Genomic DNA, 83,010 nt, shown 5'->3' on the forward strand with positions numbered 1-83,010 from the left:
GGGCGAAATCCTGGAGCTGAAAGACACCATCAACGTGATGGTGGACCAGTTGTCCTCGTTCGCCTCCGAGGTCACGCGCGTGGCGCGCGAGGTGGGTACGGAAGGCAAGCTCGGTGGCCAGGCCAACGTGTCCGGCGTGGCCGGCACCTGGAAGGACCTGACGGAAAACGTCAACCAGCTGGCGGCCAACCTGACCAACCAGGTGCGCGCCATCGCCGAGGTGGCGACGGCCGTCACGCGGGGCGACTTGTCGCGTTCGATCCAGGTGGAGGCGCGCGGCGAGGTGTCCTACCTGAAGGACAACATCAACGAGATGATCCGCAACCTGAAGGACACCACGCTCAAGAACGCCCAGCAGGACTGGCTGAAAACCAACCTGGCCCGCTTCACCCGGCTGCTGCAGGGCCAACGCGACCTGGCGGCCGTGAGCAAGCTGATTTTATCGGAGCTGGCGCCGCTGGTGTCGGCCCACCACGGCGTGTTCTACATGATGGATTCGCTCGACAGCGACGCCCGGCTGCGCATGATCGCCAGCTATGGCTACCGCTCCAGCCGCAAGCTGCCCACCTCCTTCCTGCCCGGCGAAGGGCTGGTGGGCCAGTGCGCGCTGGAGAAGGCGCGCATCTGGCTGACGGACGTGCCGCGCGACTACATCGTCGTCTCGTCCGGCCTGGGCGCGGCGCCGCCCACCAACATCGTGGTGCTGCCGATCCTGTTCGAGCAGCAGGTCAAGGCCGTGATCGAGATCGCCTCGCTGGACCGCTTCACGGAAACCCACCTGTCGTTCCTGGACCAGTTGATGGAATCGATCGGCGTGGTGCTCAACACCATCGAAGCGAACAGCCGCACGGAATCGCTGTTGACGCAATCGCAATCGCTGGCGCAGGAACTGCAACAGACCAACCAGGAACTGGCCGAGAAGGCGCGCTTGCTGTCGGAACAGAACATCGAAGTGGAGCGCAAGAACCGCGAAGTGGAGCAGGCCAAGCTGGCGCTGGAGGAAAAGGCCACCCAGCTGGCGCTGTCGTCCAAGTACAAATCCGAGTTCCTGGCCAATATGTCGCACGAATTGCGCACGCCGCTCAATTCACTGCTGATCCTGGCCCAGCAGCTGGGCGACAACCCGGAAGGTAACCTGTCGGGCAAGCAGGTGGAATTCGCCAAGACCATCCACGGCTCCGGCTCCGACCTGCTCACGCTGATCAACGACATCCTGGACCTGTCCAAGATCGAATCGGGTACGGTCACGCTGGACGTGTCCGAATACCGCTTCCAGAACCTGCGCAACTATGTGGACCGCACGTTCCGCCACATGGCCGAGGCCAAGCACCTGTCGTTCAGCGTGGCGCTACACGATGGCCTGCCCACGGCCATGATGACCGACACCACACGCCTGCAGCAGGTGCTGAAAAACCTGCTGTCGAACGCCTTCAAGTTCACCAACCATGGCCAGGTGTCCCTCACCATCAGCCTGGTGACCAGCGGCTTCACCAGCGACCACCCCAACCTGCTGCACGCGGACGCGGTGCTGGCCTTCGCCGTCAGCGACACGGGCGTGGGCATCGCGGCCGACAAGCTGCAGCTGATTTTCGAAGCGTTCCAGCAGGCCGACGGCTCCACCGCCCGCAAGTACGGCGGCACGGGTCTGGGCCTGTCGATCTCGCGCGAACTGGCACGCCTGCTGGGCGGCGAGATCCGGGTCGAAAGCGTGGTCGGCGCCGGTTCCACTTTCACCTTGTTCCTGCCGTATAACCGGGCCGGTTTCATCAACTACGACATGGGGCGCCAGTCCCAGGTACGGCTGCCGTCGCCGCCGCCGCAAGTCATTTACGCCACCGCGCCACCGATTGGGCATAGCGATCCGGAGCCGGCCAACGGCGGCCAGCGAGGCCACGATGGCCACGATGGCCACGATGGCCACGACGGTCACGAGATGGCCCAGGAACAGGATCACGACCTGACCGACTACAACGCCACCGGCGATGACCGTAGCCTGATCGCGGCCGGCGACCCGTCCGTGCTGATCGTGGAGGACGACGAACGCTTCGCCAAGATCGTGCTCGATTTCGCACGCGAAAAGAACTTCAAGGGCATCGTCACCCACCAGGGCGACTCGGCCCTGAGCCTGGCGCGCGACTACCTGCCCTCGGCCATCCTGCTCGACATCGACCTGCCCGACATCGACGGCTTCACGGTGCTGGACCGGCTCAAGCGCGATCCCAGCACGCGCCACATCCCCGTGCATGTGATGTCCATCCTGCGCGAACGGGAACGGGCGCTGCGCCAGGGCGCCATCTCCTACATGAGCAAACCGGTCGGCAAGGAGGCGCTGCAGGAAGAATTCGGCCGCATCCAGAATTTCCAGTTGGGCGGCAAACGCAGCCTGCTGGTGGTGGACGACGAGCAACATCAACGCGACGCCATCGTGGCCCTGATCGGCGACACCGACCTGCGCATCGTCGCCGTCGACACTGGGCAGGCTGCGCTGAACGCGCTGCACGAATCGCATTTCGACTGCATGGTGCTGGACCTGACGCTGCCCGACATCAGCGGCTTCGACCTGCTCGACCGCATCGGCAAGGACCCCGACCTGCGCCACCTGCCCATCGTGATCAACACCGCCAAGGACCTCAATCGCAAGGAGGTGACCAAGCTCAAACGCTACGCCAAGACCATCGTCGTCAAGGATGCCCGCTCGCCCGAGCGGCTGCTGGACGAGACGGCGCTGTTCCTGCACCGCTCGCAAGCCAGCCTGCCGGAAGCGCAGCGCCGCATGCTGGAGGAAATCCACGCCGCCGAAGGGGGGCTGGCCGGGCGCAAGGTACTGATCGTGGACGACGATTTGCGCAACATCTTCGCCCTGTCCTCGCTGCTGGAGCGCCAGCAAATGCAGGTGTCGTTCGCCGAGAACGGACGCGACGGCATCGAAGTGCTGGAAAAGGATCCCACCATCGAGATCGTCCTGATGGACATCATGATGCCGGAGATGGACGGCTACGACACCATGCGTGCGATCCGGCGCATCCCCAAGTTCAAGTCGCTGCCCATCATCACGCTCACGGCCAAGGCCATGAAGGGTGACCGCGACAAATGCATCGCCGCCGGCGCCTCGGACTACATCACCAAGCCGGTGGACGTGGCGCAGTTGCTGTCGCTGATGCGGGTCTGGCTGCACTGATGGCGGCCGTGATGGAAGCGGCCGAACCTCCCCAGCGCCAGCCCGGCACGCCGGCTGTGGAGGAACTGGAACTGGCGCTGCTGCTCGAAGCGCTGGTGCAATGCTATGGCTACGATTTTCGCGGCCACGAACGGGCCGTATTGCGGCACAAGCTGGCCGCCGTGATGGTGCGGCTCGGGGCGCGCACCCTGTCGTCGCTGCAGGACCTGGTGCTGCACGACCATGGCGCCATGGCGGCCGTGCTGCGGGCGCTGCATGTGCCGCCAGCCGCCCTGTTCGACGACGCGCCGGAAGTGGCGCAACTGCGCGCCGTGCTGGGCGCCTGCCTGCACGGCGCGGCCTTGCCCAAGGTGTGGCTGGCCGACTGCGCCGGCGCCATGCAGGCGTGGACGCTGGCCATCCTGCTGCGCGAACAGCAGCTGGACGGCCGCACGGAGATCTTCGCCACCGTGCCCAGCGACGAGCAGTTGGCCGAGGCGCAGGACGCCAGCGTGGCGCTGGCCGACCTGCCCGCGCTGCAGGAGAACTATGTGCGCTGCGGCGGCCAGGGCGCGCTGCTCGGCCACTTGCTGGTCCAGGGCGAGCGGGCCACGCTGCTGCCGCAACTACGCAGCCGCATCACCTGGGCCCAGTACAACCTGGTGACGGACGCCTCCTGCAACGAGTTCCAGCTCATCGTGTGCCGCCGCGCCCTGCCCGACTTCGGCCCCATGCTGCGGCGGCGCGTGCTGCGCCTGTTCCATGACAGCCTGGCGCCGTTCGGGGCGCTGGGCCTGGACCGTCCGTTCGACGCGGACGACCCGCTGGCCGCCAGTTACCAGCCACTGTTGCCGCAACTGCCGTGGTACCGGCGCACGGCTTGATCAAGCGACCGCCCTAGTTCACGGCCGCGCTGGGACGCTCCGCGATGCGGTCGCGCCAGGCCTGCAAGTGCTCCATGCCTTCCGCGCCGGGGCGGAACCTCATCAGGCCACGCGCGAACTCCAGCGCGCAGAAGGCCGTGATGTCGGCGATGGTGAAACGGGCGCCGGCCACGTAAGGCTGGCCGGCCAATGTCTGGTCCAGCCAGCGCGCCACGTCGCGCACCTTCTCGCCCTGCGAGGCGCCGAATTCGGGGAACTGCGGCTGCTCCAGCTTGGCCAGGCCGGGATGGGTGTGGCGGATGCAGTTGGCGATGGCGGCGAACAAGCGCAGTTCCACGCGGCGGTCAGCCATCTCGATGAAAGCCCGTTCCTCGTAACCCTCGCCCATCAGGTTCGGCTCCGGCGCGTAGCCTTCCAGCCAGGAGCAGATGGCGCGCGTCTCGCACAACATGCGGCCATCGTCCAGTTCCAGCGCCGGCACCTGGGCCAGCGGATTCCTGGCCAGGAAGGCCGCGCTCTTATGCTCGTTGGTGGACAGGTCGATCATCACTTGCTCGATGCCGTCTATGCCCTTCTCGGCGATGAACATGGCGACGCGGCGCGGATTGGGCGCGCGGAATGCGGTGTACAACTTCATCTTTAAACTCCTTGTTCGCGGGATTGTCCGGTTTCCAGCATCTTGCGCGCCTCGGCGGCGAACTGCTGGGCTTTCTCTGCGCTGGCCGTGCGGTCCAGCTGCGACGGCGGCAACTGGATGCCGCGCTTGACGGCCGGCCGTTCGGCCACCGCGGCCAGCCAGCGGGTCAGGTGCGGCAAGTCGTCGGTGGGTACGCCCGACCAGTTGTGGGTACGCACCCAGGCCCAGTTGGCGATATCGGCGATCGAATAGTCGCCGGCCACGTATTCATGCTCCTTCAAGTGGCCATCCAGCACCCGGAACAGGCGCTTGCTCTCGCCCTGGTAACGGTCGATGGCCGGCTGTATCTTTTCAGGGAAGTAGCGGAAGAACACATTGGCCTGGCCCATCATGGGGCCGATGCCGCCCATCTGGAACATCAGCCACTGCATCACCAGCGAGCGGCCCTTGGGATCGGCGGGCATCAGCCGGCCCGTTTTCTCGGCCAGGTAGACCAGGATGGCGCCCGATTCGAACACGGCGAAATTGTCGGCCGCACGGTCCACGATGGCCGGGATGCGGCCATTCGGATTGATCGCCAGGAACCACGGCTGCTTCTGCTCGTTCTGTGACAGTTCCAGCGTATGCAACGTGTAGGGTAATTCCAGTTCTTCCAGCGCGATGGAAATCTTGTGGCCGTTCGGCGTGGCGGCCGTGTACAGGTCGATCATGGCGGCGTGTTCCCTCATGTTTGAGCAGCTTGGAATCATAGCGCCATTTGGCGGCAGGCGCTTGTGGTCGCATTGACAAGCATGCGCTTTCTCCGTAGATTGCCGCTACACTTTCACCGATTTCCCGACTCCACAAGATAAAGGGCACAGCATGCAGCGCAGCTTGATTTCACTGGCGATCCTCACCATGATCGCCACGCACCAGTTTTCCGCCACGGCGGCCGAGGCCAACCAGGCCAATACGGCCAAGGCCGGCGCCAAAGCCAGCGCCACCAGCGCCCAGGTCACCACCCAGCTGCCACGCAATGCCAGCCCCACCCACTACGCCCTGTCCATCGTGCCGGACGCGGAACACAGCACCTTCAGCGCCAGCGTCACCATCGCGCTGGAGATCCGCCAGCCCAGCACCAGCCTGACGCTCAACGCCGCCGACCTGGACTTCGCCAGCGCCGCCATCAGCGCCGGCCCGGGCCTGGCGCCGCTGGCCGCCAGCGCCATCACCACCGACGCCGAACAGCAAACCGTCACACTGAACTTCGCGCGCGAACTGGCGCCCGGCAGCTACCAGCTGCAACTGGCTTACCGCGGCAAGATCGGCGCCCAGCCGGCCGGCCTGTTCCAGCTCGACTACCAGAACGGCGGCGCCAACAAGCGCGCCCTGTACACCCAGTTCGAAAATTCGGACGCACGCCGCGTGCTGCCCTGCTGGGATGAACCGAACTACAAGGCCACCTTCGCGCTGGAGCTGACGGCGCCGGCCGGCCAGAGCGCCATCTCCAACATGCCGCTGGCCTCGTCCAGCGCCCTGCCCGATGGCCGCCAGTTGCTGCGCTTCGCCACCACGCCGCGCATGTCGACCTATCTGCTGTTCTTCAGCCTGGGCGAATTCGACCGCGCCACCACGCGCGCGGGCGCCACGGAACTGGGCGTCGTCACCCAGAAAGGCAAGGTCGAGCAGGCCCGCTTCGCACTCGACGCCAGCGCCGCCGTGCTGCGCGAATATAACGACTACTTCGGCTTGCCCTATCCGCTGCCCAAGCTCGACAACGTCGCCGCCCCGGGCCGCAGCCCGTTCTTCGGCGCCATGGAAAACTGGGGCGCCATCTTCTCGTTCGAGAACGCCATGCTGCTCGACCCGGCCATCTCGACCCAGGCCGACAAGGAGGAAGTGTTCCTGGTGGCGGCGCACGAGATCGCCCACCAATGGTTCGGCGACCTGGTCACCATGCAGTGGTGGGACGACCTGTGGCTCAACGAGGGCTTCGCCAGCTGGATGGAAAGCCGCACGATGGCGCGCCTGCATCCGGAATGGCAGACCAATTTCAGCGCCGTCGAGGCGCGCGAACACGCCATGGCGCAGGACGCGCTGGCCACCACCCACCCGGTCGTGACCCATATCGAAACGGTGGAACAGGCCAACCAGGCTTTCGACGGCATCACCTACCAGAAAGGTGAGTCCGTGATCCGCATGCTGGAGAACTACGTGGGCGAAGACGCCTGGCGCGCCGGCGTGCGCGCCTACATGCGCCGCCACGCGCAAGGCAACACCGTGTCGGACGACCTGTGGCGCGAGATCGAAAGCGCGGCCCACAAGCCGGTGCGCGCCATCGCCCACGACTTCACGCTGCAACCGGGCGTGCCGCTGATCCGGGTGCAGGACGCCGTGTGCCGCAACGGCCGCACCACCCTCACCCTGGCCCAGGGTGAATTCAGCAAGGACCATCCGGACAAGGCGCCGCAAAGCTGGCAAGTGCCCGTCATCGCCCAGACCGTGGGCCACGCCAGCGCCCGCGCCGTCGTCAGCGGCAAGCGCGCCACGATGACCGTGCCCGGTTGCGGCACCGTGCTGGTGAACGCCGGCCAGGCCGGCTACTACCGCACCCTGTATGCGCCCAAGGCCTTCGACGCGCTGGCCGGCCAGTTCGCCAGCCTGGCCCCGATCGACCAACTGGGCCTGCTGGCCGACAGCTGGTCGCTGGGCATGGCCGGCCTGCAGCCCGCTTCCAGCTTCCTCGACCTGGCCAGCCGCGCGCCGCTCGACGCCGCGCCACCCGTGTGGAGCGAGATCGCCGGCGTCTATACCGGCATCGACCAGCAGTACGAAGGCGCGCCGCAGCGCCGCGCCATCTTCGACCAATACGCGCGTGGCCACCTGTCGCCCGTGCTGGCCCGCATTGGCTGGGAAGCAGCGGCCGGCGAAACCACCTCCACGGCCAAGCTGCGCACGGAACTGATCGCCGCCCTGAGCGCGCTGGGCGACGCCGCCACTATCGCCGAGGCGCGCCGCCGCTTCGATGCCGGCACGCCGGAAGCCATGCCGGCCGCCATCAAGCGCACCATCCTGGGCGAGGTGGCGCGCCACGCTGACGCGGCCACCTGGGAGCGGCTGCACCAGATGGCCAAGGCGGAAACCTCGGCCCTGCTGCGTACGGAACTGTATCTGCTGCTGGGCGCCACGGAAGACGCGGCCCTGGGCCAACGGGCGCTGGAGCTGGCCCTGAGCGGCGAGCCGGGTGCCACCGACAGTGCCGCCATGATTTCGCGCGTGGCCGTGCGCCATCCGGAACTGGCGTTCGACTACGCCGCTGCCCACCGCGAACAGGTGGAAGGCAAGATCGACGTCGCCTCGCGCAGCCGCTACTTCCCCCATCTGGCCAGCCAGTCGGCCGACCCGGCCATGATGGACAAGCTGACCGCCTTCGCCAAGGAGCACCTGCCGGCCGGCGCGCAGGGCGACACCACCGCCACCGTGGCCGGCATCGCCTACCGCATCAAGGTGCGCCAGCAACGCCTGCCGCAGATCGACGCGTGGCTGACGCGCAAGGCACCGTAAGAAATCGTTGGAACAGCCGCAGAAAAAAAAGAGGCCGGCGCATCGTAGGATGGGGCCGGCCTGAAACGCTGATTAAAGCGTAGGGATTTTCGGTTCCGGCGGTCTGTGGCCGCCCGGAGAATTCTGTGCCGGAGACGAGAGTCCGGCAACTCTGCGCGTGGCTGATACCGCGCGCTACAGGTGTTACTGTGCCACCAATCGGTGAGCGCAGGCTTAGGACTTGATTAAGGTGGGTGAATAATCGTCCCGCGAAGGGAACGGGAGACAGGCAAGACGAAATATACTTGCCGAGCAGGAATTCTGGTGCCGGTGCTCGAGGCCACCGGCTAACCTGCTGAGTCGTGTTTGGTGAAATCCCGTGCCGGCTTGGACACGGTGACCAGCTCAAGCACGCTGGGACCAGCGGGAGGCATCATAAACGGACTATGTGACGGCGCAATGACGGGCGGATAACCATATCATGACATTCACGACAACGTTACATCGGCTCCACCCCACGCGGCTGGCCGGGACCGTGCCGGCCTGCCTGCTGGCCTGCCTGCTGGCCGCCTGCGCGCCCGCCGGGGTGCAGCAGGAAGCACCAGCACCTGCCGCATCGCCCATCGCCGCCCCGGCCGCCGACTGGCGCGCGCCCTATCTCCAATGGCAAACGGCCGGCCAGTCCGTGCTGCGCATCGACACCCAGCGCTCGCTGATCACGGTGCTGGTACGCCGCGCCGGCCCCCTGGCCCGCTTCGGCCATGACCACGTGGTGGCGATCCGCCAAATGGATGGCTACGTGGCGCCGGCCCACAACCGCGCCGACTTCCAGTTCCGCCTGGACCAGATGACGGTCGATGAGGCTGAGTTGCGCACGGCGGCGGGCCTGGCGCCCCAGCCGACGGCCGACGCCATCGCCGGCACCCGCCACAACATGCTGGCGCGGGTGCTGGACGCCGACCATTTTCCGCTGGTGCAAGTGCATGCCGAACGCAGCGACGGCGACCACTTGCAAGCCAGCGTCACCTTGCACGGCATCACCCGCGTCCTGCCGATGATGGCCCAGCGTGAGACGGACGGCGCCGGCCTGCGCGTGCGCGGCGCCGTCACACTCAAGCAAACGGATTTCGGCCTGGTACCGTTTTCCGTCATGGGCGGCGCCATGGCCGTGCAGGACGAACTGGAACTGCGCTTCGACCTGCGCGCCAATTGACATCAAAAAAAAGCCCGCTTCCCTCTGATGGGAGGGAGCGGGCGAAGATTTTCAAATCGGGAGAGACTTGAAAGAGCAAGGCCATTGTGGCAGCGCGGCATGACGGCTTGATGACATCATGTTGCTTTTTCGATCAGCCCCCCCCGATGCGTTCAGCGCGCCACGATCAGGCGCACGCCCAGGCCGACGAAAATAGTGCCGGCCACCCGGTCCAGCCACAGCCCGGCGCGCGGGCGACGGTTGAGCCAACCACCGACGGTGCCGGAAAAATACCCTAACAGACCGAACAGCAAGCAAGCCTGGGCCGTGAAGATCAATCCCAGTTGCGCCGTCTGCCAGCTCACGGCGCCCCGTTCAGCCACCACGAACTGCGGCAGGAACGACAGGAAGAACAGCACCACCTTGGGATTGATGCTGTTGGCGAACAGTCCCTTGGCGAACAACTTGCGCAGCGATTCATCGGGCAAGGCGCTGCCATCGACCCGGGCGCCGCCCCGGCTGCGCAAGGCGCCGATGCCCAGCCACACCAGGTACAGGCCGCCGGCCAGCTTGAGGCCGCCAAACGCCAGCGGCGACGCCTTGATCAACGCGCTCACGCCCAGCGCGGCCAGCACCGTATGGCTCAGGCAACCGAGCGCGCAACCGAGGCCGAACACCATGCCCTGGCGCCGTCCGCGCGACATGCCCACGCCCAGCACCATCAGGTTGTCCGGTCCTGGCGACGCGGTGATCAGCAGCGCGGCGGCAAGAAAGGCGAAAAATTGTTCTGGAGCGATCAACACGGCAGCGACCTCAGCTAAAAACGAAAAGCGCCATGATACCTTCAGGCCGTCAATCCCTCATAAAAAAGCGGCCACAGCGTCGCGTAATCGCTGTCGAAACGATAATGACTCGTTTAGAATAGGCTGCAGGATGCTTGCCAATCTACAAACGCCCCGCTGCGGCCTCGTGCACGCGCAAGGATAGTCATGAGCGATACGCCCTTCGTCGTCCCCATGCTCAAGCAGCTGGCCAACCCGGATGGGGCCACCACGCTGGCCGGCCTGGCGCCAGCCGACACGCCCGTCCTGCGCCCGTTGGCGGCGGACGTGGTGGTGATGTATGCCATCGACCGTCCCAACCGCCTGGAATACATCACCCATAAGACCTTGGCCATCATGGGCATGGGGCTGGAAGCGCTGCACCAGCTGGCCGTGCGCAACCTGCCCCGCTGCCTGGACCGTATCCAGTTGCACGATTGCGGCGACGGCGTCATCGGCATTTCGGCCGGCGGCACCTTCGAAGCCACCCTGCTGTTGCTGGACGAGCTGTGGCCGCGCCTGGCGCCGCACCTGCCCGGGCAGCCGCTGGCGGCCATCCCCTCGCGCGACCTGATCTTCGTCATCGGTTCCGAGCAGCCGCAAGCGTTCGAACTGATCGCCGCACGCGCCCGCACGGCGCTGGCCGAGCGCCGCCATGCGCTGTCCAATGCCGTCTTCATCCGGCAGGGCAACAGCTGGAGCGCCTATAACAATTGACGTTTCAGGCGCCGCGTACGGCCGCGTCGTTGATCCGCAGCCGGGTACAACCGTCGGCGATGTCGAGCAGCAGGCGGCGCACACCCTCCACCGTCTCGGCCGCCAGCAAGTCGCTGTGGCCGCGCACGATGGCGCCGTAGGGGGCTCCCGCGCCCGGCACGCCCGACGCCGGCACGTAGGGCGCGAAATACGGCCCCAAGCGGACAATGTCCACCCTTACCGGCGCCGGCCCCGCCAGCAACTGGTGAAACTGGTATTCATCCATCATCGGCAGGGTATCGCCAGCCAGTGTGCTCATCATCATGCTCCCGGAAAGTGTGGCTGCAAGCGCGTGGATACGGTGGATTCAGGCGCAGTCCGCGCCGCGCCACAGATGGAAGTGGCCGGCCCATAAATCCGCCTCGAACGCCGCCAACCACAAGCCCTGAGGGTCGAGCCGGTAGCGCCGGCAACCATGCAGGTACAGCACGCGCACCGTGCGCTGCCCACCCTCGCCGCCCGGAAACCCCAGTGGGTCCGCCGTCACCAGAAAGCGCTCCGGCCGCAAACCGTGCCGCCGGCACAGGCTGGCGAAACGCACGCGTTCGCACGGTACCAGCTGCCCATCCTGCAATGTCTCCATGGCCACTCCTGTGGTGTCGATGCCACTTTATTAACAAGGAAAACCGCATTGCCTATTGCCAATCTAGTCCAAGCTGTCTAACCTGTCAAACACGACTTAACTGACGGAGCATCATGGAAAACGAGGGACAAGACGTATTGACCACGGGGGAAGCGGCGCAACTGTGCGGCGTCAATTTCCGCACCGTGTTGCGCTGGATAGACCGTGGACTGTTGCAAGCGTACAAATTGCCAGGCCGCGGCGACCGCCGCATCACGCGCGCCGCCTTGCGCAGTTTCATGGCCGCACATGGCATCCCGGAGCGCGACGCCCCACCGCCGCTGCCGCGCCGCGTGCTGATCGCCGACGACGAGCCGGCCATGGCGCGCGCCATCGAACGGGTGCTGCGCGGCGCCGGGTTCGAGACGGCCATCGCCGCCAACGGTTTCGAGGCCGGCGCACTGCTGCCCACCTTCCAGCCGGGCGTGTTGACGCTAGACTTGCGCATGCCCGGCATGGACGGACTCGACGTATTGCGCTTCCTGCGCCAGGCCACCCTGCCCAAGCCATTCCGCACCCTGGTGATCTCGGCCGACACGGAAGACCGGCTGGCGCAGGCGTTGGCGCTGGGCGCGCATGGCGTCCTGCGCAAACCGTTCGACAACGCCGAGCTGGTGGCGTCCGTCGAGCGGATGTATTTGGCGGAAAGTTAATAAAACAATAAAATTGCAACAACTCCCCCACGAACGCTGACCGCCCCGCCACTACCAAAAAGCGACAGGCCAGCACGCCCGGCGCGGCCCCGGTGTACGATGGTGGCGTGACGCGACGCGGACACGGGAAAGGATGCACAGATGGGCCGCGAAACTCGCGCCTGGGTACGCATGCCATCGGGCAAGCGCCTTGATTTACTCGATCCCACGCCCCTGGACTGGGAGGACACGGACCTGGCGCTGGGCCTGGCCCGCACCTACCGCTGGGGCGGCCATTCGCGCTGGAACCTGCCCTTGTCCGTGGCCCAGCACTCGATCACGGTGATGCTGCTGCGGCGCGCCATGGCGTCCACGCCGCTGGCGCCGGAAGTGGAGCTGCGCGAACTGATCCATGACGGCGACGAAGGCTTGATCGGCTTCGACTGCCTGAGCCCCCTCAAGCCCTTCCTGGGCGAACGCTTCCAGCAACTGAGCCAGCGCCTGCAGGATGCCGTATTCCAGCGCTACGGCCTGCAACGGTGGCCGGCCCAGGAATTCATCCTGCACAAGCGCGCCGACCGGGTGGCCGCCGCCAGCGAGGCCGTGCATGTGGTGGGCTGGTCGGAGGAAGAGGTGCGGCGCACGCTCAAGATCGTCGAACGGCCGCTGGAGCACGACCCGCTGCTGGCCCAGTATGGCGGCACGGCATGGGAACCATGGCCGCCCTTGCTGGCGCAACAGCGTTTCCTGGAGGAACTGCAACGGCTGGTCGCCGCCTGCCGGTGACGGGAATACCACACGGCGCACCTGTTTTCTCAACTTTGGCGGCTAAGCAGGTGTTTACCAAGCGTTTTTCACAGATATCCACATCAACTGTGGATAACGTTGTGGGTAACCGCCACTTGACAGCCCGGCAGGCCAGTATTGGCGCGGGTTTCAACAAAATGCCCATTCCACAGGCAGAAAAAATTATCAATAAAATCAATAGCTTACGCTTTGTCAAATTGGGACGCACGGCAAGTTTTCAAGTTGTCTCAAAATATTTTTAATGCAAGCTGGAAATCTTTCGCCCCGCCGCCGGGAATCCTTTGACAAAACAGCGGGGCAGGAATAGTGTCACTCTAACTGCCGCATTGCACAGGCGTTGCAGTACACTACGCGCCCTTCCTAGACTTGCCGTGAGAAATTGCATGGACGTGAATAACGACGACTCGACAAACTGGATGATCGAGGACGAGGTAGCGCCGCACCAACCAGCCGCCGCCCAGGCGCCTGCGCCATGGCGCGTGCTGATCGTGGACGACGACGTCGATGTGCATGTGGTCACCAAATTCTCTCTCAGCAATGCCTGCTTCATGGGCCGCCGTATCAGCTTCCTGCATGCCTACAGCGGCGAGGAGGCGCTGAGCACCCTGCGCGCCAACCCCGACGTGGCGCTGGTGCTGCTGGACGTGATCATGGAGACGAGCGACGCCGGCCTGCGGGTGGCGCGCCAGATCCGCGACGCGCTGGGCAACCACCTGGTGCGCATCGTGCTGCGCACGGGCCAGCCGGGCCAGGCGCTGGAACACAGCATCATCCTCGATTACGATATCAACGACTTCTGGTGCAAGACCGACCTCACCACGCGCAAATTGTTTACCACGGTGATCTCCTCGCTGCGGGCCTACGCGGGCCTGGAAGCGGCCGAGCAGCGCAACCGCGCGCTGCAATCGGAGCTGAGCCAGGCGCGCCGCCTGCTGGCGGCGGTGGATCAGCATGCGCTGATCATGACCGTCAATGCGGCCGGCAAGATCGCCGACGTCAACGACAAACTGTGCGCCGTATTGCACTTCGCGCCAGAACAGTTGCTGGGCCAGTCGCCCCGCATTTTGCATGCGGCGCCCTTCCCCCAGGACCAGTTGAGCGACGCGCTGCAAGCGCTCAAGGATGGCGAAGCGTGGAGCGATGTGGTGACGGCCTACACCAGCGAAGGCCAGCCCCTGCGCCTGCGCACCACCATCATGCCGGCCCTCGATGCCGGCGGCAAGACGGAGGCCTATGTGGCCGTCGCCAGCCTGATCTGAACCAGCCGCCCGGACCCAACCACTGTTCAGGCATACAGTAGTGAACTGCTTTCATTTTCGCTCAACTTTCCCTGTACTTGCCTGCATCTTGCCGGCATTGTGACAGCGGCCCACGCTAAGTCGCGGATTGTTAAGCACTTTTTCGGATATCCACAATGACTGTGGATATCTTTGTGGACAAGCCCCTCTTGACAGCCCGAAAAGCCTGTAATGGCGGGCCCTTCAACAAACTGCCTATCCAGCAGGCAAAAAATTACATCAATAAAATCAAACACTTAGAAAGTCACCAATTGTCACCATGAAAGTTACCGCAAAATATCTTTCGCGGCCGTTTTGTGTATAACTGGATGATAGCCCCGCTGGCCCGGGACCAGGGACGGATGAAGCAGATCCAGCCCGGTGGAAACTTCACTTACCGGGCAGGAATGCCAGGAGGATAGCGGCTCAATGGCGCGGTTTTCGTCGCTGTTCAGGGTGCAATAATACTCGTTCGATGATGTGCGACTGGACGTTGTTGGACTTCAAGTATTCGATCGCGCACATGGTGTTGAAACTGGCTTGCACCAGGATGCCGCGGTCGACCACATCGCGGCAATGCTCGTCGGTTCTCGCTTGATACAGGTCAGCAGGCACGGGCGGTTCTGTGGGTTGCATGCTTAGCACGTTCATCGCAATCCTCTGTTCGATTGTTGAATGGCGGCCAGCTCCTCATCTGACCGGGCGCCTGGCCGGCTGCCAGAAACGAGTATTGGCCATGGCACGCCAAAGTCAATGTCAGCTTCCCATCGTGAACGAATAAAAAGTTTTTCCGGCACCACGCGCCAGCTTTCGCGTTTTGTGCTAAATCAAAGGTAGTCGCTGCGCCAGCGGCCGGGGTCGTTTGCAACTGTGCCGCACGGCAATTTAGCGGCCATGCCATAATGACGGCATGAGCACCCCACCTGTGCCGGAACGGCCCCGCCCCACATCCCTGACCGATTTGTTTGTGTCGTTTACCGTGCTGGCCCTGCAGGGCTTTGGCGGTGTGCTGGCCGTGGTGCAGCGCGAACTGGTGGAGCGCAAGCGCTGGCTGAGCCAGGAGGAATTCATCGAAGAATGGGCCGTCGCGCAAATCATGCCCGGCCCCAACGTGGTCAACCTGTCCATGATGATAGGCGGGCGCTATTTCGGCTTGCCCGGCGCCATGGCCGCGCTGGCCGGCATGCTGACCGTGCCGCTGCTGCTGGTGCTGCTGCTGGCCCTGCTCCACTCCCATTTCGCCAGCCATCCCGGCGTGGCCGGCGCGTTGCGCGGCATGGCGGCCGTGTCGGCCGGCCTGATCGCCGCCACCGGCCTGAAATTGACGGCGGCCCTGCGGCGCCATCCCTTGCCGCTGACCTGGTCGCTGCTGATCGCCACGCTCGGCGTGGTATGCGTGGTGCTGCTCCACTGGCCCCTGATTTACACGCTGGCCTTGCTGGGCGGCCTAGGCTGCTGGCTCACGTACCGGAACCTGCGGCCATGAACGCGCCCCTGCACCTGACGCTGGACTGGGCCGACTGGCTCAACCTGTTTGGCCACTACCTGATGTTGTCGCTGATGTCGATTGGCGGCGCCATCTCCACCACGGCGGAAATGCACCGTTTCCTGGTGGAAGAACACCACTGGCTGACCCAATCGCAATTCAATGACTCGATCGCCATCGCCCAGGCGGCGCCGGGGCCGAACGTGCTGTTCGTGGCGCTGATGGGCTGGAATGTGGGCCTCAACGCCGGCAGTTATATGGCCGCCCTGGCTGGCGTGGCTATTACAATGACGGGCATCATGGTGCCCAGCACCACCATCACCTACCTGGCGGCGCGCTGGGGCCACCAGAACCGCGAGCTGCTGGGGGTGCGCGCCTTCAAGCAAGGCATGGCGCCCATCGTGGTGGGTTTGATGGTGTCGGTGGGTATTATCCTGGGCAGCGCTCACCGCGATATCGCGCTGGACTGGTCGCTGTGGCTGCTGTCGGTGGTGGCCGGCATCCTGATTTGGCGCACCAAAATACATCTGCTGTGGCTGCTGGCGGCGGGCGCCGTGCTGGGCTGGTTCCAGCTGGTGTGAACGCTCAAACCGCTCAAACAAACAGGGCGCCACCTGGGCGCCCTGTCCTGGCGAACTGGTCCGCTTATTCCTTGATGGCTTCGACGGCGAAGGTCAGGGCCACGTCATCGCCCACGTAAGGGGCGTATTTACCGGCGTTGAACTCGGTACGCTTGATCTTGGCGACGGCGTTGGCGCCACACGCTTCCTTCTTCATCATCGGGTGCGGCATGCACATGAACGACGTCACCGTCAGCGTGACGGGCTTGGTCACGCCTTTGATGGTCAGGTCGCCATCGACGGAGGCGAGCTTGTCGCCGTTAAAGTTGAACTTGGTCGACTTATAAGTGATCACGGGATATTTGGCCGTGTCGAAGAAGTCCTCACCCTGCAGGTGGCCGTTGAAGGTCGGGTAGCCCGTGTCGACCGATTTGGCATCGATCGTCACTTCCACCGAACCCGTCTTGGCCGCGCGGTCCAGCACGATCTTGCCGGTGGTGCTGTTAAAGCGGCTCAACTGCGTCGAAAAGCCGAAGTGGCTGTATTCGAAGCGCGAGAAGGTGTGGGTGCCGTCCATCACGAAGGTTTCCGGGGTGGCCGAGGCGGCCAGGGAGAAACCGGCGGCGAACAACAGGGCGACAAGCTTTTTCATCTGAAACTCCAGGTAGCGGTGGTGAGCGGCCAGGATGGCGCAGCTCATGTGTGACACAGATTATGCGATTATTGGGATTCGATGTAAAACGCAAAATATCCCCCATTATTATCGAAAAAATCGATCGTAGGCAGAAAGCGGCCGTGCGCCTACGGACTCAGCGGAGCTGACGTAAAATACCGCTCCAACGAACAAGAACGACGCCATGCATATCCTGCTCACCTTGCTGCTGGCCGGCCTGACCATGGTCGGGCCATTGGCAATCGACACCTATCTCCCGTCTTTCCCAGCCATTACCCGCGATTTCGACGCCACCCCGCTGGCCATCCAGCAAACGCTGAGCCTGTTCATGTTTTGCTTCGCGGCCATGATGCTGTTCTATGGCACGCTGTCGGACTCGTTCGGCCGCCGCCCCGTGATCCTGGTGTCCTTGCTGCTGTATATCGGCGCCTCCATCGGCGGCGCGCTGGCGCCCACGCTGGGCGTGCTGCTGGTGTGCCGCGCGCTGCAGGGCTTGGCGGCCGGTGCCGGTTCCGTCGTGGGGCGCGCCATCGTGCAAGACCGCTTCGAGGGTGCCGAGGCGCAGAAAATCCTGTCGCACGTGATGATGGTGTTCGGCCTCGCGCCCGCCATCGCGCCCGTGCTGGGCGGCTGGCTGCAGGTCAGCCTGGGCTGGCGCGCCATCTTCTGGTTCCTGGCCGGCTTTGGAGCGCTGATGTTCGTCGCCGTCCAGCGCGCGTTGCCGGAAAGCTTGCCGCGCCAGTCACGCCACCCGTTCCACCTGGGCGCGATCGCCGCCAACTACTGGAAAGTGCTGTGCCACCGCCAGTTCCTGCTGCTGTCCGTGGCCATCGGCCTGAGCTTTGGCGGCTTCGCGCTCTACATCGGCTCGGCCGCCTATTTCGTCATCGACATCCTGCATTTGCCGGAGACAGCCTTCGCCTGGCTGTTCGTGCCGCTCATCAGCGGCATGGTGGTGGGCTCGGCGCTGGCCGCCAGATTCGCTCACCGCTACGCGCCACGCACGCTGATCTGGCTCGGCTACGGACTGATGGCGCTGTCGGCGCTGGCCAACGTAGGCTACAACTATTTCTATCCGGCCGCCGTGCCCTGGGCCGTGCTGCCGATGTTCGTCTATTCATTCGCGCTGGCGCTGGCCATGCCGCCGCTGACCATGATGGCGCTCAACCATTTCCCCGACAACCGGGGTCTGGCCTCGTCCATGCAATCGTTCGTCCAGATGCTGTTGTTCGCGCTGGTGTCGGGGGTGGTGGCGCCGCTGCTGTTCGACAGCGCCTTCAAACTGGCTTGCGGCGTCATGGCCGGACTGGTGGCCAGCCTGGTGGCGTGGATGCTGGGCCGGCCGCCGCGCGCGCCGCACTGACGGGCCGCTCAGGGCCAGGGAGTGGGCGTCACATCCTCGTACTGCGGGCCGCCTTCGGACGGCTCCCGCACATCCCGCCCCGGCACCGGGTGGCGCGCGTCGGCCAGGGCCAGGATTTCCTTGCGCGCCTCCACGAAATCGGCGCTGGAGAGGGGATGCTGTGCGTCGGGCCAGTTTTCGATGGCCCATTGCTGCAACGCCTCGAAGCGGCGCCACAACTCGCCGACAAACTGCCGGCGCTGGTCGCTATTGTCCATCATGCCTCCGCTTGTGATAACGGCTCAGTATGTGGCAAGCTGTCTGCTTACCGGTTTGATTACCGGTCAGCTTGCCTGTCTGTCTGCTGGGCGCGCCACCACGAGGGGCGCGCCACTGCGATCATCATACTGCAATCGCCCCCCGATTTCCCTGGCGGGCCAGCCAGCAAGTAAAATAGCAATCTGCAAGGGGCGCCGCCAACCGCCCCGCCACCACGGAAATGACGATGCGACTGACTTCCTTCACCGATTACACGCTGCGTACGCTGCTCTACCTGAGCGCCCATCGGGATCGCCTGGTCACCATCCAGGACATCGCCGACGTGCATGCGATTTCGAAGAATCACCTGATGAAGGTGGTGTACCAACTGGGCCAGTCCGGCCTGGTGGAGACGGTGCGGGGACGTAACGGCGGCTTGCGTCTGGGGCGCGAACCCAAGGACATCAACATCGGCCAACTGATCCGCGACACGGAAACGGACTTCTACATGGCCGAGTGCTTCGACCGTGACCACAACACTTGCCCGCTGACGGGCGATTGCCGACTCAAGTCCGCGCTGGGCCAGGCCACCCGCGCCTACCTGGACGTGCTCGACCGGCTGACCTTGCAGGACATGCTGCCCGGCGCCGCGCCGTCGGCCGAAGGCGTTCCCGTCATCCTGCAGCGCCGCCCCTGATCTGGCGCGGGCGGCGCCGGCGCCAGCGCCCGTCCCTACCCTTCCCCTGCCGTAGCCTCGACCCCGGCCATACGGGGCGCCGGCGCCTGCCCTTCCAGTACCGCTTTCAGGCGCCGCAGCGCCTCGGCCGATTCGGCCGTCACCTGGCGCCGCACCCGCAACTGGTCAGCCAGCAGGAACAACAGATTGGGCCGCGCGTAATCGAATTCGCGCTCGAACAAAGTGCCGCCCTCCACCGCCGTGAGCCGGTAGCTGACCTTGCCGCTGCCACCATCCTCGATCTTGCCGGCGATGGCCCAGCGCTCCGGCACCTGGCGCTGCACCACCGTCCAGCGCACCCGGCCCTGGTAGCCGGCCACGATGAAATCCTCGTCCACCACTTCGCCCACCCGCAGCGAATGGTCGGTCGCCCCCGCCACCGCCAGCGAGGACGGATGCCAGCGCGGCCAATTGCCCGGCGTGGTCACATAATCGAACACGGCGCCCGGACTGCGGGCGATCACGGCGCTGCTGCGCACCGCGCCCGGCGGCAACGGCAACGGCGCCAGCAGCACGGCGCCCACCACCACCAGCAGGACCACGCCAAACACGGGAACGCGCCTCATCATGCCTCCTCTCCTGTTTACCGGATGGCGCCGGCACGCGCGACCGCCGCCGGCGATGCCGGCCGCGTTGCCTCATTATAGCCACGCCGCGCCCCACTACCGCTGGCCATCCGTTTTCGATTATGCTGAGCGTGGCCCGCCGGCGCGCATGCCCGCTGCGCGCCTCGTCCAGCACCGTCAACCCAACCAGATCCAGCCAGCCATGCACGCACCGCGTATCGATCACCTGCTGCACACTTGCCGCACCGCCCGCCCGCGCATGGCAGCGCGCGCCATACCAGGAACGGCACCAGAAGCGGCATCAGGAGCGGCGCCATGAGCAGCTACCAGGCGGCGAGCGCGCACGAGCGCCTGCACGCCCTGTTCGACGCCGGCAGCTTCCAGGCGTTCGATGCGCCGGAGCAGCACATGGCCAGTCCCCACCTGGCCCAATTCAACATCCCGGCCCAGCCCGACGACGGCGTGGCCGTGGGCCGCGCCAGGCTGAACGGAATGACCGTCTACACGGCCGCGCAAGAGGGACGCTTCATGGGCGGCGCCGTGGGCGAAGTGCATGGCGCCAGATTGACCGGCCTGCTGCGCCGTGCCGCGCGCGACCGGGCGGCGGCCGTGGTGCTGCTGATCGAGTCGGGCGGCGTGCGCCTGCATGAAGCCAACGCGGGATTGATCGCCATTTCCGAAGTGATGCGCGCCCTGCTGGCCGCGCGCGCCGCCGGCGTGCCGGTGGTGGCGCTGGTGGGCGGAGCCAACGGCGCCTTTGGCGGCATGGGCATCGTCGCCAGTTGCGCCAACGTGGTGGTGATGTCGGAACCGGCGCGGCTGGCCATGTCAGGCCCGGAAGTGATCGCCAGCGCCAACGGGACAGCGGAATTCGATCCGCGCGACCGCGCGCTGGTATGGCGCACCACGGGCGGCAAGCACCGCTATCTGCTCGGTGATTGCCAGATGCTGGTGGCCGATGACATGGCGGCCTTCCGCCAGGCGGCCCAGGACGCCATCGCTTCCTGCGCCGGCGCGCCGGTGGAACTGACGCTGGCGGCGCTGGAACAGGAACAGCGCCTGCTGGCCGCGCGCATCGAACGCTTTGACCAACTGCGCGATCCGGTGGACATCTGGCAAGCGCTGGGCATGCCGGACGCGCAACACATCCCCGCACTGGAGACGCAAGCCTTCATCGAGGCCGCAGCGCCGCACCGGCTGGGCGTCGCATGATGGCGTGGACCGCATTGGTGGCGGCCCTGTTCCCGCAAGGGCACGCGATCACGGAGCAAGACGACTTGCTGAGCGGCGTCGCGCAAGTGGATGGCGGGACGGTGGCTGTCATCGGCACCACGCGGCACGCCAGCATCGGTGTGGAGCTGGCGCTGGCGCAAGCCCAGGCCGTACTGCGCACGGTGCGCGAAGCGCCGGGCCGGCCCATCGTGCTGCTGGTCGATACCCAGGGTCAGCGCCTGCGCCACCGCGATGAAATGCTGGGCATCCAGCGCTACATGGCGCACCTGGGCAAATGCCTTGAACTGGCCCGCCAGCGCGGCCATCGCATTGTCGCGCTGGTGTATGACCAGGCGCTGTCGGGCGGCTTCGTCAGCAGCGGCCTGATGGCCGACGCCTGCTACGCCCTGCCCGATGCCACCATCCGCGTCATGGCACTACCGGCCATGGCGCGCATCACCAAGATGCCGGAGGCAGTGCTGGCTGAACTGGCGCATAGCAATCCCGTCTTCGCGCCAGGCCCAGAGAACTACCTGCGCATGGGGGGCCTGGAGGAAATATGGCGCGGCGATCTGGCCACCGCGCTGGCCAAGGCATTGGCCGAAGCGCAGCCAGCCGACCACCGCGCCGCGCTCGGCCAGGCGCGTGGCGGGCGCGCCTGCGCCCAGCCTGTGCTGACGGCCGTGATGGAAGCGGGCCGGGCCGCCCAGAATGAGCGTGCCCGGACCGTCAGGCCGCGCCGATACTAACTGGCGGGTCTGGTCAACGCGCTAATCAGACTCAGGTTTCCTTGCGTGCACCCGGCTTACCGGCGCTGGCTGGTGGCGTGCCCTGGTGCATGCCAGGAGCGGACGAACTACCCTGCTGCATGCCAGCGCCCGCCGTGCCGCCGCCCTGCATGCCCGACGACGACTCACGCCCTTCCATGCCGTCGCCATGGGCGCTCTGCAGCGTGGACGAGCCCCGCATTTCATTGCCGCGCGCCGCCTGGCGCATGCCTTGGTCGGCCAGGCGTTCGAACGGATCGGTGAACTTGCGCATGGCGTCCTGCTGGTTGCGCACGGTCTTTTCCGTCTCTTCGGTCGCCACGCGCGCCACCTCGTCGGCCAGGGCCTTGGCGGTGCGGCTCGTTTCGGCCACATGCTCCTCGGCCACCTTGGCCAGGTCCACGTGGGTGTCGGCGGCGATGCGCGATACATGCTGCTGATAGGCGCGCAGCTTTTCGGCGGCCGGCTGGGCGTGGGCGGCTGCCGCGGCCAGCACTTCGGTCGGACGGTTGGCCGTCAACATCTGCTGGCCTGCCACGCTGCCTTCCTCAAGCATGGTCTGGGCCAGTTGCAGGTTCAGGTCGCTGTACTGCTGCATGGTGCGGAACAGGGATTTGGACATGTCGTTAAAGTACGACAACTGCGCCTCCAGGTGAGTCTTGGCGGCGGGGGTTACGGTTTGCTGGAATGGATACATGAATGCCTCGAATAGTGTAAGTGACGGGAGGTGAAATTGCGGAATACCCGCTTGCTGCGGAGCATTCGGCAGTCGAACGGCCTAGCGATTCGCGGCTGGTGCGCGAAAGACAAGGCTACGTTAGCAGCACCTGCAAGGCATGATCTGGATCAAACGTGTGGGCCTTTCGAAGCGCCACCACGGCGCCTACCGGTCACACGTTTTATAGCGGCAAGGATAATTGCGGCGCCGGTACCGGCTGAGGCTCTGGTGCGGCCCTGGTGGACGCTGGCACCGGCGCCAATGTCGCCGGTTCCCAGGCGAAACAGTCCGGCCCCAGCGCCAGCGCGCGCGCCAGTTCGGCCGCCTGTTCGGGCGACAGGTCCGGGTCCAGCCAGGTGGCCGCGTCGGCCGCCTCCAGCACCAGCGGGCTGCGGTCGTGCACATCCACCATGCCGCCGCGGGAATCGGTGGTCAGCAGCACGAAGCCCGTTTCCGACGGATGGGCGCCGGCCGGCGCGAAGCTGGCCAGCGCCAGCATGAACAGGGGCGCGCGGTCCTTGCGATGGATATGCCAGGCCTGGCGCTGGCCCTTCTCGCCCGTCCATTCATACTTAAGTGCAGCTGATATAGCAACCGATGACCTATTGAGTAGCCATATGCCTGGCCATCTCATGCCGACGATGCCGACTTAATTCATTAAGTCAATAAATATGTCAATATAGCCCGTGAACCCTGCTTCTTATTGACAAATTTTTCCGAGTTACGGATGTCGCCGTTTGAATATTCTCGCCAGCACCGCCACCTATTCTCGTGAAGCGCCGCCACCTATTCTCGTGAGGTGCAGCCACTGATTCTTGAATCGCCACGACTACCGTAGACATTCCTGAGCCATAATTTAGGCAAAGGAGAAATCATGAGTGGGAAGCGTTATATTGAGATGTTTTACAATCCGAAGCGCCGGCACGGATTTAATGACAGGCTTTCGCCAGCAGAGTTTGAGCAAAGGCATTTTGAACGGCACAAGGGTGTCTAGCAGACTCGTGGCGATTCATTTGGTGTCCTCAGCCACGCCTTAGTTCCTGCCGGTAGTATTTGCACTTGCTTCTTGTCTATCGACGGCTGGTAAACGCACCGCAGTTGCGCCATAAAAAGCGCTGCGGCGATTCTCGACGTAACTGCATGGGTCGGCGGGCAGGATCCAGGTTGCTACCATTCGAAATCTTCCTGCTGCGCTCGGTTCTAGATTGACCATGTCTCTGGCTGCCTTTATAGCTTTCAATATCCGCTCATCGGCTTCAGCCGACAGTCGCTGTGCGCCGCCAAGGAGCAGGGCAATGGTCAGTGGCTGGACGTTTAGAATGTTCGCAAGGGCATCTGCAAACGTGAAGTCTTTGCCAATACCAGCACGCGCGGGATCACATCGATCGCGAACAAGTTGCGAGAGGAATGAAAGTCCATCCTCCGCTTGAAGTCTGGCCGCATCAACCACCATCACGCGCATGCCGCCAGCCTCTAACATTGGCGCCAAGTCCCAAAAGAATTGAGCGGACTCATCGGTTGAGGGCAGTTGAACAAACACGCCGGAAGCCATCCCCATATGAAGCGGGCCAGGAAACAGTAATTCATCAGCTATTTGACTTGGGCTTAGCGTAAAGGGGTTTCTCATGAGTCTCTCGAAGAAGCGAAACGATCAGCTTCAAACAGGCGAGCCGCCGCTGTCAGCTCAACAATATGTTGGCGCCCTTTTATATCCAAGGCCACGAGGGGTCGCTTTATTACTTTAGGAATTATCGCATTCATACCCGTGCTGGTGGGGGGGAATCGTCTTGAAAGAGACGAGTATGGCGGCACATTGTGCACCCCGCTATTGAATTGATAGCCGGATCGATTCGTTTTCACAATGATACGATCCACTCAAGCTTCCCTGTAAGCCCTTGCTGCTGCTAGAACTAAACTAGATTCGTCGGCTTCAATTGCTTCAAGGGGTGTTCGGCGGCCTAAGGATAGCCGCACGCCAGTAAAGAATTGCCACTTGCTGGCCCCGGGGAGGTCGCTTAATTCTCTACTCACCGCCTCAAGTAGTTCCCGATTTAGACGCCGTGATGCGTAGAATCGCGGATATAACCTTTTGCCATCGTCAGCATTCAGGGAAAAGATACGGTAGCTTGTTTCCTCATCGACGATAACTTGCGGGGTTACTCCTAACAGCTCTGCTACCCGCCGGGCGTTGGGATATCCCTCGCGACAAAAGCTTTCCGAGTGGGTTGGCGAACGCTATCCAGAAACTAAGAAAGCCGTTGTTGGCAAGGTGAGCAAACCGGCAGCCTCATTGGACTCGAAGCGCGCAGCTGTCTACGAGCTGTGTACGCGCGAGGGAAATGCGCAGGACATAGCCTCAAAGCTGGACGTCGCCCGCGTGACGCTGTACAACTGGAAGAATCAGTTACTTGGCCGAGAGGCCCCGGCATCCATGAAACGAGAAAAGGGCCCGCCATCAGAATCGGACCGGAACGATTTGGAGCAACAGGTCGCGGCGCTCCAAGATGAAATTCGCAATCTGAAGCTGGAACACGACCTTCTTACGAAAGCGAATGAACTCCTAAAAAAAGATCTGGGCGTCGACCCGCGACTCCTGAGCAACAAGGAGAAGACGATGTTAGTTGACGCCCTGAGAGAGGAGTATGCCTTGCGAGAGCTGCTTGATCGGCTCGACTTGCCGCGCAGCTCTTATTTCTACCATCGGTCCCCGTTACGCGTTGCCGATAAATATGCGGAAGTACGTCCGGCGATCACCGAGATCTTCGAGGATGCCCATCGCTCCTACGGCTATCGGCGGATTCAAGCTGCGTTGAACAGGCAGCGCGTGTTTATTTCGGAGAAAGTCGTGCGACGCCTAATGAAGCAAGCGGGCCACATTGCGGCCAGGCCAAAGCGCCGCAGGTATCGTTCTTATGTTGGAGAAATCAGTCCCGCCCCAGAGAACCTCATCAATCGCGATTTTCAAGCGACGGCTCCCAACGAAAAGTGGCTCACGGACATCTCGGAATTCCATATCCCGGCAGGGAAGATTTATCTGTCGCCGATGATCGACTGTTTCGATGGCATGGTCGTTAGTTGGTCGATTGGCACAAGCCCTGATGCAGAGCTAGTGAACACTATGTTGGATGCGGCTATCGAGACCGTGACCGAGAGTGACGAGAAACCGATCGTCCATTCTGATCGTGGTGGTCACTATCGATGGCCGGGCTGGTTAGCTCGGGTTGCTGGTGCGAAGCTGACGCGATCAATGTCGCGCAAGGCGTGCTCGCCCGACAATGCAGCTTGCGAAGGTTTCTTCGGCAGGCTGAAGACGGAGATGTTCTATCCTGGGGACTGGCGGTCGACGACGATCGAACAATTCGTGGATGTGCTCGATAAATACATTCGCTGGTACAACGAAAAGCGCATCAAGAGCTCTCTTGGCTATCTGAGCCCGATCGAGTATCGTGAAAGCTTGGGGTTAACGATGTAAACCAGTCCAAGAAAAGGTCCGCATCCCCTTCGCGCCCTTCACACCTTCGCCCCAGCCTCGGACGACTTGTCCGACGTCCGGCGGGAAGCTGAAGAGTGCGCGTCTGGCGGGAGCATCGGGATGGTGAGCAAAAGCGCAGCCTTCCCTGGGCCGGCCTTCAATTGGCAGGTACTCCGCCCGCATCAGGAATAGAATAGTTATACGCTCGCAATATACGTGCATAGTTGCCATCACGTCTCATCGACTCGAATGCCTGGCGCCAGATCTTCACGCGCTCCGGGTTCATATGCCGCGGGCCTCCGAAATAAATACTGTAGTCCCCGAGCACAGCACCAAACTTCCAGGCCGAATGCTCTTTAAAGTGAGATTGCGCATACAGCATGGTTCCGTAGCCAACAACCCATGCGTCAATGCGCCCTATCGCCAATTTGCGAACATTGCTCTCGACGCTAGCCACGGATTGAATGTTGCTAAATCCCAGACGGTTGGCCGCATATTCCGCAGCCCCGCCAAGAACAACGCCTATACGTAGATTACGGGCTGCCTCAACAGAAGAAATGTCCACCCCGGCGTCCGCGTTGGCTACCAACACAATACGGTCGTCCAGCAATTTGAACAGCCACGTATATTCAGCCTGCCGGCTCTCGGTATAAAGAAGGGTAGTCAGTGTATCGGCATTTCTACGCGCCAGCTCAGCTTGTCTGCGTGTCGGCATGGGATTAACCGTGCCACTATGCCCCACGCGCAGCGCGGCCTCGTGCACTATCTCATACAGGACGCCCTTCGTAACGCCATCTTCAATGCAAATAAAAGGCATCACGTTGGCCACCAGCAGGGTTTCTTCCGAATATGCGCAGGTCGTAAGCAGTGCCAGTGAATAAGCGCAAATGATGTGTAGCATCCTCATCATTTAATTGTAGCCCATGACAGGGATTCGGCCAAGCAAACGGCATTCGGCATCACCAATTCCTTTACATAACGATCGTGATTCTTTAGTATTGCGATAGCCGTTATGTTAAATATCAGAACAGGGCCGTTACCTAGAGAACGGCCTTCGATCAATACGAAGGGGTTCAGTCGTGCCAATTCCCGCCACACCGACCTGCATGCCGGCAGACAGTACAAACAGCAACAAGGTCGGACGGCCCCGCAAGATAGAAGCGCATGCACGCCAGCGGCACTTGCTTGCAGTCGCGACGGAACTATTTACCACTGCCGGCTACCACGCCATCAGCCTGGCCCGCATCGCCAGCGAAGCACGGGTAGCGGTGCGCACCATCTACACGACTTTTGACGGCAAAGCGGGACTGTTCCACGCCATATTGAACGACGGCATGTCGTGCTTCTTGGACGATAATGAGCTACTTGACCCGGCGGCCGGCAACATGACACAAGTACTAACGCGATTTGGCTGGCGTTACCTGTGCTTGATGGCCAATCCAGACATGACACGCATGCGCTACCTGGCCCTGACCGAGGTTGGACAGGGCGACGGAATGAAGGACGCGCGAGGAATGGACCAGGTACATTTGCTGCTGGCGCGGTATTTTAGTGATGAAAAAGTACGCCGGGAGCTGGCGCCGGACGTGCCTGTGGACCATCTGCCTGATTTCTTCCTGGCGTGCATCGCGGGTAGTTACCTGCGCCCGGTCAATACCCCAGTGCCTGTCGAAGAAAACGCGTTGCGAAAGCAACTGCATGCGCGGGTCGCGCTGTTCCTCCGCGCCGTGATGGCAAGAGGCGGCTGGCAAGCCATAACTCCGAGATAAGTCAATCATCCCTGATTTGCCGGTAGGCGCCAGGAGTTGCGCCGGTCCAGGCGCGGAATGCCCGGTGGAATGAGGACACTTCGCCGAAACCCAGCTCCTGCGCAATGTCGAACATTGTCGCGTTCGAGTTGTTCAAGAGCTCGACCGCCAGATCGCGCCGCAAATCATCCCTGACTTTCTTGAAAGACGTCTGTTCGGCTTCCAGCTTGCGGCACAAGGTGCGCGCGGACATATGCAATGCCTCCGCGATCTCGTCGACAGTCATATTGCCGGCCCCCATCTTCATCAACTGTTCCCGCACCTGGTGCGTCACCAGGGAATCTTTGAAGGAGACGAATATCCAGTCCCTGGGCAAACGCGCGATGAAAGGCTTGACGTCGCGGGGAATGCGCTGAATGCGCAAGCTCAGTTGGTCGCTGGCGAGCACAATCTGGCTTGCGGGCTGGTTGAAAAATACCGGCCCGGGGAACAGGTTTTGGAACTCTTGCGCATAAGACGGCCTGTCGAACGCAAAATCAACCCGGAGCAGCCTGACTTCACGCCCCACCAGCCATGACGCCAGCCCATGGATCACCTTGAGCACCATCTCGATCGCCATGGTCTTGCAGCGTCTGCCGCCCGCAGGTTCCTCGATGACTATGCGGCTGATGTCCGGGCTATGGATAAGTTCTATTTGAAAATCATGGACCGCCAACCGCAGGAACCGCGTATACCGGTAGAGGGCGACGCCCATCGTCGGCGCGTTAATGATGCTCAGCACGCCAAACTTCAGCGCACCGCCCCTGACCGGGTGGGACAAGAGTTTGGGCAGTTCGTCATCGTATTTCTCGGCAAGCAGCCGGTACAAAGCAACGAACTGGTCTTCGGTAACGCGGCCGCCCGGTTCCCTTAAAACATCGTCCGCAATGCCAGCCTGCTGGCGCAGGCTCACGGCATCGTCGCCGGCGGCTTCGGCGGCAGCGAGAAATGCATTAACGAATCCTGATGAGAGCGTGAGCGAAAGCTGACCCATGATGTCTTCCTTGGGGCTTCAACCGCTGATCCGTACGAAATCCGCACGGATCAACGGATTGTACGCCTTAGACCGCTTCTACCGGAAGATCCAGCCACAGCCGGTCGCACTGCTCCACAGGACGCAGCCACGCCTCGACCAGCGGCAATTCGTGCAGGACGAAGTACCGGGCCGCCGCCACCTTGCCTTCGACAAAGCCCGATGAACGCCGCCCGCTGCTCTCGGCTTGAACCGCGGCGCGCGCAACGTCGAGCCAGATCCAGCCCATGACCACGTGGCCGAATGCCCGCAGGTAAGCGGTCGCATTGGCCAGCGCTTCCGGCGCGCTGCCGCTTGCCCATGCACGGGCGGTCGCGTGTTCGAGGCGTAGCAAGACGCGGCCCAGTTCATCCGCCAGCGGTTGCATTCGCGCCAGTTCCGACGCGGCCGCAACCGAACCACGCATACGCTGCAATAACAACCGGAACGGCCCGCCATTGTCCATCACCACCTTGCGCCCGAGCAGATCCATCGCCTGAATGCCATGCGTGCCTTCGTGGATCATGTTGAGCCGGTTGTCGCGCCAATGCTGCTCGACCGGGAAATCGCGTGTATAGCCATAGCCGCCCAATACCTGGATCGCCAGGCTGTTAGCCTCGACGCACCACTCGCTTGGCCAGCTTTTTGCAATCGGCGTCAATACTTCCAGCAAGGCTTTCGCCTCCAGTGCGGCGTCGCCCATCCCGGTGCGCTCTTCGTCCACCAGGCGGCTGCACAACAGGCACAGGGCCATGGCGCCTTCGCTATAGGCTCTCTGTGCCACCAGCATGCGCCGCACGTCGGGATGCTGCTCGATCAGCACGGGCTGCTGCGTCGGATTCTTTGCCGCACTGCGTCCGGGCTGGATCGGCCGCCCCTGCGACCGCTGGAAAGCGTATTCCCGCGATTCCAGGTAGCCCGCCATCCCCAGCATCGCCGCGCCGAGGCCGACTTGGATGCGCGCCTCGTTCATCATATGGAACATGTATGTCAAACCCAGGCCCGCATCGCCGATGCGGTACCCCACCGCGCCGCCGCCCTCGCCATAGTTGAGCAAGGTATTGACCGTGCCGCGATACCCGAGCTTGTGGTTGAGTCCTGCCAGCGCGACATCGTTGCGCTCTCCGGTCAGGCGTCCTGCCGCGTCGACCTTGAACTTGGGGACGATAAACAGTGAAATACCTTTGGTCCCCGCCGGCAAGCGTCCTTCTGCATCGGGAATCTTGGCCAGCACCAAGTGGACGATATTTTCGCCCATGGCATGCTCGCCTCCGGAAATCCACATCTTGCGGCCATTGATGCGGTAACGCGGCCCGAGCGGATCGGATTCATAGCCGGCGCCGTCCGGCTCGGCGCGGGTGGCGATGTCCGACAGGCTGGAACCGGCTTGCGGTTCGCTGAGGTTCATCGTGCCATACCACCGCCCCTCGAACTGCGGGTGGGCGAACACGCGGCGCTGCTGCTCCGAACCATGGGCCATCAACAGGTTGGCGTTCGCCACCGTCAGCATCGAATATGCCCGGATGCCGATGCTGGCCGCGCTGAAGAAACTGTTGGCGGCCATTTCGACAGTGCAAGGCAACTGCATGCCGCCGATGTCAGCATCTTGCGCGGCGGCCAGCATGCCGGACTCCGCATACGCCCTGCATGCCTGTTCCGTGGCGGCGGGCAGGCTGACGTGGGCCCCGTCAAAATGCGGTTCCTCGGTATCGGCCAGGCGGTTGAACGGTTCGAAGCGTTCCGCTGCCAGGCGTTCGCACAGATCCAGCACGCCGGCAAACGTCTCGGGACCATGGTCGGCAAAACGCGGGCGTTCGCAAAGACGACCGATTTCCAGCCAGTCATTCAGATAAAAGTCGAGCGTATAGCGGATGACAGCGTAGTCGATTGCCATCACAGCACCTCGAACAGCGCGGCGGCGCCCATACCACCGCCTATGCACATGGAAACAACCGCATACTTCGCCTTGCGGCGCTGTCCTTCCAGCAAGGCGTGCCCGACCAGCCGCGCGCCCGTCATGCCATAGGGATGGCCGATCGAAATGCCGCCGCCGTCGACGTTGAACAACTCCGGATCGATCCCGAGCTTGTCACGGCAATACAGCGCCTGGCAGGCGAAGGCTTCGTTCAACTCCCACAAGCCGATATCGCCGACCGTCAAACCATGCCGCTTCAGTAGCTTGGGAATCGCGTACACCGGTCCGATACCCATTTCTTCGGGCTTGCAGCCGGCCACCGCCATGCCGCGATACAGCCCCAATGGCTGCAGTCCGCGGCGCTCGGCCAGCGCGCGGTCCATGATCACGCATGCCGACGCGCCGTCGGACAACTGGCTGGAATTGCCCGCGGTAATGACGCCGCCGTCGGTGATCGGCTTGAGCGCCTGCAGTCCCGCCAGTGTCGTGTCCGGCCGGTTTCCCTCGTCCCTGGACAGGGTGACGTCCTGATATGAAACGGCACCGGTCAATTTGTCCACCACCGCCATGCTCGTGGCGATCGGTACGATTTCAGCGTCGAAGCGGCCCGCCTGTTGCGCGGCCGCGGTGCGGCGCTGCGATTCGAGCGCATAACTGTCCTGCGCCGCGCGGGTCACCGCATATTTTTGCGATACGAACTCTGCGGTTTGCAGCATGGGCATGTAGGCATGCTGCGCGCGCATCACCACGTTGTCGTCCCGTTCGCGCGCCGCCCACTCGAAGTAAGGCGTCTGTACGGCGGAAATATTCTCCTGCCCGCCGGCGACGACGATCTCCATTCCATCGACCATCACTTGTTTGGCGGCGGTCGCCACCGCCATCAGTCCGGATGCGCACTGGCGGTCCATGGTTTGCCCCGCCACCCCGGCCGGCAGGCCCGCCGCGAGCGCGCCAAGGCGGGCCACGTTCATGCCCGCCGTGCCGGCATTGAGCACCGAGCCGATGACCACATCCTCGATTTCCGCCGGGTCGATCGCGGAGCGTTGAACCGCATGCGATATCGCGTGGCCAAGCAAGGTCGGGGACTTAATATTGTTCAGTGCTCCACGGTATGCACGCCCGATCGGCGTGCGCGCGGTGGAAACGATGACTGCTTCTTTCATGATGTTCTCCAAAAAAGGGGTTGTTTATGCGGTACGCGTCCACTTGCTCAACGGTTCTCCGGTTTCAGCGAGCCGCGTGAGTAGGGATGACGGAGTCCAGTATCCAAAAGCATCGCCGCGCACTCGCGCATAGTGGCGCAGGCGCTGCGCGATCTTCGTCAGGCCGGTCTGCTCCGCCATGAACATCGGCCCGCCGCAGTGGTCGGGGAATCCATAGCCGGCGGTCCAGACCACGTCGATATCGCCGGGACGGTAGGCGATGCCTTCATCCAGGATGCGCAAGCCTTCATTGATCAACGGATAGAACAGCCGCTCGACGATTTCCTCGCCGCTGATGTCCGTACGGCGGGCGACGCCATGCATGTCGCCGAGCGCGCGCGCGAGCGCGGAAAACTCGGGATCGTGGACCGGGGTGCGTCCGTCATAGCGGTAATGGCCGGCGCCGGTCTTCTGCCCATACCGCCCCAGCTCGAACAGCTTGCGGACCACGGCACGGTAGGCCGGATCAGCCGGCAGTTCGCCAGCTTTGCCTCGTTCGATCACCACCTTGGCGCCGACGTCCACGCCCGCCATGTCGATCATCCGGCACGGCCCCATGGCCATGCCGAGCGCTTCGGCGGCGGCGTCGATTTGCTTCGGTTCAGCTCCCTCCATCAGCAGGAATTCCATCTCGCGCAAATAGGGCTCCAGCATACGGTTGCCGATAAAGCCAAAGCACACGCCCGAGACCACCGGAGTCTTGCCGATGGCTTTCGCCAGCTTCATTACGGTAGCCAGGACTTCCGGAGCGGTATCGTCGCCACGCACGACTTCCAGCAGCCGCATCACGTTGGCGGGACTGAAGAAATGCATGCCCAGCACGCGTTCGGGGCGGCCGGCCGCCCGGGCCAGCACATTGACGTCCAGGGTGGACGTGTTGGTGGCGATAATAGCGCCCGACTTGGCGACACCTCCAATCCGGGCGCAGACTTGCTTCTTGAGCTCGAGGTCTTCGAACACGGCTTCGATGATGAGGTCGCAATCGGCGAGCGCGGTGTATTCCAGCGCGCCTGTCAGCAGGCCCATACGCTGCTCGACCTGCTCCGCGGTCAGTTTGCCTTTGGCGGCGCTGGCCATGTAATTCTTACGGATCAAATCCAGCCCGCGCTGCAATGCCGCCTCCGTGGTATCGAGCAGCACCGTCGGGATGTTTGCATTGACGAAGTTCATTGCAATGCCGCCGCCCATGGTGCCGGCGCCCACGATGCCGACCCGGCGCACGGCCTGCGGCGCAGTGCTGTCCGACAGACCAGGAATCCTGGCGGCTTCGCGTTCGGAAAAGAACAAATGCCGTAGGCTCTTCGATGTGGCCGAGCCGAGCAGCGTGGCGAATTCGCGCGCTTCGACCTGCTCTCCGTCCATAAAACTTCGCTCGACGGCCGCTTCCACGCACCGCACGATCGCGACACGGGCCGGATACTGGGGCTTCCTGGCTGCGTCCGTGACGTATTGCGCAAAACCGCCATCGGGCGGGACTGGGGCCGCCAGCGCGCTGGTCCTGCGCAACGCCGCACGGGTTGCCACCAGTCGCTGTGCGCTTGCCTTGCCGGCCGCGCGCGCCTCTCCTTCGCAGACTTCGTCGATCAAGCCATCCTGCAATGCCTGCTGTACCCCAGCCATGGCGCCGCTCAACATCATGCCGAGCGCCGCGCCGGCACCAAGCAGGCGCGGCAAACGTTGCGTTCCCAACGATCCAGGCAATAGTCCGAGTTTGACTTCGGGCAGACCCAGTTTCGTACCTGGTTCCGCGACGCGCCAGTGGCAAGCCAAGGCGAGTTCGAGACCGGCGCCCAGCACCGTCCCATGCAATGCGGCGACCACCGGCCTTTCCGACGCTTCGATCCGCGCCAGCAAGCGGTTGTACGCCTGGGGATTGAAATCACTGCTGTCGAACCAGGCGATATCAGCCCCGGCGACGAAGGTGCGCCCGGCGCAATAGATCACCAGCGCGTCAAGGCTGCCGCGCTCTTCAAACTCGGCAAACGATGCTTCAAGTGCGGCGACCACGCGGGGAGAAACCGCATTCACCGGACGGTTATCGATGCGGATCAGCCCTATGCTGCCTTCCTGCACAAAAGTAACGGGAGAATTCATTTTGTCTTTTCACATTCGAGGTAAGTCACAGCCGGCCACCGGCTTACATCCAGGCTAGCGCCTGGCCGCCATCCACGGGAATCGCCGCTCCCGTCATGTACCGTCCCGCATCCGACGCCAGCAGCAGTGAAACGCCGTCCAGGTCTTCAGCCTTGCCGAAGCGCTTCATCGGCGTTCTCCTGATCAGCGCCTGCTCGAACGCCTTCAGGCTTTCCTGCATATCGGTTTCGATATTGCCCGGGCAAATGGCATTGACCCGGATGCCTTTCGACGCCAGCTCGAGCGCCATTACCCTGGTCAATTGAATCAGCGCCGCCTTGGACGCCCCATAGCTGGACAGCATTCCACCGGCCCGCAGGCCCGCCGTCGATGCGATATTGATGATGGCACCGCTGCCGCGCATGGCCATGCGACGCGCCGCTTCCTGCGCCACCAGCATCGCGCCTTTCAAATTCGTGTCGAACAGGCGTGCGATCTCCGTCTCTTCCTGCTCGAGGAAGGGCTTTTGATAAATCATCCCCGAATTGTTGTACAGGACGTCGATTCCTGCGCCGAAGTGGCTTTCCGCTGCCTGGAAAGCGGAGGCGATGGAAGCGCTGTCCGTCACGTCGAGATACACGCCCACGGCGCTATAGCCATGCTGACCCAGCTCCGCGACGGCCCGCTCTATCCTGTCGCGGCGCCGCGCCGCCAGCGCGACCTTCGCCCCAGCCTGCGCATACACATTCGCGATATGCAAGCCGATGCCGCTGGAAGCACCGGTAACCAATACAACTTTCCCAGATAAGCCAAAGAGGGCTTCGATATCCATAAGATTGATCATTCCCTGAACGAGTGACTGACATCCCGGCGTGAACGCAGCCGGGTTTTCCTTAAGCCATGAGCTTGGATTGACTGTAAAGGAGCGTCCAGAGCATGTCATTGGCAATCAGCGCCGCACCATTGGCAAATTCCGCCACATGGCGCAGGCGCCCGCCATCAGACGCGTTCCAGGCAGAGCGCGATCCCCTGGCCACCGCCGATGCACAGCGAGACCACCGCCTTGCGCGTGCCGGTGCGTTTGAGCGCGTGCGCCACCTTGGTGGTCAGGATGGCGCCGGTGGCACCGATCGGATGGCCGTGTGCAATGGCGCCGCCGTCCACGTTGAACTTCGCCGGGTCGATCTTCAACTCGTCGCGCACCGCGATGGCGATCGCCGCGAACGCCTCATTGACTTCGAAGCGGTCCACCTCATCCACCGTCCACCCGGCGCGGGCCAGGGCCAGGCCGATTGCCGGCAATGGCCCCAGGCCGAAGTATCCCGGCTCGACACCGGCCACGCCGATGCCGCGCACCGCCAGCATCGGTTCCAGGCGGTATTCACGGGCCAGGTCGGCATCGCATATGATCATCGCGGCCGCCCCGGCATTCACGCCGGGTGCGTTGCCGGCAGTGATGGTGCCGTCGGGACGGAACGCGGGCTTGAGCCTGGCCAGCGATTCCACCGTGGTATCCGGCCGAACCGACTCGTCCGCCGCAAACGTAGTGACAGCCCCCCTGGCGCCTTTCAGGGACAATGGCTCGATCTCCGCTTCCAGCCAGCCGGCCGCCTGCGCCGCCGCGAAGCGCTGCTGGCTCTGCGCCGCGAAAGTATCCTGCGCCTCGCGCGAGATGGTAAACTTCTGTACTAGGTCTTCCGTATGCCAGCCCGAGTGCTTGCCCGAGAACGAGTCATTCAAGCCATCCGCCAGGATTGCATCGATCGCCTCGGCATTGCCCATACGGGCGCCGGAGCGCATGGCGGGCAGCAGGTATGGCGCACGTTCCATGTTTTCCATGCCGCCGGCAATCACGATGCGCGACAACCCGCTGGAGACTTCCGCATAAGCGGTGGCGACGGCCTGGGCGCCGGAACCGCACACCCGGTTGATCGTCATGGCCGGCACGCCGACGGGCAGCCCTCCATGGATGGCCGCCTGGCGCGCAATATTCATGCCGTTGCCGGCTTGCACCACATTCCCCATCACCACGCTGTCGACCAGCGTCGGATCCAGCCTTGAGCGGCGCAAAGCTGCGGCAATGGCATGCGCACCAAGCACCGCGGCAGGCGTGCTTTTCAGCGAACCGCCAAAGCTGCCGATGGCGGTACGGACAGGGGAACAGATAACGATTTCTTTGCTCATGTTGATATCTCCTGATTAGTAAACTTAAAAGGGAAGTATTGGCCACGCTTCAAATTATTGCCGCCAGCCGCGCGCCTTGGTTGATCGCCCGCTTCGCGTCGAGTTCCATGGCCTGGTCGGCGCCGCCGATGAGGTGCGACGCCAATCCCAGCTGCTCCAGCTGTTGATGCAGGGTGCGCTGCGGGTCCTGGCCGGCACAGACAATCACGTTATCGACCTCCAGCACACCGGGGCGGCCATCCGACATGATGTGCAAACCGGCGTCATCGATCTTCACATAATCCACACCGGCGATCATTTCGACCTGCTTGTGCTTCAAGACGGTTCGGTGTATCCAGCCGGTGGTCGCGCCCAGTCCGTCCCCGACCTTGCTGGTCTTGCGTTGCAGCAGGTAGATCTTGCGCCGTGGCGCCGTGCGGAGCGGCTTGCGCAGGCCGCCCGGGTTGCCGATAGTACCGTCGATCCCCCATTCATCAAGGAACAGGGGCAAATCCACGCTGGGGCTGGTTCCCTCATGCGTCAGGAATTCCGCTGTGTCAAACCCGATGCCGCCGGCGCCGATAATCGCCACGGTTTTTCCCACCGGCTTCCTGTCGCGCAGGACGTCGAGGTAGCTCAACACCTTGGTATGGGTGATCCCTTCAATGGCAGGCATGCGCGGAACGATCCCGGTGGCCAGCACGATTTCGTCAAACGCTTGCGCCGCCAGCTCTTGCGCGGAAATGCGCCGGTTCAAACGCAATTCAACGCCCGTCAACTGAACCTGCTTGTTGAAGTAGCGTATGGTTTCATGGAATTCCTCTTTCCCGGGAATATGCTTGGCAATGTTGAATTGCCCGCCCACCTCGGCAGACGCGTCGAACAGCGTGACCTGGTGGCCGCGGCCCGCCGCCACAGTTGCAAAGCTCAAGCCTGCCGGCCCCGCGCCAACCACGGCGATTTTCTTTTTGGCGGCGGCCGGCAAATAGTTCAGTTCCGTCTCATGGCAGGCGCGCGGATTCACCAGGCAGGAAGTCACCTTGCCGCTAAAGACATGGTCCAGGCATGCCTGATTGCAGCCGATGCAGGTGTTGATCTCATCGGCGCGCCCGGCGGCGGCTTTGGCGACGAAGAAGGGATCGGCAAGGAAGGGGCGCGCCATGGAAATCATATCGGCGCAGCCGTCCTCCAGGATTTGCTCAGCGACTTCCGGCGTATTGATCCGGTTGGTCGCAACCAGAGGAATTGATACCACGCCCTTCAGTTTTTGCGTGACCCAGGCATAGGCCCCGCGCGGCACCGAGGTGGCGATCGTTGGAATCCGGGCTTCATGCCATCCGATACCGGTATTGATGATCGTGGCCCCGGCCTGTTCGATCTTTCGGGCAAGCAGCGCGACTTCGTCGAAAGTTGATCCGCCATTGACCAGGTCCAGCGCCGAGAGACGGTAAATGATGATGAAATTGGTTCCGGTACGCTCGCGTACGCGCTGCACGATGTCGACCGCAAAGCGGATACGGTTCTCGTAGCTGCCACCCCAGCGGTCGGTCCTCAGGTTGGTACAACTGGCGATGAACTCGTTGATCAGGTATCCTTCAGACCCCATGATCTCCACGCCGTCGTATCCGGCCTGCTGGGCCAGCCACGCGCAATGCGCATAGTCGTCGATGGTCTTCAGTACTTCCTCATCGCTCAGCGCACGCGGCACGTAGGGACAGATCGGCGCCTGCAGCGCGCTCGGCGCTACCAGATGTGGATGTTTCGCATAGCGTCCGAAATGCAGGATCTGCATGGCGATTTTCCCGTTCTCCGCATGGACCGCATCGGTAATGACGCGGTGATGCGAGGCTTCTTCCTCCGTATTGAGTTTTCCGCCGACCATGAACGGAATGCCCTCTTCGTTGGGCGAGATGCCGCCGGTCACAATCAGTCCGACCCCGCCTCTGGCGCGTTCGGCATAAAACGCGGCCATGCGCTCATAGCCGCCTTCCAGTTCTTCCAGTCCGACGTGCATGGAACCCATGAGAACCCTGTTGCGCAGGGTTGTAAAGCCGAGGTCCAGGGGCGTGAGGAGATGAGCGTAATTTGACATATCGGTGTTCTTTCAGTAATAAAACGAACGTTCGTGATTTTATAAATGAATATAGATAACGATCGTTATCTTGTCAAGCTCGTGACTACAGTCCACCGCCTCAGTTGAACGCGGAAAAATCCGGCGCGCGCCGCTCAAAAAATGCGCTGAACGCTTCCTGCGCTTCACGTGACTTCAGCCGTTCGGCAAAGGCCAGGCACTCCAGTTCAATGCGCACATCGACCGCCTGTTCACGGTGTTCCAGCATCAGCGACCGAGTCAGGCGCACGGCGGCCGGTGGCATCGCGGCCAGTTTGGCGGCAGCCGCCAGCGCACGCGGCAGCACCTCGCACGGAGGCAGCACGTCGTTGACCAGGCCCCAGGATTTTGCCTGCTCCGCCAAGCATGGCTCGCCGAGCAGCAGCAATTCCGCGGCGCGCCGGTGGCCGACGCTGGCCGGCAGCAGCAGGCTCGATGCGAATTCGGGGCACAGACCCAGTCTCACGAAGGGGAACTGGATGCTGGCGTTCTGTCCCGCGTAAATCAGGTCGCAATGCAGCAGCACCGTTGCGCCGATGCCGACCGCCGGACCATTGACCGCAGCCACCAGCGGCTTTTCCAAAGCGACAACGGCGTGTATGAACGCTTCAGACGGACGGTCCGGCTGCCTCCCTTGGTCACCGGCAAACTCCGCCAGGTCATTCCCGCTGGTGAAAATCTCTTCGGCGCCATGCAGCAGCAGCGCCCGGATATCGGCGCGAACATTGACTGAGGCCACCAGCCGCGCCAGTTCCAGGTACATGGCGCCGGTAATTGCATTCTTGCGCTCTAGCCGGTTAAAACCGATCCGAAGCACTCCATTTTCCACCACACTGACGATTTCCTCCATGCCATTTCCCCACCGGACTTCCGCCGAATTAAAGAACGAACGTTATCTCAAAAGGCGGAACTTGGTCAAGAATGCGTTGCTGCGCGAATTATTAGCGATTGACACGCCTTAGCCATTGCAGTATCGTGGCTTTAAATAACGATCGTTCTTTCATTAAATCGACAGTGTTCTTTCGAAGCGCCGCGCCCTCCTCCTTATCACTTACCTGCTTGAGAACTAAACCATGAAAACCCGCATCACCGAACTCTTTGGCATTCAGCACCCCATCATCCAGGGCGGCATGCATTACGTCGGCTTTGCCGAACTTACGGCAGCCGTATCGAACGCAGGCGGACTTGGCTTCATCACAGGCCTGACACAAAGAACACCGGAACTGCTAGCAAAGGAAATCGCCCGCTGCCTCGACATGACTGACAAGCCTTTCGGTGTAAATCTCACCTTCCTGCCAACGTTCTCGGCGCCGCCCTACCTGGAATACATCGCAGCGATTAAAGAAAGCGGCGTGCGCATCATCGAGACGGCGGGCCGCAGTCCCGAGGAATACATGCCGGTCATTAAAGCCGCTGGCATCAAGGTGATTCACAAGTGTACTTCGGTGCGCCACGCGCTAAAGGCCGAGAACATCGGATGCGATGCGGTCAGTGTGGACGGCTTCGAATGTGGCGGCCACCCCGGGGAAGACGACATCCCCAATATGATCCTGCTGCCGCGCGCCGCTGAAGAGCTGAAGATCCCGTTCGTGGCTTCCGGCGGCATGGCCGATGGACGCGGCCTGGTGGCAGCGCTGGCCCTGGGTGCGGAAGGTATAAACATGGGAACGCGTTTCGTCGCGACGAAGGAAGCGCCGGTGCATGAAAACGTGAAACGCGCCATCGTCGAAGCAACGGAACTCGATACCCGCCTCGTGATGCGACCGCTGCGCAATACCGAGCGCGTACTCAGGAACGCGGGCGTCGAAAAGCTGATCGAGATCGAACGCGAAAAGGGCGCCACGCTCAAGATCGGGGACATCTATGAACAGGTCGCCGGCGTCTATCCCAAAGTCATGGTCAACGGCGAAATGGATGCGGGCGCCTGGAGCTGTGGCATGGTGGCCGGCCTCATCAGAGACATTCCATCGGCAAGGGAGCTTATCGACCGCATCATGGCCGAGGCGGAAGAACTGATACGCGGCCGTCTCGGCGCCATGACCGACCGCGCCTGAGGGGCCTTGCTTACGCTGAATCCTTATGCAACAGGGCGTTCTCCAGGAACCCCTTGCCGGCATTCAGCACTTCCCTTCTGGTCTTGTCCGACGCCATCGCGCGCGCCAGCACAATGGTGCCGATCATCTGGGCAATCGCTGCCCAAGCGGCTTTGTCGTCGCCCACCTGCTCTGCCCAGACGCCGTGAACGCGCCTGGCGGCGGCTTCAAAGATCTTCCTGGTCGGCTTGTCCGCCCGCGCGATTTCCGCGCCCAGGCTGGAGGCAACGCAGCCGCTCTCCGGATGCTGGACGTGCCCCCAGTTCAGGTAACTCTTGAGTTGCCGCGCTATCCATTCATCTTCGGATTCCCCTTCCACCTTGTCGACAAACATGAAAAATCCGTTCTCGACTTCATGCTTCAGTAGTTCGGAAAACAGTTCATTTTTCGAACTGAAGTGATTGTAGAACGCGCCGCTGGTCAATCCCGCAGCCGCGACCAGGGCATCGACCCCCGTGATCGAAAAGCCCTTCTGCTTGGACAACGAAGCCGCCGTTTGGAGCAGGTGTTTCCGGGTATCCGCTTTGTGCGTTGCAGAATAGCGCATGGTGAACTCCGCCTGAAAAGAAGAATGGATGAAACTCGCCAGCGCAGTATCGCCCGCGCTTGACTTCGGTCCGATTATAGCATAACGATCGCAACTTATTTATGCCGGTGCCGCGCATTCCGCCGTCCACAAAAAAATGCCCGGGAATCACGCAGATGCCCGGGCATAAGCCTAAACCAGTGGTGCCACCAATCTAAGCAGGGAGAAAACTGGCCGGCGGCATCTCATCCGAAGCACGAGGTATCGGACCGGATAGGCTCGCGCTCATCTCCGTAGTCACGCCAGCAATGCTTCGCGGACGAAGTCGAGGCGGTCCTGGCCGAAGTACATCTCGCCGCCAACGAACATGGTGGGTGCGCCGAACAGGCCGCGCCCGACCGCCGCTTCCGTATCGGCGCGCAACTGTTCCTTGACTGCCGGATCCTGAACCAGCGCCAGGAAGTCTCGCGAATCCAACCCTGCCCGCAGCAGCACTTGCGCCAGCACGGCAGGATCACCCAGGTTCGCGCCTTCGGCCCACATCGCGCGGAAGATCGCCGCCACGTACGTATCGAATGATTCAGGCTTGCGCATCCAGTAGCCGACCGCGCCGCGCATCAGTTGCAGGGTATTGACCGGAAAATGCGGATTGTTCACGAACGGCACGCCGTAGCGCGCCGCATAGCGCTCCATGTCCCGCCGCATCCATGCCGCCTTGCGCGGCACTTGGGCCGGCGATTGATTGCCCGTGGCCTGAAACACCCCGCCCAGCAGAACAGGATGCAGGCGCAGCTCCGCGCCCGCCGCGCGTGCTATCCCCGACAACTGGGTCCACGCCAGGTATGACGCGGGACTGCCGAAATCAAAATAGAAATCCGCGTGTCTACTCATGCTCGCTCCTCCATGGCCCACCTACCACTTCTCTATCCATGGACGCAGGTCCAGCTCATGCGTCCAGGCGTCGCGCGGCTGCACATGCAGGTGCCAGTAATTGTCGGCGATGTGGTCCGGGTTTAGGATGCCTTCCTGGGCTTTCAGCGCATAGCGCTCGGGGAAATTGTCGCGGATGAAGGCGGTGTCGATGGCGCCGTCGACCACCACGTGCGCCACGTGGATATTGCGCGGCCCCAGTTCGCGCGCCATACTTTGCACCAGTGCGCGCAGCGCGAACTTGGCCCCGGCGAAGGCGGCGAAATTGGCCGAACCGCGCAGGCCGGCCGTCGCTCCGGTAAACAGGATGGTGCCGCGTCCGCGCGCCACCATGCGCCTGGCGACTTCCCGGCCCGTCAGGAAAGCGCTGAAGCACGCCATTTCCCAAATCTTGAAGTACTTGCGCGCAGTCTCTTCCAGGATGCTGCACGGCACATTGGCGCCAATATTAAACACCATCACCGCGATCGGCGCGATCTCGCGCTCGATTTGATCCACCAGCGCGACTACCTCTTCTTCCTTGCGCGCATCCGCCCCGAAGGCGACCGCCTCTCCGCCGGCAGCCTGGATTTCCTCCACCAGCGGCCGCAGCTTGTCTGCGCTACGGCGCGTCACGCACGCGACCATACCTTCCCGCGCAAAACGCCTGGCGATCGCGCTACCCGTAGCGTCGCCCGCGCCGACTATTAGCGCCGCCCGCTTGCCGGCCTGCCCGTTCTCCATGCCACCTCCTTTACATAACGCTAGTTATGTAAAGGAGTATTGCGTCCGTCATTTAAAAAGTCAAGCGAAATTGGCTGCAAGCACCCGCCGACCAGGGCATGTGGCGCTAAGGCTTGAGCAATGACGAGGTGGCCATCGTGATTCCTGAGTAGGTTGGGGTTGGGGTTGGGGTTGGCAGACCTTAACCACTCGGATGTAGTCACGATGACCACGCCCACCGCCCTGGCTTTGACGGAGCTCGCCGCAAGGGGCGCTGATGCCGATTTCATCAAACAAACGCTTCAATTCGCCTTGCAACGCCTGATGGACATGGACGTCGAGGCCCTGTGCGAAGCGGCCAACGGCGAACGCAGCGAGGAACGCGTCAACAGCCGCAATGGCTAACGCGAAGGCACACTTGAGACGCACGCTGGCACGCTCGGCCTGAAAATCCCCAAGCTGCGTAGCGGCAGTTATTTCCCCGACTCCCTGGAATCACGCCGCACCGCGGAGAAGGCGCTCACGGCCGTGATCCAGGAAGTCTACATTCAAGGCATCTCGACCCGCGCCATCGATGAGCTAGTCCAAAGCCATGGGCATGAGCGGCGTGTCCAAGAGCCAGGTGTTGCGACTGTGCGAGGAGATCGACGAACTCGTTCAGGCATTCCTACAACGTCCTATCGAGGGTGACTGCCCCCCCATGGATCGACGCGACCTACGTCAAAACGCAACAAGCCGGCCGGGTCGTGTCGGTCGCCGTAATAATCGAGGTGGCCATCAACACTGACGGCGTACGTGAAATCCTCGGCATCGCCACTGGCGTCTCCGAAGCCGCCCCGTTCTGGACCGAATTCCTGCGCAGCCTGACCCGGCGCGGCCTGTGCGGTCTCAAATTGCTGATCTCCGATGTCCATGAATGGCTCAAGGCAGGCGTCGTCAAGGTCCTCAAGAGTGCTTGGCAACGTTGTCGCGCGCTCTTGCTGCGCAACGCGCTGGCGTACACCGCCAAAGGACAGCGCCAGGCCGTCATGGCCATGCTCAACACGATCTTCATGCAAGACAACGCGGAGGCGATCAGCGCAGAGTGGCGCGTCGTGTGCGATCAACTGCGTGCGAAATTTCCCAGGCGGGCCGACATTACATTGAACGTGCATAAACGTGCAACGTTTACATTCTCATTCATGCATAGTAGTATCTGTTCATGAACGAAATTCCCATCGCCAGACGCGACGTCATCACCTCTCGACTCGATAAGGGCTTGCCCGTCGTAGCGGCCGAATTAGCAATCGAGTTTGGCGTATCAGAAGACGCCATTCGTCGTGACCTTCGCGCACTTGCTGCTGAAGGCCTCTGTCGTCGCGTATATGGTGGCGCATTGCCTGCCTCCCCCGCGTCCACCCTGATGGCAATCAGGGTGGATGAGGCGCGCGGCAGGAAAGACCCCTTGGCGCTTGTGGGAGCATCCCTGGTCAAACCTGGCCAGCTAATTTTTCTGGATAGCGGCAGCAGCAATCTGGCGGTTGTACAGTTCCTGCCAGCGGACAGTCGTATTACGGTTGCCACCAATTCCATTTCGATCGCATCTGAGGTCATAAAGCGCAAAGATCTTCAGTTGCTGATGATCGGCGGCATTGTGGACCCGCATGTTGGTGGTTGTGTTGACGCTGGCGCGATCACAATGGTTTCGGCGATGAACTTCGACCATTGTTTCATTGGTGCTTGCGCGGTAGCAGCTGCAACCGGCGTATGCGCGTTTAACATGGCCGATTCGCTTTTCAAAAAATCACTGGTGACCTCTGGCCAGCATAACGTGATGCTGGTAACGAGCGAGAAACTTGAAACGCGAGCGCCATATCGCATTAGCGCTATCAACGACATAGACCATTTCATCGTCGAGTTCGATGCACCCGATGATAAGGCACGGCTGTTAGCACAAGCCGATACCACAGTTCTCAGGGCCGCTGCGCCGATCTGACCCCGTCACACCGTCAACCTTAAGGAAAGTATAGTGCGCTCTGCCGATAGTCCCGCAAGCCGTCTTGCGACACGTTTACTATTTTTGGTAGCTGGCTTCGGCTATTCATGCTGGGCACCGCTGGTGCCATTCACTAAAGCAAACCTTGGGCTAGATGAGCATGTGCTAGGCCTTTTGTTCCTCTGCATTGGGATCGGTTCCATCTGTGCAATGCTCCTCACCGGCCCGCTGACGATGCGTTTTGGCAGCAAGCCAATCATCGTCGGCAGTGGATTCGGTTTTGCTGCCTCCTTGGCATTACTGCCCCTGTCCGATACAACGTTCACGCTCGGGCTCAACTTGGCGGCCTTCGGCGCTACGCTGGGTGCGCTAGACGTTGCCATGAATCTACACGCCGTTGAAGTTGAGCGCGCGGCTGACAAGCCGTTGATGTCCGGCTTTCACGCTCTTTTCAGTATCGGCGGTTTCGCCGGCTCGGCCTTCATGACTTTCCTGCTGTCCAAGCATTTCGAAATTCTGAACAGCACGCTGCTGTGCGCAGCACTGATGGCATTGGCGATGTTCATGGCCACGCCTCGACTGCTTAAGGGCAACGAGCGTAAGGAACGGCCAATGTTCGTACTGCCACGCGGCCTCGTGCTGGCAATTGCAGCGCTGGCCTGCATTACTTTCCTGGTGGAAGGGGCGCTGCTGGATTGGAGCGCTCTGCTGATTACTGAAAATGGTTTATTCCCGGTGGCACAAGGTGGCACTGGCTACATCTTCTTCTCGGTCGCCATGACCGTAGGCCGACTAACTGGCGACACTATCTCCAGCCGTATTGGCGATCATAAAACCATGCTCTGGGGCGGCGTCATTGCCCTCTCCGGTTTCGTTATTCTGCTTACTGCCTCAACGGGTGTTATCGCACTGTTGGGCTTCGTATTGATCGGCTTGGGTTGCTCCAACATCGTGCCAGTCCTGTTCAGGCGCGCAGCGACCCAAAAGGCCATGCCGCCAGGACTCGCGGTGGCCGCCATATCCACCACCGCTTACGCGGGAATCCTCGCGGGCCCGGCCAGCATCGGATTCGTCGCAAAGGCCGTCGGCTTACCCATCGCTTTCTGGATGCTGGCTGGCTTGCTTGCTCTTGTACCTTTCTTTGCAAACGTGGTCACGGCCAATCGGCATTAAGTAAGAGCGCCAACTACAGTGAGTTCATCGGTATTTCGCTTGCGCGCGGGCGTATCGCGCGCACTTGGATAAAGCAAATCTATATCCGTCAATGGAGGAGACTCAGTGGCAAGTAGTTCAACGTCAGTCAGTTTCGCGCTCGCGCGGTTCCGGCTCCATGAGTTTCCAGACCCTGGTATGGTTGTATGCCAGCGTGGTGGGCCAGAGATGGTGTATCAAGTGGTAGTTGTGCCACTGCATCAGTAAATTCAGGATTCCCTCGCTGCCCAGGCGCATGATGGTGCCTGCTGTCAGGTTGTCCGTGGTCGGTCCGGCGCTGGTGATATGCGCGACCTTGCCGCTTTCATCTCCATCCAGGTGCGGCAGCCACAGGAATACAACTGCAATCAGCCCGCACACTATGCGTGTTGGTATGAACCACTGCATCAGCACGTGCCAGCCATAGCCGTGGTCGATCAGCCAGCCCGCACCTCCAAGGCTGTGGCGATCATATTGGGCAGTGCTCGTAGCATGACTTTCCTGCTGCGCGGATCATTATTGGTCAGGTTGTACCATGCGTAGCTGAAGTCAAACCTCATCCAGCGCAGTGGCAGCGTCAACCAGCTTCCGTGAATGTAATTGTCGGGGTCTTGAGGATCGTTGGTGAAACGGTGATGCATCATGTGCGAATAGCGGCACAGTTCCAGCGTGGTACCCATGGTCGTCACCATCCGTGCCCCCGACCTGCGTCACGCCAGGATAATCTTCGCCACTTCCTGCGGATTCTCTACCGCCGAAAAATGGCCTGTATTTCGCAGCGTGAACATGCGGACATTTTTCAGCGCGTCTCTGGTGCGATAGCGCTCCGGGACGCGTGACCAGTCCTTCTCGCCATAGATGAGCGTTACCGGCGCTTCCACACCGAAATACCGCTCGCGCGCCGTGCTCCAGGAACGCCATACCGCCAATACCTTGCGCTCAACGTAATGGTAGTGCGGGCGGCTGCCAGCCTTGAAGAACAGAGCCAGCAGGTCAGCCGGCAATTTGCGCGGATCGGCATAGCCGCCCCCCATGACCTTACGTACGATCCAGGGCGTGGCGATCGCCGCAGCGATCGCCCCGAAGACCGGGATTTGCAGGCCGCCGATGATCAGGTTGGCAAACCAGTTGCCGCGGCGCAGACCATCGCCGTATCGCGTCTCGTAGTCGTAGGTATTGAGCGCGTAGACCGCCTTCACGCGGCCGGGAACATCGGAGGCTGTCGTCAGGGAGATCACCGCGCCGATCGATTCGCCAACCATGGTCACCCCGCGCAGATCCATGCTTTGCAGGAAGGCGATAATTTGCTTGCGCATGTACGGCTCGTCATACAGTTCCGAGGTGTCGATGGAAGACAATCCATGGCCGGGCAAATCCACCGCGTACACGGTGAATTTTTTTGCCAGCAGCGGCGCCAGCTCGCGGAAATACTCGATCTGGGTACGGATCGTATGAAGAAGGACGAGCGGCGGACCCTCGCCGGATTTTTCATAGCGCAGGGTGACGGTGGGGGCGACCTTCACGAACGACTGTTCGGTGGCGTGAGTACCGCTGTGTTGTTTTGCATTGAGCATGATAGGTTCCTGTGATAATTCGAGGCATCCAGGGGAAACAGACTCAACCGCCATGCCCCTTGCGCAAATGCGCCTCGATGGCGGCAAGTTGCCCAGCGCTGCCAATCAGGCGCTCTTGTTCCAGGGATTCGGCTTGCAGGATGGCGGCCGGATCGGCAGTCAACGCCAGGTTCAGCAGGCGCTTGCACGCCCTGAGCGCATCGACGCTTTTTTCCGCCAGGCCGCAGGCATAGTCCAACGCCGCCGCGCGCGGGTCGGCGTGCAGCTGGGTGGCGAAGCCCAACCGCAACGCCTCTTCACCTGAAAACTCGCGGCCGCTGTACGTCAAGTCGCGCACCACGTCCGGGCGCGCCAGCTCGGACATGAAAAGCATGCCCGCCATGTCGGGAACGATGCCCCACTGGACTTCCCGCACCGCCATGCGTGTGTCGGGGGCCACGAAACGCATGTCGGCGCCGAGCGCAATCTGGAATCCGCCGCCGAATGCGACGCCATGAACCGCCGCGATCACGGGCGCCGGTATGTCGCGCCATACCGTCGCCACGCGCTGATAGGCGTTGGCGGCGCCAAAGGTGCGCTCGATCAACCCGGAACCGAATGGACCGCCGGCCGCGTCATCGATGGAACCACTGGCCAATATGCGTTCGAAAGACTGCATGTCCAGGCCCGCGCAAAAGGCTTTGCCATTGCCGGACAACACCACCACCCGCAGCGAGGTATCCCGCCTCAGGCGTTCGCCCACTTCCAGCAGCTCAGCAAACATGCCCGTGTTCAGGGCGTTCATTTTTTCCGGTCGGTTGAGTCTGACGTCGGCTATGCCGTTGTCCATGGTGACCGTTACGTATTGGCTCATTTTCTCTCCTCTTCTCGACATCCGATCAAATCATGCGGTCGGCAGCGTGTGGTCCTTGAACTGTTCGCGGATGCGGTTCTTCAATACCTTGCCGGTGGCGCCGATCGGCAGCGCCTCGACAAAGGCGACGTCGTCCGGCGTCCACCATTTGGCGATTTTTCCTTCATAGAACTTGAGCAATTCCTCCTTGCCGACTTGGGCGCCCGACTTCCTCACGACTATCAGCAATGGACGTTCATCCCACTTCGGATGGAACACGCCGATGCAGGCGGCTTGCAGCACTGCCGGATGCGCCATCGCGATGTTTTCCAGATCGATCGAGCCTATCCACTCGCCGCCGGACTTGATCACGTCCTTGCTGCGGTCGGTAATCTGCATATAGCCGTCGGGGGAAATCGTGGCCACGTCGCCAGTCGGGAACCAGCCACCGTCAAGCACGTCGCCGCCTTCATTTTTGAAGTAGCTGCCGGCGATCCAGTGTCCCTTCACCAGCAAGTCGCCGTACGTCTTGCCATCCCAGGGAAGTTCCTTGCCGTCGCCTCCGACAATCTTCATGTCGACGCCGAATATCACATTCCCCTGCTTTTCCAGCACAGCCTGCAACTCTTCCTCAGGCAAGTCCAGGTGATGGCGCTGCAAGGTGCACGTGGTTCCCAGCGGCGACGTCTCCGTCATGCCCCAGCCATGGGTGACTTCCACGCCATATTGACGGCGGAAGGTTTTCAGCATCGCCGGAGGACATGCGGCGCCGCCGATGACGGTGCGCTTGAACGTGGAAAACCCCAGGTTGTTCTCGCCGACATAGGTCAGCAACCCGAGCCAGACGGTCGGGACGCCGGCGGAAAACGTGACGCCTTCCTGCTCCAGCAATTCGTAGACTGATTTGCCGTCCAGCGCGGCGCCCGGCAGCACCATCTTGGCGCCGGTCAAAGGCAACGCGTAGGGCAAGCCCCACGCATTGACGTGGAACATCGGCACTACCGGCATGACGACGTCGCGCGCTGAAATGTTCAAGCCATCCGGGATCGTCAAGCCCCAGGAATGCAGCACGGTCGAACGGTGCGAATACAACACGCCTTTCGGATTGCCGGTGGTGCCCGAGGTGTAGCACAGGCTCGAGGCGGAGTATTCGTCGAACAGCGGCCATGCGTACTGGTCGGAGTGCTGGACGATCAAGTCCTCGTAGCACAGCAGGTTGGGAATACTGCTGTCGGCCGGCATGTGCTCGCGGCCGCACATCATCACGAACCCGCGGATTGTCGGGCAGTGCGCGGCGAACGTCTCGACCAGCGGCAGGAAAGTCATGTCGAAGAACAGGTACTGGTCTTCCGCATGGTTCGCGATGTAGGTAATCTGGTCAGGGTGCAGGCGCGGATTGATGGTGTGCATGACCGCGCCGGAACCGGAAATCGCGTAATACAGTTCCAGGTGCCGGTAGCCATTCCATGCCAGGGTGGCGACGCGGTCCCCGATCCTGACGCCAAGGCTACCGAGGGCATTGGCCATCTGGCGCGCGCGCCGGTGGCAATCGCGATAGGTGTAGCGGTGGATATCTCCTTCGACACGGCGCGACACGATTTCATTTCCGCCGAAATAGCGGTCGGCATGTTGAATAATGCTGGAAATGAGCAAAGGCTGGCTCATCATCTGCCCCATCATGGGGCTCTTTGGGTAGTGCGACATTGCTTCTCCTGTTTGCAATAGGTTATTGGCCTGACTCTTCAGCAGCCAGAATCTCCAGAATGGCCGGTCTCTTGGGGGCATGCGCCGCGTCAGGCGCAGCTGACGCGAGCGGAAGCACCGCTATCGGTCCGCCGGCGCCATGCAGCTTAAACACGGAGACGGCCTGCTCCAGCTTCACCGCCTGCTCCCGCAAGCTTTCGGATGCGTTCGCCGACTGGTGCACCAGTTCCGCATTCTGCTGCGTCATCTGGTCCATCTGCGAGATTGCCCGGTTCACTTCCTCGATACCCAGACTCTGCTCCTGGCTCGCCGCAGTGATCTCCCCGGTGATGTCGGCCACATGCCTGACCGAGGCCACGATGTCGTTCATCGTCTTGCCCGCCTCGTCCACCAGCTTGCTCCCGGCGTCGATCCGTTCTCCCGCATCGCCGATCAAGGCCTTGATTTCCCTGGCCGCACTTGCCGAGCGCTGCGCCAGGTTGCGCACTTCCGCCGCCACCACCGCGAAACCCCGGCCCTGCTCCCCGGCCCGCGCCGCTTCCACCGCAGCGTTCAGCGCCAGGATGTTGGTCTGGAACGCAATACCGTCAATTACGCCGATGATGTCGGTGATCTTGCGAGAGCTCGCCCTGATCGACTCCATGGTTTCGACCACCTGCCCCACCACCTGCCCCCCCTTCAGCGCGTGGTCCGATGCCGACAGCACCAGTTGGCTCGCCTGCCGCCCATTTTCCGCGTTCTGCTTCACTGTTTGCGTCAGCTGTTCCATCGACGCAGCCGTCTGTTCCAGCGAGCTGGCCTGCGACTCCGTGCGTGCCGACAGGTCCGCGTTGCCGCGGGAAATTTCCCGGGTGGCGGCGCCTATGGATTCCGTGCCGCCGCGGACATTGCCGACCAGTTCGGCCAGGCTGCCATTCATCTGGCGCAGCGCGGCGAATAATTGGCCGATCTCATCCCGGCCGCGCCCGCCGATCTGCGACGTCAGGTCGCCCGTGGCGACGCGGGCCGTCACTTTCACCGCTTCACGCAACGGCATCGTAATGCCATGGATAACCCACCATGCCCCTGCGCCGCACAAGAACATCGCGACACCGGTCATCAGAAAGATCAACAGGCGCGCCTGTTCCTGGACGTGCTTGCCATCCTCGGCCGCGCGTATGGTGTAAGTCTGGTTGAGCGTAATGAGCCCATCCAATTGGGCCTGAATCGTTTCACTTTGCCGACGGACCGGGCCGTCAAAACCCGTGAAATCCTTCATACCGAGCTTCATGCGCCGCCAGTCGCGCTCCTCGGCCAGGCGTCTGAGGACGTTGATCGTCGCCGCATTGGACTCCAGATACGCTTTCCAGTCCGTCTGCAGCGACTGCCACTTCTTGCGTTCTTCCGCTGTCTTGGGTAGATTGGCGTAGTGGTTGAAGTAGGCTTGCGCCTGAATATCCGCATCGAGCTTGGTCTTGAGCACGTCCGCAAAGAATGCGCTCCCCTCCTGCACGGCGATCGCTTCATCCTGCGCCGAATCGTAGGATGCCGCGTCAAAGCCCATGGCGTTCCTGTTTTCCGAGATCGATACCAGTTGCCAGGTTCGCATGCGCATCAGGTTAAGAATGGAAGGAAGACGTTCCCCGCTGAGACCGCTAAGTTGTTCGCCGATGCTGCGCGCAGCCAGCCATCCCGATGTCGCGACAACCAATAGCGACAGGATAGCGGCGCCGGAGAACACCACCAGCTTTAACCTGATTGACAAATTGTGCATATATATTTTCTCCTGCCGGTTATTTGCTGAGATGGAAACCACCGTCTGCCTTCGACGCGGCTTCGGACATCTTGCAACCCGGCGCTTGGCGCGGCATCAGGATCGCCACCAAGGCGGGGAGCATGACAATCGCGCCGATCATGTTCCACAAGAACATGAACGCCAGCAGCAATCCCATGTCCGACTGGAACTTGATTTCCGAGAAGACCCAGGTCATGACCCCCATGGCCAGCATCACCCCGGTCACCGCGATGGCGGTGCCCGTGGTCTTGAGCGTTTCGAAATACGCGTTCCTGAGCGTGAGGCCCCGGTCCAGGAAGTGTTCCAGACGGTTGTAAATGTAGATGCCGTAGTCGACGCCGATACCGACACCGAGCGCGATCACCGGCAAGGTGGCGACCTTCACGCCGAGCCCGAGTTGCGCCATGATCGCTTCGCACAGGACCGAGGTCACATATAAAGGTAGCATGACGGCGAGCGTGACGCGCCAGCTCTTGAACTCCCACCAGACCAGCAGGGCCACGATCCCATAGACCAGCAGCAGCATCTGCACTTCGGCTTGCTTGATGACGATATTGGTCGCCGCTTCAATGCCGGCATTACCGCCGGCCAGCACGAATCGCATGTCGTCGTTGTTGTGCTCAGCCGCAAATTGCTCGGTCGCCTGCACGACCCGCGAGAGCGTATCCGCCTTGTGATCAGACAGGAACAGCATCACCGGCACCATCGAGCAATCGTTGTTGTACAGCTCCGAAGGCAGCGACTTATGCGCCGCGTTGCTGATGTAGCGGTCGCGGCTGATCGCAGCCCACTTCAAGTTGCCGCCGTTGCTGCCTGCAATCATCTTCTTCATGCCGGTAAACAGGGAGTAGCTCGATTCGACGCCATGCAGGTTCTCCATTTCCCATTGCAGCCGCTCCACCGCCGCAGCCACCGGATAGGACCCGCATTCCCCCGATTTGGTCGTGACCATGACCACAAACACATCCGGACTGGTCGAATAATGCGATACCGTGAAAGCATTGTCCTGGTTGTAGCGCGAGGTGCTGCGCAGCTCCGGCGCGCCCGGATCGAGGTCGCCGATTTTCAGGTCGCCGCTGAAATGCCAGGCCGTGCCAAGGATGACCAGCGCGAGCACAGCAACCGCTCTTGCGATACGCGGTTCGGTGACGCGCGACAGCGCGCGTGCAGCCCGGTGCTGGCTGCGCGCCTTGCGCTCCTGCTTGCGCAGGCAGGCCGGCGAAACGCCGACATACGACATCAATACCGGAAGCAGGAACATCTTGGTCAAGATGATCACGAAGACGCCGACGCTGGCGCCGATCCCCAGTTCGCGGATCACCCCGATGTCGATTACCAGCAGCGTCGAAAAGCCGACGACATCGCACAGCAAGGCCACCGTGCCAGGAATGAAGAGCAGCCGGAAGGTGGCTTTGGCTGCCTCCATCTTCGAACGCCCATTGTGCACCTCGGATGCCATGGTATTGATGTTTTGCACCGCATGACTGACGCCGATGGCGAAGGTCAGGAAGGGAACCAGGATCGAATACGGATTCAGGCCGAAGCCGAGCAGGCGCACGATTCCCATCTGCCAGATCACCGCCAGGCTGCAGCACAGGATAGTAATCGCGGTGCTGCGCAAGCAGCGCGAGTATGCATAGAGCAGCGCGCAAGCTAGGACAAAGGTGAGCGCAAAGAACAGGGTGATCGCGCGCGCGCCATGGATCAAGTCGCCGACGACCTTGGCGAATCCGGTGATGTGGATCTTGATATGACCGGTTTCATACTTTTTCCGGATCAGCGTTTCGAGCCGCTCGGAGAGTTGGCCATAATCGAGCTTTTCGCCGGTCTGGGGATCGGATTCGAGCAAGGGCGCCATGATGATGGCAGAGCGATGATCGTTGGCCACCAGGCTGCCGATGCGGCCGGAGCGAACCACGTTGGTTTTCACCTGTTCGAGCTTGTCCGGCGAGCCGCCGAAACCTTCGGGTATGATATGCCCGGCCGTCATCCCGTCCTCCGTCACCTCGTACCACATGACGTTTGGCGTCCACAGCGATTTCAGGTTGCCGCGGTCGACGCCGGGAATGTAGAACACTTCGTCGGTGATCTTTCGCAAGGTTTCCAGATACGCCGGATCATAGATATCGCCGTCCGTGTTCTCGACCGCGATACGCACGACGTTGCCGAGCGGGCGCAGCTCGTTTTCGAACTTGAGGTAATTCGCGATGTACGAATGCGACGCCGGGATCATATTCTGAAAACTGGCATCGGGCTTCAACTTCAGCATCTGGAAAGCGAAGAAAATCGATACCACCAGAAAGAACAGGATCACCTTGAGACGATGACCGAACAGGATCGGCTCGAAAAGGTGTTCCATCCTGCCCGCACCTCGACGCATGGCGAGGTCTTCCGCGTCCCGCAGGACTGCTGCTTTTCGGGTCATGGCTGCCTCGTCTTGATTGTGTTGTTCATGGACACGATCCGTATTCCTTTCTCGCCGGCGACGATGAACGCGCCGTTGTCGATCAGAGTGAAGGCGGCGACCGACATGCCTGCATCGCGAGTTGCCGGCCTGAAACTTTGCCCCCGCTCATCGCCGAGCAGGATCCGGCCATCGTAGGTCAGCAAGGCAATTCTGCCGTCTGCCAACATGCGGCCAGAAACCACCGGCTTCTTCTCTTCCACCGAGACACGGCGCCAGCTTGAACTGCCGCCAGTCAAACGGAATACGTTTCCGCCAAAGCCAAAGGCGATCAGCGTTTCCCGCCCCCCGCCCTCGTCGATGCCAAGCACGCCGTATAGTTGACCCGCGTAGCCGGTATCGAGCGTTGTCCATGAGGCGCCGCCGTCGGCGGAACGAAAGACTTTTCCCGCTTCGCCCGCAATCAGCAGCGTCCCCTTGGCGGTGGCCGAGATCGCGTTGAGATGCAGGCCGTCGGGATTGGCGATACGCTCGCCCCACAGAGCCCAGGTCCGACCGCCATCGGCGGTATGAAAAAGCTGCCCGAATGAGCCGACGGCGATGCCTTCCGACTCATCCTTGAACCACACATCGAACAAGGGCCGCGACGGTCCGAACTTCGCACCGGCCTGTGCATCCTCTAGCGCCCGTTCGGCATTCTGCAATGCCGTGACCGGCTGTCCGCCCGCTTCTTCCGAGGAGGCGGTGCGCGCGTGCTTCGCGTCCCGCGCATCCCTTTCCCGCTTTCGCGCGGCGGCCAGCACCAGAGCATTGGCCGTGTTACCGTCGAACTGCTTTGTCCAGTGCCCCCCCCCGTCTTCACTTCGAAGAATCACGCCGTCGTGGCCAACCGCCCAGCCCTTTTTCGGCATCGGGAAATAGACCGCGGTCAGCGTCACGGATACGGGGACAGCGGCTTGCCGCCAGGTTTTTCCGTTCGTATCGGAATAGAGAATGATGCCGTGCTCACCGACAGCGACGACCCGGTTGCCGGCACGAACGACGTCCACCATCATCGCGCCGGACGCTTTCGGCGCCAGGTAAGCGGGGTTATCCAAGCGGTCTATGCCGGCATGCGCCAGCAGCGGCGCCGCAAGTGCGATGCAGACGAGCAGATACCGTCTCGTGCTGCCAATCTTTGCCAAAGTTGTATGAATCATGACGTCTCTTCTTTGCTTCTTCATCAGAGCAGCCGGACACGGCGGGCCATCCCGCGGTGCCCGCCAGGGAGCGACGGGGTCACCGGCAGGTGCCCCATCGGCAAGCCAACTAGTTCGCGAACCGGCGCATCGCATCGACAGAGAATGCGCTTAGATCGAACTCCACGTGGTACTGGAACGGCTTGTTCGCGTTGACCAGGGAACTGACCAGATAGCGGCGTGCCTGCAAGTCATAGATGACATCACAAGCGGGCCCGTACGCTGGCGCGGTGCTATATTGCACGCCATGCATCTCGTGGACGCGCCACAATTCCCCACGGCCATCGAAGTTGTCGCTATGGACGAGCGCCCAGCTGTCTTCATCGATGTAAAACACCCGCTTGGAATAGACATGGCGTTTTCCCGGTTTGAGCGTCGCTTCCACCACCCACACGCGATGCATTTCATAACGCACCAGATCCTGGTTCATGTGCCCGGGTCTGACGATGTCGCTCGGCTTGACTTGTTTGGCGATCAGCCGGTTGTTGTTGTAGGAAACGATCATCTCTTTCTTGCCAACCAGTTTCCAGTCAAAACGGTCCGGCGCGCCGTTGAAGCCGTCAAAATCGTCTTGTGTCGCCAACCCGTCGGAACCGATCGCCGGTGAATCGTAGGAGACATCCGGCGCGCGCATGACGCGACGCGAGCCCGGGTTGTACGTCCATACGAGTCGCTGCTCCTTGACCTGGTCGAGCGGTTCGTAATCTAGCAATGCCGTGCCCGCCTGGCTGGACGGCGCGGTGTCGGTTCGCATGTAGTAAAGCAGCCGGTTCGGTTCCGCATTCTTTACTTTCGAGGCCAAGGCAATGTGTTCGATGCGCACCACCGGCGTGAAGGCGCCGTTGGCCTGTACCGGAAGCAGGGAGGTATAACGAATAAAGCTCCCCCCGCGATGGCGCGTCATGTGATTCCAGACGGCTTCCACGCCACTTTTCGGCATCGGGAACGGCACCGTGGAATTTTTCACATTGAGGATCCCGTTGCCACCTTCGGCCAACGCCGCCTTGCCGGCTTCAGCCTTGATATGGTCGTACTCGCTCTGCTCCAACGCCGCGGTGCGATGACTCGGATAGACCAACATCTTGTAATCCTGAAACCGCTTCAACATCGCGATCTGGCCGGGAATCAGCTTGCCCTGATACTGTTCCAGGTTGGCCGCCGTAATCGTATACAGTGGTTTTTCCTTGGGGAACGGATCGGCATAAACGTCCTTCGGATCAACACCCGCAGGCGTTGTGGGAAACCCGCCGTCCCAGACGGGAATGCTGCCGTCCTTGTTGCCCGCCTTTTCGGCGCCCATCGGGGTCAGGTCCTTGCCCAGGCGTTCGAGTTCCTGCGCAGTCATCGCGGCACCCGCGCCGCCGGCACCGGCCACCAGGCAGGCGAACAAGGTCAGTGACAGTAGTGATTTGGTGTTCATTCCATGGTCTCCTTGGTATTTAGAAATTGATGCCTACAACCACCGAGAAGTAATCGCGGTCGTGGAAAATGTCGTATTTGGCGCTGCGCTTGCGGCTCGTGTAGTTGAGGTCGACGTAATACTGCGTGTTGTATTCCGCGCGCATGCCCAGACCGAGCACTTGCTTGTCTTCGACAAAGGTGCCGTCGGCGGAATAGCCTTTCACGTCGTGTGACCAGAACAGCCGCGGCTTCAGGTTGACGCCGGCGAAGACATCCGGATAGCTCAACTCAGCCTGCAGACGGTATCCCCACGCGTTACTGGTCGCGAATCCCTTGTTCTCGCAATTGTCCGGATTGGGATTGCCGGTAAATGCGCACGGGATCGTTGCCGTTTGTGCCAGGCCGAAGAGCGCAGCGCGTCCGTAGCGAGTCGAGGTATTGGGATCACCAATGCCCGACCAGTGCTGATAGGCGACTTCGCCGACCAGGGTCAGCGATTCGGCGGCCGCTATCCGCGGGAAGATCTTGACGGTCGATACCTGCAGCTGTGTCTTGTTCTTCAGATCGTAGCCACGCGCCGTGCTTCCGCCCGGCAGAGCGGCGAGACTTGCCTGCGGGCCGACGCCCATGACCAAGCCGGCCAGCATGTCATTGGTGTTAATCTGCACCGGCACATCCTTGGTATAGCTCCCCTCGCCAGCGAGCGACCAGCCGCCCACGACGGTCGAGGCGCTCACGCCGAAGACCTTGGTATTCTGCGCCGAATAGTCCCAGAAGAATTGGGCCGGGCCAACTCCGCCGAACGGCGCCAGCGCGCCGGACCAGACCGAGGCGCCTGGCGATGGTGATTTCACCGTGCTGAAGACAGGATTGCGTGCATGGTAATTGGCGAAATATGCGCCGATCTCGGTGTCGATCGCCGCGACCTGGTAACGTGCCGCCAGGCCGAATTGGCCGCTGTCCTTGGGCTGGACATCGTCGGCACGCCCCATGCGGAAGTTGAATGGCGGCAGCCCGGGCGCGACCGGCACACCGCTGTAGCGCGCCTGATCCGACAGCGGTTCGCCACCAATGACCGCTCCGCCGGGGCAGTTCAGGAGGTCACTCAATGACCAGTAGGTGCCGCACCCGTCCAGGTTGTTTTTCTTCCACTTGAACTGGTAAAACGCTTCCACATTGACGCCGCCCGGGAGACTCAGGGTGGCCGATGCCTGGGGAATGGGTAGCAAGATCTCCTTCACCTGCGCCCCCGGGCGATTGGCCGCCGTGACATCGAAGGCACCGAACTGGTTGATGCCAGGGATGAACAGGCTTTCACCCCAGTTTACGACATGGTTGCCGAGCTTGACGTGCAACGGCGCGCCCGCGGCCACATCGAAGGTGCCGAATACATAGGCGTTATCCAGCGCGACGCCGGAAAACTTGGACAACGGGGCGAATCCGGCATCGTCCAGCGTCGCACCTGGCACGTAGCCGTTGGCGAAACTGCCGTGCGCGACATTCTTGTTCGCGCCGGCGTAGTCATACCAGCCCTTGGCCCCGATGACCGCGCCGACGTTGTCTTTCTTCAGCTTGACCTCGCCGTTGACCTTAGCAATCGTCGAAAATGCCGAACCCTTGCCGTAATTGAGGTTGCCGTCATCGTTCAGGCCCACGCTGCGTCCGCCGTCGCCGGCGCCACTCAGCGCCGGGTCGGCATCGCGTGCGCGCCAGCTGCTGCCGACCGAGGCGCCGAGCGACCATTGCCCCTCGATTCCGTTCGTTAGGCTGAAGTCACCGGCGCTGGCCGATGCAGCGTAACCTGCGCCTAGTAAGGTCATCGCCGCGGCGCACGCTTGCGCCACAGCGCTGGGTGTGAAACGGTTTCGCACTGCGTCGATCCGTCTTTCGTGGATGTTCTTCATATTCGTGTCTCCTCCTTTTTGGACTGCGAAAAAAAATTCTTTCTTGAATGCCTGGGGAAAAGGCAAAAAGCTCCCCTGCCGACGCGCGGTGCGCGTCGGATACACAACGATCAAAAGGCTGTTGAGAAGTGATGAGGCGGCGGCAATGTCGCAATTAAGCGGTGCCGCCGTTACCCTCGGTTGCGTCGCCGTCGGTGATCCCATGACATGGAACCGCGATCACCGTGATGGTCGCCTGTGGCGATGAGTATGCCCATGATGTGTCTCCTGTAATTTTTTTGATGTATAGCTGTTAAGCCGTGCGCATGCGTGGATTCGGTTCACTCATTATTGGCGAGGCGGCACCTTCGCTAGACCGCGCACGCTTGCGGTGAAGACGGCAAGGACTGGACCTCTTTGGCGCCGGCGACCGCGAACAGTCGCGGGATTTCCACGCCATTCTTGACCGCGACGATTTCGGCGAGGATCGACAACGCAATCTCCGGCGGCGTGCGACTGCCGATATAGATGCCGGCCGGCCCGCGCAGGCGTGCCAATTCGTCTTCCGCCAAGCCGAAGTGTTCCTTGAGGCGTTCCCGCCGCTTCGCATTGTTGACGCGCGAGCCCAGCGCGCCCACATAGAACGCCGGTGTTCGCAGGGCATCGAGCAATGCCAGGTCGTCCAGCTTTGGATCGTGCGTCAGCGCAATCACGGCGCAGCGCTCATCCAGTTTCATGTCCTGCACGGCATCATCGGGCATGCAACGCAGCAGCGCGATGCCTTCGACTTCGAACACGTCCATGTATTCGCTACGCGGATCGCACACCGTGACGTCGAAGCCCAGGCCAAGCGCCGTTTCGCACAGATAGCGCGAGAGCTGCCCCGCGCCGATGACCAGCAGCCGAAAGCCAGCGCCAAGCACGTGCTCCAGATAGCAGCCATCGAAGCTCAAGGCGTCGGCCTGGCCAGCATCGCCCAGTTCCACGGTCCCGGTGTCCATGTCAAGCCGCCGCCGAGTCAGCTGGCGCACCGAAATGCGGCTTACCAGCTCGCCAATGGCGCTGCGGCGGCCCAGCGGTTCGAGCACGAGTTGCAGAGTCCCGCCACACGGCAGCCCGAACTTGTGCGCTTCTTCCGCCGCCACACCATACGTAACAGAACGGGGCAGGCCGTCCGGAACGAGGGCTGCGATGCCGCCTCGTTGTACGATGGCGATCAGGTCGTCCTCGATGCATCCGCCCGATACGGATCCGGCCACCAATCCATCGTCGCGCAACGCCATCATTGCGCCGACGGGACGGGGCGACGAGCCCCAGGTGCGCACAACGGTCACCAGCAGCACGGCGCGGTCGTCCTCCAGCCAGGCCGAACAAGTACGCAAGACATCCAGATCAACCGTATCCATGACCAATTACCTCCACATGGTATATGCCGCCGCGGCGCCGGCCGCCAACAGCACCCAAAGCCACCCTTTTACCGGCGTCCCCGTCTTGGCCGGAACCGAGGACCGGCTGGCCGCCATGTCAGCCGTTGGCTGCAACAAGCGCGCCTCGAACGCCGAAAAGAAACTCTTGGCGACCTGCGCCGACACCGCTTCGATCAAGCGCGGCCCTGCCTTGGCCAAGGGCCCCCTGACCTGAGCCTGGAGCGAGTATCGCACGCGCGTCTGCCTGCCATCTTCGATCAACGATATGTTGGCCCACCCCTTGGTCCCCCCTTCCCCCTCGAACGACAGCACATAACTGCTTGGAATCAGCATGTCGCTCAGCTGGATTGTGCTTTTGAAGCGCGCGCCAACCGGGCCGATGCCCAGCGCCAGCACCGCCATCAGCGTGTCCGCCCGCAGATGTTCCAGCGACTCGCATCCGAAAATGCAGGACTTGAGCACATCGGCGTTGTTTATCGCATTGAAAGTCGCAAATATCGGTGCGGGAAGCACTCTTTCTCCAACGAGCTGGATCGGCGTGGCGGCAACGGCCGGGCGCGGTTTGGCCGGCTCCCCAGTCTTGACGAAAACGTTCGGCTGATCCACCGCCGCTGCAACAGATAATGGCGGTAACCGCATCCCGGCCGCCGGCATGGCATGCGCGATGACCTTCGGCGCGGCGGCATCGGTCAGGCGCGATGTCGCCCGTACCCCGGCTTTGCCAAGGAAGGCGGGCTGATTCGCCGCCGCTTCGACGCTGGCCGGCTGCAACTGGACTTCAAAGGCGGCAAAGAAATCCTCTGCGATCTTCGCCGCGGCGGCATCTATTAGCCGCGATCCGACCTGGGCCAGGCGGCCGCCCACCTGGGCACGGGCCGCATAACGCAAGAGCGTCTGATCTCCCTGTTCCGTGAGCGAGACGTCTGCCGCTCCCTTGCCAAAACCGGCGATCCCCCCCTGTCCTTCGAAGGACACCACATAGCTGTGTGGCGGGTTCATATCGCTCAATGTCAACGTGCCCTTGAAGCGCGCCTTGACAGGTCCTATTTTCAGAGCCACCTGAGCGGCGAGCATGTTCGCCTGCACTTGGTCCAGCGACTCGCATCCCGCAATGCAGGACTTGAGCACCTCGGCATCGTTCAACGCCTCCCAGGTTGCCGAAATCGGCGCCGGTATCAGCTTTTCTCCAATAAGTTCCATACATCCAAGCCCAAGGGCCCCAAAAAATGATTAATTAAACGAAATCTTACTTACTGACTTCCAGCAACAGATTCTTCAGCGTGACGTCGAGTTGCGCGGCGACGCTATCGATCGCCGCGTCGCCGAACTGCCCGAACATCGACGAAGGTCTGTCGTATTCGAATAGTGCGGTACCGTCGGCTCCCTCATACAGCACCACACGGATGGGGGCGTAGAGACCAGCGGCCAGATTGTGTTGGTTCATGGAGGCAGCTATCAGGACATTGCCAATACCGTAACCCACGGCTTTCCGGGGGGCGCCCTCCAGAGAGAGCGCGAGCCCATGATCCAGCGAATACAGAATCGACAGTCCCGTGGGAGCTGCCAATTGCTCCAGCTCGGCGCGCGCGCCGGCCATGTCGCCCTGCATCACGAACGGCATCACTCGCTCAATCCGAAACGGACGAATCCGTGATTCAAGCGCGCTTCTAACTTCGTCATAGGACCGTTTCGAACTGATACGGATATGTTCCACCGTCACAGGCCGCATGCTCGCGCGGTCATCTGTGCCGGCATCCGCGGCAAGACATTGGCCCGCCAAAAGCGCGCCGCCTCCCAGCGCAAGCAGCGCGCCCTTTGCCGACGACAACGGCACGCGTCGCGGGCTGCTTAGCGTATGCAAGATCGATTTCAGCTGCTTACTCGTGGTCACCGCTCCGGTTGTAGTCATTGCCGTCTCCTCGTCTTATTGATTATTCCGGGGCAATCGCATCGGCCAGCGCACGGCGCAACATCGTCCGGCCGAGCTGGGTGCGGTAGCCGGCGTCGGCGAAGCGGTCCTCCAGCGGAGCAACCCCATCGAATGCCAGATCGAGCAAGTGCTCCGTCCGGTCCGGCTGGCCGGCATATCCCGCCAACGCGGCTTCGGCCAGGTGCACGCGGAAGGCATGCTCGGCAAAGCCAGTCACCGCAATCCGCCCGCCGCCACACCGGCCCGACTCAAAGTCCAGCACCACGGCCACGCCGACGACGGCGTAGCCCGAGGCCGGATGGCGGAACTTGCGGTACGCCATGCGCCGCCCTGGCACCACCGGGATGCGCACCCGCACCAGGACCTCATCGAACCCGAGATCGGTTTCGAACAGACCCTTAAAGAAGGCAGCGGCCGGAATCGAACGGGAACCTTGGAGCCCGGTCACATCGATCGTGGCATCGAGGGCCAACATGGCGGCCGGCCAATCCGCCGACGGATCGGCGTGCGCCAGTGAGCCGCCAATGGTGCCGCGATTGCGCACATGCGGGTCGGCAATCAGGTGGGCCATGGCGGGAATCAGCGGCAGCGCTCTGGCCACCTCGGCATGGTGTTCCAGCTTGGCGTGGGTGGTGGCGGCACCGATGACGACTTCGTCCGCGCCGACGCTGATGCCTTGCAGTTCGGCAAGCGCGCTGACGTCGATCAAGGTCGAAGGCGCAGCCAGGCGCAGCTTCATCATGGGCAGCAAGGAATGGCCGCCGCTCATCAGCTTGGCGCCCTCGCCCCCCTGAGCAAGCTGGCCAAGCGCCTCGGCCACGCTGCCGGGTCGTACGTAATCAAAAGCACTGGGGATCATGTGTTCAGCTCCTTTTGTTCTGCGGCTTGCGCTGCGCGGATGGCGCACCACACCTTGGGTGGCGTCAACGGCATGTCGATGTGGGTGATACCGAAGCTCTTGAGCGCATCGCACACCGCGCTGACGATCACCGTCGGCGCGCCGACACAGCCGGCTTCGCCGATTCCCTTGACGCCCAGCGGGTTCACCGGGGTCGGCGTCACTTGGAAGCTGGTGCGCATCGACGGAATCTGTTCGCTTTTCGGCAAGGCGTAATCGAGCAATGAGCCGGTCAGCAGCTGCCCCGTCTCGTCGTAGTCGACGCCCTCATACAAGGCTTGGCCGATGCCCTGGGCGATGCCGCCATGCATCTGGCCATGGCACAGCATCGGATTGATCATGTTGCCGACGTCGTCCACCGCGACATAATCGAGAATCTTCACCTCCCCCGTCTCGATGTCGACCTCCACCACGGCGGCGTGGCTGCCGAATGGCGCCACCATTTCTTCAGGTTGGTAAAACACGGTTTCTTCCAGGCCCGGCGCCATGCCCACTGGCAGTCCGTAGCTCACATACGCCATGCGCGCGACTTGGCCGAAGCCGATGTTGCGCTCCGGCTGGCCGGCGACACTGAACGTACCACGCGCGTAGTTGACTTCATCCGGCTGCGCCTTGAGCATGCAAGCGGCAATGAGCTGCGCCTTGGCCAGAATTTTCCCCGCCGCCATGTGGGCCGCGGTGCCGCCCACCACCATGGAGCGCGAATTGAAGGTGCCGTGCCCGAAGGGCACCCGGTCGGTATCGCCCTGGACGACATCGATATGGTCGAGCGGCAGTTGCAGCGCATCGCCAATGATCTGCGCGAAGCTGGTCGCGTGTCCGTGGCCCTGTGGCATGGCCCCGGAGAACAGCGTGACCTTGCCATCGGAATGCACGCGCAACAGCGCGCTTTCCCATCCGCCGCGGTCGAATCCGAGCATTTTTAGCACGGCCGAACTGCCCATGCCAACCAGTTCCATGTAGCAAGTGACGGCAACGCCGATATAGCGCCCCTGCGCCCGCAACTCAGCCTGCCGCTGGCGCCATGCGTTGTAGCTGATCTCCTTCACCGCGGCTTCGAGACACCCCTCGTAGTTGCCGGTATCCCACAGGAGCAGCGGATGTCCGTAAGGCTTATAAGGAAACTGATGCGATCGAATCAAGTTGATGCGGCGCAGTTCAACCGGGTCCATACGCAATTCGGCAGCGACCGCATCCATCGTTCGTTCGATGATATACGCGGCCTCCGGCCGGCCAGCGCCGCGATAAGCATCGACCGGCGTGGTATTGGTCGTCACCAGCCGCATCTCCCCATCCAGCGCGGGAATGTCGTAGTTGCCGCAGGCGAATGACACCGTGTTGATCGTCGGGATGCCGGTCCCCATGTTCGACAGATAGGCCCCCAGATTGGCGTATGAGCGCAACTTGATGCCCAGCACACGGCCATCCTTCCTGACCGCCGCTTCCACGTTCTCGATGTGCGCGCGACCGTGGGTGGTGGCCATGTGCGCTTCGCTGCGCGTTTCGGTCCAGCCAACCGGCCGCCCGAAGTGTTTCGCCGCGAATGCGACGAGGATTTCCTCGGCATAGAAGTGCATCTTGCATCCGAAGCCCCCGCCAATATCAGGCGCGACCAAATGGATCTTGTGTTCGGGCCAGCCCAGGGTTTCTGCCAGCCAGCGCTTGGACATGTGCGGCACCTGCGAGGGCAGGTAGAACGTCAGCCTGTCGTCCGCCGTATCGTAGGCCGCGCGCACAGCCCGCGGTTCGATAGGGCTGGGAATGAGACGATTGTTGACAAGCCGTACCCGAACAATGTGGTCAGCCTGGCTGGCCGCCGCCTCATAGTCGCCGCCGCCGGCACGGTATACGCTGAGAAGGTTGCCGGGCACGTTGTCATGCAATTGCGGCGCTCCTTCCCGCACGGCCAGCTCCTCGTCCACCACGGCAGGCAGCACTTCATAATCGACGACGATCGCTTCGAGCGCATCGGCGGCCTGCTGCCGCGTATTGGCGACCAACAGCGCGACCGATTCGCCAACATAGCGCACCCGCCCATCCGCCAGCGCAGGATGAGCCGGGATGTGAACCTCGCCCACCACCCAGTTGGGGCGGATATCACCGACCTTGCCGCGCAAGTCGTCATAGGTCAGAATGCCCACCACCCCTTCCATGGCCAATGCCGCTGACGTGTCGATCGACTTGATCAGCGCGTGGCCGTGGGGCGAGCGCAACACCATTGCGCAGGCCAGGCCTTCAATCGCGATATCATCGGTAAAGCGGCCGCGACCGGTCAGCAGGCGCGGATCTTCGCGCCGGGTGACGGATTGCCCGACCAGGCGAGCGGATGGCCGATCATTGAGCTTACTCATTACAGACCCTCCTTGGAATCGCCAGAAGCGCCGGCAGCCTGAATCCCGCGGCTTGCCGCCAGCAGGACCGCGTTGACAATGTTCTGATACCCGGTGCAGCGGCACAGATTGCCGTGCAGGGCTTCGCGTACCTGTTCTTCGGTCGGGTTCGGGACCCGGTCCAGCAAGGCTTGGCCCGCGAAGACCATGCCCGGCGTGCAAAAGCCGCATTGCAGCCCATGCGATTCCATGAAGGCTTGCTGTAGCGGCGTCAACTCTTTCGGCGTGCCCAGCCCCTCGATTGTGGTGACGTCGTGGCCTTGCGCCTGAACCGCCAGAACCGTGCAGGACTTGGCCGTCTCGCCATCAATCCGCACCAAACAGGCCCCGCATTGCGAGGTGTCGCAGCCAATGTGCGTCCCCGTCCCCACGTGGTCCCGCAGAAAATGCACCAGCAGCTCGCGCGGCTCGATCTCGGCAGTCACCGGCGTGCCGTTGACTGCAATCGTCACTGTTTGCAGCTTCATTTCATCTCCTCCAAAATTTGCGCCTTGCACTCGCCGAATCCGATCGGCCGGTAACCATCCCGATGGCACACACCACGCAACCATATGATGTCGCCGTCTTCCAGGAACAGCCGCGTTTCTCCCGAAGGCAAGCGCATAGGCTCCTTGCCCCCGGCATTGAGCTCGACTAGGCAGCCGCTATTCTCGCGCTCGGGGCCGGAGACGGTCCCGCTGGACAACAAGTCTCCAGTCCGCAGGTTGCATCCGTTGCTGGTCTGATGCGTCAGCATCTGCGTCAGCGTCCAGTATTGGTCTTCAAACCGCGGCTGCGACAGCACCACCGGCTCCATGCCATTCTCCCGCATGGCCTGCGTCTGCAACAGCACTTGCAGCGCGATCGAGATGCCTCCATGGGCCGCATGCGTGGGCGAGGTCAGTCCCTCCGGTAGCGCCGGCTCGTCTTCGCCCCGCGTCGGCGCTGCCACCCGAAATGGCGCCAGCGCGTCCAGCGTGACGACCCATGGCGACACGCTGGTCATGAAGCTTTTGGCGAGGAAGGGCCCTAATGGATAACTTTCCCAAATCTGGATATCGCGCGCCGACCAGTCATTGACCAGGCACAACCCGAACATGTGGCTCTCGGCATCATCGATCGAGATCGTCGTGCCCAATGAATTGCCCAGCCCGACAAAGCATCCCACCTCGAGTTCGAAATCGAGCCATTGAGATGGCACGTACCCCTGTCCCGCAGCTGCGGAGGCGCCGGTTTGTCCGCGCGGCCGGACGCACGGCGTTCCACTCACGACCACGCTGGAGGCGCGGCCGTGGTAGCCAATCGGCATGTTTCTAAAATTGGGCGCCACCGGCACGTCGGGCCGCGACAGCTCCCCGGTGCGGCGGGCATGATGGATCGACGTAAAGAAGTCCGTAAAGTCCCCTACACGCGCAGGCAGATGCATGCGCGCGCTGCTCATCGGCACCAGGCAGCGGGCTGCAGAGACGACGTTTGCATTGCTGACGTGCAGGAGTTCGAATATGGCCCTCCGCAACGCCAACCTTGCGCTTGCGCCATGCGACATCAGCAAGTTGAGGCTATCGCTGTGTAGCGCGGCAGCCTGACTCTCAAGTCCTGGCAACAGGCCGCCGTCCAACGCTGCCGTCAAATCCAGGATCTGATCTCCAATCGCGGCACCGATCCTGCCGGCCGATTCCCCTCCTGAAGAAAAAACCCCCAGCGGAAGATTCTGGATGGGAAACTCGGCGCCCGGCTCATTGGCACTGCTCACCCAGCTTTGCGCGCGCGGGTCATGTGTGTGGTCGATTTTCGTGCTCATGGTATTCCCGGTGGCTGCTACGCGTTGATAACGCCCGCGTCCGCCGTGCTGACCCGGTCCGCTGATTGCGTTGGTTGAGGAGCAGGCACGACTGGACTTGAACGCTGATGCTCGACCAGCATGCCGGCGATCTTCAGTGCATCGATTTCCTGCGCGCTCATGCCGAGGCCAGCAAACACTTCGGCATTGTGCTCGCCGCGAAAAGCGGGCAAGCCAGGCGGATCCAGCGTGTCTTCCGAGAAGCGCCATGGGCGGCCATGCAGGCGATATGTGCCGCCTTGCCGGTTCGGAACATCGTGCACAGCGCCCCAGTAGGCGGCCCATTCAGTTTCCGCAAGCTCCTTCATGGTGCGGATTTCACCCATCGCGATCTTGGACTCGTCCAACTGCGCGTCGAGCGACTTCATATCGCGGAACGTCAGCATCCAGGTTTGGATGATCTCATGCAGGGCTTCATAATTCTGGGAACGCAGCGCCGCGGTGGCGAAACGCGGATCGCTGGCCAGCTCAACCCGGCGCATGGCCATCAAGTACTGGGGGAAGGTCAGACTACTGACCAGGCTCGATGGCGTCAGGAAGCGCTCGCCGCCTGGCCCCACCCAGAACGCGCCATCGGTTGCGCCCAGCACCGCCGGTTCGGCGCCGGTATCGACACCGGCCAGGTCAACGTGCGCGCGCTCGTTAATCGCCAGCATGACCGCCGCCATCGCCACGTCGATGTACTGGCCACGGCCCGTGGTTGCGCGCCGCTGTACCGCCGCCAACACGCCAATCGTCGCTTGCAGTCCGGCGTAGACATCCGCGTGCGACAGCGGGTCCGGGCGCCACCGAGTCAAATTGTCGCCGTAGTGACGGAGGGTATTGTGCGTAAAGCCTGTTTCTGCCTGTACCGTCGGTGCGTAAGCCATGCGAGAGGCCCACGGGCCGCCCTGGCCGTAACCCGAGATCGACACGTAAATCAGGCGCGGATTGTGGCGTGACAGTGCTTCATAGTCGAGTCCAAAGAACTTGAGCGTACCGGCGCGAAAATTCTCGACGAAGATGTCCGCGTCTTCGCACAGCTTGAAGATCAGCTCACGCGCACCAGGTACGTTCAGATCGATGCTGACATTGCGCTTGCCCACGTTCTGCTGCGCGTAGTAGCCGGACATGCCATCATCGAACGGAAAGGAGAAGCGCGAGACGTCGGGCCGCGGCGGCTCCACCTTGATCACCTCCGCTCCCAGATCGGCCAAGGTGCGGGCGCACAGGGGTCCTGCCAGCACGCGGGACAAGTCGACAACCTTCAGGCCTTGCAGTGGTCCGGACATGATCAGCACCCCTCGAATTTGGTCAAGCCGGGGCCTTGCGCCAGGAACGAGGCGAGTCCGGCCTTCACGTCTTTGGATGCCCAGATGGGCTTCTGCAATTCCGCCATGACCAGATCGGCCGCCTCAACGCCTTCATTCGCAGCGATGGCCGCGATCTTCTTGGTCGCGGCATGAGCGACAGTGGGGCCGTTCGCGAGTTCCGTCGCCACGCTCAGGGCGACCGCATCGAGGCGCTCGTCGGACACAACCAGATTAATCAGACCCCAGCGCTCCAGGGTTTCGGCGTCATAGCGGCGGCCCAGCATCGACATTTCCTTGGCCCGCGCCAAGCCGATGCGCTGCACCTGGCGCTGAATGCCACCCATAAGCGGGTGCAAGCCCAGCGCGCTTTCAACCGAGCCCAACTTGGCCGACGCGGCGGCCACGACGTAGTCGGAAGCCAGCGCCAATTCGAGTCCGCCGCCAAGGCAGGCACCACGAACGCTCGCCACAATCGGGATGGGCAGCGCCTCGAAAGCTTGCAGGATATCCAACACGGTCAGCTCCATCGTGGGGGCCTGGGCTTTCCCGGTCGTGGCTTCTTCGATCAACGCATCGAACAGCGTGACGTCGGCACCGGCGCAAAAGTTCCTCAGGTTGCTTCGGAGCACAATCGCACGACCGCCCTGCTCGACCGCCTCGCGCATCGCCGCGACCAAGGGGGTGAGCAGCCTTGGCCCCATGATGTTGTGCGGATTGGAATTCATCGATAACACGATCACATTCCCGTGCCGCTCTTTGAGGATAACATCGTCATTCATTACTTCATCTCCTATCTTCGCATCCAATCTTATCATTGATAAGTTTAGTGCAACGGTTAAATTTTTTTATCCAGCACAACACCGCTGGGCTTGCTTTTCCGGGAAATCCGGCATTAGCTCACTTCCACGCAGGCCAACATTGATTCAGCCATGTCGGGCTATCGATGCCATACTCCGAGCAGCGCCGCATATCCATGATCCGACCGAGGGATGCCCCCCTTTGATTCACCCCCTATCTTATCATTGATAAGATAAGGCAAAAAAATGGACCGACAGAGGCAGAATATTTTATCGGAAGAAGGATGTCAAGCGGTAATTTCGAAGCATCATCCGTCCTGGATTGCCGCTGCCTGCGGATCGCTCCGCCACCGCTGCCGGTTCCGATCAGATTCATTCTGATCGATAAATTTATGCATCTTAGCAGCGCTAATATTGCTACAATCACTTTACAGTGGCAGCTTGTGATTCCTTGTAGCCTGTCAAGACCACGTTACGAACGAAAGATCACCTTGCGCGCCAGGAATGAAATACACGCTTACACACTCTCATTATGCAAAAAAAAATGTCCCTTTCGCCCCCATCCAAGGAGTCTGACGCAGCGGCCGACAATGCTTGCGGCGTTGTGGAAAAACCGTCACGCGCAACCAGGGCAGCCTCCCCGTCGTATCATCATGGCGACCTGCGTAACGCCCTGATCGTTGCAGGACGCCGCCTGCTGAACGAGATAGGGGCCAGCGAATTGAGCCTCAGGCACGTGGCCCGCTCGGTAGGCGTCTCCATCGCAGCGCCGTCCCACCACTTTGAGGGCAAAGATGGATTGCTGGCCGCAATCGCCGCGGACGGCTTCCACGAACTCGCCGCGCTGCGCCGCGGTATCGTTGCGTCAACAACCGATCCGCTTCGAAGGCTCTATCGGATTATGGAGTGTTATGTCAGCTTTGCCGAGCGTGAAAAAGGGCTTTTCTATTTGATGGTTGGCCCTCGGATGTGGGACAAGAAGAAGCCCCCCAGGGAACTAAATGCATTGGCAACATCTTCGTTTAACTTGTTTGCGTCTGCCGTTTGTGAGTACGCCAGTGCCAAAGGATGGATCGAAAAGGATTTTGAACTGTTGGTGCACGCCGCTTGGTCAGTTGAACATGGAGTGGCGATGCTGATCCTTTCAAATCAAGTTCCTGGCCCCGGGCGCAAGATGAAAGCGGAGCACATGGTCCTATTTTCGCTTTCAATGTTGCTGAATGGCATCGCGGCTGGCCCTGAAAATTTTGCCCATATAGAAAGTCAAGTCGCTCCCGGTAGCGCTGCGTTCGATTCTGCCCGTGGCGGCAGGAAAAAGCGCTCGTAATCCAGCCGTATAGCGAACCGGTTATACGTTGGCTGAACTAAAGACAAGAGGTGAGTTGTTGAACTTGAATAGAGCGGCCATTTCTCCAGGCCCGGCCCGTGGCCCGGTCGACCATGAGGTGCGTGATCAAATCGTTGCGGCAGCGACCGAGCATTTCCGCTTGTACGGCTACGAGAAGACGACCGTCTCCGACCTTGCCAAGGCCATCGGCTTTTCGAAAGCCTATATTTACAAGTTCTTCGATTCCAAGCAGGCCATCGGCGAGCTGATTTGCACAAGATGCCTGCACGTAATCGAATTGGATGTCAAAACGGCCATTGACGCCGTCGACCGTCCGCCCGAGAAGCTGCGGCGGATGTTCAAGGCGATCGTCAAGTCAAGCCTGCGCCTGTTCTTTGAAAATCGCAAGCTCCATGATATTGCGGCCTCGGCCGCCACCGAGCGCTGGGAAGCAGTGCGCGCCTTCGACGGGCGCATCCAGGCGATGCTACTGGAGATCCTGCGCCTAGGGCGCGAAACGGAGGAGTTCGAGCGCAAGACGCCGCTCGACGAGACGGCGACGGCAGTCTTCCTGGTCATGTACCCTTACTTCAATCCAGCGCTATTGCAGTACAACTTCGATGACGCCGAGGACGCACCGCTCCATCTCTCCAGCCTGGTGCTCCGCAGCTTATCGCCGTGAACGCGGCTAAGCAGCCGACGGCGCCCTACGCCACGGTAGTGGCATAACCCGCGCTCACTGCGGCATGAAGATCACCATACAGGCGACGCACGTACACAGTCGCGAGACTCATGGGCCCGTTGTGTATGCCGCCCGAATTGGCAGCGCAGGGCTTTCCGGCGGGGCGGGACCGCATTGCCCGCGAATAGGCACGCTTGGTTTAGCCCCGTCCGGGATCGCATTGTCTAATCGGGTTTCATCGCTAGGCCGCGTCGGTCGCATTCGCAACCGGCAAGACCGCTGGGCGCGCGCGCTCGGCCAGCATGCTCGTCGAGGCGTCCCCCGCTGCCGGGATCTGTGCCATCGCGTGTTCGGCAAGCGCCGTGATCGTCAGCGATGGATTCACCCCGGGATTTGCCGGCATCGCGGATCCATCGCACACCAGCAAGTTGCGGTATCCAAACACGCGCAGCTGGCGGTCAACCACACCACTCGCTGGATCCTCACCTATGACAGCACCGCCGATCAGGTGGGCAGTGGTCGGAATGTTGCCCAGTGCCTCAAGCGTATTGCTCTGAGCGATGCCGCCGGTGTGTCGCGCCAGCCACTTGGCCGCCCGGTTGCCGGCTTCGATGTACGTCGGGTTCGGTTTGTCGCGATTCTGGGTGGAGGCAAGGCGGTAGCCGCCGCCAAACCAGCGCTTCCTGGCGCGCAGCGCGATGGCGTTGTCGAGCGCCTGCATCACCAGCAGCATGACCATGCGTCGGCTCCAGCCCACCGGCCACAGCGTCTTCAGCCACTGCACCGGATGCAATGCGATGCTGCCCAGCCACTTCAGCGGCCGCGTGATCCTGTTGCCCTTGCCGACCAGCACCGTATAAAGCATGCCAACGAAGTCGGCGTTACGGCCATAGTTGATAAACTCGATGTGCGTGTCATGATTGACGTGCACGCTGCAACTGATGGCCACATCATTCCAGGTATTGCGGTCCTCGGGCAGGAGCACCGTCAGGATCGATTCGCTGTTGGTGCGCACCAACTCGCCGAGATGGTCGCTAATCCGAGGCAACGAGCCGCCGTGCTTGCAGTTGGCCAGCAATTCGTTGGTGCCGAGCGCGCCGCCGGCGAACACTACGCCGCGCGCGGTGTGGGTTTGGCGATCGCGCGCAAACCAGGCGCCAGGGCGCTGCGTGGTCACACGATAGCCTTCGCTGCCGTCGGCGGCGCCGAGCGGGGTGACGTCGACGACCTCGCGTTCCGCCAGGATTTGCGCGCCGCGCTTCTCGGCGAACCACAGGTAGTTCTTCACCAGCGTGTTCTTGGCGCCGACGCGGCAGCCCACCATGCAGGCGCCGCAGCGCGTGCATCCGGTGCGGTCGGGGCCTTCGCCACCGAAGTAGGGATCGCTAACGGTCTTGCCCGGCTCACCGAAGTAGACCGCGCAGGGTGTGCGGGTGAACGTGTCCTCGGTTCCGAAGTGTTTGGCCATCTCGCGGATCAGTTGCTGGCTGACCGAATCGAAGGGCACGGGCGTCACGCCGAGCATGCGCTCGGCGGTGTCGTAGTGTGGCTGCAGCAGCTTGTCCCATCTGCCGAGCGTGCGCCACTGCGCATTCTCGAAGAATTCAGGCTTAGCGCGGTACATGGTGTTGGAGTACACGATGCTGCCACCGCCGACGCCGGCCCCGCTGACGGCTAAGGCGTGTCGAAACAGCGCCATGCGAAAGATGCCCTTCAGACCCAGCGCCGGTGCCCACATGAACTTGCCTAGCTGCCAGGCTGACTTGGGGAAGTCTTCGTCGCGATAACGCCGGCCACGCTCGAGCACGCCAACGCGATAGCCCTTGTCCGCCAGGCGCAGCGCCGAGACGCTTCCGCCAAAACCGGAGCCTATGACAAGCCAGTCGAAATCAAAATTGGCGGATTTCATTGATGTCTCCATTTTTTGTATTGAATTCTGGCGGCGCCGGGCGCCGCTCGTTGAAATTGCCAACTATTTGTCCTAAGTTGGCATCACCATGGCTCGCCCCCGGCCGCCACTCAAGTGGCGACGCGAGCGGCCATCTGCTGGCGCTTCGAAATCGATTTGTCCTGTATGGCAAAACCCAGCACGCGGTCCGGTGAAGTACTGTCCGAAAACAGCGCTTCCAGACCATCTTCCGTTTCATGGACGTCCCACGCCCCCTCAGCACGGACAGGCGGCGGACAGATGACCGTCGGACAGGCTGGCGTCTTCACCGTAACAGGCATGGCCGGATACTTGACCGCGGTGGGTGTGCCGGTCAGTGTCGCCGCCAACGCCCGGCATTGGAACATGATCGGCATGACGAAAGGCAGCACAGAGCGGCCCACTTCGGCGCAGTCGCCTATGGCGAATACTCCCGGCTCGCTGGTCATCAGTTTTTCATCGGTGATAATTCCGCGATGAACCGCGAGTCCCGCCTGCGCCGCAAGCCCCAGCCGCGGCTTCAACCCGATGGCGGACAGAATGAGATCACACCGCATTGCCGTACCATCCGAAAGCTCTACCGCTAATCCGTCAGCCGCGCGGTTCACAGATACGGCTGCCGCCTTGAACCGGAAGACAACCCCGGCGGTTTCGAGCCTGGTTTGCAAGCGCCGGCTGGCTTGTGATGGCAACAGACGCGCCAGCATCCGATCCTCCACATCCACGACGGTCGGATTGAATCCGCGGGCCAGCAGATCGTTGGCGAATTCGCATCCGATCAAGCCAGCACCCAAAATAAGTACATTCCGTGAGGTGTTGCGGGCGTCTAGCTCCGCCAGTGATTTCTCGAACAGGGAAAAGTCGTCCAGATCATTCACGGATAGGACGCTATCCCCACCATTTCCCGCCATGACCGGGCGAATGGGATCCGCGCCCATCGCCAGCACCAGCGTGCTGTAGAACTGTATCCGGCCGCCTTCGAGGTGGAGGCAACGTGCTTGCAACTCAATTTTCACTACCAGGGTATGCGTGAGAATCTGCGCACGGAGTTCTTCCTCCATCGCCACCGATGATTTCAGGACGAGAGATGCCGCGGACTTCTTTGCGCAAAGCGCGTTCGACAGCATGGGCTTTGAATAAAAGTCGCCGGAGTCCCTGCTGATCATGACGATAGGAACGGTGGCGTCGAGCTTGCGCAACTCTTTGGCGAGACTGTATCCAGCCAGTCCGGTGCCGACAATGACAATAGGTGCAACCATGGTCCAACTCCCAAGTGCTACTGAACCTGAAGTGTCAGGTACTCGTTGATGCCCGCCCCCCGCTCTGTGGCAGAGCGACGGAGCATGGCCATGTTTTAGTCTTCAATCAGACGATAGTCGGACTTCAGTGCGCCGCATTCAAGGCATTGCCACTCGTCGGGAATATCTTCGAAGCGGGTGCCGGGCGCAATGCCGGAGTCCGGATCGCCCTTGGCTTCGTCATATACATGGGCACAGTAGGTGCAGCGGAACTTTCTCATGGTGTCTCCAGATGGTCTCTTGTTAGTGCAGGATTCGGTCTGCGATCAGGGGAAGCCGCTCTAATTCACGACAGGATAATTCTCGCGACTTCTTTCGGATTCTCGACCGCCGAGAAATGTCCCGTGTTCCGGAGCGTGTACAGACGGGCATTTTTCAGCGCCTCCTTTGTGCGATTCCGCTCGGGGACGCGTGACCAATCCTTCTCGCCATAGATGAGCGTTACAGGCGCTTCCACACCGAAATACCGCTCACGCGCCTTGCTCCAGGAGCGCCATACGGCCAGCACCCTTCGCTCGACATAGTGGAAGTTGGGACGACTACCGGTCTTGAAGAATATAGCAAGCAGATCAGCGGGTAATTTACGTGGATCCGCATAACCGCCCCCCATAATCTTGCGCACGATCCAAGGCGTGGCGATAGCGGCGGCAATCGGTCCGAAGATAGGGACTTGCAAACTGCCGATGATCATGTTTGCAAACCAGTTGCCGCGGCGGATACCATCACCATATCGCGTCTCGTAGTCGTAAGTATTGAGTGCGTAGACCGCTTTGATACGGTCGGGAACATCGGAAGCTGTCGTCAGCGCGATCACGGCACCGATCGATTCGCCCACCATGGTAACTGCACGCAGATCCAGGGCCTTAATAAAGGTGATGATATTTTTTCGCATGTACGGCTCATCGTACGGCTCCGAGGTGTCGATGGAAGACAGGCCATGCCCGGGCAGATCCACAGCGTAAACCGTGAACTTCTTTGCGAGAAGCGGCACCAGGTCGCGGAAATATTCGATCTGCGTACGGATCGTGTGGAGAAGAATGAGCGGCGGGCCATCGCCCGAGCGCTCATAGCGGAGGGAGACCGAGTCGGAAATCTTCACAAACGTCGGTTCGGAGGACTGATTCTTGCTGCTTTGCTTTGAATTGATCATTGTGGTTTTCTGTAATTGGTTGAAGTCTCTCCGGGGTGAACCGACTAAGCCGCCACGTATCTTGCGAAGGTGGGGTTCAATCGCAGCGAACTGCCCGTCACTCCCGATTATTGCTGCTTGCTCAGCGGGCGCCCGCAGCAGTTGTGCCGCCGCGGTGCAATGTCGGAATCAGATCGAAGTTGTACTGAATGCGCAGGTCACGCTCGCGCAGTTCTGGCTCCATGAGTTTCCAGACCTTGGCGTGGTTGTAAGACGGCGTGGTGGGCCAGAGATGGTGTATCAAGTGGTAGTTGTGCCACTGCATCAGGAAGTTCAGAATTCCCTCGCTACCCAGGCGTATGGTGGTGCCTGCGGTCAGGTTGTCCGTAGTCGATCCGGCGCTTGTGATATGCCCGACTTTGCCGTTTTCATCTCCGTCCAGGTGAGGCAACCACAGGAATACAAATGCAATCAGCCCGCACACAATGCGTGTCGGTATGAACCATAGCAACAGCACGTACCAGCCATAGCCGTGGTCGATCAGCCAACCCGCAACCAGAGCGGTGGCGATCATATTGGGCAGCGCTCGCAGCATGACTTTCCTGCTGCGCGGGTCATCGTTGGTCAGGTTGTACCACGCGTAGCTAAAGTCAAAAGTCATCCAACGCAGCGGCAACGTCCACCAACTGCCGTGGATATAGTTGTCCGGGTCCTTAGCGTCGTTGGTGAAACGGTGATGCATCATGTGCGAATAACGACACAACTCCAGCGTGGTATGCGGTCCCACCACGAGCAGGTCGATACGCCCGATCCAATCATTCAACTTCACATTGGATGACGCAGCACGATGCATCGCGTCATGCATCACATGGAACATGGGGAACATTGTCACTACATTCAAGAGCATACCCGCCCACAACGGGATAAGTCCCCGCACGGCTGCCACGTCGACGGATATCACCCCAACCACGATGTAAGCCAACACCATGACAGTAGGCCACGCCACTTTCGGCGGATTCGTCAAGAGGTACAGCTCTGCCTTCTTTTCAGTCGGGACTCTGACGGGATTTTTAGAAGAAGCGTTAGAGGACATGGCTACGTTCCTCCAAGGATTTGAATTTTTTTTGATGGTTCATGATGTCTCCAGATGGTCTCTTGCTAGTCACGGATTCAGTCTGCGATCCGTGGCAAATTATCGAGTCCAGCAGTGCCATCAACAATGCTTGATAGTGCCAGATATTTGTCCTAAGATGCCATAACTACTCTCGTATCCATCTACCTAACAGCAAAGCCTTCCATGGCCAGATTCAAAAGCGCAGCAGACGCCAAGAGCAGCGAGTTGCCCTCGTCATGGTTTGAACCCAGCATCCACTCCGCGTATTACCAGATCTTTACCAAGCTCCTCGCCGCGCATCACCTTCCCCTGCCGGGTCCCTTTACCGGCCCGCCGCGATTGCTGCCCCTCCTGGACTTTCTTCCTTCAATTGAGGTGTTTCATGCGCTTGACACACCGGAGGCAGGCATCGAAGTAGGCTTGGCGGTTCCTGGCGCCGCACATGGAGCGATGGGACTTGTCGCGCTGTCCAGCGATACCCTGTGGGACGCCATGGTGACGATGGTGCGCTACGGCCCCATTCGCAATCACCTGTTCAATTACCGATGTCTGCAGCAGGCCGACATGGCGGTGCTGGAGGTCCGGCCACGTTTAAGCCTTGCCCGTTATGAGCGGTTTCTGATGTATTCAACCGTGCTGGCGATTTTCAATGTATTCAAGGCCATTTCGGAAGATACGGCGTTCAATGCAATGCGACTCACCTTCCCTTGGGAGACGCCATCCCGGCTGGAGCGTTGCTCCATACCTGCCAGAGTCTTCGACTTCAACAAGGGGGCCGTCAGCCTCCAGATTCCAATGGAGTTGGCGATACAACCTTCTCAGACCGCGGCCCCGGATTTATGCACGCGGCTAAAGATGGCCGGCGAAGAAGAATTGTCCAAACTGAAGGGCAGCACGGGAGCCAAGGTTCGCCATTTGCTCCATCAACGAACACCCGCATGGCCATCGCTGCAAGAAGTCGCTGACAAGTTGGCCATGTCAAAAAGAACCTTGATTCGAAAGCTGGAATCAGAGGAACTGAGTTATCAGCTCTTGCTCGATGAAGCCCGTGGTGAATTGGCCTGCTGGTTCCTGCGCAGGTCGGGTTTGCCGCTTCGCGAGATCGCCGAGAAAACCGGCTTCAGCGACCAAGCGAATTTCACGAAAAGTTTCCGACGCATGCAGGGCTGTGCCCCCAGTGAATACAGATCCAATTTCCGCAGGGTCCTGGATCTAGACTGATCAGATTTAAATCCCTGGAGGCCCGACCTCATGTTCTTTCAATCTTCTTTCATGCATTGACAAGCCGCTCTAAATCACGACAGGATAATTCTCGCGACTTCTTTCGGTTAGCAGCATGGCCCGGGTCGGAGAACAGGAAGCGCCCACGTGGAAGTTCGAAAGGCGCACGCCTTGCCTGTCCATGCTGTCAATATTGGGGGTGAACCGGACCGGGATTTTGAGAGGCCCCGTGATTTGAGTCAGGCCGAGACGGCTTGACCCGAAAGTTGACGATAGTAATTCATTTCAGCTTCAGCCGGCGGGATGTGGCCGATTGGTTCCAGCAGCCGGTGATGATTAAACCAAGACACCCATTCCAGCGTGGCCAATTCGACGGCTTCGCGTGTCTTCCAGGGAGCGAGGCGGCGGATCAGCTCTGCTTTGTACAACCCGTTGAGCCTCCCAGATTTCCGGGCCGGTTCAGTGTGAGCCATGCCATGGGTACGCGTCATCCCAGCACCGTCTGGACTGACTGACCAGCATCCTCCATGATCGAATTTTGGCACAGCTTTTGTGCCCACAAATTCTGATTATGGACACAAATTTTCAACCGGTCATTTCTAAGAACACACACGGCCATTATCGCCAGCATCCGCTGGAGTTCAAGCGCGCCTTGGTGGCGCTATCGCTCAAACCGGGCGCTTCGGTCGCACGTATTGCGCGCGAACACGGCGTCAACGCCAATCAGGGGCGTTGTTGCATAAACCGGCCCTCCGCCAATGCTGACTGACGTTTACGCGCAACGGCGCGTGCCGTGGGGCTGTTAACTTTGGCGGAATTTGCGTAGATTCTGGCTTTTTGCCTGTCATGAAACACAAAGATAAGCGCCAGCGCCAGCGCCAAGGACCAAGAGAGAAGTACCGGATGACGAACTGGCCGGCATACAACGCGGGACTGATAGCCCGGGCGACGTGACGGTTTGGCTGGAAACGGATCAGGAACGGCAGGCCAGCAGCGGGCCGATCAAGCGCGGCAGGCCCTGTGTGTACGCTGACGCCAACATCCAGATGCCGCTCGGGCTCAAGCAGGTATTCCGCCTCTCGCTGCGCGCGCCGCAGGGTTTCGCCGCTAGCCTGGCCAAACTCGGTATGCCTGACCTGCTCATGCCCAATTCCACAACATTGTGCCGCCGGGCTCGTGACCTGCAAGTGACACTACCTGTCTTGCGCGGCGGCGAGGCGCCGCATCTAGTGATCGAAAGCACTGGGCTGAAGGTTTTCGGCGAGGTCGAGTGGAAAGTGCGCAAGCATGGCAGTTCCAAGCGGCGCACCTGGCGCAAAGTGCATTTTCCGCCATTGCCAGCAGCGGCCGAAGCAAGTGGAAGGCGGCCAGCGGCTATCACCGCCGCTCGCTGGCCGAAACCTTGATGTACCGTCTGAAGTTGCTGGCCGGCCGGGAACTGGCCGCGCGCACGATAGGTGCGCAAACGACCGAGGTAGCGGTTCGTGTGGGTGTGCTCAACCGCATGACCGCACTGGCCCGCCCTCAGTCCGTCCAGATGGCGTAAATTCAGCATGGGATTGGGCTGATTGTCGTCAGATTTGATTTATGCAACAACGCCGCACAGCACCTGGACCTCGACCGATCCGTGGATGACAAACGGGTCGTCGGCCATCATCAGGTCGAGCTCGCCGCGATCGGCGCAGTGCGCCATGATCAGGCCGCCAGTGCACGGTTCCATTGGGCCGGCCAGTGCGATACGCCCGGCTCGCGCGTTGGCAATTAGCCAGTCGCGGTGGCTGGCTTGTTGAGCTTCAATGTCCTCGGGAGGGCGACGGTTGTTCAGGGTAACAAAAAATAGTATAAGGCCTCCTCCCGCCGATCAGCACATCAAGGCGCGCGTAACCACATCACGCACCGTGGCGCGCGCCTCGGCAATCGAATGCTCGCGAAGTTCAGTCCCTTTGGTCAAACGCTCCGCGCGCACAAACTGGACGTCGTTGATGCCAAGGAAGCCGAAGAAAGCCTTGAGATATGATTCTTGGAAATCCATGCTCGCCGCAGCGCCGGTCGAGTACATGCCGCCACGCGTGGACGCCACAATCACCCGCCTCCCTCCCGACAGTCCGACGGGGCCGTCGGCGGTGTAGCGGAAAGTGCGCCCTGGCTGGGCCACGCGGTCTATCCAGGTTTTCAACTGACTGGCGACCGAGAAATTGTACATTGGTGCGCCAATGACGATCACCTCACTGGCGAGGAGCTCGTCGGCTAACTGCGCCGACTTGGTGTGCTCGCCGAGCATCGCCTGATCCGTCACGACGGCGCCACCAGAGGCGCGAAAGCCGGCGGCGATAGCCCCGGTCAGGTGCGCGACCGGGTCAACAACCAGGTCGCGACGAACGACCTGCGCGTTCGGACGCTGTTGTAATAGTTCCTCCACGATCGCTGCGCTGAGCATGCAGGAAGTCGAAGCATCGCCGAGGATGCTGGAGTCAAGGTGCAGAATGTTCATGGTTGGAGTCCTTGGTGAGTGGTAACGGAATCAACTATAGGGGCGGAATGGGTGCCGCACTAGCCATCGTGGCGAGAACAGATTGTTCTGCATTTGATACAATCACTGCGTTTTCACCGTCATTTTGAACAAATCAATGAGGCCCGCTTTGGAAGACCTGAACGATCTTGCTCTGTTTGCCGCCGTCGTTACACACGGCGGCTTTTCAGGGGCTGCGCGCGCGCTGGGTATTTCGAAATCGCGAGTCAGCCGCCGTGTCGCCGACTTGGAAGAGCGACTGGCGGTCCGGCTACTCCAGCGTTCGACGCGCTCGGTCAACGTCACCGAGGTCGGCGCCGCCTTCTTTACCCACTGCGAATTGCTCGGCGTGGCCGCCAAGGCTGCCTATGAGGTGGCCGCACGCGCCAATGCCAAGCCGTCGGGACGCGTACGCGTCAGTTGCCCGATCGGCGTTGCGCATCTGTTTCTCGCACCTCTGTTACCGAAGTTTATGCTGGCGAACGCCGACGTGAAGCTTGAACTTGATCTCACTAACCGCCGGGTCGATGTGATCGGCGAAGGCTACGACGTGGCGATCCGAATTCGTTCGACGCTGGAGGATTCTGAGTTGGTGATCCGTAATTTCGGCATCAGCGACCAGATATTGGTGGCCGCCCCTGCCTTCCTGAAAAAAAATGGGCCTGTCGAGACGGTCGAAGCACTGCAGGGCGTCAAGGGACTCGGCCCCGCTGGTGTGCGTGGTGAACGCCCGCGCTGGAGGCTGACGCCACCGGACGGGATGGAGGTGGACGTCAAGTACACCCCGGTTTTCGCCAGTGACGACGTCTACCTGATGTCGCGCATGGCGTTGGCTGGCGTAGGTGTAGCGCAACTGCCTTTCCATATTTGTGAAGAGGATATCCGACACGGCCGCTTAGTGGCCTTATTGTCCGACCACTTGCTGCCTGACCATCAACTGCACGCCGTCTATCCGACCCGACGCGGCCTGATCCCGGCAGTCAAAGCATTCGTCGAGATGCTGGCGACGGAGTTGCCGCAGACAATAAGACGGGCAAATCACGACTTTCAGGAAACGTTGGCGCGTCCAAGGTAAAGGCAGGCAGGGAGCACTGCCAGCGAGCACGACCCACTGCACTTCGAGGACGTGCTCGGTCCGAACAATATTCGAGGTCCCCCTCAAGTTGCTCTACCCCGATCTATTTTTGGGAGTGGATTCTCTATTTGTTCTTTCGTAAGACCATTTGCATATGCGTTGTACTGCATGATCGTTACATAGGTCAGCAAACGTGCGTTCTCTTGTTCCAACGCTTTTATAATGAGATTTAGCCTAGAAATACTGTCACTTGCTACAGCCAGGCTGCTCGGCATTGGTTGTCGTTGCACAGGATGCGCTTGCACCAATTTTTTTTTCGCATGGACCGCATCCTTAATTCTCTGGTGCCCGTTCAATCCCTGCCGTGTCGGAACATACCCTAAAATTGACCCGCTAGCGACGCAGATAGCATCCCAAGCAATTGTTTCGTGGGGCCATGATCTCACCATATCGACAATAGCGGTTACGTGAGAATTTTGGATGATTTTATTTCTCGCCACGGATCCTCCTTGCACGTAATTGCGAGGTTTGGTTCCCCAAGTCCTCCTTATCGCCCAAGTGTCCCTCGAGGTGCGAGTCGAGGATGCAGAGCATCTCCTCAACGAGTGTTGAAGGAAGCACGTTTTGAGTCACTGCCATCAGTGCGCTGTTTCGCAAAATGCGGTGCAGATGACTTTGTTCGTTGGCCCCCTTTGGTTTAATCAGCGCACCTTGCGGCACTGCTTCATCTTCTAGAATGCCAACTAAGGTAATCAGTCTCGCTCGATATTTGCTCTGCGATTCTAGCCACTTTGAAGCACCTGGGTTGTTATCCTCTACAGCCCGCGTGGCTTGGATAACTTCTTTTTCCACCGCCGAGAGGACGAACTTAATCCGGTCTAGGCGTTCCAAATCACTCGCGCCTGCACCTTTGACGCAGTAGTGCTCAACGCAGTTGAGGCAGTCTCCAAACTTGTCACAAGGTGAAAATAAAAAGTCATGTTCGCACACGCCCCACATCGTTACGTGATTTGCACCTCGCGGCCCTAAGTCGATCTCTGCGCACGACACGGGCTTGGGTTTCAAATTCACATCCCAATGTTGGACTGTTGAAGAGGCGACCTTTTCCACTCCCGCAATAACTATGGAGTCAGCCAGAGGTGCCGCCGATTTGGATAAAATTTTAGCGCCCCCACGGCCGGGCGAGTCGAACAATGCACGCTTACACTGCTCGACTCTTTCAAAATCGGTCCTGTGATCGTAGACTCTATTTTGGGCGACATCACGCCGTCCTGACCATTTCGCGATTGCCTCCTGACTCATTCCTCCTTGTTGTGCAAGGGTGTTTAGATAATGTCTGATCTGATGAGACTGAATTCGAAGAGGCTCTCCGTCTATGACGTAGCCATGTCGCTCAAAAAGCGTGGGAAGGCTACCTGGTCGTAGTTCACGTCCAAATGCACCGAGCCTTGGAGCCCATAGATGAAATAGCCCCCTGATTCACCGGACACAGCCTATGCGCTATTCTTACGGATAGGAATAGGACTGTGCATATGACTAGGAACAAGCAAACAATCGAGGTTGTAACGATAAGCCAGGAGCGCCGCAGG

77 protein-coding genes and 4 pseudogenes (1 of these 81 only partly in view) are annotated in these 83,010 nt (G+C 61.3%); 27 read left to right on the plus strand and 54 right to left on the minus strand.

Annotation, left to right across the window (positions count from 1 at the left end; all coding sequences use genetic code 11):
* Positions 1-3,178, plus strand: the 3' portion of a protein-coding gene (locus H3H39_RS17580) for a HAMP domain-containing protein (RefSeq protein WP_182154876.1). It extends 1,781 nt beyond the left edge of the window; the window shows 3,178 of its 4,959 coding nt (coding positions 1,782-4,959); its start codon lies beyond the left edge, outside the window; its stop codon occupies positions 3,176-3,178.
* Positions 3,178-4,041 (plus strand): CheR family methyltransferase, encoded by an 864-nt coding sequence (locus tag H3H39_RS17585; protein WP_229218112.1) that lies wholly within the window; start codon positions 3,178-3,180, stop codon positions 4,039-4,041. Before H3H39_RS17580 ends, H3H39_RS17585 begins: the two co-directional genes overlap by 1 nt.
* 13 nt (positions 4,042-4,054) lie before the next feature.
* On the opposite strand, the gene H3H39_RS17590 is transcribed toward H3H39_RS17585, so the two are convergent.
* Positions 4,055-4,678, minus strand: coding sequence for a glutathione S-transferase family protein (locus tag H3H39_RS17590; protein ID WP_182154878.1), 624 nt, complete (start codon positions 4,676-4,678; stop codon positions 4,055-4,057).
* A gap of 2 nt (positions 4,679-4,680) precedes the next feature.
* Positions 4,681-5,388, minus strand: coding sequence for a glutathione S-transferase family protein (locus H3H39_RS17595; RefSeq protein WP_182155068.1), 708 nt, complete (start codon positions 5,386-5,388; stop codon positions 4,681-4,683).
* Between the two features lie 151 nt (positions 5,389-5,539).
* Between H3H39_RS17595 and H3H39_RS17600 the strand changes: the two genes are divergently transcribed.
* Together H3H39_RS17600 and H3H39_RS17605 are read left to right on the plus strand one after the other, a co-directional pair.
* Positions 5,540-8,221 (plus strand): M1 family metallopeptidase, encoded by a 2,682-nt coding sequence (locus tag H3H39_RS17600; protein ID WP_182154880.1) that lies wholly within the window; start codon positions 5,540-5,542, stop codon positions 8,219-8,221.
* A 460-nt stretch (positions 8,222-8,681) separates the two neighbouring features.
* Positions 8,682-9,413 (plus strand): YceI family protein, encoded by a 732-nt coding sequence (locus tag H3H39_RS17605; protein WP_182154882.1) that lies wholly within the window; start codon positions 8,682-8,684, stop codon positions 9,411-9,413.
* Positions 9,414-9,565: 152 nt separating this feature from the next.
* Here H3H39_RS17605 and H3H39_RS17610 read toward each other — a convergent pair whose 3' ends face one another.
* Positions 9,566-10,195, minus strand: a complete 630-nt coding sequence (locus H3H39_RS17610; protein WP_182154884.1) for a LysE family translocator — start codon at positions 10,193-10,195, stop codon at positions 9,566-9,568.
* A gap of 186 nt (positions 10,196-10,381) precedes the next feature.
* Here H3H39_RS17610 and H3H39_RS17615 point away from each other — a divergent pair, with 186 nt between their 5' ends.
* Positions 10,382-10,930: a DUF1444 domain-containing protein gene (locus H3H39_RS17615; RefSeq protein ID WP_182154886.1), complete on the plus strand. Its 549-nt coding sequence runs from the start codon at positions 10,382-10,384 to the stop codon at positions 10,928-10,930.
* A 4-nt stretch (positions 10,931-10,934) separates the two neighbouring features.
* Here H3H39_RS17615 and H3H39_RS17620 read toward each other — a convergent pair whose 3' ends face one another.
* Complete coding sequence (locus H3H39_RS17620) at positions 10,935-11,228, minus strand: hypothetical protein (RefSeq protein ID WP_182154888.1); 294 nt, start codon at positions 11,226-11,228, stop codon at positions 10,935-10,937.
* Positions 11,229-11,276: 48 nt separating this feature from the next.
* On the minus strand, positions 11,277-11,552 hold the full coding sequence (locus tag H3H39_RS17625; protein ID WP_182154890.1) for a hypothetical protein: 276 nt from the start codon (positions 11,550-11,552) through the stop codon (positions 11,277-11,279).
* Between the two features lie 113 nt (positions 11,553-11,665).
* Between H3H39_RS17625 and H3H39_RS17630 the strand changes: the two genes are divergently transcribed.
* From H3H39_RS17630 to H3H39_RS17645, 4 genes are all read left to right on the plus strand, one after another.
* On the plus strand, positions 11,666-12,244 hold the full coding sequence (locus tag H3H39_RS17630; protein ID WP_182154892.1) for a response regulator: 579 nt from the start codon (positions 11,666-11,668) through the stop codon (positions 12,242-12,244).
* 141 nt (positions 12,245-12,385) lie between these two features.
* Positions 12,386-13,009, plus strand: a complete 624-nt coding sequence (locus H3H39_RS17635; RefSeq protein WP_182154894.1) for a phosphohydrolase — start codon at positions 12,386-12,388, stop codon at positions 13,007-13,009.
* Entirely contained in the window at positions 12,940-13,272 is a 333-nt protein-coding gene (locus H3H39_RS17640; RefSeq protein WP_182154896.1) for a hypothetical protein, read from the plus strand. Before H3H39_RS17635 ends, H3H39_RS17640 begins: the two co-directional genes overlap by 70 nt.
* A gap of 141 nt (positions 13,273-13,413) precedes the next feature.
* Entirely contained in the window at positions 13,414-14,289 is an 876-nt protein-coding gene (locus tag H3H39_RS17645) for a PAS domain-containing protein (RefSeq protein WP_229218113.1), read from the plus strand.
* A 444-nt stretch (positions 14,290-14,733) separates the two neighbouring features.
* Here the strand turns inward: H3H39_RS17645 and H3H39_RS17650 are convergent, their stop codons facing one another.
* Positions 14,734-14,943 (minus strand): hypothetical protein, encoded by a 210-nt coding sequence (locus H3H39_RS17650; protein WP_220461589.1) that lies wholly within the window; start codon positions 14,941-14,943, stop codon positions 14,734-14,736.
* A gap of 274 nt (positions 14,944-15,217) precedes the next feature.
* On the opposite strand from H3H39_RS17650, the gene H3H39_RS17655 reads away from it, so the two are divergent.
* Both H3H39_RS17655 and H3H39_RS17660 read left to right on the plus strand, forming a co-directional pair.
* Positions 15,218-15,793 carry a chromate transporter gene (locus tag H3H39_RS17655; RefSeq protein ID WP_182154898.1) on the plus strand — a complete coding sequence of 192 codons (576 nt, stop codon included), beginning with the start codon at positions 15,218-15,220 and terminating at the stop codon, positions 15,791-15,793.
* Positions 15,790-16,374 carry a chromate transporter gene (locus H3H39_RS17660; RefSeq protein ID WP_182154900.1) on the plus strand — a complete coding sequence of 195 codons (585 nt, stop codon included), beginning with the start codon at positions 15,790-15,792 and terminating at the stop codon, positions 16,372-16,374. Before H3H39_RS17655 ends, H3H39_RS17660 begins: the two co-directional genes overlap by 4 nt.
* A gap of 64 nt (positions 16,375-16,438) precedes the next feature.
* Here the strand turns inward: H3H39_RS17660 and H3H39_RS17665 are convergent, their stop codons facing one another.
* Entirely contained in the window at positions 16,439-17,005 is a 567-nt protein-coding gene (locus H3H39_RS17665) for a YceI family protein (protein WP_182154902.1), read from the minus strand.
* 205 nt (positions 17,006-17,210) lie between these two features.
* Between H3H39_RS17665 and H3H39_RS17670 the strand changes: the two genes are divergently transcribed.
* Positions 17,211-18,389 (plus strand): multidrug effflux MFS transporter, encoded by a 1,179-nt coding sequence (locus H3H39_RS17670; protein ID WP_182154904.1) that lies wholly within the window; start codon positions 17,211-17,213, stop codon positions 18,387-18,389.
* A gap of 8 nt (positions 18,390-18,397) precedes the next feature.
* Here H3H39_RS17670 and H3H39_RS17675 read toward each other — a convergent pair whose 3' ends face one another.
* The gene (locus tag H3H39_RS17675) at positions 18,398-18,649 is read right to left on the minus strand and encodes a hypothetical protein (protein WP_182154906.1); all 252 of its coding nucleotides are present in this window, start codon (positions 18,647-18,649) and stop codon (positions 18,398-18,400) included.
* A 224-nt stretch (positions 18,650-18,873) separates the two neighbouring features.
* On the opposite strand from H3H39_RS17675, the gene H3H39_RS17680 reads away from it, so the two are divergent.
* The gene (locus H3H39_RS17680; protein ID WP_182154908.1) at positions 18,874-19,323 is read left to right on the plus strand and encodes an RrF2 family transcriptional regulator; all 450 of its coding nucleotides are present in this window, start codon (positions 18,874-18,876) and stop codon (positions 19,321-19,323) included.
* Positions 19,324-19,358: 35 nt separating this feature from the next.
* Here H3H39_RS17680 and H3H39_RS17685 read toward each other — a convergent pair whose 3' ends face one another.
* Positions 19,359-19,931 carry an SRPBCC family protein gene (locus tag H3H39_RS17685; RefSeq protein ID WP_182154910.1) on the minus strand — a complete coding sequence of 191 codons (573 nt, stop codon included), beginning with the start codon at positions 19,929-19,931 and terminating at the stop codon, positions 19,359-19,361.
* Between the two features lie 312 nt (positions 19,932-20,243).
* On the opposite strand from H3H39_RS17685, the gene H3H39_RS17690 reads away from it, so the two are divergent.
* Both H3H39_RS17690 and mdcE read left to right on the plus strand, forming a co-directional pair.
* The gene (locus tag H3H39_RS17690) at positions 20,244-21,140 is read left to right on the plus strand and encodes a biotin-independent malonate decarboxylase subunit beta (RefSeq protein WP_182154912.1); all 897 of its coding nucleotides are present in this window, start codon (positions 20,244-20,246) and stop codon (positions 21,138-21,140) included.
* Positions 21,140-21,889 (plus strand): biotin-independent malonate decarboxylase subunit gamma, encoded by a 750-nt coding sequence (mdcE, locus tag H3H39_RS17695; protein WP_182155074.1) that lies wholly within the window; start codon positions 21,140-21,142, stop codon positions 21,887-21,889. Before H3H39_RS17690 ends, mdcE begins: the two co-directional genes overlap by 1 nt.
* A gap of 31 nt (positions 21,890-21,920) precedes the next feature.
* Here mdcE and H3H39_RS17700 read toward each other — a convergent pair whose 3' ends face one another.
* The 3 genes from H3H39_RS17700 to H3H39_RS17710 form a co-directional block, all read right to left on the minus strand.
* Positions 21,921-22,604 (minus strand): phasin family protein, encoded by a 684-nt coding sequence (locus H3H39_RS17700; protein ID WP_182154913.1) that lies wholly within the window; start codon positions 22,602-22,604, stop codon positions 21,921-21,923.
* Between the two features lie 202 nt (positions 22,605-22,806).
* Entirely contained in the window at positions 22,807-23,259 is a 453-nt protein-coding gene (locus H3H39_RS17705; RefSeq protein WP_182154915.1) for an SOS response-associated peptidase family protein, read from the minus strand.
* 399 nt (positions 23,260-23,658) lie between these two features.
* Positions 23,659-24,252: a hypothetical protein gene (locus H3H39_RS17710; RefSeq protein WP_182154917.1), complete on the minus strand. Its 594-nt coding sequence runs from the start codon at positions 24,250-24,252 to the stop codon at positions 23,659-23,661.
* A gap of 543 nt (positions 24,253-24,795) precedes the next feature.
* Here H3H39_RS17710 and H3H39_RS17715 point away from each other — a divergent pair.
* Positions 24,796-26,097 (plus strand): annotated as a pseudogene (locus tag H3H39_RS17715) (IS3 family transposase); the annotation flags it as partial.
* A gap of 157 nt (positions 26,098-26,254) precedes the next feature.
* On the opposite strand, the gene H3H39_RS17720 reads toward H3H39_RS17715, so the two are convergent.
* Positions 26,255-26,998 carry a substrate-binding periplasmic protein gene (locus H3H39_RS17720; RefSeq protein ID WP_182154919.1) on the minus strand — a complete coding sequence of 248 codons (744 nt, stop codon included), beginning with the start codon at positions 26,996-26,998 and terminating at the stop codon, positions 26,255-26,257.
* 178 nt (positions 26,999-27,176) lie between these two features.
* Here H3H39_RS17720 and H3H39_RS17725 point away from each other — a divergent pair, with 178 nt between their 5' ends.
* Positions 27,177-27,866 (plus strand): TetR/AcrR family transcriptional regulator, encoded by a 690-nt coding sequence (locus tag H3H39_RS17725; RefSeq protein ID WP_182154921.1) that lies wholly within the window; start codon positions 27,177-27,179, stop codon positions 27,864-27,866.
* A 1-nt stretch (position 27,867) separates the two neighbouring features.
* Here H3H39_RS17725 and H3H39_RS17730 read toward each other — a convergent pair whose 3' ends face one another.
* The 8 genes from H3H39_RS17730 to H3H39_RS17765 all read right to left on the minus strand — a co-directional run bounded on the left by H3H39_RS17730 (position 27,868) and on the right by H3H39_RS17765 (position 39,209).
* On the minus strand, positions 27,868-28,878 hold the full coding sequence (locus H3H39_RS17730) for an AraC family transcriptional regulator (protein WP_182154923.1): 1,011 nt from the start codon (positions 28,876-28,878) through the stop codon (positions 27,868-27,870).
* 67 nt (positions 28,879-28,945) lie between these two features.
* Positions 28,946-30,790: an acyl-CoA dehydrogenase family protein gene (locus H3H39_RS17735; protein ID WP_182154925.1), complete on the minus strand. Its 1,845-nt coding sequence runs from the start codon at positions 30,788-30,790 to the stop codon at positions 28,946-28,948.
* Positions 30,790-31,974 carry an acetyl-CoA C-acyltransferase gene (locus H3H39_RS17740; RefSeq protein ID WP_182154927.1) on the minus strand — a complete coding sequence of 395 codons (1,185 nt, stop codon included), beginning with the start codon at positions 31,972-31,974 and terminating at the stop codon, positions 30,790-30,792. Before H3H39_RS17740 ends, H3H39_RS17735 begins: the two co-directional genes overlap by 1 nt.
* 24 nt (positions 31,975-31,998) lie before the next feature.
* Positions 31,999-34,107, minus strand: coding sequence for a 3-hydroxyacyl-CoA dehydrogenase NAD-binding domain-containing protein (locus H3H39_RS17745; protein WP_182154929.1), 2,109 nt, complete (start codon positions 34,105-34,107; stop codon positions 31,999-32,001).
* Between the two features lie 43 nt (positions 34,108-34,150).
* A complete protein-coding gene (locus tag H3H39_RS17750) occupies positions 34,151-34,918 on the minus strand; it encodes an SDR family NAD(P)-dependent oxidoreductase (protein WP_182154931.1) in 768 nt (255 codons plus the stop codon).
* A gap of 167 nt (positions 34,919-35,085) precedes the next feature.
* Positions 35,086-36,270: a thiolase family protein gene (locus H3H39_RS17755; RefSeq protein WP_182154933.1), complete on the minus strand. Its 1,185-nt coding sequence runs from the start codon at positions 36,268-36,270 to the stop codon at positions 35,086-35,088.
* Positions 36,271-36,319: 49 nt separating this feature from the next.
* Positions 36,320-38,341 (minus strand): NADPH-dependent 2,4-dienoyl-CoA reductase, encoded by a 2,022-nt coding sequence (locus H3H39_RS17760; RefSeq protein ID WP_182154935.1) that lies wholly within the window; start codon positions 38,339-38,341, stop codon positions 36,320-36,322.
* A 100-nt stretch (positions 38,342-38,441) separates the two neighbouring features.
* Complete coding sequence (locus H3H39_RS17765) at positions 38,442-39,209, minus strand: enoyl-CoA hydratase (protein WP_182154937.1); 768 nt, start codon at positions 39,207-39,209, stop codon at positions 38,442-38,444.
* A gap of 223 nt (positions 39,210-39,432) precedes the next feature.
* Between H3H39_RS17765 and H3H39_RS17770 the strand changes: the two genes are divergently transcribed.
* Positions 39,433-40,413 carry an NAD(P)H-dependent flavin oxidoreductase gene (locus H3H39_RS17770; RefSeq protein WP_182154939.1) on the plus strand — a complete coding sequence of 327 codons (981 nt, stop codon included), beginning with the start codon at positions 39,433-39,435 and terminating at the stop codon, positions 40,411-40,413.
* A 10-nt stretch (positions 40,414-40,423) separates the two neighbouring features.
* On the opposite strand, the gene H3H39_RS17775 is transcribed toward H3H39_RS17770, so the two are convergent.
* From H3H39_RS17775 to H3H39_RS17785, 3 genes are all read right to left on the minus strand, one after another.
* Positions 40,424-40,999 carry a TetR/AcrR family transcriptional regulator gene (locus H3H39_RS17775; protein ID WP_182154941.1) on the minus strand — a complete coding sequence of 192 codons (576 nt, stop codon included), beginning with the start codon at positions 40,997-40,999 and terminating at the stop codon, positions 40,424-40,426.
* 276 nt (positions 41,000-41,275) lie between these two features.
* A complete protein-coding gene (locus tag H3H39_RS17780) occupies positions 41,276-41,869 on the minus strand; it encodes a 2-hydroxychromene-2-carboxylate isomerase (RefSeq protein WP_182154943.1) in 594 nt (197 codons plus the stop codon).
* Positions 41,870-41,890: 21 nt separating this feature from the next.
* The gene (locus tag H3H39_RS17785; protein ID WP_182154945.1) at positions 41,891-42,631 is read right to left on the minus strand and encodes an SDR family oxidoreductase; all 741 of its coding nucleotides are present in this window, start codon (positions 42,629-42,631) and stop codon (positions 41,891-41,893) included.
* A gap of 204 nt (positions 42,632-42,835) precedes the next feature.
* On the opposite strand from H3H39_RS17785, the pseudogene H3H39_RS27970 reads away from it, so the two are divergent.
* The 3 genes and pseudogenes from H3H39_RS27970 to H3H39_RS17810 all read left to right on the plus strand — a co-directional run.
* A pseudogene (locus H3H39_RS27970) lies at positions 42,836-43,743 on the plus strand (IS256 family transposase); the annotation flags it as partial.
* 68 nt (positions 43,744-43,811) lie between these two features.
* Positions 43,812-44,585 (plus strand): DeoR/GlpR family DNA-binding transcription regulator, encoded by a 774-nt coding sequence (locus H3H39_RS17805; RefSeq protein ID WP_182154950.1) that lies wholly within the window; start codon positions 43,812-43,814, stop codon positions 44,583-44,585.
* A 33-nt stretch (positions 44,586-44,618) separates the two neighbouring features.
* Complete coding sequence (locus H3H39_RS17810) at positions 44,619-45,758, plus strand: MFS transporter (protein ID WP_182154952.1); 1,140 nt, start codon at positions 44,619-44,621, stop codon at positions 45,756-45,758.
* Between the two features lie 123 nt (positions 45,759-45,881).
* Here the strand turns inward: H3H39_RS17810 and H3H39_RS17815 are convergent, their stop codons facing one another.
* The 19 genes from H3H39_RS17815 to H3H39_RS17905 form a co-directional block, all read right to left on the minus strand.
* Positions 45,882-46,217, minus strand: a complete 336-nt coding sequence (locus tag H3H39_RS17815) for a fatty acid desaturase (RefSeq protein WP_255462672.1) — start codon at positions 46,215-46,217, stop codon at positions 45,882-45,884.
* Entirely contained in the window at positions 46,214-46,456 is a 243-nt protein-coding gene (locus H3H39_RS17820; protein ID WP_182154956.1) for a hypothetical protein, read from the minus strand. Before H3H39_RS17820 ends, H3H39_RS17815 begins: the two co-directional genes overlap by 4 nt.
* 30 nt (positions 46,457-46,486) lie before the next feature.
* Positions 46,487-47,350 carry an alpha/beta fold hydrolase gene (locus H3H39_RS17825; RefSeq protein ID WP_182154958.1) on the minus strand — a complete coding sequence of 288 codons (864 nt, stop codon included), beginning with the start codon at positions 47,348-47,350 and terminating at the stop codon, positions 46,487-46,489.
* Between the two features lie 43 nt (positions 47,351-47,393).
* A complete protein-coding gene (locus H3H39_RS17830) occupies positions 47,394-48,203 on the minus strand; it encodes a crotonase/enoyl-CoA hydratase family protein (RefSeq protein ID WP_182154960.1) in 810 nt (269 codons plus the stop codon).
* A 30-nt stretch (positions 48,204-48,233) separates the two neighbouring features.
* Positions 48,234-49,886 carry a 3-(methylthio)propionyl-CoA ligase gene (locus H3H39_RS17835; RefSeq protein WP_182154962.1) on the minus strand — a complete coding sequence of 551 codons (1,653 nt, stop codon included), beginning with the start codon at positions 49,884-49,886 and terminating at the stop codon, positions 48,234-48,236.
* A gap of 22 nt (positions 49,887-49,908) precedes the next feature.
* Positions 49,909-51,639 carry a methyl-accepting chemotaxis protein gene (locus H3H39_RS17840; RefSeq protein ID WP_182154964.1) on the minus strand — a complete coding sequence of 577 codons (1,731 nt, stop codon included), beginning with the start codon at positions 51,637-51,639 and terminating at the stop codon, positions 49,909-49,911.
* 19 nt (positions 51,640-51,658) lie between these two features.
* Positions 51,659-54,085 (minus strand): efflux RND transporter permease subunit, encoded by a 2,427-nt coding sequence (locus tag H3H39_RS17845; protein ID WP_229218114.1) that lies wholly within the window; start codon positions 54,083-54,085, stop codon positions 51,659-51,661.
* Positions 54,082-55,263, minus strand: a complete 1,182-nt coding sequence (locus tag H3H39_RS17850) for a WD40/YVTN/BNR-like repeat-containing protein (protein ID WP_182154966.1) — start codon at positions 55,261-55,263, stop codon at positions 54,082-54,084. Before H3H39_RS17850 ends, H3H39_RS17845 begins: the two co-directional genes overlap by 4 nt.
* Positions 55,264-55,372: 109 nt before the next feature.
* Positions 55,373-56,722 carry a DUF1329 domain-containing protein gene (locus H3H39_RS17855; RefSeq protein WP_182154968.1) on the minus strand — a complete coding sequence of 450 codons (1,350 nt, stop codon included), beginning with the start codon at positions 56,720-56,722 and terminating at the stop codon, positions 55,373-55,375.
* 19 nt (positions 56,723-56,741) lie between these two features.
* The gene (locus H3H39_RS17860) at positions 56,742-58,607 is read right to left on the minus strand and encodes a DUF1302 domain-containing protein (protein WP_182154970.1); all 1,866 of its coding nucleotides are present in this window, start codon (positions 58,605-58,607) and stop codon (positions 56,742-56,744) included.
* 350 nt (positions 58,608-58,957) lie between these two features.
* On the minus strand, positions 58,958-59,992 hold the full coding sequence (locus H3H39_RS17865) for an XdhC family protein (protein WP_182154972.1): 1,035 nt from the start codon (positions 59,990-59,992) through the stop codon (positions 58,958-58,960).
* Positions 59,993-59,998: 6 nt separating this feature from the next.
* Complete coding sequence (locus H3H39_RS17870) at positions 59,999-61,213, minus strand: SRPBCC family protein (RefSeq protein WP_182154974.1); 1,215 nt, start codon at positions 61,211-61,213, stop codon at positions 59,999-60,001.
* A 46-nt stretch (positions 61,214-61,259) separates the two neighbouring features.
* On the minus strand, positions 61,260-61,922 hold the full coding sequence (locus H3H39_RS17875; RefSeq protein WP_182154976.1) for a DUF302 domain-containing protein: 663 nt from the start codon (positions 61,920-61,922) through the stop codon (positions 61,260-61,262).
* 22 nt (positions 61,923-61,944) lie between these two features.
* A complete protein-coding gene (locus tag H3H39_RS17880) occupies positions 61,945-62,802 on the minus strand; it encodes an FAD binding domain-containing protein (protein WP_182154978.1) in 858 nt (285 codons plus the stop codon).
* The gene (locus H3H39_RS17885; RefSeq protein WP_182154980.1) at positions 62,799-65,192 is read right to left on the minus strand and encodes a xanthine dehydrogenase family protein molybdopterin-binding subunit; all 2,394 of its coding nucleotides are present in this window, start codon (positions 65,190-65,192) and stop codon (positions 62,799-62,801) included. The genes H3H39_RS17880 and H3H39_RS17885 overlap by 4 nt, the downstream gene beginning before the upstream one ends.
* Positions 65,192-65,698: a (2Fe-2S)-binding protein gene (locus H3H39_RS17890; protein WP_182154982.1), complete on the minus strand. Its 507-nt coding sequence runs from the start codon at positions 65,696-65,698 to the stop codon at positions 65,192-65,194. The genes H3H39_RS17885 and H3H39_RS17890 overlap by 1 nt, the downstream gene beginning before the upstream one ends.
* Complete coding sequence (fahA, locus tag H3H39_RS17895; protein ID WP_182154984.1) at positions 65,695-67,011, minus strand: fumarylacetoacetase; 1,317 nt, start codon at positions 67,009-67,011, stop codon at positions 65,695-65,697. Before fahA ends, H3H39_RS17890 begins: the two co-directional genes overlap by 4 nt.
* 17 nt (positions 67,012-67,028) lie before the next feature.
* Complete coding sequence (locus H3H39_RS17900) at positions 67,029-68,321, minus strand: CaiB/BaiF CoA transferase family protein (protein ID WP_182154986.1); 1,293 nt, start codon at positions 68,319-68,321, stop codon at positions 67,029-67,031.
* A 2-nt stretch (positions 68,322-68,323) separates the two neighbouring features.
* Entirely contained in the window at positions 68,324-69,121 is a 798-nt protein-coding gene (locus H3H39_RS17905; RefSeq protein WP_182154988.1) for an enoyl-CoA hydratase/isomerase family protein, read from the minus strand.
* 562 nt (positions 69,122-69,683) lie between these two features.
* On the opposite strand from H3H39_RS17905, the gene H3H39_RS17910 reads away from it, so the two are divergent.
* Entirely contained in the window at positions 69,684-70,466 is a 783-nt protein-coding gene (locus H3H39_RS17910; protein WP_182154990.1) for a TetR/AcrR family transcriptional regulator, read from the plus strand.
* 64 nt (positions 70,467-70,530) lie between these two features.
* The gene (locus H3H39_RS17915) at positions 70,531-71,148 is read left to right on the plus strand and encodes a TetR/AcrR family transcriptional regulator (protein ID WP_375540443.1); all 618 of its coding nucleotides are present in this window, start codon (positions 70,531-70,533) and stop codon (positions 71,146-71,148) included.
* A gap of 241 nt (positions 71,149-71,389) precedes the next feature.
* On the opposite strand, the gene H3H39_RS17920 is transcribed toward H3H39_RS17915, so the two are convergent.
* The 5 genes from H3H39_RS17920 to H3H39_RS17940 form a co-directional block, all read right to left on the minus strand.
* Complete coding sequence (locus H3H39_RS17920) at positions 71,390-73,057, minus strand: GMC oxidoreductase (protein ID WP_220461590.1); 1,668 nt, start codon at positions 73,055-73,057, stop codon at positions 71,390-71,392.
* A 110-nt stretch (positions 73,058-73,167) separates the two neighbouring features.
* On the minus strand, positions 73,168-74,334 hold the full coding sequence (locus tag H3H39_RS17925; RefSeq protein ID WP_182154994.1) for an FAD-dependent oxidoreductase: 1,167 nt from the start codon (positions 74,332-74,334) through the stop codon (positions 73,168-73,170).
* A gap of 95 nt (positions 74,335-74,429) precedes the next feature.
* A complete protein-coding gene (locus H3H39_RS17930) occupies positions 74,430-74,594 on the minus strand; it encodes a rubredoxin (protein WP_182154996.1) in 165 nt (54 codons plus the stop codon).
* 65 nt (positions 74,595-74,659) lie between these two features.
* Positions 74,660-75,523: an alpha/beta fold hydrolase gene (locus tag H3H39_RS17935; protein WP_182154998.1), complete on the minus strand. Its 864-nt coding sequence runs from the start codon at positions 75,521-75,523 to the stop codon at positions 74,660-74,662.
* Positions 75,524-75,644: 121 nt separating this feature from the next.
* Positions 75,645-76,595 carry a fatty acid desaturase gene (locus tag H3H39_RS17940; RefSeq protein WP_182155000.1) on the minus strand — a complete coding sequence of 317 codons (951 nt, stop codon included), beginning with the start codon at positions 76,593-76,595 and terminating at the stop codon, positions 75,645-75,647.
* A 204-nt stretch (positions 76,596-76,799) separates the two neighbouring features.
* Here H3H39_RS17940 and H3H39_RS17945 point away from each other — a divergent pair, with 204 nt between their 5' ends.
* Positions 76,800-77,837 (plus strand): helix-turn-helix transcriptional regulator, encoded by a 1,038-nt coding sequence (locus H3H39_RS17945; RefSeq protein WP_182155002.1) that lies wholly within the window; start codon positions 76,800-76,802, stop codon positions 77,835-77,837.
* A 69-nt stretch (positions 77,838-77,906) separates the two neighbouring features.
* Here H3H39_RS17945 and H3H39_RS17950 read toward each other — a convergent pair whose 3' ends face one another.
* Positions 77,907-78,080: a sulfatase-like hydrolase/transferase gene (locus tag H3H39_RS17950; RefSeq protein ID WP_255462673.1), complete on the minus strand. Its 174-nt coding sequence runs from the start codon at positions 78,078-78,080 to the stop codon at positions 77,907-77,909.
* A pseudogene (locus tag H3H39_RS17955) lies at positions 78,077-78,274 on the minus strand (IS3 family transposase); the annotation flags it as partial. The gene H3H39_RS17950 and the pseudogene H3H39_RS17955, both read right to left, overlap by 4 nt.
* 101 nt (positions 78,275-78,375) lie before the next feature.
* On the opposite strand from H3H39_RS17955, the gene H3H39_RS17960 reads away from it, so the two are divergent.
* Together H3H39_RS17960 and H3H39_RS17965 are read left to right on the plus strand one after the other, a co-directional pair.
* Positions 78,376-78,606, plus strand: coding sequence for a transposase (locus H3H39_RS17960; protein WP_229218115.1), 231 nt, complete (start codon positions 78,376-78,378; stop codon positions 78,604-78,606).
* 77 nt (positions 78,607-78,683) lie between these two features.
* A pseudogene (locus H3H39_RS17965) lies at positions 78,684-79,383 on the plus strand (transposase).
* Positions 79,384-79,422: 39 nt separating this feature from the next.
* Here H3H39_RS17965 and H3H39_RS17970 read toward each other — a convergent pair.
* Positions 79,423-79,680: a YciI family protein gene (locus H3H39_RS17970; RefSeq protein ID WP_182155084.1), complete on the minus strand. Its 258-nt coding sequence runs from the start codon at positions 79,678-79,680 to the stop codon at positions 79,423-79,425.
* Positions 79,681-79,698: 18 nt separating this feature from the next.
* A complete protein-coding gene (locus H3H39_RS17975; protein WP_182155006.1) occupies positions 79,699-80,328 on the minus strand; it encodes an FMN-dependent NADH-azoreductase in 630 nt (209 codons plus the stop codon).
* 148 nt (positions 80,329-80,476) lie between these two features.
* On the opposite strand from H3H39_RS17975, the gene H3H39_RS17980 reads away from it, so the two are divergent.
* Positions 80,477-81,421: a LysR family transcriptional regulator gene (locus H3H39_RS17980; RefSeq protein ID WP_182155009.1), complete on the plus strand. Its 945-nt coding sequence runs from the start codon at positions 80,477-80,479 to the stop codon at positions 81,419-81,421.
* Positions 81,422-81,504: 83 nt separating this feature from the next.
* On the opposite strand, the gene H3H39_RS17985 is transcribed toward H3H39_RS17980, so the two are convergent.
* Together H3H39_RS17985 and H3H39_RS17990 are read right to left on the minus strand one after the other, a co-directional pair.
* Complete coding sequence (locus tag H3H39_RS17985) at positions 81,505-81,921, minus strand: hypothetical protein (RefSeq protein WP_182155011.1); 417 nt, start codon at positions 81,919-81,921, stop codon at positions 81,505-81,507.
* Positions 81,908-82,723 (minus strand): hypothetical protein, encoded by an 816-nt coding sequence (locus H3H39_RS17990; RefSeq protein WP_182155013.1) that lies wholly within the window; start codon positions 82,721-82,723, stop codon positions 81,908-81,910. The genes H3H39_RS17985 and H3H39_RS17990 overlap by 14 nt, the downstream gene beginning before the upstream one ends.
* Between the last annotated feature and the right edge of the window lie 287 nt (positions 82,724-83,010).

The sequence above is a fragment of the Rugamonas apoptosis genome (assembly GCF_014042355.1).
Classification (GTDB): Bacteria; Pseudomonadota; Gammaproteobacteria; order Burkholderiales; family Burkholderiaceae_D; genus Rugamonas; species Rugamonas apoptosis.

Bases quoted from the DNA above. Each gene is read 5' to 3' on its own strand.
- H3H39_RS17770 (WP_182154939.1), top strand. From the start codon at position 39,433: ATGAAAACCCGCATCACCGAACTCTTTGGCATTCAGCACCCCATCATC.
- H3H39_RS17755 (WP_182154933.1), bottom strand. From the start codon at position 36,270: ATGAGCAAAGAAATCGTTATCTGTTCCCCTGTCCGTACCGCCATCGGC.
- H3H39_RS17865 (WP_182154972.1), bottom strand. From the start codon at position 59,992: ATGGATACGGTTGATCTGGATGTCTTGCGTACTTGTTCGGCCTGGCTG.
- H3H39_RS17855 (WP_182154968.1), bottom strand. From the start codon at position 56,722: ATGAACACCAAATCACTACTGTCACTGACCTTGTTCGCCTGCCTGGTG.
- H3H39_RS17740 (WP_182154927.1), bottom strand. From the start codon at position 31,974: ATGAAAGAAGCAGTCATCGTTTCCACCGCGCGCACGCCGATCGGGCGT.
- H3H39_RS17620 (WP_182154888.1), bottom strand. From the start codon at position 11,228: ATGAGCACACTGGCTGGCGATACCCTGCCGATGATGGATGAATACCAG.
- H3H39_RS17860 (WP_182154970.1), bottom strand. From the start codon at position 58,607: ATGAAGAACATCCACGAAAGACGGATCGACGCAGTGCGAAACCGTTTC.
- H3H39_RS17650 (WP_220461589.1), bottom strand. From the start codon at position 14,943: ATGCAACCCACAGAACCGCCCGTGCCTGCTGACCTGTATCAAGCGAGA.
- H3H39_RS17685 (WP_182154910.1), bottom strand. From the start codon at position 19,931: ATGATGAGGCGCGTTCCCGTGTTTGGCGTGGTCCTGCTGGTGGTGGTG.
- H3H39_RS17905 (WP_182154988.1), bottom strand. From the start codon at position 69,121: ATGAATGACGATGTTATCCTCAAAGAGCGGCACGGGAATGTGATCGTG.
- H3H39_RS17590 (WP_182154878.1), bottom strand. From the start codon at position 4,678: ATGAAGTTGTACACCGCATTCCGCGCGCCCAATCCGCGCCGCGTCGCC.
- H3H39_RS17730 (WP_182154923.1), bottom strand. From the start codon at position 28,878: ATGGGTCAGCTTTCGCTCACGCTCTCATCAGGATTCGTTAATGCATTT.
- H3H39_RS17630 (WP_182154892.1), top strand. From the start codon at position 11,666: ATGGAAAACGAGGGACAAGACGTATTGACCACGGGGGAAGCGGCGCAA.
- H3H39_RS17680 (WP_182154908.1), top strand. From the start codon at position 18,874: ATGCGACTGACTTCCTTCACCGATTACACGCTGCGTACGCTGCTCTAC.
- H3H39_RS17635 (WP_182154894.1), top strand. From the start codon at position 12,386: ATGGGCCGCGAAACTCGCGCCTGGGTACGCATGCCATCGGGCAAGCGC.
- H3H39_RS17925 (WP_182154994.1), bottom strand. From the start codon at position 74,334: ATGGTTGCACCTATTGTCATTGTCGGCACCGGACTGGCTGGATACAGT.
- H3H39_RS17710 (WP_182154917.1), bottom strand. From the start codon at position 24,252: ATGAGAAACCCCTTTACGCTAAGCCCAAGTCAAATAGCTGATGAATTA.
- H3H39_RS17690 (WP_182154912.1), top strand. From the start codon at position 20,244: ATGAGCAGCTACCAGGCGGCGAGCGCGCACGAGCGCCTGCACGCCCTG.
- H3H39_RS17665 (WP_182154902.1), bottom strand. From the start codon at position 17,005: ATGAAAAAGCTTGTCGCCCTGTTGTTCGCCGCCGGTTTCTCCCTGGCC.
- H3H39_RS17820 (WP_182154956.1), bottom strand. From the start codon at position 46,456: ATGGGTACCACGCTGGAACTGTGCCGCTATTCGCACATGATGCATCAC.
- H3H39_RS17910 (WP_182154990.1), top strand. From the start codon at position 69,684: ATGTCCCTTTCGCCCCCATCCAAGGAGTCTGACGCAGCGGCCGACAAT.
- H3H39_RS17595 (WP_182155068.1), bottom strand. From the start codon at position 5,388: ATGATCGACCTGTACACGGCCGCCACGCCGAACGGCCACAAGATTTCC.
- H3H39_RS17875 (WP_182154976.1), bottom strand. From the start codon at position 61,922: ATGACTACAACCGGAGCGGTGACCACGAGTAAGCAGCTGAAATCGATC.
- H3H39_RS17660 (WP_182154900.1), top strand. From the start codon at position 15,790: ATGAACGCGCCCCTGCACCTGACGCTGGACTGGGCCGACTGGCTCAAC.
- H3H39_RS17840 (WP_182154964.1), bottom strand. From the start codon at position 51,639: ATGCACAATTTGTCAATCAGGTTAAAGCTGGTGGTGTTCTCCGGCGCC.
- H3H39_RS17835 (WP_182154962.1), bottom strand. From the start codon at position 49,886: ATGTCGCACTACCCAAAGAGCCCCATGATGGGGCAGATGATGAGCCAG.
- H3H39_RS17825 (WP_182154958.1), bottom strand. From the start codon at position 47,350: ATGCTCAATGCAAAACAACACAGCGGTACTCACGCCACCGAACAGTCG.
- H3H39_RS17735 (WP_182154925.1), bottom strand. From the start codon at position 30,790: ATGGCAATCGACTACGCTGTCATCCGCTATACGCTCGACTTTTATCTG.
- H3H39_RS17945 (WP_182155002.1), top strand. From the start codon at position 76,800: ATGGCCAGATTCAAAAGCGCAGCAGACGCCAAGAGCAGCGAGTTGCCC.
- H3H39_RS17670 (WP_182154904.1), top strand. From the start codon at position 17,211: ATGCATATCCTGCTCACCTTGCTGCTGGCCGGCCTGACCATGGTCGGG.
- H3H39_RS17780 (WP_182154943.1), bottom strand. From the start codon at position 41,869: ATGAGTAGACACGCGGATTTCTATTTTGATTTCGGCAGTCCCGCGTCA.
- H3H39_RS17935 (WP_182154998.1), bottom strand. From the start codon at position 75,523: ATGATCAATTCAAAGCAAAGCAGCAAGAATCAGTCCTCCGAACCGACG.
- H3H39_RS17870 (WP_182154974.1), bottom strand. From the start codon at position 61,213: ATGGAACTTATTGGAGAAAAGCTGATACCGGCGCCGATTTCGGCAACC.
- H3H39_RS17765 (WP_182154937.1), bottom strand. From the start codon at position 39,209: ATGGAGGAAATCGTCAGTGTGGTGGAAAATGGAGTGCTTCGGATCGGT.
- H3H39_RS17850 (WP_182154966.1), bottom strand. From the start codon at position 55,263: ATGATTCATACAACTTTGGCAAAGATTGGCAGCACGAGACGGTATCTG.
- H3H39_RS17675 (WP_182154906.1), bottom strand. From the start codon at position 18,649: ATGATGGACAATAGCGACCAGCGCCGGCAGTTTGTCGGCGAGTTGTGG.
- H3H39_RS17745 (WP_182154929.1), bottom strand. From the start codon at position 34,107: ATGAATTCTCCCGTTACTTTTGTGCAGGAAGGCAGCATAGGGCTGATC.
- H3H39_RS17940 (WP_182155000.1), bottom strand. From the start codon at position 76,595: ATGTCCTCTAACGCTTCTTCTAAAAATCCCGTCAGAGTCCCGACTGAA.
- H3H39_RS17930 (WP_182154996.1), bottom strand. From the start codon at position 74,594: ATGAGAAAGTTCCGCTGCACCTACTGTGCCCATGTATATGACGAAGCC.
- H3H39_RS17890 (WP_182154982.1), bottom strand. From the start codon at position 65,698: ATGAAGCTGCAAACAGTGACGATTGCAGTCAACGGCACGCCGGTGACT.
- H3H39_RS17605 (WP_182154882.1), top strand. From the start codon at position 8,682: ATGACATTCACGACAACGTTACATCGGCTCCACCCCACGCGGCTGGCC.
- H3H39_RS17625 (WP_182154890.1), bottom strand. From the start codon at position 11,552: ATGGAGACATTGCAGGATGGGCAGCTGGTACCGTGCGAACGCGTGCGT.
- H3H39_RS17705 (WP_182154915.1), bottom strand. From the start codon at position 23,259: ATGAGATGGCCAGGCATATGGCTACTCAATAGGTCATCGGTTGCTATA.
- H3H39_RS17750 (WP_182154931.1), bottom strand. From the start codon at position 34,918: ATGGATATCGAAGCCCTCTTTGGCTTATCTGGGAAAGTTGTATTGGTT.
- H3H39_RS17645 (WP_229218113.1), top strand. From the start codon at position 13,414: ATGGACGTGAATAACGACGACTCGACAAACTGGATGATCGAGGACGAG.
- H3H39_RS17760 (WP_182154935.1), bottom strand. From the start codon at position 38,341: ATGTCAAATTACGCTCATCTCCTCACGCCCCTGGACCTCGGCTTTACA.
- H3H39_RS17805 (WP_182154950.1), top strand. From the start codon at position 43,812: ATGAACGAAATTCCCATCGCCAGACGCGACGTCATCACCTCTCGACTC.
- H3H39_RS17845 (WP_229218114.1), bottom strand. From the start codon at position 54,085: ATGACCCGAAAAGCAGCAGTCCTGCGGGACGCGGAAGACCTCGCCATG.
- H3H39_RS17830 (WP_182154960.1), bottom strand. From the start codon at position 48,203: ATGAGCCAATACGTAACGGTCACCATGGACAACGGCATAGCCGACGTC.
- H3H39_RS17640 (WP_182154896.1), top strand. From the start codon at position 12,940: ATGGCCGCCCTTGCTGGCGCAACAGCGTTTCCTGGAGGAACTGCAACG.
- mdcE (WP_182155074.1), top strand. From the start codon at position 21,140: ATGGCGTGGACCGCATTGGTGGCGGCCCTGTTCCCGCAAGGGCACGCG.
- H3H39_RS17615 (WP_182154886.1), top strand. From the start codon at position 10,382: ATGAGCGATACGCCCTTCGTCGTCCCCATGCTCAAGCAGCTGGCCAAC.
- H3H39_RS17700 (WP_182154913.1), bottom strand. From the start codon at position 22,604: ATGTATCCATTCCAGCAAACCGTAACCCCCGCCGCCAAGACTCACCTG.
- H3H39_RS17880 (WP_182154978.1), bottom strand. From the start codon at position 62,802: ATGATCCCCAGTGCTTTTGATTACGTACGACCCGGCAGCGTGGCCGAG.
- H3H39_RS17600 (WP_182154880.1), top strand. From the start codon at position 5,540: ATGCAGCGCAGCTTGATTTCACTGGCGATCCTCACCATGATCGCCACG.
- H3H39_RS17975 (WP_182155006.1), bottom strand. From the start codon at position 80,328: ATGAACATTCTGCACCTTGACTCCAGCATCCTCGGCGATGCTTCGACT.
- H3H39_RS17990 (WP_182155013.1), bottom strand. From the start codon at position 82,723: ATGAGTCAGGAGGCAATCGCGAAATGGTCAGGACGGCGTGATGTCGCC.
- H3H39_RS17920 (WP_220461590.1), bottom strand. From the start codon at position 73,057: ATGAAATCCGCCAATTTTGATTTCGACTGGCTTGTCATAGGCTCCGGT.
- H3H39_RS17585 (WP_229218112.1), top strand. From the start codon at position 3,178: ATGGCGGCCGTGATGGAAGCGGCCGAACCTCCCCAGCGCCAGCCCGGC.
- fahA (WP_182154984.1), bottom strand. From the start codon at position 67,011: ATGAGCACGAAAATCGACCACACACATGACCCGCGCGCGCAAAGCTGG.
- H3H39_RS17720 (WP_182154919.1), bottom strand. From the start codon at position 26,998: ATGCTACACATCATTTGCGCTTATTCACTGGCACTGCTTACGACCTGC.
- H3H39_RS17900 (WP_182154986.1), bottom strand. From the start codon at position 68,321: ATGTCCGGACCACTGCAAGGCCTGAAGGTTGTCGACTTGTCCCGCGTG.
- H3H39_RS17775 (WP_182154941.1), bottom strand. From the start codon at position 40,999: ATGCGCTATTCTGCAACGCACAAAGCGGATACCCGGAAACACCTGCTC.
- H3H39_RS17655 (WP_182154898.1), top strand. From the start codon at position 15,218: ATGAGCACCCCACCTGTGCCGGAACGGCCCCGCCCCACATCCCTGACC.
- H3H39_RS17885 (WP_182154980.1), bottom strand. From the start codon at position 65,192: ATGAGTAAGCTCAATGATCGGCCATCCGCTCGCCTGGTCGGGCAATCC.
- H3H39_RS17785 (WP_182154945.1), bottom strand. From the start codon at position 42,631: ATGGAGAACGGGCAGGCCGGCAAGCGGGCGGCGCTAATAGTCGGCGCG.